This is a genomic window from Shewanella waksmanii (genome assembly GCF_043643685.1).
In the GTDB taxonomy this organism is placed as follows: domain Bacteria; phylum Pseudomonadota; class Gammaproteobacteria; order Enterobacterales; family Shewanellaceae; genus Shewanella; species Shewanella waksmanii_A.
The window spans coordinates 1-115,343 of the sequence record NZ_JBHZSN010000014.1 but is presented as its reverse complement, the minus strand read 5'-3'; the positions used below and the strand labels follow the sequence as shown (position 1 = coordinate 115,343).

Genomic DNA, 115,343 nt, shown 5'->3' with positions numbered 1-115,343 from the left:
GATATCTTGCTGTCGTTGACTGGCTTGAATTTGCTTGGCAATGGCGGTCAGCACTTTATCACCGCTTTGGTGGCCGTAGGTGTCATTAATCATTTTAAAATGGTCAATATCAATAATCATCACCGCTAAGCTTTTGTCTGATTTACTGGTTTTCATCCATTGCTGAGCTTGTTGATAAAAAGCGCGGCGATTGTTTAAGCCGGTTAAAGGATCGGTCTTCGCCAAATATTCTGCATGAAGCTTATCGCGTTCGCTGAGCCTAAACTTATGCGCCAGTGCTAGGCCTAACAGCACGACATCGATTAGCAGGCCAACTTCGCCGGCCCGAAAAGTGATGCTGTTATAGGGAATGATGCCTATCACTGCTAAACCGGTAGTAGCGGTTCCGAGCATTGAAGACACTGAAGCTAGCATAAACATCTTGGCGTTGGGCATATTGGCACGCCAAGCAAATATGCCTAACATCAACATCAGAAACGAAAATAGCAGCATAAAGTCAAACGCCAATATCAATGCCATCACTTGATCATTAAAGATAAATGCAAGGCCGTACAGGCTTGGAAAACCGATACAAATGGCGAGTATTAAACGATTCAAGCGCGGGTACAGTTGTTTGATATTTAAAAACCGTAATGCGAACAGCAGGCCGAACACATTAAATGTCATCATGAGTAATGGCACACCCCATTGTTGAAACGTGGGGTACTGCGGCCAAAACCAACGCATGCCATGGCCGGTATAACCGATGTTTAGCAATAAAAATGACAGCAGGAACATAGAGTAAAGTAAATAACTCCTACTGCGCATACCAATAAATAACATGATGTTATAGATCAGCAGACAAGTGATAGCACCATAGAGAAACCCGTAGGTATAGCTTTCAAACTCTAGCTTGTCAGCAGCTTGATTGTGGCTCAATAGATAAATGGGCAACACCATGGGGTCGGGGGAGGTGACATGCAAAATCACTTGGGATTTTCCTGGCGGGAAAAACAATACGCTATTAAAGAAGCGTCCATTGTCTAGCCGTTGATTGAAAGGGTATTGGTCGCCAAAAATTTGCACCTTAGTCACTGATTGTTGGTGAAATTGATATAACTCAATACGGTTGAGCCAAGAGTTACCAATTTGAAAAAAACGGCTGCGAGCTTGGTCGCTTGGGTTGTCAAACTCAATTGCGATCCATGCGGGCTTGGCGCCAATCCCAAAATTAACCGATTCGCTGTGTATTGCAGTGAACTTACCTTGCATAAATAGTTGGTGAGCTTGCAATGCTTGCAGTGGCTGTTCGCTATGGTAGACATAACTATACTTGCCGATAGGCGAGGGATAGATTTGTGAAATATCAACGCGTGTTTTGGTGTTGATCTCATTTGCATGCCCCAGACTGCTAGGCAACAAAAAGCATACTAATGTAAATAGGATTAAGCGCATTATTGGCAACATAAATTGATGCTCTATCGTTTTTATTTAGCGTTTGACAGTTGGCCCACTTAGCAGGCGATTTACGGTATATCAGACGAATTAATACTCATTAGTTTACAGTTTGTTAACCAAATTAGAACTCCATAATAGGTATGAATAGGAGAAATTTACGGCTTTTTTCGCTGGCAGCTAGCGTGCGTAAAGCTTATGCTACGTTCAGACTCAAAAAACCATTTACTCATATTTGCAGATTTTTTATGCAAGCTTTGTTAGCTTGAGATTTCGTACTATTGCAATGCTTGTTGGTAAGGAAAGCCCATGTCAGAAATTCATCATCCCCTCACTGATTTTATCAAGTACAGTGAAGCCGAAATGCTTGCTCGGGCAACTGAGCAATATGCTGAAGTTAAACGCCGTCATAGTATTAGAATGTTTTCTGACAAGCCGGTGCCGCAAGACATTATCGCTAAATGCATTGAAACCGCAGCGACAGCGCCTAGTGGAGCAAATCACCAACCTTGGCATTTTGTTGCTATTAGTGATCCCAAAGTGAAAGCCCAAATTCGTGAGCAAGCGGAAGCATTAGAACGGTCATTTTACGATGGTAGAGCCGGTGAAGAGTGGCTAGAGGCATTAAAACCACTGGGCACAGATGCTAACAAAAGCTACTTGGAAAAAGCGCCTTGGCTGATTGCGGTGTTTTCGCAAAAGCGTGGCGGGATAGAAAATGATCAAGACACCACTAATTATTATGTTCACGAGTCAGTCGGTATTGCGACGGGATTTTTACTGCAAGCGCTGCATCATGCTGGACTGGGCACCTTGACACATACGCCTAAGCCTATGTCTTTTTTAAGTAAGGTGTGCAATCGTGATAACGATATCGACAGACCTTATATGTTGATTGTGGTTGGTTATCCTGATGAGCAAGCGACGATACCGGATCATGCTACTAAGAAAAAACCGTTAGATGAAATTTGTACATTTGTATAAATAAAAAGGGCATCACTGATGCCCTTTTTTGATGAAATTCATGATTATAATGTGGCGTGCGGCCCAAATACTTCATAATGGATCGCCGTTTCCGCTACGCCAAGATCAAGCAATTGTTGCTTTACAAATGCCATAAATCCGACCGGTCCGCAGAGATAGAAATCACCATCAGTAAGGGGTAACTGCTCAGCAATCGTCTCCAATTGCATTAGACCCAAATGTACCTTAGTACTGCCTGCTTCAGTGGTGCCTGCCTGATTGAGCCATAAATGGCTATCCAATTGTAACTGTTCACTTAGCTGGTTAACTCTGGCGTTAAACGAGAGTTGAGCGGGTGACTCACAGGCGTGTAAATAGCTCACTGCTTGGGTGAATTTTTCGTTGGCTAAGGTTTCTAACATGGCTTGCATTGGCGTGATACCAACACCTGCTGAAATCAGTACCACAGGTTTGTTAGTGGCTCGGTAGTGGAAGTCTCCTGCGGGGGCGAACAGTTCAACGCTATCACCCACTTTTGCCGATTGATGCAAGTAGTTAGACACCACACCGTCTGGTGTTTGCGCCGCACTATCGGCGGCTTGTTCACGCTTAACTGAGATGCGGTAGTGGCGGCCATTAGCTTTATCAGATAGCGAATATTGGCGGATTTCTTGGTGGGGATGCCCGCTAGGAGCGACTTTGATACCAATGTATTGGCCTGGTAAGTAATCTGCAACGGCTTCACCATCTTCTGGTGTTAAGGTAAAGCTGGTGACCAATTGTGATTCCACCCGTTTGTTGCTGATAATAAATTTACGCGTGCCTTGCCAACCACCTTCCTTGTCTGTGCTAGCTTGGTATAAATCAGCTTCTCTATCGATAAATACACTGGCGAGTTGCCCATAGGCTGCTGTCCATGCTTCTTCAACTTCTGGGGTAAAGGCATCGGCGGCTAATTCGCGCAAAGTTTCAATTAAGTGATGGCCCACGATGGGGTAATGTTGTGGCTGAATATTGAAGCTGGTGTGTTTGTGGGCGATACGCTCAACAGCACTGCTTAATGCCGGTAGATTATCGATGTGCTTAGCATATGCAAGAATTGCATTGAAAAGCGCAGCACTCTGGCCGCCTGAATGTTGGTGGCTTAAATTAAAGATGTCGTTGAGTTCTGGGTTATGACTGAACATGCGTTGATAAAAATGCTTGGTGATTGCGCTGCCCGCAGATTCTAGAAGGGGAATGGTGCTTTTTACTGTCTCAATGTGTTGTTCAGATAACATCAATATATCCTTGTAGGTTGTTGTTACTGGTTTCATTAATGGTTACCAGTATAGAAAAGTTATAAAGTTTATGGTTTTAAAATTAACGACAATGGATTACTTGCTAACCCTAGGGGCGATAAGAATCGGCCAGTAGTGCCAAATGAATAAGCTAAATGCGGCTATCCAGGTTCCAGCGCTTAAATTCCACCCCCATACCGGTTGCCCTATGGTTGGTAAGGCGATGCGTAAAACGCAGCCGAGTAAAATGAGATAAAAGGCTGCGGTCATATGCCAGTGGACGACTAGACTTCGGCCTGTATGACCAAGTGATACCCTCGCAATCATCGCTAGTATCATTGCGCCTAAGGTTCCTACGGTGATGATATGCAGTGCATCAGCAAAGCTCAGCCAATTAACGTAATAGCTTCCACCTAAGCAGATAAGGCCAAAACCTAAGGCAAAATAAGCCGCATGCAATGACCACAGCAGTGGCACTCTTGCCGTAGCAAATGGAGCCCAGTGCCATTGACGTAGAAGATGTAAAATGCCGGTTGTTATAAGTAGCGTGGCAGGTGTCATGGGTAGATCAATTAAGCCACTTAATAGAAATATACTGGTCCCAGTCACCGCTGTGAGTAGGACCAATTTATCCAAAAGTGGAGTTGGGGTGACTTTTGCATTCTGGGCACCACGGCTGGTGAAAAACGGTATCACGCGGCCACCAACAATACCGACAAGCAAACTAAATAACAAAATAGCGCAACGAGATAGGTGTCTTGCGAGTTCAAGATTACCGCTATAGTCAGCGAGTAGGATGCCGACATTAAGTGTCATCATTGCTAACAGCAGTGGGATGAACTGGTAGTTTCTGCGGCTTTTACTGCTAATGACCATGTTGGCAAGGTAGCCGATGCAAGCAAGCCACCAAGCAGTTTGTGAAAAGAGAATTAACCACTGCCAACCATCATTGGCTAACCATATTGCTGCTCTAGCGATTAACCAAAGACAAGTTAGACCAATCAGTGGCCAACCATGAATACTCGGTTTGCCAGTCCATGTTTGCGCCGCGGTAAGTAAAAATGCAACAGCAATGGTTGCCCCAAATCCAAATAGCATTTCATGAATATGCCAAGTGACCGGTGACAAGCTGGTATAACTTAGCAATTGGACATGACCATTGAGTGCCAAAGACCAAATCAACAAACTGATGCAGGACAACAGGCTTGCAGCAAGAAACCAAGGTCGAAAAGCCAGTTCCCAAATTGGTTGCTCGGCTATAGCACTGTATGTGCTTTGGGGGGACTGGGTTTCAATCAATTCCCCATCACTGTTGAGTTTCAAATTAATTTTATAAGTGGGTTGTTTCGCCATAACGGTGCTCTTTTACTCAAAGATAAATTCTAAATGGTTAAAGTTGTCGATATCCCAATCCATCAAGGCCGATACAACGGATCACATAGCCAACCTTGATAGCAGTGGCGAACAGAATCAGTGCAATATGACTAAAGACTTGAGTCATGAGTGAGAAATGATTAGCGAAGGTATAACCTGACAGAATGCACAGGAGTAATCCGCTAATTGCAACTGCCATAGTGAGGTTGCCACCAAAAACGACCTTATGGAAAAAGTGCTGCTGAGCTGTCGCTGATGCTAACGGAAGTGAATTGTCTGTTTCAGCAAAGATCGGTAATGCGAGTGTATGCATGACAAGCTCCTTTAATGTTTGATACCGCATCTTGTTATTGGTTAATACTGTTTGGATACGGCGCATATACGTAATAAATAGCGATAACCATGCCAAGTTTGTTTTTTTGTTTATTAACAGTTTCTTAGTTGTTTTCAGTGTTTTTGGTGAGTCATTTTGACTATCATATCTTGTAGTCATAATGACTCTCTTGAGTCTTATTCTGTGAGTGGTAAACTAACTGAAAGTACGAAGAGTTGAGGCAGGTATGGCAGAGATTTCTTCTTCGGCGTTGATTGTGCTGGCGTTGGATTTAACCCAAAGTTTGGCAGATAAAGATCGCTTTGAGCGACTGCTCAGTACCGTAAGGCATGCGGTAGATTGTGATGCTGTAGTATTGCTGCATGCACAAGGTCTGCAGCTGAAGCCGTTAGCATTGCAAGGGTTAGCTAGAGAAACTTTAGGTCGTCGCTTTGCCATAGCAGAGCACCCCAGATTTGAGCGTATATGTCAGTCAACTGAGCCGATTCGCTTCGCTGCCAATTGTGAACTGCCGGATCCCTATGATGGCTTGTTATTAGTGCATGAGGGAGATTTACCTGTGCATTCGTGTATGGGTCTGCCTTTACTCGCCAATAATCAACTTATTGGAGTACTGACTTTAGACAGTATGGTGCCCAATGCGTTTGATGATATTCCTAAACGTAGCTTAGATATTATTGCAGCCATGTCTGCCGCAACACTGAATACGGCTATCTTATTACAAGAGCTAGAAACTCACTCACAACATAGCCGGCAAGTGGTGGCTGAATTAACTCAAGAAGCGTTATTAAAAGATGGTGGTGAGTTAATTGGTGAAAGCGAGGCGATGTTAAAGTTAAAAAATGAAATTGCCATGGTCGCTGACTCTAACTTTTCTACCTTAATTGAAGGCGAAACAGGTGTTGGTAAGGAGCTGGTGGCGCGGACTATTCATATGCGTTCTGCTCGTCGTGAAGCACCGCTGGTTTATGTTAATTGTGCCGCTTTGCCGGAAACCTTGATAGAAAGCGAGCTGTTTGGCCATGTAAAAGGCGCGTTTACCGGCGCAGATCGTGACCGAGTCGGTAAGTTTAGCTTAGCTAATGGCGGCACCATTTTTTTAGATGAAATAGGCGAATTACCGCTTGCGGTGCAAAGCAAACTATTGCGAGCACTGCAAAACCAAGAGATTCAAGTTGTTGGTAAAGACAGCATAGAACATGTTGATGTGCGTATCGTGGCAGCGACCAACCGGCAACTAGCTGTTGAGGTCGAAGAGGGTAGGTTCAGAGCCGATCTGTTTCACCGTTTAAGTGTTTATCCGATAGCTGTACCGGCTTTGCGTCACCGCAGTGGTGATGTGAGTCTATTAGCTGGCTACTTTATAGAACAAAGTCGGCGTAAATTAGGTATGGCACAGTTGGCGATTTCCGCTGACGCATTAGCGTTACTATCTCAATATGATTGGCCTGGAAATGTGCGCGAGTTAGAGCATGTTATCAGCCGGGGTGCGCTTAGAGCCCGAGGCGATAGTCATTCTAATATTGTACGAATTGGACTGACACATTTGGCGCTTACATTGCCATCGGCAGTTGAGTCTGAACCAAGTGCTGATTTAGCGCCATCACGGTTACCTATCACCCAGAGCGGTGGCAGTTTAAAGCAGCAAACCGAGGAGTTTCAACGGCAATTGATTTTACAGCAATTGTCAGATGCAGAAGGCAATTGGTCGGCAGCAGCTAAAGCGCTAAGTGTCGATCGGGCTAATTTAAACCGTTTAGCCAAGCGTTTAGGTATACAGGTGAGCAAACGGGTAGAACTAAACTGAGTGGTGCTTTAGCAACAATTTATATTCAATCAGGCGAAATGCTGATGACTTTGCTATAATCCCTGCCCCAAATATGTCGGTTAACCCAGTTTGAGACTAAGTATATGAGCAATGTTGGCATTTTTAGACCTAATGAACAGCCACCGAAAGAGCCGGTTGAGGTCGCTTCAAATCGACTGGAGTTGTTAGCGCCTGCTAAAAATGCTGATTATGGTATCGAAGCCATTAAACATGGTGCCGATGCGGTTTATATTGGAGGGCCTGCATTTGGCGCCCGTGCTACTGCGGGTAATAGTGTTGAAGATATAGCACGCTTGTGTGAATTTGCTCACCGTTATCACGCTCAAGTGTTTGTGGCGATAAACACCATTTTGATGGACGATGAGTTGCCGCTTGCACAGCAACTTATTTGGGACGTTTATCATGCTGGTGCCGATGCTTTGATTGTGCAAGATATGGGGATTTTACAGTTAGATATCCCGCCAATCGCGCTACATGCTAGTACGCAGATGGATAACCGCAGTCCAGAGAAAGTCGCGTTTTTGGAGCAAGTTGGCTTCTCTCAGGTGGTATTAGCCCGAGAACTTGGCTTAACCCAAATCCGAGAAGTGGCTAAAAACACTAACATGCAAATAGAGTTCTTCATTCATGGGGCGCTCTGTGTAGCTTATAGTGGTTTGTGTAATTTAAGTCACGCATTTAGTAACCGCAGTGCCAACCGTGGTGAATGTTCACAAATGTGTCGCTTACCTGGCGAGCTGAAAACCCGTCAAGGTGAAGTGCTGGCGGAAAATGAGCATCTATTGTCGCTCAAAGACAATAACCAGACCGATAACTTAGAAGCGTTAATCGATGCTGGTGTGCGCTCTTTTAAGATAGAAGGTCGGTTGAAAGATCTCAGCTACGTGAAAAATGTTACTGCGCATTATCGTCAAGCACTCGATAAAATTATCGCTAAACGTCCAGAGCTCAGTGCGTCATCCCATGGTCGCTGCGAGCATACCTTTACCCCAGATCCAGAGAAAACGTTCAACCGTGGCCGTACTGACTACTTTGTCAATGAACGTAGCCAAGGCGTGAGTGATTTCCGTTCACCGAAGTACATCGGTGAAGAAGTTGCGACCGTGAGTAAGCTTGGCAAAGATTTTATTGAAGTTAACTCCAGCGAAGAGTTTAACAATGGTGATGGCCTGGCTTATTTCCCGCCTAATTACACTAAAGCCAAGCAGTCTGATGATAAGTTACAAGGCTTGCGTGTTAACCGTGCTGAAGGCTTGAGGTTATATGTCACCGCTGTGCCTGGCGATTTAAAGGTAGGCGCGACCATTTACCGAAATCATAACCAAGCATTTGAAATGGTACTGGCAAAAGAGTCATCCAAACGCATCATCGAGGCCGATTTGTCCCTTACAGATACCGATGATGGTGTTGAGTTGACCATTACCGATCAATATGGCCATCAAGGTAAAGCGGTTTTAGCGATAGAGAAACAACCAGCAACCGACTATGACAAAACCCAAAAGAATATTCGTAAGCAGCTGAGCAAGCTGGGCAGTACTGACTTTGTTGCTCGAGATGTGCAGATAAATACCCAGCAAATGTGGTTCATGCCTGCTTCACAACTGAACGGTTTGCGTCGTGAAGCAGTAACGGCATTGGAAACAGCGCGAGTTGATGAATATCAGCGTCCAACAGCGTGGAAGCATAATCAAGATGCCGTTTATCCTGTTAAACATTTAAGCTTTATGGGCAATGTGGCGAATGAAAAAGCCAAGGCGTTTTATACCCAACATGGTGTGATTGAAATCGAAGATACCTACGAAAAAAATGGGATTACTGAAGATGCACCTTTGATGGTCACTAAGCACTGCTTGCGTTTTAACTTCAACCTATGCCCCAAAGAAGTGCCCGGAATTAAGGCAGATCCTATGGTGCTTGAGATAGGTAAAGATGTGTTGAAGTTAGTCTTTGACTGCCCTAAATGTGAAATGATGGTGGTTGGCGCAAACCGTCAGGTGTAGCGGCAAGGTAACGGCTTGAGGCGGCATAGGGTATTGCTCTTTACCCATGCAGTCTCTTGCTACGTTAAACCATGCATAAACTGATCTTAGTTTTCAATTGAAATAACATATTCCAAAATAGCCTTTAAGCAATACTCTGGCTTGCTAATTTAACTGCAAACTGCACGATACAAAATAGCTGTAGCTTTGCTGTAACTCTCACCCAATCATAACTCTATAACTTTTAGTGTAAATTTTAACCGGCTATGGTGTGGCAGAATTTTTACGTACTGTTTGCGTTACAAGTTTGTTGTTTGAGCTTTACGAAAACCGTTTGCCTATCATTAAATATGCTTTGTTGCTGAATATTTATATGGGGCATATAGTCAAAATGTCATCGCAAATGGTGACCTAAGAAAACAAAAGTTTGCTCAACAGAAGCAAACGTTCATAGCTGCGGGACAGGGTTATATTGTTTATGTTTTTCATTGTAGTAGTAGTGTGATTATCTGGTCGTAATCAAGTGTTCACTAAATTTTTGAGGTACATGTCGTAGGCTATATGCCTTATCTCGCGGTGTTTATTACCCTTGAGATATATGGAGTGAATACATGTTTACAACAGCAACAAAGCTGACGCTATGCAGCCTTGCCGTCAGTACGCTACTGGCTGGCCATGCTGCAGCTGCACAACGCATTGACATGCAACAGCCCAACTTACTAAGTACTAATCAACTGACTACGCAAAGTGTGCTTTCAGCCACAAGCGGAACCACTTATCAAGCCAAAACCGTTTCTACAGATATTGATGGCAATGAGCGCGCTCGTTACCAACAACTTTATCAGGGCGTGCCGGTGTTTGGTGCTTCAATAGTCGCAACCCGCTCCCCGATGAACCAGTTTTACAATCCTGTGGGCTACCACATTGCTAAAATTGACAGCGATGTCATCTCTACATCACCAAGCTTTTCGCTGGATGAGGCGTTGCATGTTGCATTAAGTGACAACGCTGATAAAGAGACTGTTTATAATATCGAAAGCCAGCTTTATATTTGGTTGGATGAAAAAGATCAGGCATATTTGGCGTGGCTAATTAGTTATGTCGACAGCGATGGCCAAGCACCAAGTCGTCCTTATCAGGTGATTGATGCCCATAGTGGTAAGCTGCTGGACAGTTGGGATGGGATGACCTTTGCCCAAGCAACAGGCCCTGGAGGAAACCAGCGTACAGGTCGTTATCAATTTGGCGATCGCTATCCGGCGTTTGAGGTGACTGGTAGCGGCAGCAGTTGTCGTTTAGACAGTACTAATGTTGAAACCTATGATATGAACCACCGAACGTCGGGTGGCTCTATTCATACTTTCCCTTGTTATGAGAATACTTCTCGTGAAGTTAACGGTAGCTACTCTGCACTTAACGATGCCCATGCTTTTGGTCAGGTGACCTTCAATATGTATCGTGACTGGTACAACAAAGCACCGATCACTCAAAAACTAAGAATGCGGGTCCATTACGATCGCAACTATGAAAATGCATTCTGGGATGGTCAGCAAATGACTTTTGGTGATGGCCAAAACACTTTCCACCCGCTAGTGGGGCTTGGCGTCGTAGCGCATGAAGTGAGCCATGGCTTTACTCAGCAAAACTCAAATTTAGTATATCGGAATCAGTCCGGTGGTTTAAATGAGTCGTTCTCTGATATTGCAGCTGCCGCGGCAACCTATTACCTAGAGGGCAGTTTTAGCTGGCAAATAGGTGACCGGATTAAGAAGGGCAGTGGCGCGATGCGCTACATGGATAACCCGCCTTTAGATGGCCGCTCCATTGGCCATACCCGTGATTATTACTCGGGTATTGATGTGCATTTAAGCTCGGGCGTGTATAACAAAGCTTTTTACCTACTTTCGACAACTTCGGGTTGGACAATCCGTGAGGCGTTTGACATCTATGTGAAAGCTAACCAGTTATATTGGAATGCCAACGCCACCTTTGAATCGGCTGGTCGAGGTGTGTATAACGCGACTAAAGACTTAGGTTACTGCGTCGATGATGTGGTTGCATCATTAGAAGCTGTTGGGGTAACCGGTAGCGGCGCGAAGGATGGCTCCGGTTGTGGCCCTGTGGGGAATCAGCCGCCTAATGCTGACTTTAGTTATTCCGCCAGTCAGCTGGTAGTGAGTTTTACCGATTTATCAACTGATGATAAAGGTGTTGTTAGCCATCAGTGGCAATTTGGTGATGGCATGACATCTAGCCAGCAAAATCCGACCCATACCTATGCGAGTGCTGGCTCTTATGCTGTTTCGCTCACAGTCAGTGATGCCGAAGGCAAGAGTGATACTCATTCGGTGACCGTCACTGTTAGCACAGACCCTGATGTCCCGGATCAATGTAATGGTCTAGCACCATGGGATGTGGCGAAAAGTTATAACCTAGGTGACAAGGTGTCTTTTGAAGGCTATGAGTATGAAGCGATTTGGTGGTCAACTGGGGCATCTCCTGCGATTTACACCAATGTATGGAGCAAAGGGGCTAAATGTTCTGGTGGTGATTTACCTAACCAAGGTCCTAATGCGAGTTTCAATCATAGTGCCAATAAATTAGTTGTGAGTTTCAATAACACGTCAACTGATGATAAAGGCATTGTTGGTCATACTTGGAACTTTGGTGATGGCAATAGCAGCAACCAAGTGAGCCCTACTCATACCTATGCTGCGGCCGGTAGTTACAGTGTGCAATTAACCGTTGTGGATGCTGATGATGCTTCTGATACGGTGACACAAACTGTGACTGTGACAACCACTGATACACCTGATGAGTGTAACGCTGCACCGTGGGATCCTGCTGCAGTCTATGTTTCAGGCGATCTGGTTTCACAAAACGGTAATGAGTACCGGGCTAAGTGGTGGAACCAAAATGAGTCTCCTGCCGATTCTGGACAGTGGGGCGTATGGGAGTTTATTGCACAGTGTCAATAAGCTTCGAAATTTAAAAGTTATGCGCGTTTACGCGCATAACTTAATCCCTACTCTTTTTATCGATGTTTTAGCCTTAGACCAGCGTATCGAACAGTCCTTACAAGGATAAAGTTATGATTGCTCATTCAACTCGTGTCGTTGCAAAATATGCACTGCCACTCGCTGTAGCGTTAAGCTTTTATTGCAGTAATGGCGTTGCTAAAACCGAACCACAGCAGCCAGATACCTTGCTGTGGATCACTATAGGTAATGATGCTGCCGTACAGGCGGAAACGGCTGGTGCAACACTAGCCCCGGCAATGCAAGCACAAAATATTGAATCGTCTCCGGTTTTGATTTATCAGGTAGAGCAAGCTCAGCTACCCTATTTAACGCAATTAATGCATGAACAAAAACACCGTTGTGGTGGTTATATCGTGCATGATAGTTATCAAGAGGCGGTATTGGCATTACAAGGGCCGCAAGAGATGCTGGCCTTTAATGCGCCACCAATCCAGCATATGGATAAGGTCAATCAGTTATTGCCACAGATTCAGGCACCGCAAATAAAATCCACTATTGAAAGTTTGACACAATTTACCAACCGCTTTTACAACACCAGCAGTGGTCGTGACGCAGCTAATTGGTTGGCTTCTCACTGGGGGCAGCTTGCGCAGCAGCATTCGTGGGCGAGTGTGCGCTCGTATAATCACAGTGGTTGGGGCCAAGATTCGGTTATTTTAACCTTAGCCGGAAGCCAGCGTAGCGATGAAATTCTAGTGCTAGGTGGACATTTAGATTCAACAGCTGGTAGTCATACTTCTGAGGGAACGCGGGCACCGGGTGCTGATGACGATGCATCAGGCATCGCTTCATTAACCAATGTTGCCAAGGTATTACTTAGCAATGGGCAGCAACCTCAAAGGAGTATTCATTTTATTGGATATGCTGCTGAAGAAGTGGGTTTACGAGGCTCAAAAGAGATAGCGGCAGAATATAAAGCTCAGGGTAAAAACGTGGTCGCGGCGTTGCAGCTCGACATGACCAATTATCATGGTTCTGTCGAAGATATCGTGTTCATGACTGATTATGTCGATAGTGGTTTTACCCGTTATATGAAACAATTATTGGATACTTATCAGCCTAGTATCGTTTACGGTGATGATCGTTGTGGTTATGCTTGCTCAGATCATGCATCCTGGTATAACCAAGGGTATCCTGCGAGTATGCCATTTGAAGCACGTTTTAATGGTGCCAACCCCAATATTCATACCCGCAATGACACGCTTGCCAACAGTGATGCTGAGGCGAACAACTCCATTGCTTTTGCCAAACTAGCCTTGTCATTTGCCTATGAAATGGCTAACCCTACCCCAGATGAAACACCTGTCGAGCCGGTCGCTGTCATTGATGCCAACTGCAGCGGATTAAGCTGCCAGTTTGATGCCTCAGCTTCCCGTGGTGACTTGGTTTCTACTGCTTGGAGTTTTGGTGATGGTCATCTATCTCAGCAGGAGCGCGTTAATCATACCTACACAGCAGAAGGTCAATATCAGCTTGTACTGACAGTGAGTGATGCTCAGGGGTTAACAGATTCCGTATCGCAACTGCTGACCGTTACTCGTGATGACAATGGTTCGCCATGCAGCGGTATTGCTAACTGGGATGCTAATGTGAATTATGCACTGGGTGACCGTGTAACCTATAAGGGAAAGGCGTATGAGGCGATATGGTGGTCAACGGGGGCCGCGCCTGATATCTACCAGCAAGTATGGTCTATCGTTGCTGATTGTAATGATGATGATAGTCCTAATGCGCCCATTGCACGATTCAGTTACCAAGTTAATGAGCTATCGGTTAGTTTCACTGATCTATCAACGGATGATAATGGGATAGTGAGTCACGCATGGCAATTTGGTGACAGTCAAACCAGTAGTGCGGCAAACCCGACACATATCTATAGCGCCAGCGGCAAGTATTCTGTGGTGTTAACGGTAACTGACAGTGATGGCTTGAGTCACTCTCAAACTCAAATTGTGACGCTAGCTGCATCACAGCCGGGAGAATGCTTATCGCCTGCATGGCAAGCAAGCACTGTGTATTTAGCGGGTGATAAGGTGTCATATGCCGACAATGAATATACAGCACGCTGGTGGACACAGGGGGAGGTACCCTCTGAGTCAGGGCAATGGGGTGTGTGGCAGCTAAATGGACCTTGCCAATAGCTTCTGAGTGTACCGGTCCTTCAGGGAGAGTGCCTAAGCTTGTTAGGTACTCGTATTTTAGTAGCATTGACACATTGGGCTACTAGTTTTCTTCGGCAGTGAAGCTTGCCGTTTTTCAGTCTATCTATTCAGGTAGGCTGTTTTTTGTTTTGGGCACTTACCCTTTTCGTTTATACATTCCTTAAGATCCACCTTTAATTTTCATAGCGGCATAATCTGCTGGCAAGGTAAGGTTTATTGTTATTTAATGATGCCATCGGATGACAAATAGAAAGGGATGAAATATGGGACTACTCGATTCACTTATGGGTAACGCATCAGAGGTAAATCTAGATGAGTTAGCTCAAGAGCTTGCGCCAATTATGGCTGATGGAGAAACCTTATCGCTGGCTTATCGAGTGATAAGAGATATGTTTGTGTTTACTAACAAGCGGCTGATTTTGATTGATAAACAGGGAGTCACGGGCAAGAAAGTGAGTTATCACTCGGTTCCCTATAAGTCTATTACTCATTTTGAAGTTGAAACGGCCGGGACTTTTGACATGGACTCAGAATTAAAGATATGGATTTCCGGACAAAAAGATCCCTTGGTTAAAGAACTCAAAAAAGGCACCGATGTTGTCGGTATTCAAAAAACTATTGCTAATTTCTCATTAAAATAACCCGCGTTAGCGGGCGTTTTTAGCTTGCAATAATACCTTGCAGGCAAGAAGGGATTAGCATGGATTATAGATAGCAGGCAATTAAGGAGTGATATTGCTGACTATTTTTGTCACCGATATTTTCGGTCGTACGCCAGAGTTAGAAACTTGTTTTAGCGGATTTAACTTGCCGTATCAGATTGTTGACCCATATGGCGGCGAGTACCATAGCTTTGATGATGAAACAGCGGCTTATCATTATTTCATGCAACATGTTGGTATTGAAAAATATTCTGAGTTGTTGTTTGAGGCCATAGCGCAGTGTCATGTGCCAGTGAGTGTTGTTGGTTTTAGTGCAGGCGCTAGTGCGCTCTGGCATGTGGCCGCACGCAGCAAAGCGCCACACCTTGCTTCAGGGATTGGCTTTTACGGTTCGCAAATTCGCCATGCCCTTGAGTTAACGCCTCAGATTCCGCTTAAGCTCGTTTTTCCCATAAAAGAGTCGCATTTTGACGTCAATGATGTCATGCAAAGCTTGGCAAACCATAACCATGTTGAGGTCTGCCAAAGCCAATACTTGCATGGTTTTATGAACCCGTTATCGGTGAACTACCATGCACAGGGTTGTGTTGATACGCTATCCAAATTAGAGTTGCTGTTGAAATAGCCTATGAGATCGATTGGCCTAGGCCAATCAATTTACCGGGTGATGCTAAGACCACTGTCTTTATCGATGATATGAAACGTTTAAAGGGTTATTAGGATGAAAAAAGTCGCTGTTGTTTTATCAGGTTGTGGAGTGTTTGATGGTGCGGAAATTACCGAGTCAGTACTGACGTTATTGCATATCGCTAAAGCAGGCGCACATTATCAGTGCTTTGCACCAGATATTGAACAGATGCACACCCTTAACCACTTAACAGGCGAAGAGATGAGCCCAAATCGCAATGTATTGGTTGAATCTGCGCGTATTGCGAGAGGGGAAATTCAGCCCCTAACAGAGTTAAATGTAGCAGATTTTGATGCGCTGATTTTACCAGGTGGTTTTGGTGCGGCGAAGAACTTGTCAGACTTTGCGGTTAAAGGTGCACAAGCGACGGTTGAGCCGCAGGTGCTTAGCGCATGCCAAGCATTTGCTGACGAGAAAAAGCCTGCTGGCTACGTGTGTATTGCACCAGCAATGTTGCCGTTAATATATGGTCAAGGTGTGCAAGGCACAATCGGTAACGATGCAGATACCGCAGCGGCAATTAATGCCTTAGGCGGTGAGCACCTTGCTTGTGCGGTTGATGATATCGTTATTGATACCGAGCGTAAGGTGGTGAGCACGCCCGCTTATATGTTAGCTCAGTCGATTGTTGAAGCGGATGCTGGCATCAGTAAATTAGTCCAACAAGTGCTGTCGATGAGTTAAGCTATACCTTTCATACTTGAAGCTGTAGCTTGGTTAACTGCGCCAATTCTCTTGGGTATATAACCGGTTTTTTAGTTTGTATTAACCGCCACATATTGTGGCGGTTGTTGTTTTCATCTGCTTGTTTTACCAATCGGCATAAGAAAGTGATCTACTCAGAGCTATTTTTGGCAAACGAGTTCGAGACGAATAATTTAAGTGATAGTGGTTCTATTGGGAAGTTAGGCATTATTTATTATCTGTCAGTGCTTGGCGCAGTTTAGTTGGATTATCTACCCCAAGATAGACTCGGTTTATTTTTCCAATTGGTTTTTTCAGCGTGATGGCTAGGTTGGGCGTACCTGAAAGGTTAAACCTTTTGACGGTTCCATGACGAGGGATGAACTGCTGGTTGGGGCGGATATCACTGATGTTATCAATATCTATGCTGAAGCTTGGATATAGCCCATAGCGAATAATGAGCTGTTTGTTGTCTATACTAATAGGTCGCTTAGCTAGAGCGCGGTATTCGGCGATAAAAAACAGCAAACTAAGCAGGGTTAAGCCAGTGATGATGTTGGCTGCAAGGGGCGACCAGAAAAAGTGCAGTAATAGATGGGCGATGGGGAGCTCAAAGCCAATAATGACAATAAACCCTAATGCATTGTCTCGACAACCATCCTTTTTGTGGTAACTAAACTGTTGCTGCCCCCGATAATGTTGCGGCTGGATCCGTTTGTGGCAAAGCAGAAAACTCCACATGCGCAGATCTAAGCACAAGATATTGGACAAGCTCGGATTATTGGTGAGCTTGCTGACTGCGCTAGTGAGTGCTTGATCTGGATCTGATTTAGCCTTTAGTGCTGTGTTAACTGCCAGTACCACCAATACAATACTGATAACTTCAATGGCAAGTATCAATGCCAAAATTAGGTACCGCAGTGGTGATAGCTGCGGCAGTAGCTGCTGTTGTTCTGTTGGGATAATGACAGTGCCGATTAATAGCAATAAGCTAATGTAAGCAGCAGATTTAATCGCTGCAGTGCGTTTGTCGGCAATCGCCCAAAAGCAGACAACAGGCACGACGATTAGGATATCAACCAAATATAGCCATTCTAATTGAGCTAACCCCATGTCGTTAAGGGGGGAGGCAACATGGAAATTAATCACCCAGCTGCTAATGAGCAACAAAGTGATGAGCAATGGCATCATGGGTTTATATTTCAGTGCTTGTGACATGCTGCCTCCATTAAAACCTGCTAAATCATAGCGTTTGTTCATTTGCTGCGGATAGGCAAACTAAAATGCTGCACTGTCCTTGTCCGGTATCCAGCATACTGGTGAAAAAGCTGCAATTGTCGTTAAGGTTAGCAGCTAAATCGGCCATAGCTTGTTGGTAATGCGCTAGGTTAGCGACGTTATGGGCCAAATAGAGCGCTGCCGTCACTGTTACACTTGGGTTTGATTGCAAAAAATCGATTGCGTCGCTAAGGGAGTTGAAGGCGAATAGGTGGTGATTGATGCTATCAAATAATCGCATGTCAGCGACATCGAGGTTGTTAGGCATTTCATCACTGTATAACTTGGCGCTAATATTAGCGCACACTTGTGTTATCGCGTGGCGATCGTTTGATGGATTATTAATGAACAGTATCGAGCATGAAGACTGCTGTTGCATTTGAATAAGTGGGGCTGTGTATTGCTTTGTGGCTGATTCAACCAAAATCAGATCCCAGCTGCGTTGCTCTAGTTGCGTTATTGAAGCACGGCTAAACGAAAAAATGCTCGGGTATGTGGGCGACTGTGATGCGGGGTTAACTGCGGGAAATCGCGCTAGGTAAGGCTCGATATCATGGCAAACAATGGCGATATCAGCATGTTTTGGCTCATCCAATGGCTCAAAATCAAGTGACTCAAATTTAAGTGGCTCTAATTTAGGTGACTCTGGTTTGGGGGGCAATGTCACAGCGCTCCTTTGCATCGTGTTGCAATAGTGTATTGCGGGCCAAATGGTATCGCAATAGCGGGCAGCCAGTTACAGCAGTTGTGTACAGCCATAGCTGCCAATAATCACGCTAAGATTGATACTGCAGCGATAACTCCATGCAAGCCGATGATATTGAATATTGAGATAGTTGCTTAGCACAACCCATACTCCCATCAAGGAAAACCAAGGTGTGAGCGGCCAGACTAGATTGAATTTCACCAATGATATGGCTAGGTCGTGTAGCGCACCGCTGACGGCAAAAGTGATAATAACGGCAGCTGAGTGGGGCAAAAATCGATTGGTTGGTTGCATCACATAGCGGCCAAGATAATAGCCCCATATGGGGTTCCAATAGTGCCAGAACAGGGCAAAAGAACCCGCTCCGAGGGCATTGTTAAGCATGTTACTCAGTGAGCCTGAAGCACCAAGAGCGACGCCATTTCGTCTTTTTACATAGTGTGCCAATGTTAATGAGCGAGGCATCGATTGACTCTCCTTGGTTGGGTATTTAGCGCCAACATTACAGCTAACCTAGCATGTTCATGATAATGATCCTATGTATTACGCCGCTAAGCGGATTAGGTGATGCTCAGTGACACTAAGCACAGCCAAAATAGTTGCACTCCATAGGACAGTCGCTGGTGCAGCCCTGGGTTAGTTTGGGAACGTACAGCTATGGCCATTTTGAATAGATAGTAGACGGTAAAGATCACCGCAACGATCGACGTGATACGCAATGAGAGATTCGTACTTGGGGCTAGTGCGAGGCAGATTGGTGCGATTAATAATGCCAGCAGCATGCTCAAGCCAGCCCAAGAATGGATCTTGCAATTGCGACTAGGTTGTTTGGTATATGGATCGGCGTCCATAGGAAAATACCCTGCAACCCAAGTTCCTAGGCCATGGATAATGATGAGGTATCCGGTGATTTGCAGCGATAAACTGGCATCGTCTAGGTTAATGAAGTGCCAGCCACATAAACAAAATAATGCCCCCAATGGATAGTTATTGATAAGCGGTGACAGCCGTTGTGTTGGGCTACCCGTTGCCCCCAATTCGCTGCAAAACTGCTTTTGGTGGTTATAGTTGGGGTAATACCAATCGGCATAAAGATGTGATCGCTCAGCGAGAGTTTAGCGCTTCTGAGACAAGGTCATTAAATGCTCCTCGGTAACTGCTCCTGCGTTACTCTACCTCCTATATCCCTATAGTCGTGCATTAATGACATTCACCACATCCATGTGGCTTGCAACGAATGAAGGGCATAGTAACTCTACGTTCAAGTTCGTTTACACAGTATCAGATGTGCTAAAACTCGCCCTTTGGGCGCTTTTTGGGCTGCCTACTTCTTCGTTGAATAACTTCCCAATAGAACCACTATTGCTTAAGTTATTCGTCTCGAACTCGTTTGCCAAAAATAGCTCTGAGTAGATCACTTTCTTATGCCGATTGGTATAATATTGACTGGCAATATACACACCCAGCACAATCCATATACTCGCGATAATTCCTGCATAAGCACTGAGATTTTGTAACACCTTACGTATCCTTGTATGAGTTTTTTATGGCCGGCGAGGCGCTATGATTAACGGTTTACCTAATCGATTAATTCAGTTGTTTTTGCATGGGCACGCACGCCAAACTTATCCCTCTTGGAGATTGATAGGTTGCGATATTGTCACCTACAAAACCGCAGGTACGATAAAACGCCGCTGCATTTAGAGTGGCCTCTAGGGTTAAATGTGATAGACCATGCTCTTTAGCTTGTTGCTCCAAAAACGTGACCATTTGGGTGGCAATGCCTTGACCAAAATAATCTGGATCAACAAAGATGGCATCGAGCATGGCTTTTTTCACCGTTAACATGCCACAACCGACCACCAGTTGGTCGATTTCAGCGACGTAAAATGCGTCGATAATATCTTGTTTTATGGTCGGTGAGACTTCACCTTGAGTCCACAGGGCTAACTGCTTCTCGGAATAAAAATCAGCACATTGTGCCAAAATGGCCCGCTTTCGTAGTTGGCAGATGGCATCAATATCTGCGGCCAGAGCCTTTCTGATAATCACTAACAATAAATCCTTTTTTCTGTTGTGCTTTTAGGTCGTTATATCATGAGAGCGTTGGTTTCACTAGCGGGAAATTGTGGTTTAAAGCTAGTGAAGTAACATTTTTATAACTTTAGTCAGTAACAAAATTGACAGCGTAAGTTTTGCTCGTCAAAAACACTGCTAACGTCACGCTGTGTCAATTTTATTTGCGCGAAAGCCGATATGAAAAAGTGACGATTTATTATGTGCTTGGGATAGCTCTCACCGCAGCCAATTTGATTGTGATAATGCCAGTTTCAGGGTTTTATCTGGCAAATTATCTTTAGCTAAACATGTTTATTTACTGATTTAGCATGTCAAGATATTGCCAGTTGAAATAGCCCTATTTTGCTTTGATAATTCTCGGCAGTTCAAAATGGAACTATCTAAATTTATTGATAAAAGTAGATTTATCAAAAGGAGCTGTTTACCGTGGGAAAATCAATTTTTACTGTATCTACAATTGCTACTGCACTTTATTTTGCCATGCCCACACAGGTATTGGCCCATGGCTGGGTGGAGTTTCCCGAAGCGCGTCAATCAATCTGTTATGAGCAAGGCGGGATATGGAGTGGAAATCCTCCCAACGCAGCTTGTAAAGCAGCGCTCGATGAGTCAGGTACCTATCAATTTGTACAGCGCAATGAAGTGGCTATCAATATAGCGGCCCCGGATTATCTTGATGCGGCAAAAGTAAGGGCGGCGATTCCTAATGGCAGTTTATGTTACGCCAATGACGCGCAAAAACGGGGTTTAGGCATTGAACACTCCGATTGGACGCGTACCGAAGTCGCGCCAGGAACCTTTGAGTTGGTATTTAATGCGACAGCCCCCCATAACCCGTCATATTGGGAGATCTACCTAACTAAGCCAGGGGTAGACGTGTCTAAACCCTTAAAATGGGAAGACCTTGAGCTTATTCAAGAGTACGGCAATATTGAGGTTGGTGCAGATAAAAAGTATCGCATGAATGTCACTATTCCCGCTGAGCGAAGTGGTGAGGCAATCCTATTTACCCGTTGGCAGCGAATCGACCCTGTGGGCGAAGGGTTTTATAACTGCAGTGACATCAATATTTCTGGCGATGAGCAGCCACCTGTTGATCCCGATGGCCCGTATCTTCATAAAGGCGAGCAGTTTATTCCTAATGACGTGACGTTACTCACGCCGCAAGTGGGTGAGTCAGTGAAGTTTGATGTACTCAATAAATACGGTGAAATTCATAATAGTTTCAGTGTTGAGATCACTGAGGATAATCGTCAGGATTGGGATCGCTTGCTGGCGGCTAAAGTCAGTGGTTACTATGAATCGAATCACAATGGCAATGTGTTCATTGGCGACTGGCATGCCGAGATGAATCACTACATGTATTTCAGAGATAACCTCTACGCTAACTATTTTAATGCTAAAGATGAGCGCGCCTCTGGGGTATTTAGTATTGTTGCAGATGAGGTCAATCCAGGTCTTGAAGCTGTGATCACAGCCCAGATTTTGCAAGAAATCCAACTTGCCGAGGTGGCGCACGGGACGATGGTTGTGCTCAACCCGCAGCATACCAAAGGCGACTATGATCAAGTCAATTGGCAGCAATTAAGTGGCCCAGTCGTAAGCACTGAGCAGGGGCGTTATAACGAGTTAATTGTCGATACTGATTCCCTAGCAAGTAGCCGCGATCACCAATTGTCATTCCAACTGACAGTGGCAAATGTCCTTGGCAGTGACAGTGCGGTATACAGCTTTACTGTTAAAGCGACGGATGATGAAACGCCTAGCGATGGCAATTGGCAGGCAGACAAAGTGTATGTTCAGGGAGATATTGTCAGCTTTGACGGTAGAAGTTGGACTGCGCAGTGGTGGACGCAAGGTGAGCAGCCTGGCACAACCGGTGAGTGGGGCGTATGGCGCTAGTGGTCGTTGGTATCGGTTTATTCTCGCGCAGTTGAATAAACTTTGATAACGACTTTTACGGCAGTCAGATTGAACTGGTATTGGGGAAGTCAGGTTAGGCTTCCCCTGTGCCGGCTTCGTTTGGCCAATTGATAACGTTAGCTCAACACTGAGGTTAATACTCGCTGCCAATTCCCGCCCATGATTTTGTCTCGTTGCATCGAGGTGAAACCTGATTTTGTCAAAGCATCGTCGATGCGTTGCATGCGGTCAATGTGATTAAGTTTTGGGATGACCACATGCTCAGGTTCTGCATCAAATCCGAGTACACCGCGAGCACGTAAACTGTGCCACCACGGCACATACTGTTTAACGCCCTGAGCGTTATCATTGTCGAGTGCCAGTAACTCTTTATGGCCACGTAATGGATAGTCATTAGCAATGGCTACCGCATCGATACCAGCAACGTTTGCAACATGTTTTAGCTGGGCAATATAGTGTGCTGTTGTTGGTGGGTTTTCGCGGGTCAACCAGAAGGTCATCATGAACACCCCAAATAATCCGCCGGTTTCAGCAATCGCTTTAATGACTTCATCAGGTGAGCACCTTGCATGATTGACAATGGCTCTGGCTGCTCCATGGCTTTGTACAATGGGTGAGCGAGACAGTTTTGCGGTGTCGATTGCCGATTGCGGACTCGAGTGGCTAACATCAATGAGCATATTGCGTTGATTGAGTTTGGCGACTAATTGTTCCCCCGCGGTGGTGAGCGGTAAATTTAAACCTTGTTTTCCATCGTTATCTAATGCGCCGCCTGCAAATAAATTGCCGTAGTGATGGGTGAGCTGCAGTACCCGCAGTCCTTTGTCGTGAAACTCATCAACTTGATAAAGGTCTTTGGAGATGCTCTGTTCGACACAATCTGCACCTTGTATCTGGAAAAATACTGCGGTACGAGCCGATTCCTGTGCCAACTTAATATCACTGCCGCTTTTGCCCAGCAGGACTTGCTGAGGGTGTTGACGGACTCTGTCTAAAGCTTGGGTAATACTTTTCATACAAGCTTGATAGGTGCGTTTATAGTTGGTGGTGCCATCGTCTTGTTTGATCGCTTCAATCGCCGAGATGTCACACAAATAGGCTTCAAGTTTGGAGCGAGCTAAGTCATTTAAATCATCAGGTAGGAAGGATAATCCGTCGATGTATAACGGCTTATGCTGGTTTGCAACAGCACGACACAGAGGGGAGTTAGCCAGTAACGTGCCCGCAGCGATAGCTTGCAGTATTTTTCGTCTTGATATTGAGGTTGGGCTTAATGATGATTTTATAAGCACAGAATGCTCCTTTTCAACTTTAATCTAATAAATACTACCGCGAAACCAGTGAAAAGTAGAACAAAGTGTTCTATCTGGCAATTCATTGATTGTTCGATTATAATTTGTTGATATTTAAATATAAAGTGGGTAATTTATCTGGCGTATTAACACATTCAGGGATAGTTTTGTGATTGAAATTCGCCAAGCAACGGCTGCAGATTTACCGCGTTTTTTTGAGTATTTAGCCAAACAACTTAAGGAAAATGGCGCGTCAAATACCCCGCTTTTCCAACCTATATCTCGTGATAGTGCTGATCTGAGTGATGATATGCGTATTCGTTTTGCCGAAGGCATTGTTCGAGAACGCGATCAAGCACAGTGGCGCCAGTTATGGATAGCAACTGAAAATGATCTGGTACTCGGTCATATTGATATTCGAGCCACTAGCGAACCCTACACTGAACATCGAGCGATTATGGGGATGGGCGTTGATGCTTCAACAAGGCGTCAAGGTTTAGGTAAAAGGTTGATAGAACACCTATTTAGAGAGTTGTCATCACAATTGAATTTTGGCGACAGTATTGTTGAGCGTATCGATTTATGGGTGCTAAGTGCCAATGAAGCGGCAAAACAACTGTATATAAATAGTGGGTTTACGCAGTGTGGTGAGCTGAAGGATATGTTCCGTATAGATGGTGAATCTTTAGATTATACCTTGATGTCGAGACTGGTATAAGCTGCATTTCTAGCTGCTTTGAGCGCCAAAAATAGCGATTTAATTCAAAAAATGTGACTTTTTGTGCGCTTGACAAGCTAGTGTGCTTAGGTGAGTATCGGGTCACTTTTAGTAAGTTGTCGGTATTAGATGGACGTGATCACCACTTAAAAATGGTGATCCTTAGTACTGTTTACTTAATCAATATTAGGAGCCCATTATGATTCGCAAGCTATGTTCTTTGGCACTGTTGGCAGTGCTATCAATGCAAGCTCAAGCTGAAAATTACTCAATTGGTACAGGTGGCCAAAGCGGTATCTATTATCCGTTTGGTGGCGCTCTGGCTAAGGTTTGGTCAGACAATGTTGACGGCGTAAACGTCAAAGCTGAAGTGACTGCCGCCTCGGTTGAAAATACCATTAAGGTGGTAAGAGGCGACATGATTGCTGGTATCGCCATGGGCAATGTGGTGCTAGATGCTTATAAAGGGGAGGGAAAGTTTCGCAGTGAAATGCCAGTCAAAACCCTTTTTGCACTCTATCCTAATCTGGTTCATGCGCTGACACTGGAAAAGTCAGGTATCACTTCACTGTCACAATTAAAAGGTAAGCGCATCTCGTTGGGCGCACCAGCCAGTGGTACCGCAGTAACGGCGGCAGCATTGCTCGAATCTATCGGTATCGATGTGAAAAAAGACATTGATGCGGTATACCTTAACTATGCTGAAACCACTAATGCACTTGCAAATGGCCAAATTGATGCTGGCTTTATTGTTGGTGGTCAAGGTGTGGGGGCAGTGACTCAAGTGGCATTGACCCATAAGATCAATATTATTGATATTACCGCTGAAGAGTCTGCAGCTTTTATCAAACAATACCCTGCATACAGCAGCTATAACATTCCGGCTGATGTTTACAACAACGTCGATGAAGTTTCTACGCTCAGCGTATGGAATGTGTTGGTCGTGAGCGCCAAAATGGATGATAAGATGGCCTTTGAACTGACAAAAGCTGCTTATGAAAATATGGATGAAGTGCGCAAAGTGGTGAAGGTTGCAGATGCGACTACGCCAGAAAATGCGGCACGTTTAGCGGGTGTGCCTTTGCATGCTGGCGCGCAAAAGTATTTAGACTCTATTGCGAAATAGATCCAAGTTGGCCGTACTAAAGACTACTTTACTTAAGTTAGAAGTACTTGGGTATGGCCGACAGATTGACATCCTTTAGCCCAATAGAGGCTAATCGCTATTGTTGAGGACATGATATGACCACACGTCATGAGGAACCTGTACTCAACCCTACCAAGGTTGAAGCTGACGTCGCAGCAGAGCAAGATAAGCTAATTACTTGGTTTGGTTATTTGATTCTGCTCATTGCAGTTTCACTCAGTGCTTTTCAAATTTGGCAAGGGATCACATCGACCATCTCTGCCACTTATTTTAGGCCGATACACCTTTGTTGGGTGTTAGTGCTGATTTTTCTTCATTACCCACTAATTAAACGACGCCAAAGTGTATTGTACTTACCCGGACGCCTAGTGGATCTCGCCTTATGCGCGATAACGGTTTATGCCGGATATCGTATGTCGATATTTGATTACAATGACATAGACCATTTGCTGTATGGACTGGGAAATGAAGACCTGGTGGCGGGTTGTGCATTGTTAGCGTTACTGCTTGAAGGATGCCGGCGCACAGTCGGTTGGGTGATGGTATTAATCGCGGCTTTGTTTCTCGCTTATAGCGCGTTTGGCGATATGCTACCAAGTGCTATCGCAACCAAAGCATACAGTTTACAAGAACTGATTCAGTTCCAAATATACTCGGCTAACGGGGTATTTGGTTCCGCGTTAGGTATTGCTGCAACCACAGTGTTTATCTTTGTGTTATTTGGTGCATTCCTTGAAGTGACCGGAGCGGGTAAGTTTTTCATTGATTTAGCCTTTTCAATTGCTGGTCGATACCGTGGCGGACCGGCAAAAGCCGCTGTTTTAGCCTCTGCAGGTTTAGGTTCAATCTCTGGCTCTGCTATTGCTAACACCGTGACTACCGGCTCGGTGACCATTCCGATGATGAAAAAGCTTGGGTATAAACCCCAACAAGCGGCAGGGATTGAGGCGGCGGCTTCGACCGGTGGGCAAATTATGCCGCCCATTATGGGAGCTGGTGCATTTGTGATGGCGCAATTTACTGGTGTGCCATACAGTGAAATTATGCTGGCATCGATTGCGCCTGCCATTCTGTATTTTTTCTGTACCTTGCTATACGTTCACCTGATGGCTTGTAAGCTGAATTTACAAGCGGTAAGCCGCACTGAGGCTGTCTGGCAAGTGATGAAGCAGGGCGCGCACCATTTGATTCCACTATTGATGATCACGGTGTTACTGATGATGGCGTATTCGCCGTTATTGGTCGGTGTGGCTGGGTGCGCAGCCATTATCGTTACTGCTGCGCTGCGTCGTCATAGTCGAATAGGCTTGAAGAAGTTTATCGAAGGCATGAAAAATGGTGCGTTATTGGCACTGCCTATTTCAGTTGCCTGTGGCGCCGCAGGTATCATTGTTGGTGTGGTTGGCCAGACAGGAATTGGCTTGCAGTTTACCCAATTTGTAATGGATTTTTCTGGTGGTTACCTACTAGTGGCACTAGCGCTGATAAGTATCGTCGCCTTGGTATTGGGCATGGGGCTACCTGTGACGGCGGCCTATATCGTACTTGCAGTGATGGCTGTTCCTATGTTGGGTGATTTTGGCTTGCCATTATTAACTGCTCACTTGATTGTGTTTTGGCTGTCGCAAACATCTAATGTGACTCCGCCAATCGCGCTTGCTGCTTTTGCGGGCGCAGGGGTCGCTAATGCAAACCCGATGAAGTCTTCAGTTGAGGCATTTAAGTTAGCGGGGGGACTGTTCATCATTCCAATCATGATGGCTTACACTAACCTGCTAAACCCAGAGGCGACAACCATGGAGTTTGTGTTTGCCATTGTGCAAACCGGTGCAATCATATTAGCCATTGCTATCGCCATTGAAGGTTATTTATTGCAGTCATTGACCAAGGTTGAACGTATCATCGCCTTAATAACCGTTCCGTTTATTCTATTAAATTCGATGAACTTAGGCATGGTGGCTATCGCCATTATATTGGGGTTAGTGTTGTTGCAATGGCGCCGTACGCCACAGGACTGTGCACACTCTCAGTCTTAAGCGTCGAAATGACGTCGGCGATGAAAAAGGGAGCAATGGCTCCCTTTATTCTAATGTTATGAGTATTCGAAAGTATGGATATTGACGAAAATCTAGAAGATAAATTCTACGAAGTTGTAGATGAATTTATGTAAGGTGCTATAGCAAAGGAAAAGGAACTTTCGATTCCTCAAGTGAATTCATCTTTTATGTATACCATGGCTTGCTACGCGGCTAGGTATTACGCATTAAAATCTGAAAATGAACAAGTCGATTTAGAATCATTTATCAAAGAGCATATGGAGTTTTTCGAGTCTTCGATACGCTCCGGTGTAGAATACTATACATCTGAAGAAGAAAACTCATAACAAGCTGTGCAAGCGGGATAGCTAAAGTTTGACTCGGTTTCGCTTCACATTTTAGTCAAACATTTATCAGCCCCTTAACAGGGCGTTGGTTGATTATTCACCGAGATAATACCGAGTTTCACTCGTTGAATAATCATACCGCCGATATTTATTAGCGCATGTTATCGTGCTAGGCGTTTACCAAACTTGAAAGGGAATTTAAATGAAGTATTTAGGATTTGCTGCATTACTTTTTGTGTTGTCTACCACTAGTGATGCCAAACCTATCAATAGCAGCAATTTATTGCTGTCAGGCAATCTAATAACAAATGAGCAAGCCAGCTCCTATGATTTTAGTGCCGTAGAATATTTACAACCTTTGGTGGCACAACTCAAGCAGGGGCAAGCTGTCAGTGAGCAGCAGTGGCAAGAATTATATGCTTTGTCAGCTTATCAGTTGATATTTACTATTTCGAGCCTCCGCCCAGAACAGTTAACTCAGCGTTATCAAATTGCCTTCAATCCCAATGAAAGTGCCGTTTTTGAGACACTTGATGAGTCGGAACAGTTTGAGGTGTTACATCTACGCCGAGCTTTCGCAGACCTTCGCTGGTTGTCTCAATATCAGCAATGGTTAATTGAGCAAGATGCACTTACAAACAGCAAAGCACTCGCGCTAAGGTATTTACCAGCCTTCGATGTCGATGCCCACAAAGTGCAGTTCATGTTTGCGCTATTTGGTCAAAATGCCCATGCTGCAGAAATTGGCGTAGTAATGGACGCCTATACTAGCTACTTAAGTGATCAACTCGCGCCTTTTGAGTTAGCAGCCCATGAACTGCATCACTTTTTCTATGGCATCATTCACCCTAATGGACTGCTAGATGTGAACAATCCATTTGAGAGAGTGCTGTATCATGTGCAAAAAGAAGGCATTGCCAACTTAATTGACAAGCATAACTTTAGTGATGCCGACTCACCTTACGCAGAAAGCCTCAAACGACAGTTTGCTGAGCAGATGAGTTTGGCGCCAACACATATCAAGCAGCTTGATCTGCTGCTATCGAATGCGCTTGCTGAACCACAGCGAGCTGAATTTATGACATTTCAGCAGGCATTACCTTTTTGGGGACATATCGTGGGCTGGTACATATGTCGAACCATTGTACAAGCGGGCGAATCAGTCGCGCTGATTGAGACACTGAATCAGCCTCATCAGTTATTTGCGCTTTATAATAACGTGGTTGAGCAACATCAGCTGAAGCAGCCGCAATTTTCTCAAGCGGTGGTTGATTACTATGTGCTGTTATCGCAGCAGTAAACGATCAGATGATTATTTAGACAGGGCCGGTTTATACAGAAAATAATTTGATATCGGTGGTCTTTGTTGTGACTGCCGATATGGTGATGGTAATTGGGCGGCAGCATAGAACAATGGGCATGAGTTGATTATTATCCCTGACTTGCTAAATGATGCTAACTTTAAGCGTGGTAACTTATTATTTTAATGCACGAACGGCTTGTGTGATCGATTCTAATCCGGCTTTTTATCATCTAGTAGTAATGGTATTTTCACCTTGTCTCACTGAAAAGATGGCTTAATCTTCTAGGGTCAAATCTTCTAGGAAGAGAGTAACACAGCCTAGACAGATTAAAATACCACAGTGAGTTGATGATTACGCTTGATTGAGCGCTTGTTTAGTTAGTTGTTTAATTGGTTATAGCGGCTAGTTTGCGGCCGCTTTTATCGCCTGGGCAACCGCCAGTAAACCATTAGTTCGCGAGGGGCTGAGTTGCCCCGTTAGTCCTAATGTCTCAAAGTAGTCGCTAACATCAAAATCAGCGATTTGTTCGCTGGTTTTTGCCTGGCAGGCGACAAAGAGTAGTGCGATTAGGCCTTTTACGATTCTGGCATCACTGTCTGCGATAAAGTAGTGAAGACCTTCAATCTCGCGATGGTAAAGCCATGCGGTGCTTTCACAGCCTTTTACCTGTGCGCTTGCTTGTTTTAACTGCTCATCGAGCTTAGGCAGTTGCTTGCCAAGTAACATAATTTCGCGATAGCGGGCTTGCCAGCCGTCGGCATCAGTAAACTTGGCCAACACGGTTTGGCTATCAAAACTCAGGGCTGTAAATTGTTCTAAGCTAGGTTGCGGGTGTGACATGATCTTCCCTAGAGATTAATCGAATAGCATTGCTTTTACTGAAGCTAAAGCTTCAACAAAGCGGTCGATATCTTCGACGCTAGTGTAAATACCGATTGAAGCCCGGCAGCAGCCTTTAATGCCTAAACTTTGCATTAATGGCATAGCACAATGGTGGCCACAACGTATCGCTACTCCTTGTTGATCGAGCAAAATACCGACATCTTGGTGATGTTCATCGGCGAGATTAAACGCGACTGCCCCCAAATTATCTTGGTGGGCACCATATAGAGTAACTTGCCCCAATTGTTGCAATTGTTGTTGCAGGTACTTGAGTAGTTCTGCTTCCCGCTTTTTGGTTGCAGCTTGCGGTAAGGCGGCGATAAAGTCGATGGCGGCACCAAGGCCTATCACATCTGCTATCGCGGGCGTGCCTGCTTCTAAGCGGTTGGGTAGTGTGTTAAACGTGGTCATTTCAAAACTGACTGTGTCGATCATTTCCCCGCCAGTGAGCAGTGGCGACAGTTTGTCTAGCTGCTCAAACTGCCCGTAGAGGATGCCGACACCAGTCGGACCGTACATCTTATGGCCGGAAAACACATAAAAGTCGCAGCCTAATGTATTGACGTTAACAGGCATATGCGCAATCGCTTGCGCGCCATCAACTAAGGTGATTGCGCCAGCAGCTTTAGCTTGGGCAATCATCTCTTTGACAGGATTTACCGTCCCCATGACGTTGGAAACATGATTCATGGCGACGATACTGGCACCATTGCTCAATAACGCTTGGTAAGCGGGTTGATCAATGCGGCCATTGGCATCAAGCGGTATGGCGATGATCTTTGCACCAGTGCGCTTGGCAAGCTGTTGCCATGGGACAATATTAGCATGGTGAGCGGCGCTATCAATGAGTATGGTACTGGTGTGATCAATTTGCTCAGTTAGGCCCCAAGCCACCATGTTGATTGCTTCAGTGGTGCCATGGGTAAAGATGATTTCTTGTCGTTTAGCAGCATTGATGAATGCTTGCACTTTATCCCTAACTTGCTCGTAATTGGCCGTTGCCCGCGCTGAAAGTTGATGAGCAGCACGGTGCACATTGGCATTATCATCGCGATAAAAACTGGCCATAGCGTCAAGCACAGCCTGGGGTTTTTGGCTGGTTGCCGCGGTATCTAAGTAGCATAAGGGGTAACCCGCTAAGGTTTGTTCTAATGCTGGAAACTGTGCTCGCAATGCCAAAAGTTGCATTTGATTAACCTAATAATTGACGCTAAAAATAAAAACGCCCAGATCTTCGGAGATCTGGGCGGTTAATGCAAGTGCAGAAATATTTAATTCACTTAGCATTAAGGGCAAGGGACGCGGTAAAGCTCACCTAATTCGTTGATCCGCTGCATGACTTCGTCAGATAAACAGGTTTCCATGCTGGCGATATTTTCATTGAGTTGCTGCAATGACGTTGCGCCGATAATGTTACTGGCAACAAAACCTTGTTGGTTGACAAAGGCTAAAGCCATTTGAGCCGGCGACAATTGATACTCGCGGGCTAATTCAACATAGGCTTGGGTTGCTGCCAATGCCATATCACTGCCAGTGTATCGCGCAAATCGTTTAAATAAGGTTAATCGCGCCCCCTCAGGCCATTGATTATCTAGATACTTGCCAGTTAGTGCACCAAAGGCGAGTGGCGAGTAGGCGAGTAAGGGGACTTCTTCTCTATGGGCAATTTCTGCGAGGCCAATTTCGAAGCTTCGGTTTAGCAGGTTATAAGGGTTTTGTATTGACACCACCCGAGGTAAACCGTGCTTTTCGGCAAGTTGTAAATATTTCATTAACCCCCAAGGCGTCTCATTCGATACTCCGATATAGCGAATCTTACCTTGGTTGATGAGATCTGCTAACGCCTCTAAGGTTTCAACGATAGGCGTCTGTGGCGCATCTTCTTGATGCTGATAGTTCAGGTTACCAAAAAAATTAGTATGTCTATCAGGCCAGTGGATCTGGTACAGATCGATGGTGTCGACTTGCAAACGCGTTAATGAGTCATCCACTGCTTGGTGAATGTTACGCCAATCTAGTGCCATATTGGGGCGAATGTAGTCACTTTTACCGCCAGGTGCCGCTACCTTAGTGGCAATGACTAAATCATCATGATGGCCACGGGAAGCAAGATATTGACCTAAAATACGTTCGGTTTCCCCTTGTGTTTCGGCGTTAGGGGGAACGGGGTACATTTCTGCGGTATCGATAAAGTTGATACCAGCACCAATGGCGCGATCTAATTGTTGAAAAGCTTCAGCTTGGGTATTTTGAGCGCCCCATGTCATGGTACCGAGGCACAGTTTGCTGACATTTAATGAAGAGTGCGGGATACGACTGTATTGCATGAAATTCTCCCTAAAATGATCTTACCTTGAGGCTAACAAGCTTTGTGGTTGATTGCTACTGGGTTGTCGGTTTTTCATCTAGGCTTATGACACTCAAAAGCCCCTGTTTTGTATGATTTTTCCACAATGTATGGCTAGCACTGCAGATAAAGTTTGTTAGGCCTTGGTTGTTTATCTAGCTACAGTGCCAATAGCATAGGAATTTCACAGGCGTCGTGGCCAGTATTACCAAGCGGAGACGGTAAACGATTAAACCCAAGCTGCTCATAGAGTTTCACCGCTTCACTGAGTACTGAAGTGGTTTCCAAATAACATGCTTGATAGCCTTGGTTCTTAGCAAAAGCAATGGCTTGATAGGCCAGCCGTTTGGCAAAGCCTTTGCCACGTAATACCGGACTAAAGTACATTTTTTGTAACTCACAGGTGTTTGCCACACCAGCCAGTGGCGCAATACCGGCACCACCAAGAATCTGGCCTTGGTGTTCTATGACCCAATAGCAAGCGTTGTCGCTAGCATAGACTTGGCTTAGATGATCTAAGCTTGGATCTGCCACACCATAACCTTTATCTGGAGTTAGCCCATATTCAGCTGAGACCTCGCGAATCACTTGTGCCATCGCTTTATCATCATTAGCGGTAATTAACCTGACTTGGTAACCCTGCTGCCTTTGGGTTAATTCGATAGCTCGGGTGTAATCAGTTAATGCGCGCTCTAATTGGGCGATAGCAGCGTCAGGTAGCTGGGCCAATATTTGGTCAAATAATTGGTTTTGTTGTTTGTTGAGCCGATTGAGCAAGCGTTTTCCTTGCGGAGTTAATTGGCACAGAGAGCTGCGGCTATCTTTTGGGTTGTTGCGCGTGCGGGCAAAGTGTTTTTCGCAAAGCTGACTAATGGCTCGGCTGGCGTTTGATTTATCGATATTGAGTATTTCCGCCAGTTGCTTAATTGATAGCTCCTGATGATTCAGTTCAATTAAGGCGTGGGCTTGAACTGGAGAAAGGGGTAATTCACCTAAAACAGAGTCCAGCAGACCTAATTTCCTCACCAAGGAGCGAGATAGACTTCGTAGATTAGAGCAAGTTTGATCGTTATCATCTTGGCAGTGGTAGCTAGGGCAGACTAACGGCTGGCTGCCCGCGAGTTCGATAGTGCTGCCTTCACGATGTTGTTGATCAGAAAGTGGTTCATTGACGTGGTCAGTGTCAGTGTGTTTCATGCCTTAGTGAGCCATTTTGGTTGCGATATACATCTAACTTAGAAGCCAATGATGTAAATTGCAAGCGCAGTTTATGGCGTGGATAAAGATACTTAACAGCGATTAGATGATCACGTTAATTTACTCAGTGTATTGTTGAGGGTGGAGCAGTGGTGCCATGGCTAAGGTTAACGCCTGAGTATAAATACTTTCTCGGGTTGCTTGTCCGTTGGTTAAAAGGCCAATAGCACCGCCTTTTTGTTTAATATTATGGGTATTAAATACTTGATCCATTACATCACCTAACTCTTGTCCTTGTTGTAACTGACGATAGATAGCAAGTGGCAGCGGTAACTCGCAGCTTCTTCCTAAGCTCATTTGTTGATTGCCGTAGCCAATAACAACATAAGCGAAGGTCACTGGGCCGTGTTCGAATTTATCGACGCCTCCTTCCATGGCAACAAAAAGATCAAAGCTTTCCTTTTCGCTTTGCGGACCATGTTGGCGGCAGTATTCCATTCGATTAATTGCCCCTAGCTTAGTTGCTTGATTGGTCATGGGTTGATCAGCAACTAATGAAGGAGCATGCATGCCTTGGCATTGAATATCCAACTCAGGGAAAAAGGGACTTATAGCTTGTTTTGCGGCAGCAATTTTCACTGGATTTAGTGAGCCGACAATTAAACGTAATCGAGTCGTTGATGGTGGTATTAAGTTCATATGGTCAGAGTCTTTAGATCTTTGCGGATTAGAATTTGTTTGAATGAAAAGCATGTTAATCGAAGCACCACGCGTAATTCAAACTAACTCGCTCGCATCATTGAGTAAATTTACACGGGCTATTTCGCTAGCAGCTGCTGTTATTGCTGCTCTGTTAGCCGCCAGTGAGCTGAATCACACCAACTTTTTCAAGGTGTAACGTTAATCACGTTTTTGAGTGTTTTTGCGAGCGAGATGGTTGTTTATCTGTGTTTATCAGTAAACCCTAAATCAGTTTGTTGCGATGTAAAGTGACATAGGTGTTAAATATTCGTGCCGATAGGTTACTGTGATGGCATCTTTTTGAAAATTTACTACGTAAATTCTTAGATATCGATCCCAATATCAGCTCATTCTGAAATTTGATTACCAAATGTGGGGCTAGATCAATTTTTCTTGGCGGTGCTTGTATATCCTGAGCGCGAATTTGCTACTGCTTTACCTGATGATAGACGGAGATGGGTGAAGCGGTAATCGCGTAACTCATTAGGTTTGTAAAAACCTACACCTAAAGGTCATGTATATGCAAAATGATGTGAGCACGTCAGCTGTCAGTCCCACTCAAATCGAACAAGGGGCGTCTGTAGAAACCGTAAAATGGACCCGCACCGATACGACTTGGATGCTAAGTTTATTTGGTACAGCAGTGGGGGCAGGAATTTTGTTCCTTCCTATCAATGCGGGGATGGGAGGGTTTTGGCCGCTAGTGATGATGGCCTTGCTTATTGGGCCGATGACTTATCTTGCCCATCGCGGTTTATCTCGTTTTGTATGCTCGTCGCAAAAGCAAGGCAGTGATATTACTCATGTCGTAGAAGAGTATTTCGGTATTGGTGCGGGTAAAGCGATTACTGTGCTGTATTTTTTTGCGATTTATCCTATCGTACTCATTTATGGTGTGGGTATTACCAATACGGTTGATAGCTTTATTGTTAATCAGCTGGGAATGGCCTCGCCACCGCGATTTATTTTGTCCGGCGTATTGATTCTGGCGATGATGTCGGTCATGGTTTCTGGTGAAAAGCTAATGCTAAAAGTGACTCAGTTTTTAGTGTATCCACTGGTTGCTATCTTAGCGTTTATGTCGCTGTACCTGATTCCAAGCTGGAAGGCTGATGCGTTGATGTCTGTGCCAAGTTCAACTGATTTCTTGGGCACGGTTTGGCTGACTATTCCAGTATTAGTATTTGCTTTTAATCACTCTCCTGCCATTTCGCAGTTTTCTGTGTCATTAAAGCGTGACCATGGCGCCAATGCCGCTAAAAAAGCCGATGTGATTTTACGTAACACCAGCATGATGCTCGTTGGTTTTGTTATGTTGTTCGTGTTTTCTTGTGTTCTGTCACTAAGCCCTGCACAACTGGCTGAAGCTAAATCTGAAAACCTGCCAATCTTATCTTATTTGGCAAATGTGCATGCCAGTGGTTTCGTTAGCTATTTTGGACCTATTATCGCGGTGATTGCCATTGTGTCGTCGTTCTTTGGACACTATTTAGGTGCGACTGAAGGCCTAAAAGGTATCATTGCTAAGCAACTTCGTAGTAGCAATAAAACCGTTTCAGATAGTAGCTTAGACAAGTTCATCCTTGGATTTATGTTCTTCACCATTTGGGGCGTTGCCATCATTAACCCAAGTATTCTGGGGATGATCGAAGCCTTGGGTGGCCCAATCATTGCGGCAATTTTATACCTAATGCCAATGTATGCTGTCTATAAAGTGCCAGCATTAAAACCTTACCGAGGCCGTATCAGCAATGTGTTTGTTGTTATCGCGGGTCTACTCGCTATGACCGCCATCATTTTCGGTATGTTGTCTTAATTAACAAAGTTAGCAGGGCCATTAAATTAATGGCCCTAAGTGATAAGGTTAAGGTTTCGTGATGTTCAGTGCGTTTGAGATTTTTAAAATTGGTATTGGTCCATCAAGTTCTCACACAGTCGGACCGATGAAAGCCGCTAAATGGTTTACTGACGAACTCGTTGAAAAAAACTTACTCGCTTCAGTAGACCGTGTCAGCGTTGATATCTATGGTTCTTTATCTTTAACGGGTAAAGGGCATCACACTGATATTGCCATTATTATGGGGCTTGCAGGTAATAGCCCTGAAACGGTGGACATTGATAGCATCGCCCCGTTCATAGCTGAAGTGGAGCGTTTACAGGTGCTGCCGTTGGGCGAAGAAAAACACCTTGTTGATTTTCCGAGTCAAGCGGTGGTGTTTCATGATTTTGCCTTGCCGCTACATGAAAATGGCATGACGATTCACGCCTACAATGGTGATGAATGTGTATTGAGTCAAACCTATTACTCTATTGGCGGCGGTTTTATTGTGGAAGAGTCCCAGTATGACCTTGTTGCTGCCAATGAAGTGCTAGTGCCATACCCATTTAATAATGCCGCTGAGTTACTCAGTATGTGTCGTGAAAATGGCATGAGTATCAGCGCATTGATGATGGCGAACGAGCAAGTATTTAATGATGAACAGGCAATCTATGCTCGTTTTGGAGCCGTTTGGAATACCATGACTCAGGCCATAGCGAAAGGCTGTAAAACTGAAGGGGTGCTGGCAGGCCCGCTACGTGTGCCACGTCGAGCGCCTGCGCTATATCGTCAACTAATGACCCATGAGAGATTGACTTCAGATCCTATGGTGATTGTTGATTGGGTGAACGTGTTTGCCCTCGCGGTAAGTGAAGAGAATGCTGCTGGTGGACGAGTGGTTACGTCACCTACCAATGGCGCGGCGGGAATTATTCCAGCTGTATTAGCTTACTATGACAAGTTTATTCAACCTGTGAGTGAACAAGAATATACCCGCTATTTTTTAGCTGCTGCAGCTGTGGGCTCTTTATACAAGCGAAACGCTTCAATATCTGGCGCTGAAGTGGGTTGCCAAGGTGAAGTGGGCGTGGCTTGCTCTATGGCCGCAGCGGGGTTGGCTGAGATTATGGGCGCTAATCCATCTCAAGTGTGTATTGCGGCTGAGATCGGTATGGAACACAACTTGGGATTGACTTGTGACCCTGTTGCAGGTCAAGTACAGGTACCTTGTATCGAGCGTAATGCCATCGCTGCGGTTAAAGCGATCAATGCCACTCGAATGGCAATGCGACGTAATAGCGAGCCTAAAGTCTGCTTGGATAAAGTGATTGCCACCATGTATGAGACAGGTAAAGACATGCATGTTAAATATCGCGAAACCAGTCAAGGTGGATTAGCCATTAAAGTAACCAGCATTTGTGCTTAAAAGCGGCTGACCTTTAAGGTGATTTGATCGACCAATTACAGTTGGTTTTAGTTATCACCAATAGTCATCAGCCGTCAATTTCTGACGGCTGATTGGTATATAATACCAATCGGCATAAGAAAGTGATCTACTCAGCGCTATTTTTGGCAAACTAGTTCGAGACGAATAACTAAAGTAATAGTGGTTCTATTGGGAAGTTATTCAACGAAGAAGTAGGCAGCCCAAAAAGCTCCCAAAGGGCGAGTTTTAGCGCTTCTGATACTGTGTAAACGAACTTGAACGTAGAGTAACTATGTCCTTCATTCGTTGCCTTGTCTCAGAAGCCCTAAACTCTCGCTGAGCGATCACATCTTTATGCTGATTGGTATAAAGCTACTTTTCTTCATACATCAGGTAGTAGCTTTGCTCCATACCTAATGCACTATAAGTTTGTTGGGCTTTGGTATTGTCTTTTTCTACATATAACCTGAAACTTGCGGCGCCGCCGTTGTCATCGGCAATGGTTTTAACCGCTTGATAGAGTTTTTTGTAAATACCTTGGCGACGATTCTGCGGGCGGATGTAGACGCTTTGGATCCAATAGTAGTTTTTAGCGCGCCAGTCACTCCATTCATACGTCACCATTAAGGAGCCGGCGATTTCACCGTCCACCTCAGCGACCAGGTAAAAACCTTGGGCTGGATTATTAATTAAATGGCTGACACCGCGCGTCAAAGTATCATTATCAAGTGATAGACCTTCAGTTTCTTGTGCCATCGCTTGATTAAATTCCACAAGCGATTGAATATCTTCGGCATTTCCCTTTCTAATTTGCATTTTTAGTTCTTTTTTATGGAGCTTAGCTGGCTACTTTATCACTTTTATCGGGCTTTAAAAGTGAAAAATAGATCAATTTTATTCGACTAAAGTCTAACTCTGCTAAACTTTTATTATCAAGGTTTGATGCTGAGGTGAATGATGGCTAATGACAATTCTCGCGAGCAACAAAACACACAAAAATCCTCGAGCTTGCCCGAAGTGCGTCGTGCTTCTTGTCAGGCTACTTCAGCACAAATACAGCAAAAACAGCTGGTTGAGCAAGCCATTGAGCAGGATTGTAACGAGGTCCACCATCTTTGGCATTTTGTCATAACTTTAGCCACTTGTGGGGTTTGGGCGCTAGTATGGTGGCATTTAGTATTACGAGCTCAAGGGAGAAAAGGGCAAATATTTCATGGCTTTGATGATGCCTATTGGAGTTATCTCATTGAGAGGGAGCAGCCGCCAGCAGCTTTGCATCGGCAACAATTTGATCGGCAAAGCCAACGTGCTAAACCGAGTCAGTTTGATGCATAAACAGCCACTCATCAGCCGTTTATATTGTTGTGGTTGGGTTTGCTCGATTGAGCTAACTTGAGCTGAGGTTTATTGTTAATATCTAGCCGAGCTTGGTGGCTATGACTTAGATCACTTCGTAGCACAATACCCTGTGCTACACTCTCGCCGCATTTTAGATTGCCAGTCACTTTGGCAATGTAGTCAGCTTATTTTCTTTTTAATCAAGGTAGTAACATGTCTCAACACTCTTCGATCGTGGGCCGAACTTGGTCACGCTGGATGGCTGTGCCCTTGTGGCTTCAGATCCTCATTGGTATGTCATTAGGTATTATGGTTGGCCTAAGCTTAGGCGAGCAAGCTGCGGTGCTAAAGCCTATTGGTACCCTGTTTGTTAATACCATTAAGATGTTGATTGTCCCATTAGTATTTTGCTCGCTCATTGTCGGGGTTACCTCGATGCAAGACACCGCCAAAATGGGCAGGATCGGTTTTAAATCCTTTGCGTTTTACCTTGGCACAACGTCCATTGCCATCAGTCTAGGGCTTGCTGTTGGCCATATTATGAAACCGGGTGAAGGTTTGGGCATGCATGCCAATGTGGAAGAGGTGGCTGCAGAGGCCGCTCCGTCTGTTATGGAGACCTTGATCAATATTGTACCCACTAACCCTATTGCTGCACTAGCCAGTGGCCAGATCCTACAAGTGATTGTATTTGCCGTGATGTTAGGCGTTGCTTTGGTGTTGATTGGTGAGCGTGGGCGTCCTGCGGTGCAGGTTTTTGAAAGCCTTGCTGAAGCAATGTATAAGCTCACTGATATCGTGATGAAGTTTGCACCTTATGGTGTGTTTGGCTTGATGGCCTGGGTTGCTGGCGCCTACGGGGTAGACATGTTGTTACCGCTGATCAAGATAATTATTGCCGTTTACATCGGATGTTTGCTGCATATTGTCGGCTTCTACAGCATAGTGTTGAGTGTGTTTGCCAAACTTAACCCTGTGCAATTCTTTAAAGGCATTAGTAATGCATTGGCTGTTGCTTATACCACCTCAAGTTCTGCAGGTACTTTACCAGCGAGCATGAAATGCGCTAGTGAATCCCTTGGCGTGAACAAGAAAATCAGTAGTTTTGTGTTACCGCTAGGCACAACCATCAACATGGACGGTACAGCTTTGTACCAAGGGGTCACAGCGCTGTTTGTTGCACAAGCATTTGGTATTGATCTGACTTGGGTAGATTATGTCACAATTATTTTAACTGCCACGTTAGCATCCATTGGTACAGCAGGGGTTCCTGGTGCTGGTTTAGTGATGTTGACTTTAGTGCTGACCACGGTCGGTTTACCGTTGGAGGGCGTAGCGATTATTGCCGGTATTGACCGCGTGCTTGATATGGCAAGAACGGTAGTTAACGTATCTGGTGATTTGGTGGCAACTACGGTGATTGCCAAATCTGAAGATGAGCTGGATATTGTTCATTACAATGCAGATATGGAGCAAAGTGCTGCAATGGCTGAACAAGCACAAGCGAATGAAGATAAAGCAGTGAGTTAGGCCAGTTAGCTAAGATAGCTGCAGTAACAACTGAATAAAACCACCAAGTGGTTTTATTCAGTAAAAGGCGAGGCGATTATAGGCGGCTTAATACCAACTGAGTATTACCTTTCTCGTCTTGCAGTAACAATTTACCTTGTTGCATTTTGCCCTGTGTAATTAAAGGCAGTGCTGCCATCACACGTTGCTCTTGCATCATTAATGCCTCAACACAGGCTTTCATGGTGCTGCCTGCTGGCGAAATTGTCAGCGCTTCCCCATCAATGCTGTATTGACCAAATAGTTGGTTACAGCTGTTATTGCCAGAAAGCTTACCGTCTTCGGCAAACGTCAACTGTGCTGGGCTGTAATCGATAACTGGTTTAGTTTGGGCAACTTCGATATGCCATGTACCGATAACATCCAAGTTGGATTGCTCAGGTTGGGGTGCGGACTGGCATGCTGCCAAGCCTAGTAATGCGGCACCTAATACTAAAAACTGTTTAGACATGAATATGGGTTCCAATGTAGATATAGAGATATAGAGATATAGAGATATAGAGATATAGTTTGACAATTCTGAAGCGCGCTGGAAAGGGAAATATCGGGCTTTTTAATGATTTTTTGTTTATAAAGTCGCATTAGTGAGGGTTTTATCGCATAAAGTCATCATAAACGTATTAAAAGTAGCGCGGAACGCAGGTTTAACAGGGGGGAGTTGTGTCAATCATTCAAATATTAAAGTGGTTGCATTGGGTCGGGTTGGCAATGGTTTTAGCGGGGACAGTGAGCTATTTATATTCTGATTTAGCTCAAGATGTCACCGGCATGGTGACCATTGCTTCGCTCATAGGTATTGGACTGGTTGCTATGTCGCCTTTTCCTGTGGTGTTATTTATTCAATGGGCAAAAGCTCAACCCACTAACAAATCATCAGAAAAAGACAATCACTCTTGAAGCTATTTGCCGCTGATGCTTAGCAATTTGGCTTTATTATCGGCTAGGTTTTCCATGGCTAATTTTTGCATTGGCTCAAGGGATTGTTGGGTGTCTGGGGTAAAGTAGCTCTGCCCTGTGGCAATATTGAGCTTAATACTCTCTTTAGCAATTTGCTTTTTAAGGCGGTTTATCAAAGCTGAGAGGTTGGACTCATTGTCGACAAAGGCAAGAATTATAAACAGGTGTTCACCAATACGTGCAGATACGTCGGCATCGCGCAGGTTATCGTGAATAATACGGGCAATTTGTCGTAATTTTTGCTCTTGCTGCACAAAATCTTGGTTTGATGTCGGCACAATATCTTCAAGCAAAATAATCCCAGCATGGGAGCCAAAGCGGCGGCTTAAGCTAAGCTGTCTTGGTGCCATTAGGCTAAATCCATACGGGTTTAGCATGCACGTTTGCTCATCTTGAACCGACAGCATCTGCACTTGTTGCATAAGGTGCAACTGCTTCAACTCACCTTGCACTAGGGCTTTGGCTGTTTCGAGTAGCGGTAGCAACTTATTAAGATATTGAGCTTGCTTCGCTTGGCAAATGATAATGGCGCCAAACAGGAAGCCGTCAGGCCAGTAAAGTGGCAAAATCACCACTTGGGTGAACTGTGCCCATTGCAGAGATAGGTCTTTGGTTTCAGCGCATTGAATTAATCCATAACCCGTATAGCTTTTGAGCAAACTTGCTAGGGCTTGGTCTTGAAACTGTTCTCCGCCATACAGGCCGAAATTGGTTTTTTGTCGGCTACAGACAATTTGAAACTCATCATCCATCTTTTGCACGATGACACTGGACTGAGCTTGATAAAACTCCGTTAGAATATCGACTTGTTGCTGCCAACGGGGCAAGTTAATGGCTGGATGATCCTGTTCTCTTAGCCATAAGTTGTCGTGACTTTGCTGGGCAAGCATGGGCGCCTTCTTGTGTGAGTTTCTAATAAAATTCTATCAACATATGTATCTAGCATACTGAAAAAATACCGTAAGCAGAACCATTTCGGTTGCCGTTTTGATGAACAGTCTGTTTGCCTGCAAAACTTGTGAACCAAGGCGATTTATATGAGTTGTTTTCTTGTACTGCTATAGATTCTATGGTGCTATAGCCTTAGTTTAACTTAACGAAAAATAAGAGCTTTTACTCTGATTTTTCAGCTTGTTGAGACCTTAAGCCTGACTTTGCAGTATCAATCATTGGCGCAAGTTTTGCCGGAGAATCAGGCGCAAAAAAACTATGAGAACTATCGAGTTTCAGTGATGGGTTTTGTTGGGCAAGCAGCTTTTCTATTCGATGGCTGATGTGTTGCAGATCGCGTTCAGAGTCTACAAAAGCCAATACCACAAACAGCTCTTGGCTGTAATGTGCGGCTATATCTGCGGTACGAATGGTGTCTTGGATAATGCCACCAAGTAATCTGTGATGTTTATCTTCGATGATAGGGATTTGCGGTGACTGGGTGTGGAGTTCAAACATTAAGATGCCAGCATGAGCGCCAAAACGTCTGCCAAGGTTAAGCTGCCTTGGTGCCATCATGATAAAGCCATAGTGGTTTAACATACCGGTTTCTCGGTCACGCATCGATAAAGACTCTATACGTTGACTTTGGCAAAGCAGGGCGAGATCTTGTTGTAGCAATATTTGAAATGGCTCAAGCATAAAAGCATTGATGTTGGCAGACTCATCTTCACTAGGGTCAACCACGCATAAACAGCCAAACACACTGCCGTCAGGCCAGAGCAGTGGGCGGGAAATCAGTTGTCGATTAGACTTTAAATCAGCAATGATATCTTCTTGAACGTATTGACTTAAATCGATAGTGATGCCATCGGGATCTGCTGTGGACATAGTGTCGAACAGGGCTAAATTATCACTGTAGAGAGTGCCAGATATAAATTTTTTTGCCGGATTGATTGAGCCGACAATCACCTCAAAACCTAAATCGGTCCGCTGTGCGACAAATGCTGACTCTGCCTGATAATAGCGCTTCATTAATTCACATTGGTGCATCCAGCGCACTAAGTTTATTTGCGCATTATCATCTTCAAGCAGGCTTATGCCAATATCGATGGTATCTGGTAGCATGGGTACTATTTCCTCGTCAGCGTTGATTAATTGTGGTTCGTGACGGAGGTTTTTGCAAATTACCGACAGGTTTAACTTTTTAGTGTTACAGCCAGCAAATTTGAGTTTGTTCCAAACTGCTCAACTCAGTACAATAACTACTTTTAAGAATAGCAAGGCTGTAATGATCACTATTCGCGCCGCCACGCCTGCAGATGCTGAGCAAATTGCTCAATTAGAACGACAACATATCAATGCCGAACTCGACTCCACTGAAGTGGCAATGAGTGGTCAGCACTTTAGCCAATCAGATATTCTGACGTTAATCACCCAGCACTGGGTTGCGGTTGCTGTACATCAAAGCCAGATTGTTGGTTACGTATTCGCTGGTCGTTGGGGATTTTTTGACAAATGGCCTATTTATCGGTTTTTAAGTCAGCGTATTGACCAATATCAAGTGGGCAGTTTGTGCTTATCTCAACGTAATAGCTGTCAGTACGGGCCAATTTGGATTAGTGATAGTTTCCGGCAACAGGGCATATTTAAACGATTGGTCAGTCAGCTAATGAGCCAGATCCCCGCAGAGCTGAGCGCCGCGGTGACATTTATTGCTGAAAGTAATCAGCATTCCTATAGTGCGCATACTCATGGCGCAGGGATGCAAGTACTGGATTTCTTCGACTTTGACGATAGGGATTATTATTTGTTAGCGATTAAAACGAGGTAATAGGCAATGGCTGAACTACAGAAATTTGAAACGCTATTTAAACCCTATTTAACTTTGAAGTTGTCAGCATTTGATAATATGAAGTTAGTGGTTGCAGTATTAGAGGATGCATCACAGTCATATCAGTGTTTTCGGTTAAATCGCGATGGGCAGCAGCGCTATGTGGTGCAATGGCAGCAGTTATTTATTGAATGCGGCTTGGAGAATGACTACGCCGCCAGCTTGTCTTTGCTTGAGCTCGATGTTGAGTTAGCGTCATTAAGCCCATTGACAGTGCCAGTGATGACTTTGCAACAAGTCAGCTATATGTGCATGGAGTACGCGCATTTTGACCATTGTTAATTGGCCATTTTATTAATTATGTTTAAGTTTCGCTAATATCGGCTTTGCTTGTGCTAGCATCGATTTACCTCACATCACCTGTCGATAATCATGTTGTTTCAGATTAAGTGGTTAACCAGACAGCGCCTGTTTTTATTGCTTACAGCGCTGTTGATGGCGTTTATCTTATGGGCGATTTATAGCGCTAATTCAGGCCAGTCAACGATTTTTAGCGATCTGGTTAAAAATGTTCCCTTTGGTGATAAAGTTGGCCATTTTGCCTTGTTTGGTGGGCTAAGCCTGCCGCTTAATTTGAGTTTATCTATGCGAGTGTATCGCCCTCTGAGATGTTATTGGGGGACGCTAATTGTTGGACTATTTGCGCTGATAGAAGAGTGTTCACAGGCCTTGAACGCTACACGAACGTTTGATCTCGGCGATTTGGCGGCAGATGTTGCAGGTTTATCTTGTGCCGCCTTGTTAACGTATATGATTGCTAAACGTAGTCGCGTTGCAACTTAGCCTGACTATTTAGCCTTACTACTTGCTGCACTGATCAGGTGTAACGGCTGTTGATCGCTGAGGTAAGCTTCATCGACTTGTTGTAGTTTGTTGTAGCTAATCATTGAACGAATACCATCAATGTAGTCTTGGCCGCGTTCGGAGTACTTATCCAAGGTTGTTGCTAATTGCATACCAGTGATAGGCTCCCCATCTTGACGCAACTGGGCGCGAAGCTGGCGTAGTTTTTGGTATGCGGCATTGCGATTAATATTCAGTACATATCCTTCAACTGACGCCAGTGGCGTGTCAAAGCGTGCCAAGCCATAGTTACCTAATTCTTTACGTTGCTGCTTAGGGATCATGCCGTTACCGCTAAAATCCCATTGACCAAAAAATGCATTGCCTTCAACAGTAAAGCGTGAGGTCGCCCAGCCACTTTCTTCTGCTGCTTGGGCAAGTGCTAATGACGGAGGGATGATATCAATATGGGCGAGTAAATCTTGCTTTTCAGCCTCGGTTAGTTGCTGCTCTGAAGCCATTTTTATGCGGTATTTATTGGCTAGTTCAATCAGTTTTCTATCATCTAGTGCAGCCGATTTTACAACATCTCGTTCAGCCAAAACGTTTTCGTTGGCCACTAAAATAAGTGGTGCCATTAAACGGAAAAATACCATCTTCTTAGTTTGTACCGGAATTTGGTTGGAGGTGTGTTGCCAGGTCTCGCTAACACTTTCAAAGGTTAATCGAGGCACTTCGCGATTACCTTGCATCCAGCTTTCGTTGTTGTAGTTGAGTGAATCAAATAGCGCTTTTAATTCATCTAGGGAATTAATGGTGACGTCTTTAGGGCTCGCTATGGTGACCGTTGAGGTGGTGGCGAGCAAAGTGGGGGACTGCTTTTTTGTTGATGACTCACCATCTATAGAGGTTTGCGGGGCAGTTTGATTAGCGTTAAAAACAGTGATTGCCACGACAATGATGATAAAGCCGATAACAATCAGCGTGTACTTTTTAAATCCTGAAGTCATAAAACAGCCCTGTATATAAAACCTGCAAAGTGTAAAGCCAACTTAACTAAGGTAGAGAGGTTGGGGTTTACTTGTCAAATAGCCGCTCAACTCCGCTTTAGAGTGAACTTATTCATAGCATCGCACGTATTAGCTTAATAAGGGCTTAAGGAGGGGAACATGACTAGGTTAATGGCAGTGTTAGGCATTGCAGGCTTGATACCATTTGTTGTGGCAAGCCTAATGTATTTAACGCAAATATCTCTCACCGGGTTCGCGCCGCAGCAGTTATTCGTGACTTACAGTGCGGTGATTTTAGCGTTTTTAACTGGCAGCCTATGGGGACGCGAGACCCATGCTTTGCAAAACCACATTCATGATTGGGTCATGGCGGTGAGTAATCTGTTATGTTTAATGGCTTGGGCCAGTCTTTTGGTTGGCCATCTCAGTGTTACTCTGTGGATGTTGATGCTGGGTTATATAGCGACGCTATTGGTTGAGCGCCGTCAAGCCAAATTGATTGGTATAGAGCCTGATTACCTCAAATTGCGTTTGGGGTTGACCAGTGTTGCGGTGGTTTGTCACGGGTTGATGTTAGTAGGAGGGGGATAATGAAACTTACCATTTTTTACGACGGTCAGTGCCCTTTATGTAGCGCTGAAATGAAGCAACTCAAACAGCATGATGACTATGATGCCATTGCGCTAGAAGATCTAAATCAAGCGGGTTTTGCCGAAAAGTTTCCTGAGATAGATCCAGTACGGGCTAACGTGATTTTGCATGGTAAAGATGACAAAGGGCAGGTTTTGCTCGGTTTGGATGTGACCTACCTTGCCTGGATGCTAGTTGGTAAAAAGTATCGTGTTGCTTTTCTGCGCTGGCCGGTAGTTAAACCGGTGGCCGATATGTTTTATCTGGCATTTGCCAAACACAGGTACACCATTAGCTACTTGTTAACGGGCAAAAAGCGTTGTGATAGCGACAGTTGCTCCTTATGAGTGATACCGGCCCTATTGCAATCGTAATTGGTGCCAGCAGTGACATCGCCGAAGCGGTGATCACAAAGCTTGCCTGCCAGCAAAAAGTGATAGCGATATCGCGGCAGCGGCTGGTTCATCCTGACACCAATGTCTGTGATTGGCAGTGCGATTATTCTCAAAGTGATATTGCAGCCAAAATTGAGTTATTGGCTAACGTGGCCGGCAATATTAATCGCGTGTATATTTTTAATGGTGTGCTTCATCACAGCAGCCACTTTCCTGAAAAGCGTCTGGAAGATATCGACCCAGAGGCGATGCTGTCGAGCTTCCAATCTAACAGCATTGTGCCGATGTTGTGGTTAAAGTACTTATTACCCGTGCTGGCCGGTGGACAAACTTGTAGTGTGTCCGTCATGAGTGCAAGGGTGGGCAGCATTGGCGATAACCGTTTGGGCGGCTGGTACAGCTATCGCGCTTCAAAAGCAGCATTAAATATGTTGATGCAAACCGCGGGAATAGAATATGCGAGACGTGCAAAAAATGTCGCCTTGCTGTGTTTTCATCCCGGGACCACAGATACCGCGCTATCTAAGCCATTTCAATCTAATGTGCCTACGGGCAAGCTATTTAGCACCGATTTTGTTGCGCAGCAGCTGCTTTATGTCAGCGAGCATGTACACCCGATTTGTGGGGCACACTTTTTGGATTGGCAAGGCAAAAAAGTTGACTGGTGATTGCCGACATTCCCTGCCTTTATTTATTGTGTCGCAGATAAACTTATTAGTTAAACGTAACAGGCATTACCGAGCAAGCGTCTATTTAATAATAACTACGCAGAAATTAGCCACAAAAAAGCCGCCTAAATGGCGGCTTTTGTTACTAAGCAGCGATTAAAGATTGGCATCAGCACGTAGTGCTTCGGCTTTATCAGTACGCTCCCAAGGGAACTCTTCACGACCGAAGTGGCCGTAGGCTGCTGTTTCTTTATAGATTGGACGTGCAAGATCAAGCATCTCTGTCAGACCGTATGGACGTAAATCGAAGTGACGACGAACAAGGTCAATCAGCAGTGCTTCTGCCACTTTAGCTGTGCCAAACGTTTCCACGCTGATAGAGGTTGGTTCAGCAACACCGATTGCATAAGAAACTTGGATCTCACAGCGATCAGCAAGACCAGCTGCAACAATGTTCTTAGCAACGTAACGTGCTGCATATGCTGCACTGCGGTCAACTTTTGATGGATCTTTTCCTGAGAACGCACCACCACCGTGACGAGCCATACCACCGTAGGTATCAACGATAATCTTACGACCAGTTAGACCACAGTCACCTACAGGACCACCGATAACGAAACGGCCTGTTGGGTTGATGAAGTATTTAGTGTCTTTAGATAACCATTTAGCCGGCAATATTGGCTTGATGATGGTTTCCATCACGCCTTCAATCAAATCTGCTTGAGAGACGTCTTCGCTGTGCTGTGTTGATAGGACAACGGCGTCAATACCTGCAATGCTGCCATCGCTTTCATAAGCAAAGGTTACCTGGCTTTTCGCATCTGGGCGTAACCAAGGTAATGTTTTGTCTTTACGTACTTCAGATTGGCGCTTAACCAACATATGCGAGTAAGTAATAGGAGCTGGCATTAATACGTCAGTTTCGTTGTTGGCATAACCAAACATTAAACCTTGGTCACCGGCACCTTGCTCTTTTGGATCTTCACGGTCAACACCTTGATTAATATCAGGTGATTGCTTACCAATTGCATTTAATACTGCACAAGAGTCAGCATCAAAGCCCATATCTGAATGGGTATAGCCGATGTCACGTACGGTTTTACGAGTGATCTCTTCGATATCAACCCAAGCAGAAGTGGTTACTTCACCGCCGACCATCACCATGCCAGTTTTGACATAAGTTTCGCAAGCCACACGGGCTTTTGGATCTTGTTCTAAAATTGCATCAAGTACCGCATCAGAAATCTGATCGGCGATCTTATCGGGATGACCTTCTGAGACCGACTCAGAGGTAAACAAGTGTTTTGCCATAATTGGAAAATCTCGTCAGTAATCAAAAATGAGTGTGTAGAAGTATCTACATCTAGACGGCTATAATAATTGAAAAACCGCTGATGCGCACCCCCTGATGACAAAAATTCCTTTAACTTGTGACCTAATAGTCATTCTTGTAAATCATGTTATGCAGTTTAAGTACTAATTATCAGTTGGTTACTTGGATATATGAGCCGTAGAGTAAAAGCTCAACCTGCAGTAATTTACTTTTCTGTGAAATACATCGCAGCAATAAGAATGCTCACATTGGCTGTTAATATCACCATTTGGTCAATAAACGTTTGCGTCTGCGGGGCAGGTAAGCGAAAATATGGCTCCCAAAATTCGCCTATAGACCTTATAAAATAACCTAAGCAGGAGAGAGCATGTCTTCTCGTAAAGAACTCGCTAACGCTATCCGTGTGTTAAGTATGGACGCAATCCAGAAAGCAAATTCTGGTCACCCAGGTGCCCCTATGGGGATGGCCGACATCGCTGAAGTACTATGGAATGATTTTCTAAAGCACAACCCAAACAATCCAAATTGGGTAGATAGAGACCGCTTCATTCTTTCTAACGGTCACGGGTCAATGCTGATCTACTCTCTACTTCACCTAACGGGCTACGAGTTACCAATGTCAGAACTTAAGCAGTTCCGTCAATTGCACTCTAAAACACCAGGTCACCCTGAGTATGGCTATACGCCAGGCGTCGAGACAACGACAGGCCCATTAGGCGCTGGTATCAGTAATGCAGTGGGTATGGCGATTGCCGAAAAAACCCTTGCGGCACAATTTAACCGTCCTGGCCACGATATTGTTGATCACAACACTTACTGTTTCTTAGGTGATGGCTGCTTAATGGAAGGTATTTCCCACGAAGCATGTTCACTTGCTGGTACCCTAGGTTTAGGAAAGCTAATTGCATTTTGGGATGACAATGGTATTTCTATCGATGGTCATGTGGAAGGTTGGTTTACTGATGATACGCCAAAGCGTTTCGAATCATACGGCTGGCACGTGATTGCCAATGTCGATGGCCATGACAGCGATGCGATTCGCGCAGCAATCGAAGAAGCGAAGTCTGTCACTGATAAGCCAACAATGATTTGTTGTAAGACTGTCATTGGTTTTGGTTCGCCAAACAAGTCTGGTAGCCATGACTGCCACGGTGCACCTTTAGGTGCCGATGAGATTAAAGCTGCCCGTGAATTCCTAGGTTGGAGCCACGGTGAGTTTGAAATCCCAGCTAATGTTTATGAAGGTTGGGATGCTAAGACTGCAGGTGCTGCGAACGAGTCTGCATGGAATGAGAAGTTTGCTGCTTATGAAGCGGCTTTCCCTGAACTTGCTGCTGAATACAAGCGTCGCGTTATCACTGGCGAGTTACCAGCTGATTTTGAAGCTAAAGCACAGGCGTTTATTCAAGAGTGCCAAGATAAAGCTGAAGGCATCGCTAGCCGTAAAGCGTCACAAAATGCCATTGGTGCATTTGGTGCAATTTTACCTGAGTTAATGGGTGGCTCTGCTGACCTAGCAGGCTCTAACTTAACACTATGGTCTGGTTCAAAAGGTATCCAAGACGATCCTGCTGGCAACTATATCTATCACGGTGTGCGTGAGTTTGGTATGAGCGGTATCATGAACGGTGTTTCTTTGCACGGTGGTTTTATTAATTACGGTGCAACTTTCATGATGTTTATGGAGTATGCGCGTAACGCAGTACGTATGTCAGCACTGATGGGTATCCAGAATATTTTTGTTTATACCCACGATTCAATTGGTCAAGGTGAAGATGGTCCAACTCACCAGCCTGTCGAGCAGCTTGCTAACTTACGAATGACACCAAACATGACGGTATGGCGTCCATGTGATGCTGCAGAAACTGCAGTCGCTTGGAAATCAGCGATTGAACGTCGTGATGCACCAACTTCACTCGTATTTAGCCGTCAAGGTCTGCCAGCTCAAGCACGTAATGCTGAGCAATTAGCTAACGTAGCTAAAGGTGGTTACATCATCAGTGATTGTGCCGGTACGCCAGATCTGATTCTAATTGCAACCGGTAGTGAGGTGCAGCTAGCACTTGACTCTGCTGCTGCGTTAACCGAGCAAGGTAAACAAGTTCGCGTGGTATCTATGCCATCGACTAATGTGTTTGATAAGCAAGACGAGCAATATCGTCAATCAGTGCTACCATCAAGCGTTACTAAACGTGTAGCAATTGAAGCGGCTCACGTTGATTACTGGCATAAGTATGTTGGTTTTGACGGCGCCGTTGTTGGTATGACCACGTTCGGTGAGTCAGCACCAGGCGGTGAGCTAATGAAGCACTTTGGCTTTACCGTTGACAATGTTGTTGCCAAAGCAAACGAGATTCTTTAATCCGTTTGTTATGATGCTAGGTGATGTGTCGATCATTTAGCAGTAAAACGACTTATCGGTTTTTACCGATAAGTCGTTGTTGCATTTAAGTAAGCTCGATAAATAAAGTAGAGGAAGCACGCTTTTAATGATCAGAGTTGCTATTAATGGATATGGCCGTATCGGCCGTTCAATTCTTCGTGCCCTGTATGAATCGGGCAAGCGCGATCAAATTCAGATTGTGGCCATTAATGAACTCGCTAACCCTGAAGCTATGCTGCATCTGACTCAATACGATACCACTCATGGTCGCTTTCAACTGTCTACTCAGCTAAATGGACATACCATGCTGGTGGGCGATGACAGTATTGAACTGCTGCATCAAGCAGACGCAAGTCAACTACCTTGGGCTGAGATGGACATCGATATTGTCTATGAAGCAACCGGGGTATTGAATGAGCGCCAAGCATGTGAAGTGCATATTCAAGCTGGTGCCAAACAGGTGTTAATTAGCCACCCATCTTCAAGTGATGTTGATGTCACGATTGTGTATGGCGTTAATGATCATTTGTTGCAGCCACAACACACTGTGGTTTCTAACGCATCATGTACCACTAACTGTATTGTTCCTGTTATTGAAGTGCTAGACCGGGCTTTTAAGGTGAAAAGTGGTGCGATAACTACCATTCACTCCGCCATGAATGATCAGCAAGTTATTGATGCTTATCATGATGATTTAAGGCGTACTCGCGCAGCAGGGCAGTCTATTATACCGGTTGACACTAAGTTAGCCCGTGGTATTGAGCGCATATTGCCGGCAATGAAAGATAAATTTGAAGCGATTTCTGTGCGGGTGCCTACCATTAATGTCACCGCAATCGATTTGTCAGTGACATTGGAAAAACGCGTCGATATTGACACCATCAACCAAGCCTTATCAGGGGCTGCGGCGGGTTTGTATCAAGGCGTTGTTGGCTATACCAATGCCCCGTTAGTGTCTTGCGATTTTAACCATGATCCTCGCTCCAGTATTGTTGATGGCACTCAAACTCGTGTGAGTGATGGCCACTTGGTCAAACTGCTTTTATGGTGTGACAACGAGTGGGGGTTCGCGAATCGTATGTTAGATACGAGCTTAGCAATGAAAAAAGCCACAGCGGCGAACGGATAAGAATATTAGGTCAATGGCGTTGGTGCCTACCTCGCCCTTGATTAGCTAAACAAAATTTTGGTTTTAACTTTAGCAAAGAGGAAGTATCACCCATGGCAATTATTAATATGTCAGATATCGATCTTCAAGGTAAGCGAGTACTTATTCGAGAAGATCTTAATGTGCCCGTTAGTGATGGTGTGGTGACCAGTGATGCCCGTTTACGTGCATCTATCCCCACAATTAAACTTGCCTTAGAAAAGGGGGCTGCAGTGATGGTCATGTCACACTTAGGCCGCCCAACTGAAGGTGAATTTAACCCTGAGTTTTCTATGCAACCTGTTGTTGACTACCTCAACAACGCATTAGATTGCCCGGTACGTTTAGCTTCTGAGTACCTAGACGGTGTTGAAGCTAACACAGGTGAAGTCGTCGTATTTGAGAATGTGCGCTTCAATGTCGGTGAAAAGAAGAATGATCCTGAGCTTGCTAAAAAATTAGCCGCGCTTTGTGATGTGTATGTGATGGATGCCTTTGGTACTGCACACCGTGCACAAGCTTCAACCCATGGCGTTGGTCAATATGCCCCCGTTGCTTGCGCAGGTCCGCTACTTGCTGGTGAGTTAAGTGCACTGGCTAAAGCGATGGATAACCCTGCACGCCCATTAGTGGCGATTGTTGGTGGTTCTAAAGTATCGACTAAACTAACAGTACTTGAAAGCCTATCGGGCGTGGTTGATCAATTGGTTGTGGGTGGCGGTATTGCTAACACCTTTATCGCAGCTGCGGGTCATGAAGTGGGCAAATCACTGTACGAAGCAGACCTAATTGATGAAGCGAAGCGTCTTGTGGCGAATGCGCAAAGTCGTGGCGGTGATATCCCTGTGCCAACGGATGTTGTTGTGGCGGGTGAGTTTAGCCCTAATGCTAGCGCGACACTTAAGTCTGTCGATGCGGTAGCAAACGATGACATGATTTTTGATATCGGCCCTGATAGCGCTGAAGCACTAGCAGAGATTTTAAAGAATGCTGGTACCATCGTATGGAATGGCCCGGTGGGCGTATTTGAGTTTGACCAGTTTGGTGAAGGTACTAAACGCATCGCTCAAGCTATTGCTGAGTCTTCAGCATTTTCTATTGCTGGCGGTGGTGATACGTTAGCGGCAGTAGATAAGTACCAGATTGCTGATAAAGTGTCCTATATTTCAACAGGTGGTGGTGCATTCCTCGAGTTTTTGGAAGGCAAAGAATTACCAGCTGTTGCCATGCTTGAGAGCCGCGGAAAATAACTCGGCGTCAAGCGTACAGAATAATAATTAATATTATAAATAACCGCTGTATTTTCAGCACAGTCGTGCTGGAAATACAGTATAAAGATCAATCCAAACGATAGTGACCTTGGTGTTCGAGTTTATACGGAATATAAATTCATCACCCTATTATTGGAGTAAAAAATGGCTTTAATTTCCCTACGTCAAATGCTAGACCATGCTGCTGAACACGGATACGGTGTTCCAGCGTTTAACGTTAACAACCTTGAGCAGATGCGTGCCATCATGCAGGCTGCTGAGGCAACTGACAGCCCAGTTATCGTTCAAGCGTCTGCGGGTGCTCGTAAGTATGCACGCCCACAGTTTCTAAAGTATTTGATGGCCGCTGCACTTGAGCAGTACCCAGATATCCCTGTTTGTATTCACCAAGACCATGGTACAGATCCTGATATTTGTCAGCGTTCTATCCAGCTTGGTATGTCTTCAGTCATGATGGACGGTTCATTGATGGCTGATGGTAAAACGCCAGCATCATACGAGTACAACGTTGACGTTACTCGCCGTACCGTGGCGTTTGCACACGCTTGTGGTGTGTCTGTTGAAGGTGAGATCGGTTGTCTAGGTAGCCTAGAAACTGGCATGGCGGGTGAAGAAGATGGTGTTGGTGCAGAAGGCGTATTAAGTCACGATCAGCTGTTAACCACGCCAGAAGAAGCGGCACGTTTTGTTGCTGATACCCATGTTGACGCTCTGGCTATTGCTATTGGTACTAGCCACGGTGCTTACAAGTTTAGCCGTAAACCTACCGGTGACGTACTGCGTATTGATCGTATTAAAGAGATCCACGCTCGTATTCCAAATACTCACCTTGTTATGCATGGTTCTTCTTCTGTGCCGCAAGAATGGTTAGAAATCATTAACCAATATGGTGGCGCGATCCCAGAAACTTATGGTGTGCCACTGGAAGAGATTGTTGAAGGTATTAAGCACGGTGTACGTAAAGTGAATATCGATACCGATCTTCGTTTGGCTTCAACAGGTGCTGTGCGTAAATTCCTAGCTGAAAACCCAACTGAATTCGACCCGCGCAAATTCCTAAAAGCGTCAATGGAAGCGATGGCTGATATCTGTACTACCCGTTACGAAGCATTTGGTTGTGCTGGTATGGGCTCTAAGATTAAGCCTAAGTCATTACAGGCAATGTATAAGGCTTATCAAGCAGGTGAGTTAGACCCGCAAATTAACTAATACATTAAGTCAGTTAAAAGCCCTCTTGATGAGGGCTTTTTTATGGGTGCTTTTGGCTAGGTTTGACGGGAATGGTTACCGATTGGTGTTTAGCACGGTTTCTAGCCAACGGCTGTTATCGCGCTGCAGTTTTGACTAAATTTGGTCAAATGTAGCGGAATCTTGCATTCTGTTGGTTGAGTGTTAATATTGCGCCAATTTTTACGGGGAAGTGTGCAAACCAAACGGGGTTAATAATGAAAAGATTGCTGATCGCTACCGCAATGACTGTGGCGGCACCTTTTAATGTGCAAGCAGGTGCTGATTTTGTTGAAGGTGACAAGATATTTGGTGGTGACGCTGAGTTAGGTGCAACCTTAACAACAGGTAACACTGAGACGACTTCTGTTAAAGGTCGCGTCAACATGAAGCACGAGCTGGGTAACTGGGAAAACCAATACCTGCTAGAAGCGTTGTATAAAGAAGACTCTGGTGTTGAAACGGGTAAACGTTACTTTGGTTTGATTCAAGCGGACTATAAGTTTAATGAAAAAAGCTATCTGTTTATCAATGCTAACCACGAAATTGACCCCTTCACTGGTTTTGATTCTACGAGCACGGCTTCTTCTGGTTACGGTTATAAGTTTGTCGATACCGAAAAGACTCGCTTTAATGTAGAAATCGGTCCAGGTTATAAATATAAGCGCCTTGATGATGAAAATGCCGCTGAGAAAGGCTATGACACTGAAGATAGCTGGGTAGTACATGGCGTAGCTAATTTTGAAACTCAAATCACCGACAGCTCTAAATTCGGTCAGATGTTTGTTGCTGACTATGGTGATACTTTTGAAGGTCGCTCTGAGACCTTTATAACGGCTAACATTGTTGGTGCATTAGCAATGAAGTTTGCTGTGATTGTGCGTTATAACGATACCCCATTAGATGGTAAAGAGAGCACCGACACTGAAACCAACATGACACTGTTATATTCCTTCTAGTACCATTCGCTAAAAAGTGCCTAAGGGCACTTTTTTTATGCTTTAAATATACCTGTTTTTAAACCAATGAACCTTTGCTGATGCATTTTGTTTCGTTTGTGGCTTTTTGTGGCTAAATGTTTTTATTGTGGGTGCTTGTTGTTTTCAACTGGTTTTCAATCGGGTGTTGATTTGTGGGATGCTTCACAAAATGTTGTTTTTGCAGGTTGATTTACATATTGATCACAGACTAAACCTGCAATGAAAGCTAGACTAGGTCTACGTTTATCAACTTTGAAGGTACCATACCATGCAGATAGGTTGTTGTTGGTTTGATACCTCTCAAACGACGCTGACCAATCATGAAAATAACACCAGCTGGAAGATGCCAGCGGTGGAATTTAATGTTGTGGCATTATTGGCTAAGTATCGTGGCCAAGTCTTGTCAACTCAGCAGCTATTACAACAGCTTCCAGAAGGTGAGCAAACCAAAGAAACCTTGCTTGCTGCGGTTGAGCGTATTCGCTTCTTTTTAGGCCCCTCTTCAGCATTGCTTGTTGCAGTTGATGATCAAGGTTACATGTTACTTAAGCGGTTAACTAACGCTAAGTTACAGTTAAACAGTGCAGGGCCACATCGCACCATAAGCAACAAGCAATACAGTATTTTGATGGCTCAACTGGTGTTGTTGCTTATCTTTATTTACTCGGTTTTTGAACCTACACCGAGTATCCAGCAGGTAGAAAGTTATCCCATTGAAACCGCAAGTGGCACGGTAGCTTATTACCCCATTATGATAGATGCCGATGAGGCTGAAATTGACGCCAATATTCATCAATTTGATCAAATGATGGCACAATGCCAGCGGGTACCTTGGCAAGAAGTATATTTATCTCACTCAACCAGTGAAAGGCTATTGAGCATTGTGTTGACCAGAGAGGTCGCGGGTCGTAAAGAAGTGAAAAATATCAAAGCCTATTCTGAAGGAAAGAGCTTTGCATTTATCGACCCACAATGGTTGGTTGGCCAAGGAATATGCAGTTAAGCTGATGCAAGATGAAATACGGCGCTTTCCCTTTCTGCCTTGGTTAATTGTCCTGTTTACTGTGGCGCTTATTGCCCTTGGCCATTATGTTTATCTTTTTGATAAAGATAGGTTGTCTTTGCATTGCTCGGCCGATGCCTTTATCGCTAAATCCAACACGGAGATGCAGCTAGAGCTTCAAATCGAAGCTAAAGGCGGCAATTTGTCGATGGACTATCACTTTTTTGAGCAGGGACATCCGGTGGGGGAGATTAGCCTCAAGGGCGTATTAGAGACGCTGCAATATGGGGATATGACCTATAAAGCTCGCATTGACCAAGGTGACTTCAATATTGATTTAACCTCGCTATACGTGCCGCCCTATATGCAAAATATCATAGATTTTAGCCGTAAACGTATGCTTGCTAACAGCAGTATTGATGTGAATGTTCGCGTGCTGGTAACTGACTCTGTGCAAGATTATTCGATAATTCAAATACTGCCAGGCGAAGCAATTTGGGCCTGTAAGCATCAGCAATAACATCTAAACCAAGGCTAAGCTCATTAACTCTTAACGCGTTTAACCTCAGTCTATTGCCCAAGCCCGCGGCTTACTACAGTAAAGAATGCGCTAGCACCTTCTTCATGTTGATTTTAACGCTTAGTGAATACGCGGTTTTACGATATTATAAAGCCAAGGTCATTGACTCAATGTTAGGAGGCCTGTGTCTAAAGTTATCGTAAAGCAAGAAGAATCCCTTTCCATTAAATTTATCCATCAAATGAAGGTGGGTGACCATCGCCGCTTAGATGTGTATCTGTTTTTACCCAAAGAGATGGGGATCGGCCCGCACAGTGTCGATGAAGAGGAGTATTATCATTCTGCGATCTCTGGTCGTCGTTCCTATTACTCTTCAGGGTTACACTTACCTTTGGTACAAAGTCGCTTTATCAGTCAAAAAAAGCGCACGGTAGAAGAGTTTCGTCTTTACCTAAATTTATTTGCTTACCAGTTTGCTGTAGCGATTGAAACTGACAGCAAAGAGCTTGCTCAAGTTGAAGATATCGATCAGTTTTATCAATCTCTTGCAGAATTACAGGACATTATTGAGCAGCTATTGAAAAAGTTTCGCCGTAACGAACCAAGTGATGATAAATGGAAGTCGTATTTTGAAAATGCCGACAATTATTTATCTTGGTTAAGTGAGCAGCGATTACTCAAATTGTTGTCACATGCGCCACGGACCAGTGATTACACCGAAATTAATGAGGCGGTGGTTAGTTTTTGTCGAAGTGAAAACGAACATCGTCATAAGCTCAATTATAACTCACAGCAAACAGTGGAAGATCCCAACCGTATCTCAAATAAAATGTTGCTTCTAAGACGCCTTATTCAACAAGGGGTCGTGCTTAAAGAGGAACTGAGAACATTAGGTGTGGGCCTGAAGAAGCTCACGACCGGTTTTGCTACGGCGATGGTGATGATTGTTGTATCAGCATTAATCATTAAAGCACAAGGGGTGTTTAGTGGTTTAACGATTGCTTTAGTACTGACATTAGCAGTGATCTATGGATTTCGAGAGATCTTTAAAGATGATATTCGTAATGCACTTTGGCGCTGGATTCAAAAAGGTCGCCCAAGGTGGAGTCGAGTCTTAACCGATACCACGAGCCAAGCCGTAGTCGCTAAACAGCTTATTTGGATTGAGTTTGTCAAAAGTAAAGATTTACCGGCAATGCTACCTAAAATTTTAAAGCGGCGTCATCGGCAGAACAAACTGGATGCAGAGGTGCTGCATTATGGGTTACATACGCGTGTAGCCCATAAAGAGCTGCTAGCTGGTTACTCGACCATTCAAGAGCAGATTAACTTGAGTTTAGCGCCGTTTGCGCGCTATTTAGAGCGGGGAAAAGCTAAGATATACCGTGAGCATGACGGCAAGATTAGCTCTGATTCGGTGGAGAGGCGCTATCAAGTGAATCTGATCTTATCTCTAAGGGACGGCAAAGGTGAGCCGCAATATGCTCGCTATAAAATCACCATGAACCGCTCAACCATCGTCGATATTAGCCAAAGTGAATTGCCAAGTAGCATTAATCCAATGACTGACGACTAGCTTTTTAGTGGTATCTATACAAACTGCGCCGACTGCTCATCAATGGCGGTTAGCCAGTCGTCTACTTGGGCCACACTCAGGTTTAGTGGTTTATCGTCATGGCGATGAACAATAAGCGCATTATGCATAATGGGAATAATGCCCAAAATCTTAGTCCAACCTTTTTCAAGTTGCGCGATAGAGGCGAGGTGTACTTCAATCACTTGACGTGGATTGGCATGGCTGTGTAGCTGCAAGATTAGGCGTTGATCGGTTAATTGTAGATCGCCATTTAATACGGGCATGCTCCCGGTCACGGCTTGTAGACTGGCGTTAGCCCGCTTAATCAGGGCTTCATTGTGGTGTAACTCTATCGACATACCCAGCTCCATCTAGGATAGTTTTTAACCTCGATAGGCTTAACGTTAGCACAGATTTTTTAAATTTGTATTTCTACTCTAATTATTTAGCAATTAATGAAATAGCTAAGTTGAACAGTATTTATCACCGTTTGAGATGATTTTTACTCTCGAGGGGCAAAAAGCGCCAGCTAATTACTGGCGCCGATAGGGTTAATTTTGGCGGGTAAATGCTTGGCAAATATTTTGCTCACCAATTTGCTTGGCTCTTTTCAGGGCGACTTCAGCATTGCTGAGGAACATCTCTAGGCTTTGGCCGGTTTGGTAGGCTGCAATGCCCATGCAAATACCCGAGCCCAAACCGATATCATTCAAATCGTTAAGAGATTTTACGGCAAATTGGTGAGCATTATCTGCGGTGGTATTTGGCAAAATAATGATGAGTTTACCAAGCTGCCAATGGGACATTTGGTAATGTATTGGTAACCCTTTTAGCAGGTGCAGCTCAACCTCTTTTTGGCGACTTTCCAACTGGCCAATATCACTCATATGGCTGAGCATGCCCTCAGCGGTAATATCGATAAGTACTAAACTCGAGCCATCTCGGTTATAGGGGGTTAATGAGGTGAAGTAGTTATCTAAGTCCCTCAGGTTGGTGAGAATCGTACTACGATGTGGCTTAAGGTTGCTTTGCCCAGTTTGAGGAAGCGTCTCATGGGCTTTTTCAAGGGTACAGACGATATATTCGATATCGCCAGCATTATCTAAGTGGCCTTTTAATGTGGCTTGTACGCAGTGATTGTCTGCGCCTTCAGCTTCACAAAGTAATTTGCCGCTCCACTGACCTTGCAACATAATTTGCTGGCAAATGCTTGACCACTGGCTACCTAAATCATTGTTTAGCAGTTTGATCAAGTTAACTTGCTGATTAGGCTCAATGGACATCATTGTCTGGAAGGCATTATTGGCCATTTCTAAATTGCCATCTGATAACACCAGTGCTGTTGCTACGGCGCTATCATTGAGCAGACTGTTGAGGTTGGCGTTATGTTGGGTTTGCTTGAGTAAGGTGACATCTTCAAGCGAAACCAGTAAATAAGGATTGAAGTGACTGTCAGTTTCCGACTTAATCACCACCCGCAGCATGGGGGCGTTCTCATCTAGATCTGCCAGCTCTGCACTCCAAAAGTTATTGATTTCGATGCTGGATAACACTTGAAGAAACTGATCGTCTTCAAATTGCAAAATACGTTGTAAGCTGCGCTCTTTAAGCTCGTCAATGGGGGTTGATAACAACTGAGCCGCTTGCTCGTTGGCACTAATGACCCGATTGGTGTCATTGACGATTAGGCAGCCTCCATCAAGGTTAAACAGGCGGCTAGCGAGTTGGGCGCTGTATTGACGAGAGCGTTGTTCCAATCGGTAGAAGTGACTGAGTAGGATCAGAAAAGATGCCAATGCAGTTAATACGATGCCGACAGTAATGAGGATTTTACGCCACTCGGAAAAATTAGCGGCAATATCATCGTTACGAACATAAGAAACCAAGAAGTACTCTCTGCGAGCTTCATATTGGGTTGCTAGTTCCACTTTTAAATACACGAATGTGGCGTCATCGCCATGGAATTGACCAAAATTGCTCATGGCCATTTTACGCCACAAAGCAGGGTAGGTTTGCTTTAAGCTGCCCCCCATGGTGTCAGGAATCCGCTTAATGGTTGGTTTTTTCTCCGCTCCAGCATAAAGCAGCCCTTGGGTGTCGAGCATCAACAAAGGCGATTCATTACTTGAGTAGGCCGGTTTAATGCTTTTTAGCATTCGCGACATAGAATTATAGGTGACTAAGTAGCCGCGAATACTTTGATCCGGATTTTCGAGCCAGGCTAATTGGTATAGATAGGGCTCCAACTTTCCATTGATTGGTGTGAACTCCAGCGATGATGTATAAATTTCATTACCGCCCATATTACGCGCGCCGCCAAGTAGCGCTGGTGGCAGAGGCTCGTGGCTAAAGTTCTCAGTAGTGGAGAATTTGAATTTACCTTGAGGGTCAAACAGCGCGATATCTAACAGCTCTGGAATATTATTGGTGATCACATCCCAGTTCTGTTCTAGCTTTAGCTGCCTCACTTCGCTGGGAATATTGAGATAACGGTTTAATAATTCAGATTTTGCGAACATTTGAGTTCGAAACTGCTGAAAAGACACTTTATCAGCAATAAGACTGCCCACGGCTTGGAGTTCACTGTAGCGCTGTGCTGCCCAATCTTCTTGTAAGCGTCGCTCCCCAAGTGTAATGACCACATTACTCAATAAAATCATCGCAATGATTAAAATGGAGATTTGAGTAACAACTGCAACAACGCGTTGAGTAGACCAATGAATACCTTGGGCTGGGATCAATTGTGGAATTTTTGGGGTTAGCATGCAGCGTATATTCAATAGCTTAAATGAATCATGGGCGTATGTTAGCACGATTTATGGCCAACCACACCGTTAGTTACAGCATACTAACCAGTTACTAACTTATTTTAATAAGCGGGGAATAAATAACGGTTAACAGCCGTGATTGCGGCGAATGTCGCTGCTGTGGGTTAGCCGACAATCCCCAGTTTTCGGTATTTAAACTTAGCACCCGCTTGCTCGATCTGTTGTTGGCAGGCTTGAATATCGACCCCTTCAAGACCGTCTAGGGCTGACACCTGGACATCGGCAATATAGTGGGGAGCAAGTTTGATAAACTCGCGAACAGCTTGATAGGAGCCGCTTAACTTGGGCTGACAATGATGTTCATACAATGCTTGTGTGTCGGCATTGAGTGAAATAGAGAGTGAATCAACGACTTTGGCTAAATCTGGCAAAATATTGCGTCGATGGAACAAGTTGCCTAAACCGTCAGTATTGACTCTCACTCGGCCGCCGCGCTGTTTTATTTCTTTAGCGACACCAAGTAACGTGTCGAGATTTAACGTTGGTTCTCCATAACCACAGAACACATATTCGTCAAAGTCAGCCACGTTACCCAGTAGGCTTATGATGTCTTCGGCCTTAGGCTGATGTGTTAAATCGAGCTGGTATTGATGAACCTGCTTACTGCCATTATGTTTAGGGCAAAACTGGCAACGCAGCGTGCAGCGGCCAGTAATATTAAGATAGCGAGATTGGCGAATATCGTAGACAAGGGTTGAGGTAGTCATCGCTGCAGCTTGGTTGTATTTTGGAGGTAGTTTACGCGATTGCGCGTTTGGATAATGTTGTGTTGATCAAAAAGGGAGGCAGCGCCTCCCTGTTTGTTTAACTATTTAGTGGTTACTGCGCCTTTGGGTTGCCACCACCATTGATAAAATCGGCGGCTTGTTCGCCTGATATCATCGAGGATGATATACAGTAGTGGCACCAAAATCAGAGTGACTACGGTAGAGAACAAAATACCAAATGCCAATGAGGTTGCCATAGGTATGACAATTTGTGCTTGCAGGCTTTTTTCCATAATGATCGGCACTAAGCCAACAAAGGTGGTCATCGAGGTCAAAATGATTGCCCTGAATCGGTGGCATCCTGAGTCAATAGCTGCTTGGGTAATAGAGTGACCTTCAGCCCGAGCTTTATTAACAAAGTCGACTAAAATCAATGAGTCGTTTACTACCACGCCGGCGAGCGCCACAATACCGCATAGACTCAATACACTCATGGATAGACCAAGAATAAAGTGCCCGAATAGCGCGCCAATCATGCCAAACGGAATTACCGACATGATAATCAGTGGCTGGCTATAACTCTTCAACGGAATTGCCATCAGTGCATAGATGGTGAACATCGCGAAGAAGAAACCTTGGATTAGACCGACCATTGCGGTTTGCTCATCAGCGCTGCCGCCGTCTAGGCTAGTAGAGATTTGCGGATATTGCTCTTCAAGGTACGGGAAGAAATCTTCTTGAATCTCTGCAACCACCTTAGAAGGTTCAACAATATTGGTGTTGGCTGTTGCTGATATGGTGATTGCACGCCTGCCATCTACCCGAGTAATAGATGAGTAGGAATCCCCCATCTCTATATCCGCCACGGTAGAGAATGGCACCGATATACCTTGCGGGGTACGGATCATCATATTCTCTAGATGGCCAATGGTACGACGCTGCTCAAGCGGGTAACGTACCATGACTTTAACTTCCTCTTTGTTACGCAAAATTCTTTGCGCTTCAAAGCCATAGAAACCATATCTTACCTGGCTTGCTAGGTCGGATAAGGTTAAACCTAGGGCTTCTGCCTCTGGTTTAATGTCGAGACGGATCTCGTGGCTACCCGATGAAAAGTTATCAGAAATGTCATAGACACCTTCGTAGGTTTTCAACTTTTGCTTCAGCTCGGTTGAAGCTTGGCTTAGTTGCTCAAGGTTGCTTGAGGTTAACCTAAAGGAAATATCGCCTCCACCTTCATTGGTGCTAGAGTTGATATTGAGCTTTTTAACTGCAATTAACTCAGGCAAGGCTTCTCGCCACGCGGTAGCAATGGTATTGCCATCTATCTCACGATCTTCACCTTTTGTCAGCTCTGCAAACAAGAAAGCGGATGTCCGTGAACTCATATTGATGAAGCTATGCTTAACCACCGGCTCGCCGTATTTCGCTTCCATCTCACTGTTCATGGTGTACAGCGCATCTTCAATCTCTTTCACCGTTTTAAGGGTATTGTCCTCTGAGCTACCCACATCCATTTCAAGGTTAACTTGGATGAAATCAGAGGGAATATCTGGGAAAAATACCCAGCGCACTTTACCGCTCATGACCAACGCGATGGATAAAATCAGCACACCAATAAAGGTGGCGACAACGTTATAGCGTTGGCCGATACAAAACTGCAAGAACTGACGATACTGGTTTTGAATAAAGTGCTGTAATTTTGCGTTAAGTGCGATCTTAAAACGCACAAACCGATTGGGGTTGGGGTTATGGCGCTTAGGTTTCATATGCGCTAGATGCGCAGGCAAAATGAGTTTAGATTCCACTAATGAAAAAGCTAAACATAAAATAACCACTAAGCCGATAGACTTCCAAATAATCGCCATGGGGCCTGAAACCATTAGCATCGGCATAAAGGCAGCTATGGTTGTTAGTACCCCAAAGGTAGCGGGCATAGCGACTTTTTTCGCGCCGGTGACGACATTTTCTAGGGAGTGGCCATTGCGTTCAATTTCGCTGTAGGCACTCTCACCAATCACAATGGCGTCATCGACCACTATCCCCAATACTAATATGAAGGCAAACAAGGTCAGCATGTTAATCGACAACGAAAACGGCTCCATCGGCATTAACAACATTGCGCCAAGGAAGCACACAGGCAGGCCAACCATCACCCAGAAGGCCAACTTCAATTCTAGGAAAAGAGCCAGAATAATGAACACTAATAGTGCGCCATAAAACATGTTAGACAACATCATGTTAAGGCGGCCTTTGAGGTAGTGAGTTAGGTCGCCCCAGGTATCTAGTTTTGCCCCAGGTGGCAGCAGTGCCTGTTGCTCTTCAATATAGCCTTTAACTTCTTTGGAGATAGCAAGTGCGTCTTGGTCATCAACACTGAGGACTTCGATGATCGCTGCTGGATGGCCATTAAAGCGGGTATATTCTAAGCGCTCTTCAAAATCATCCTTAATGGTGGCGACCTGCGGCAACATGATGCGGCTGCCATCAGGGCGAGTACTGACCACGATTTGTGAAAAATCATCCCCAGTGTAGGCTTGGCCTTTGGTGCGCAATAAAATGTCGCCATCTTGAGCGCGAATGGAACCCCCAGGTAAATCGATAGATGATGCCCGGACCGCTTGAGCCACTTGCTCGAACGATAAGCCGTATTCTCTTAATTTGTCCTCTGACAGTTCGATGCCTATTTCATATTCGCGCACACCTGTCACTTGAGCTCGCGTAACTGAAGGAAGTTGGGTGAGATCCTCGCGAATATTTTTAGCCAGCTCCTTCATTTCGTATAAGCTTATATCGCCATAAACCGACACCCAAACAACGTTGTTTTCCGGTTTTATTCGATAAATATTGGGCTTTTCAATATTGTCTGGAAAGGTCGATATTGCATCGATACGCAATTTAACTTCATCAAGAATATCCTGTGGCTCAAAACCATCTTCAACCTCAATGGTGACATTACCAAACCCTTCACTGGCGACGGAGGTGACCTTTTTGATACCGCTAATATCTTGAATTGACTCTTCAATTTTAATGGTGATGCCTTCTTCAATTTCCTGCGGCGCTGCCCCTGGGTAGGCGACAGAGATACGTAGGTAATTGAGTTCAAAGGTAGGAAACACCTCTTTATTAATCATAAAGGTGCTAAAAAGGCCACCAATGAGTAACAGCCACATCAGCAGGTTGGCGGCAACGTTATTGCGTGCAAACCAAGCAATAATCCCAGTTTGTTTTTCCATTATTGCTCACCTGCTGCAACTAAGGTGCTTGATTGGCTAACATCGTTATGTTGACTCGAGGTATCACCAATCACTTTAACTAGCTGGCCATCTGTCATCGCATTGATATTGGTCAGTGAGATGCGCTCACCACTTTTCAGGCTATCTTTGATGTACACATACTCAATATCGGTACGGACAACATTGACTGGGCGAATTTCCACTGTACTGTCGGCGTTAACCACAGCAACTTGGTTGTTACGTACTATGTGACGAGGGAGTTTTACGATGCCATCAACGGTGCGGCCTTTAATCACTGCGGTGACAAAGCTGCCATACTTGAGTGGTAACTGCCCGGTTTGTTTGTTATTTCGTAAATAGGGATCTTTAATTTCAGCAACTAGATACACCATGCGATTTTCTGCATCTATCACGCCTTCACTACGAATGATATTGCCTTGCCAAGTGACAACTTTACCCGCGAGCTCCGCACTGAGGGTAACTTGGGTGTCAGGGTTATCTACTGATTCTAGGTAAGCTAAGTCATTGTTGGCTAGGGGCAGGCGAATTTCGGCGATGTGGGTATCATATAGTTCACCAAGATTAGTGCCTAATGTGACGTACTGGCCTAAGTCGACGTTGCGAGATTTGATAATGCCATCGAACGGGGCGCGGATGGTGGTACGTTCTAAATTACGCTGTGCGCGAGCTAAGGCTGCTTGGGCAAATTTGACATTGGCTTGTTCTTTTTTCAGTTGAGGTAAACGTAACCCCAGTTCTGGTGGTACGCCGCCATCATAGCCCTGCCAATCGACTTTAGCGACTTCACCTTTTGCAACCTCCTCCTCGAGGGAGGCTTGAGCTTGGGCTAAACTCGCTTCAGCTTGCATGAAATCCGCTTCATAATCTGATGGTTCAATGACCGCAAGTACATCACCTTGTTTCACGACACCGCCGGCGACAAATTTGTTGGAGATCTCCAACATGCGTCCTTGGACTTCAGTAACCAATTGTGTTTTGTATTTTGGGGTGACGACACCGTAAGAGGGAAGGTTAAGCGACAGTGTTTGCACGTCAACTTCAGCCACATCAACAATGGGGACCGGTGTTTGTTCTTCTTTTTGCTCGGGCGCTTGGCGCGTATCTAGCAGCACTTTGGCTAGCCCAGCAAAGACAATAAGAATAAGTAGGGGCGAACTTCTTCGAAGGATTTTCTTCAACATTATAAGGGTGCTTTTCCATGCTACTTTTTATGCTTTATAAATTACCAGAGTGTGGCGAGCAGTGAAAACTATTTTTGTAAATAAAATGTTTCTTATTTTGCGGTGTTACGTTAGTTGAATAAGCTGAAATATTTGCCGCTAGGATTAGAAAAAATAAAAAAAGCCACTTGCGGAAACAAGTGGCTTTTATATTTATCAGCGCTTTTATCGGTTATTTTTTCTTTTTCTTAGCTTTCGATTTTTTGCTGGTTTTTTTATTGTCAGACGCTTTTACTTTTTTCTTTGATGGCGGCCTAGCTTCTTTATGCTTAGGGCGCAGTTCTTCAATAATGCGTCGTTTTAACGGCTGTTCTATATAACGTTCGATTTTAGCCACAATTCGCATATCATGGGCTTCTGCCAATGAGATGGCCGTGCCTTTATTACCTGCGCGGCCAGTACGGCCAATACGGTGCACATAGGCGTCCGCCGAACGGGGCATATCGTAATTAATCACATGGGTAATGTCGTCTACGTCGATACCGCGAGCTGCGACATCGGTGGCCAGTAACACATTGACTTCACCTTTGGTAAAGCGTCCCAAAGCTTGAAAACGGGCTTTTTGTTCCATGTCACCACGCATATAAGCGCAGCTAATGCCTGCTCGAGTTAGTTGACCTTCTAAGCTGGCAACCACTTCGCGGGTTTTGACAAAAACAATCGCTCGCTTGACTTCTTCACGTCTCAAAATATTGCACAACAGGGCATATTTATGGCTCTTGTCATCGGCAAGGTGGATCCATTGGTGGATCTTAGCTTTCTCGCTACGTGGCGGCTGAGTTTCGATTGTCACTGGATCGGTCAGTAGCTCTTTGGCAAAACGAGTGACCCCCCCCCCTTCTAACGTTGCTGAGAACAACATGTTTTGTTTACGCCCTTGCGCTTGAATTGCAATAGCTTGCACAACTGCTGCAAATCCCATATCTAACATACGGTCAGCTTCATCGATGATCAGCATCTCTACCGACTGGGCATCAAACAGATCTTTATCTAGGTATTCCATTAAGCGACCAGGGGTAGCAACCAAGATATCAATGTTCTTTTTTAATGCTTCTTCTTGAGGAGCATAGGGAACACCGCCAGTGATAATGCCGATATCTAGATTCAATCCTGTAGCCAAATGTGATGCATAGCGGTGCACCTGGCTGGCTAACTCGCGGGTCGGGGTTAAAACCAATACCCGTGCGTGGCCTGAGAATCGACGTGGAAAGTCGATAATGTGCTGTAATGCAGGTAGCAAGAAGCTTGCGGTCTTGCCGGTGCCCGTTGGGGCTCTGGCAAGAATATCTTGTTGTTCCATCGCTAGTGGAATCGTTTGTTGTTGAATCGTCGTAGGCGCTTTGTGCCCCATTGCTTTTAATGATTCAAGTAGCGTTGGATCAAGCTGAAAGTCTTCAAATAGCATGCGCTGCATCCCAGTAAAAAATAGCGCGACATTATAGCGCCTCATTGTTATAAGCGCTAGGTGCTTGGAGGCTTGTCAACGAAGAGAATGGTTAAAGTATAGCGGTTGTCAGAGATTTAAATAAAAGGCGTTAGTCAGTTTAATCATGGCCTCACTATATTGGTTGTTGCTGTCACGAATAACCAATCGTTGTGGTGCGCTATTCATTTGGTATTTTGACGCTTTTGTCAGTGACAACAAGTGCCGAGCAACGGGCTTGTTAGGGGTACTGGCTACATCGGTGCGAGCACAGATATTCAGTTGCTGTGTTATTGCTGCTTGTTCAAAGTCCACCAAGCTTTGGCTAGGGATAATCACCGAGGCTTTTCCCTTTGGCTGTAATCTTAAATGGATTTGTTGGCAAAGTGCGTCAAAGGATAATAATCCAGTATGACGTGCTTTAGCGCGCTTATCACATTGAGATAGTGGTCCATGATTGAAATAGGGCGGATTACAAATGATATGGTCAAACTCCCTGGTATTAGAGAGCTGTGAAATGCAGCCGTGAAACAGGTTTAAGCGCTGACTCCAAGGCGACTGTTTAAAGTTTGCCTGGCATGCAGTGGCTGCCGCATCATCAATCTCTACTGCGGTGATGATTGCTTGACTGCGCTGAGCTGCCATTAAGCTCAATAAGCCAGAGCCTGCACCAATGTCTAGAATCTGGCTTGCATCCGCTAAGTTTGCCCATGCTCCTAAGATAACGCCATCGGTACTGACCGGCATTCCGCAGTTGTGATCGTCGATATGGAATTGTTTAAAAGTAAAAGGCATGGGGTAATTATGGTTAAAGTAAATAAGCGTGCTTAGTTTACTGCAAAGCTTTGCTTGCGGCTAACTGTTGTTTTGATGTTGCCTAGTTGATGCTGCTACTGCTTATGTTGCTCACATGTGGCCTTTGTAATGGCGGTGATTTAATAAGGTTTTTATTTTGGTGTTGATTGGCTGAGTTGTTGGCGGTTTGCTTGTTATATTGGAGTGAGTTTGCTAATAGTAGAGGCTCATTTGCCCTTTTAAAGGGCAAATGTAACAGGTAAAGCAGTTTGAGAGCATGGTTAGCCTTGGTTAATTCTGCTGTAGTTCAAAAAGTCGCCGTAATTAGGCCATGTTTACCACAAAAGGGTGTAATCTTTGATTTACATCTGGTCATTATCATCTCTTTTATGGTGCCAATAGGCGAAATAATACAGAGCAAAAAATACAAGCAGAAACAATGGGGCAGAGCGTGCAGAATAATAAAATGGGTTTGGCAGATACCGTAGGGCTAGGGTTTATGACCTTTGCCTTTTTTCTAGGTGCTGGTAACTTAATTTTTCCACCTTTAGCGGGTTATTTGGCCGGCGAAAACATTACTTTGGCAATGATAGGTTTTCTTATCACTGCTGTGACATTACCCTTAATTACATTGATTGCTGTGGCTAAAGCTAATGGTAAAGTCATGGCGCTCTTGCCTGGTTTTGCTGCTACGGCTTTAGCAGTGGCGATTTACATCATTATTGGTCCCGCCTTCGCTGCACCTCGTGCTGGATTAGTCGCCTATGAAATGGGGTTTAAACCCTTTATTGATGGCAGTGCCACATTTGCATTAGCCGGACTTGAGCTAAATGTGTCGCAGCTTATTTATACGCTGGTCTTTTTTGGCATCGCTTTGGTGCTGTCTCTATACCCAGGTAAATTGCTAGATAACATTGGCAAGGTTTTAACGCCCGTACTGATCTTCTTGTTGGTCGGCTTAGCAGTCTCTGTGATGTTTGTCCCAGGTGCTGGAGTGAGTGAAGCGGTTGGTGACTATCAAACGAGTCCGCTAACCAAAGGTATTTTGGAAGGCTACAACACCATGGATACCTTGGCTTCGTTGATTTTTGGTATGTTGATTATTGATATTTTGCGCAAGAAAGGTGTCAACGAACCACAAGAGCAAACTAAGTACCTCGTTCGTGCGGCATTGATTGCTGCTGGTGGCTTGGCATTTGTTTATGTGTCGCTATTTTATCTTGGTTCTACAGCCGGTGATATTGCAGCGGGTGCTGACAACGGCGGTGTCATTTTGACCAATTATGTTAACCATGAATTTGGTGCAGCAGGTCAGGTACTGTTGGCCATGGTGGTGACATTGGCATGTTTAACTACAGTTGTAGGTCTAGTCACAGCTTGCGCTGAATATTTCGATGAACTTATCCCTGCCATGTCATACAAGGTTTTAGTTGTGGTGATGAGTGTAATTTGTGCCACCGTTGCCAATGTGGGTCTAGCTCAGCTAATCAGCATTAGTATTCCGGTGTTGGTGACGATTTATCCTGTTGCCATCGCTTTGGTTGCAGTCACTTATTTAACTGAAAAGTTTCCCAGACCGGCCTTTTCACATCGTCTAGTGTTAAGTGTGGCACTGCTGTTTGGCACCATTGATGGCTTAAAAGCGGCGGGATTAGACATGAGTTTATTTGAGTTTATGCCTCTACATAATGAAGGTATGGCGTGGTTGCTGCCTACTGCATTGACCATAGTGTTATGTTTGTTTATTAAACCTAATCACCCTCAAGTGGCAGCGAATTAGTGAACAGGCATATTGAAGCCTTTAAATAAGCTAAGTTAATATGACGGCGTAAACTCATCTCAGTTTACGCCGTTTTTTTATTGAGGATATCTGTGTCTAACCATCAATCATGCTATCGCGCCGATCCATTAATCGAGCTGTTTGTAGATCAGCTTTGGACGCAAAAGGGATTGAGCGACAATACGCTTTCAGCCTATAAAACTGACCTGCAAGGTTTTGATCAGTTTTGTCAGCGTACAGGTATTAGTTTGCTTGACGCTGATCAGACCCACGTTCGTGATTATTTAGGTTACCGATTTGAACAAGGTATTGCGAAAAGCAGCAGTGCCCGGCTGATTAGTAGCTTACGCGGTTTCTATGCTTTTTTAGTCATGGATAAACGTATATTGGTGGATCCGATTGCGTTAATTAAAGCGCCAAAACTTGCGAGGCAGCTTCCGGACGCCTTGAGTGAAGATGATGTCGACAAACTCTTAGCCGAGCCTGATGTTGAAGATGCCATTGAATGTCGCGATAAAGCAATGATGGAATTACTGTATGCCAGTGGCCTGCGAGTATCTGAGTTAGTGGGGCTAACATTAGATCAGATTAGTTTAAGACAAGGATTGATTCGTATTGTCGGTAAAGGCGGGAAAGAGCGACTGGTTCCTATCGGCGAAGTCGCAGTAACGGAAATTGAAGATTACCTCGCCTCTGCCCGCAGTGAACTCCTCAAAGGTAAGTTGAGTGATGTCGTTTTTCCATCTAAGCGCGGCAGCATGATGACGAGACAGACGTTTTGGCACCGTATTAAGCTATACGCGGTAAGGGCCGGAATAAGTTGTCATTTATCGCCGCACACTTTGCGTCATGCGTTCGCCACCCATTTGCTCAATCACGGTGCCGATTTACGCGTTGTGCAGTTATTGTTAGGCCATAGCGATCTATCGACAACGCAAATTTATACCCATGTGGCAAAAGCACGGCTTGCGCAAATGCACAGCGAACACCACCCTCGTGGTTAGGGCGTTTTTGTGGTTTTAGTCATGAATTTTGAGCTTTGATTTTTTAAATTTTCTCAAAGCACCCGCAAATAGTTGCTTTAACCGCTTTGAGGCTGTAACTTTTCTGCCACTTGTCGGGTCTAATGCTGTGTGGATTAGATTTTTGGCCTACTAAATAACAGGAATTAAAATGAAGTTTACCCGAACATTTTCGCTTTTGGTCAGTTTAATGGTCGCGCCGCTGGCCAGCGCAGCGTCAAGCAGTGCTGCAGATGATACTCAAGCACTAAAACAAAAGTTAACTGATACATTAAGTGTCGATGTTCATAGCATCTCTCCTTCAGCGGTTCCTGGCTTGTATGAAGCGCTAACTAACCGCGGTGTACTGTACATATCTAAAGATGGTAGCAAGTTACTCCATGGCAACATGTATGACATGGATAAGGGGATGAAAAATCTGACTGAGGCCGCTATGGCAGGTCCTCGTATTGAGATGATGAAGCCGCTTGAAGATCACATGCTGGTTTACAAAGCCAAAAATGAAAAGCATGTAGTGACTATCTTTACTGATGTCAGTTGTGGCTACTGCCGTAAACTGCACCAAGAGATGGATGAGTATAATGATTTAGGTATTACTGTGCGTTACCTAGCATTCCCTCGTGCAGGTATTCCTTCAGCCAATGCTGATGAAATGGAAGCAGTTTGGTGTGCAAAAGATCCGTTAAAAGCCATGACTGAAGCCAAAACCGGCGGCAACGTTAAACGCGCTAGCTGTGATGCCAAAATTGCTGAGCAATATAACTTAGGTCAAACCTTTGGTGTTAGTGGTACGCCTGCCATTATTTTAGAAGATGGCACTATGGTTCCTGGGTATCAGCCACCAGCAGCATTATTAAGAACGGTTGAGTCAATCGTTAACTAGAACGTATTTACCTATCGCGGTTGAATGATGTTCGAATGGGGCACCTAGCCAACACTGTTTTTATCACGATAAGTGGCGGTGAGTTATATACCGCTTAGCAGGCTAAGCCAACTATCTCTTAGCAAAATAGCTCTGAGTAGATCACTTGCTTATGCTGATTGGTATTACTCAAAAAGGCGAGCAATTAGCTCGCCTTTTTTATTGCCTAATTAGTGGTGAGTTGTGACTAGGCAAATGCTATGCTATTTGACAATATTTGCTATGAGAACCTGATAACTGTGATTCGAACCATCCGTCGTCGCCTCGCTGTAGATGACAGCCACTTACCTGCTCACCTTTCTCCACTAATAAAACAAATTTATGCGGTTCGTGGTTGTGTTGTACAAGATTGCGAGTTGTCGTTATCCAACTTGCTAACACCCGAGCAGATGGCGGGGTTATCTGCTGCCAGCGCAATCATTTGCCAAGCCATTATGGATAATCGCAAAATTTTGATTATGGGTGACTTTGATGCAGATGGTGCGACGTCAACCGCGGTGTGTATGTTAGCGCTGAAGCAAATGGGGGCACAACAGGTTAGCTATTTGATCCCGAATCGATTTGATTTTGGTTATGGGTTAAGTCCTGAAATTGTCGAAGTGGCCTACGGACAAGGCGCTGAGCTGTTAATCACCGTAGATAATGGTATTTCCTCAATCGATGGTGTGCTTGCAGCTAAGGCTTTAGGCATGCAAGTGGTGATTACCGATCACCACTTGCCAGGTAACTCTTTGCCTGAAGCCGATGCGATTGTTAACCCTAATATTGCCGAGTGTGGTTTTGCCAGTAAGTCCATTGCCGGGGTTGGCGTGGCCTTCTATCTGATGTCTGCGGTTAGATCTGAGCTTAGAAAACACAATTGGTATCAGCAACAAGCTATTGCAGAGCCCAATCTAGGCCAATTATTAGACGTGGTTGCCTTGGGCACCGTCGCTGATGTCGTGGCTTTGGATGGTAATAATCGCATTTTAGTGCAAGCTGGACTTAAGCGGGTTCGTTCTGGTCGTTGTCGCCCAGGTATTACAGCATTATTAGAGGTCGCGAAACGTAACCCTCAGCGTATCATTGCCGCAGACTTTGGTTTTGCAGTCGGGCCACGTTTAAATGCTGCTGGTAGGCTCGATGAGATGGCGCTGGGTGTAGAGACGTTATTGTGTGATGACATCATGCTCGCTAGACGAATGGCGGCACAGCTCGATAGTTTAAATGCTGAGCGTCGCGACTTAGAAGCCGATATGCAGCAAGAGGCACTTAAAAGTTTACAAGCCCTCAGCCTAGATGAGCAAACCTTACCTTGGGCAATAGCATTATACCAAAGTGACTGGCACCAAGGGGTTATTGGTATTTTGGCATCAAGAATTAAGGACAGATATCACCGCCCCGTTATCGCATTTGCCCAAGCTAGTGACGAAGAGATTAAAGGATCAGCCCGATCAATTAAAGGCTTGCATATGCGGGATGCGTTGGAGTTAATTAATACTCGCTATCCTGGGATGATTACTAAATTTGGCGGCCATGCCATGGCGGCAGGCTTGTCTTTGAAAAAAGGCTACTTTGACCAGTTTGCTAAGGCTTTTGATGACGTTGTTCGAGAGCTACTCGATGAAGCTGATTTAACTGGAGAGTTGTTAAGTGATGGCGAGCTAAATGCTGTGGATTTAACCATAGAAAATGCAGAACTGTTACGCGAAGCTGGTCCCTGGGGACAAGCATTTCCTGAGCCTTTATTTGACGGTTATTTTCGTATCGTGCAGCAACGTATTGTTGGTGAAAAACATCTAAAACTGGTGCTGGAAACAGAATGCAGCCGCGTGATGGTTGACGCTATTGCGTTTAATGTTGATATGGCCGTTTGGCCTGATGCGACAGTGCAATATGCCCATGTGGTTTATAAACTGGATGTGAACGAATTTCGCGGTAAGCAAACACTGCAGTTGATGATTGAACAGATAGAACCTAAATAGGCTAGGGCGAGTTGATATTTGAGGAAAAAATCGGCTTTCAGGCTCCGCTAGCAAATAAAACCTGCCACATTGATAGCGTGGCAGGTTATTTCAGCAATTTATTACAGCTGGTTTATTTTACGGTTTTTACGCCGTCAGGACTGCCGACGAGTAGCACATCCGCACCACGCTGAGCGAACAAACCATTGGTTACTACGCCAACAATCTGATTGATCTGCTCTTCGAGCTCTTTTGGGTTGATGATTTTTAAATTGTGCACATCAAGAATGATGTTGCCGTTGTCGGTGACAACGCCTTCGCGATAGACAGGATCCCCACCTAGTTTGACTAATTGTCTCGCCACATAAGAGCGTGCCATTGGGATCACTTCCACAGGTAGGGGAAATTCGCCAAGGATATCGACTTGCTTGGTATTATCAACAATACAAACAAACTTATCAGCTACTGCAGCAACGATTTTTTCGCGGGTTAATGCGGCACCACCGCCTTTAATCATGTCCATATGGCCATTGATCTCATCCGCGCCATCAACATACACGGACAACTCGTTTACGCTGTTGAGGTCAAATACTGGAATGCCTAAGGCTTTCATTTTCTCTGTAGAGGCTTCTGAGCTAGAAACCGCACCTTCGATATCGGCCTTCATCGTTGCTAAGGCATCGATAAAGTGATTTACCGTTGAGCCTGTACCTACACCGACAATACTGTCTTTTTCTACATAGTCTAAAGCAGCCCATCCAGCGGCTTTCTTCATTTCATCTTGAGTCATGCTTGTGTCCTAGCTAGAAGTATTGGCTCATTATAACCCGACTTAGTGTGTTGATGGGCTCAATTTTTCAAACTTAAGGCAACAAAGTTAGGTCTAGCAAAAACTGTGGCTCAGGAGTAACGTAGTTGGCAGATGAAAATGGAAAGCTTCTATACAACATGAAGCGTGACTGTAAGGGATTTTTTGTATGGCTGGGGTAAGTTTATTAGCACTGTTGGATGATATTGCGGCGATTTTGGATGATGTGGCCTTAATGAGTAAGGTTGCCGCTAAAAAAACTGCCGGGGTATTGGGAGATGATCTTGCATTAAATGCCCAACAGGTGTCCGGTGTCTCTGCAGATAGAGAGTTGCCTGTGGTGTGGGCCGTTGCTAAAGGTTCATTTAAAAATAAGTGTTTCTTGGTGCCAGGTGCACTACTGATTAGTGCTTTTTTGCCTTGGGCAATCACACCTCTGCTTATGTTTGGTGGTTTGTTTCTCTGTTATGAAGGTTTTGAAAAGGTTTACCATAGCTTCAGTCATGGTAATGATAAAAACGAGGTTGATGAGCAAAACCTTGCTGAAGCAATGGCAGACCTTGAAGCCTTCGAGAAAAAGAAAATAGCCGGCGCGATAAGAACCGATTTTGTTCTGTCTGCTGAGATTATTGCTATCACCTTAGGTGTGGTGGCCGAGAGCAGTTTTACTACGCAAGTATTCACACTAAGCGCCATTGCAATTCTAATGACCATAGGTGTGTATGGGCTGGTGGCTGGCATTGTTAAATTAGATGACTTTGGTTTGTACCTCACTCGACGTGAAGGGGAACAGGCTTTGGTGCGTTTTGGTCGCTGGGTAGGTGCTAAATTAGTCAATGCCGCGCCTTATTTAATGCGTGGATTAACTATTGTCGGCACTATTGCGATGTTTATGGTTGGCGGCGGGATTTTAACCCATGGTTTGCATGCAATCAGCAACGGTATTAGCGTTGTAGCAACTTGGGTAGAGACGCTTTCGATTGTAGGGCCGCTGCTTGCTTTTGTCACCCCAAGCCTTCTCAATACGCTATTTGGCGTTTTGGCTGGTGCGTTGGCGTTGATAGGGATGAAACTGCTTGAACAAGTCAAAAAATAATCAATAGTGACAACTTGTTACATTCGTTAGTTAAGTGGTTGTTATAATGATTACTTATGGTTAACATCCTTCCCATTAGATGTTAAGGATTATCCATGAATAAACCAACCACTTTTGGCCTATTGGCTTTGATGTTGACTGGACTGGCCGCATGCGGCGGCGGTTCTGGTAGCAGTGATTCAGGAGACAATGGCTCAGGTACAACTCCTCCTCCAACACCGGCACCGTCATTGAGTTTAGACCAGTGTTTTGTCATGACAATTAATACTGAAGGTGAGCATTTTGGCGAACTCACCTTAGGTATTGATACCACCAACACACCAGTGACTGGCAATAACTTTATTGACTACGTTGAAGAGCAGTTTTACGACGGCACCTTGTTTCACCGAGTGTTGAACAATTTTGTTATCCAAGCGGGTGGCTTTACTGCCGGCATGGAACCCAAAGAGGGTCGCGATCCCATTGTTAATGAAGCCAGTGTTGGACTCAGCAATGAACGTGGCACCTTATCGATGGCAAGAACCAGTCATCCGGATTCAGCCACCTCGCAGTTTTTCATTAATACACTTGATAACCCACAGTTAGACTATAGTGCCAGCGCCTACGGTTATGCGGTATTTGGTCAAGTTATTGAAGGGATGGATGTTGTTGATCAAATCAGTATTGTGAATACTCATTCGGTTGGAAATTATAACGATGTCCCGATCATTGATATCGAAATTGCCAGTGTTGTTGAAACAAATTGTCCTCAATAACGGTCAGTATTATGTGACAACATAAAATGTGTTGTGCTCCATGGTAACCCCAAGCTCAATGGATGAGTTTGGGGTTATCTTTTATTCGACCTAGCTAGATTGTTCAGCACGGCCAAGTATTTTGGCGCAAAGTTTAACGAAGTCTGATGAGGTGATAATACCGATGACATAGTGGTCATCGTCAATCACAGGTAGGCAGCCTAATTTATTGTTGATGAAGTATTGTGCGACAATAGCAAGTGGCTCATCGGCTGTGAGTTTTTGAAAATCCTTTTCCATAATATCTTCGATGGCCGTTTTACGTTCTTTTCTATCGAGTGCCCCAGCGCCATATTGATTGAGCATATTGATCACAGTGGAAATCATCTTCTTATGGGGGATGATTCCAACCAATTGGCCAGTTTGTTCTGAGATAACAGGTAAGTGGCGAACGCCTCTATTTTGCATCAATAAATGGGCATCTTTAATGGTGGCCATATCGCTGATGCTAATGACATTGTCACTCATAATATCGCGAACTTTCATACTTCACTCCATTGATTATTGCAGGCTTTATTATAACCTCAGCGGCTGGGCGATGGCGGTATTTTTGTCGATTTTGTGCTGTTAGAAGCTGAACACGTCTTAAGCACGCTATGGCCAGTATTTATCACTGAATAATCGGTGATACCCATTATGTTTCTTCCTAAGTCTTTCATCTTTTTGACATATAAAGAATATACCATTTTATGGTTAGACCTCTTACCAGATGATTAATAAGCTGCTAATGTAGTCGATTGGTGACCGAAATGCAGCGGTAAGTGTCGCCTTGAGGAGTGGATAAATTGAAGGAGTCAAAATGAAAACAAGAACAACAATAACTCGCCGAGATTTTTTAGCTATGTCAGCCAAAGGCGTCGGTGCCGCAGTGGTATCGTATGGCTTAATGGGCTGTTCAAGCAGCGATGGGGACAGTGAATCAACCGCAAGCGAGGTTAAGGCCGATTTTCTCCACGGTGTTGCTAGTGGCGATCCTAGCCATAGCGCGGTGATATTATGGACCCGAATTACCCCGGAACAACAAACTGATACCTTGGTAAGTTGGGAAGTGGCTACGGACAGTGATTTTAGTGATTTAGTCACTAACGGCGAGATGACCACGACGGCTGCGCAAGATTTTACCGTAAAGATCGATGCCATAGGCCTCAATTCAGGAACCGAGTATTTTTATCGCTTCAAAGTGGGTGAACAGTATTCCCCCGTCGGTACCACCAAAACCCTGCCGCAGGGAGCAATAGATCAAGTCAAGTTAGCGGTATTTTCTTGCGCTAATTACCCTGCAGGACATTTCAATGTTTATGATTTAGCGCTAGCACAGGATAACATCGATGCGGTTGTTCATTTGGGCGATTACCTATACGAATATGGTCGTGGTGGTTATGCCAGTGAAAATGCACAGCAAATGGACCGACAAGTTTTACCTGAAGGAGAGCTACTGACATTAGCGGATTATCGTACCCGTTATGGCCAATATCGCAGCGATGCGGCGTTACAAGGCCTGCATGCCAAGGTTCCTTTTATTACTGTGTGGGACGATCATGAAGTGGCTAATGACGCTTGGCAAGATGGCGCTGAAAACCACAGTGATGAGCAGGGGGACTTCCAAGAGCGTAAGATGCAAGCTTTACAGGCTTATTTTGAGTGGTTGCCGATTCGACCTTGGCAAGAAGGTCAGTATCAAGAAATTTATCGCTCGTTCCAGTTTGGTGATCTAGTCGATTTACATATGTTGGATACGCGCATACTGGGACGCGACAAGCAGCTTGATTATGCAGACTATTTAGACCCTGCAACGGGGAGGATAGACGCGCAAAGATTTAGTGCGGATGTTAGCAGTAGCACTCGGACCATGTTAGGTGCAGATCAATTGCAATGGCTGCAAGCGCAATTGTTGACCTCATCGGCCAAGTGGCAATTATTAGGTCAACAGGTACTGATGGGGCAAATGCTGTTGCCTGCGGCAATTGCAACTCAGCAGTTGTCAGTCACCGAGTTTGGTGAGTTAGTAGCATTACTGCAGATTGGTCAACGATTAGAGCAAAACGATCCAACCATCACCACCTTTGAATATACGTTCTATATTGAGAACCAACATAGGTTGACGCCACAAGCTATCGCCTTAGTACAGATGCCTGCCATTCCTTATAACTTGGATGCTTGGGATGGCTATGCTTACGAGCGAGAAGTTATCTTAGCAACGGCGAAGTCGCAACAAAAAAACTTAGTGGTGATTGCCGGAGATACCCATAATGCGTGGGCTAATGAGTTAACAGATATACATGGAGATAAAGTAGGGGTTGAGTTTGCGACTAGCTCAGTATCTTCTCCAGGGCTCGAGTATTACTTGGGGATTGCTGCCGATGCTCAAAAGCAGACTGAAGCGGGTATCGTCGATCTGGTGGCGGGGCTACAATACACAAATTTGCGAGACCGAGGGTTTATGACATTGACCTTCACTCAGCAAGAGGTGACTACTGATTGGCATTATGTTGATACCGTGCTGGCTACTGATTATGTTGAAGCAACCGATAAACATACTCAGGCAGTGACACGAATTGGAGAGCATAGTATCTCGCTAAATTAAGGCATAATGGCTCACGGTAGGGGATTACTCATATCGTGAGCTAGCTAACAATCCCTCCATAAGTTTTTGATAAATTCTGCAGCATCTAATGTAGTTTTAGTATAAAATTGCGCCCCAAAATCCAGTAGGTACAAGATATGCTACGTTTGTAATGAACAAGTGGCATAGGGTACTAGGTTGAATTTTGGACCTGTACTTATCTACTATTTGACCAAAATATAAAATAAGATGGGGACGGTCCAATGTCAGAAAAACGCTTTATTACCGCGCAGGAATTACTTGAGGATTCTTTTCGTTTAGCCTCTCAAGTCTATGAAAGTGGCTTTCGACCGCAATTCATTGTTGGTATTTGGCGTGGTGGCGCTCCAATTGGTATTGCCGTACAAGAGTTTTTTGACTTTAAAAAAGTCGAGACTGACCACATTGCCGTTCGTACTTCTTCTTATTATGGTATTAATCAACAAAGTAAAAAGATTAAGGTTCATGGTCTGCATTACATCATTGAAAATGCTAATGCGACTGATGGATTATTGATTGTTGATGATGTATTTGACTCAGGTCGTAGTATTCAAGCCTTGATTGCAAAACTACAAGAGCAGATGCGACTAAATATGCCTCAAGATGTGCGTATTGCCTGCCCTTACTACAAGCCAAAAAATAATAGTGTATCTATTTCTCCTGATTACTTTATTCATGAGTCAGAAGAGTGGTTAGTTTTCCCTCATGAGGTGTCTGGACTGTCTGCGCAAGAGATTGCTGAAGGCAAAGGTGATTTGAAAAATATCAAAGATCTATTTGCGTAAACTGCTCACAGTCTTCGATGTGAAAAAGCCAGCGTTAATCGCTGGCTTTTTTGTGCTTAATATGGATACCTATAAACGGTCTATCTCTTTGCTAAGTTGATAAGATTTGTCAGTTACGATGGTTTCTAAGCTTGCTAGACGTTGTTTTATTTGTGCAAGCTCCGCTTGCAGTGCTTCTACTTCAGCGTTGGCTGCACTGTGGTGATGACGTTTGTTATATTCTTTGTAAGCACTCACCGCAAAAGCGCCAATAATAGCAATAGCTGCAATTTCAAATGGTCCCATAGTATTCCCTCTCTATTTCTTGGTATCGATATCAAGCTCATTTGATATCACGATTGTATGCTGGTTTGTCTTATAGTAAGTGAAAGCAAAGACTATACCAGTTACAAAAGTCATTTAATTTCAGATCATTAAAAAATAATTTCAATTTTCATAAGGTTAAAAGTTAGCGACTTTGACCAACATGTTCTATTTGGCCTACTGTTTTAACATGCGCTCACTGATGGTGATGCACTGCTGCTCTGCCTGAATAGCCAATTTTAGCCCGCGCTGGGTGACCCGCGACAGTCCTGGTTCATTCGTGAGGACTTCGGTAAGTTTTTGCTTGCCGTTATAGCTGCAGCTCATTGGTAATAAAAACTGGCTGTATATTTTCATGAAATCGTAGCTATGCTTGGCGTCTAACTGACTCAACTGAGATAAACGTTCATCAGCGGTGGCCAGACTTAAGGCTTTTTGCTCGCTAGGGTAAAGGTGTTGCATGATGATGGCCAGCTGCTGGAAATCTTCGTAATTCTGGGTGTGATTTGATTCAAGCACTTGGGTAAGTAGCCGACGTTTCTGCTGAGCTGAACGTTGCGACGCATTTGCGGCGACAAGTGACAGCGCCCCTTGATGGCTATTGTCGAACTGCTGTTCTTGGCGTAGCAAGCGGTTGACTCTTGGGTAATCATAGCGGCTCAGGTGGGTCAGTATTGTCCAGCGTGTCTGCTGATCTAATTCTATACCCTTTAAACTATTGCTGCCGTTCAGTAAATTGGCTAAGTGATGCTGTGCCTGCAAGCTGGTGGCAAAGTTAACGTATTGCTCAAACCATAAAGCCTGTATAAGCGGCTTGTGTAGATTCTGCATCGCTAAGCGTAGGCTCATTTGCTCCATTGCATTTAAAGCTTGGCGTGCGTAGCGTTGATGCATTGGTTGCATCTGCTCTAAATATATTTTGGCCTGTTGGAGCTGACTGAAAACCTGCTGTAACACCTGAGGTTGGGTTTCTTTAGGCAAGTTGATCACGACGGCACCCAGGTATTGCGGCAGGCTAAGCTCACCTTGTAATACACTGTCCCATAAGCCTTGCCATAGCATGCTACGTAATTGAGCATCTTTTAATTTGCCAATTTCAAAAAGCGCGGTTTGCAACGATTTACTGTCGAGTTCAACGTTAACATAGCCCCAGTCCTGATAATTGGGGTAGACCAAATCTGGACAGCGGCTACCCACTAAGCGTTTTACTTCAGTCTGTGGGCCATCATAAGTGATGGCCACGGTTGAGTTACGATGTAACTCGCTGCGTCCCTTGGTAAATAAGCCGATATTGATCCGCTGTCTTTTATAGTGGTTAGCTTGCTCTCCCATCACACGTTGATGGATAACAAAACGGCTTATACGATTATTTTCGCATTGATATTCGGCTTTAATTGAGTTTAAACCACTTGAGAGTACCCATTGCTGATACCAAGTTTGTAAGTCTGTTTTGGCCGCTTTTGAAAGCGTGTTAATAAAGGCGTCGCTGCTAGCGCTTTGGAATCGGTACTCAGTGAGATAGTCTTTGATGCCTTGATAAAATGCGCGATCGCCAATCAGGTGATTAAGCTGTCCGATACTCGAAAGCCCTTTTTGCCGAGTAATATCATCAACATGGTCAAGAGGCATGTTGGTGTCGACATGGCTGGGTTGCAGTGCATGACTCGATACTAATCGGTCTTCATTATAAGCTTGTTGTTTAGCGAAGGTACCTTGAGCTTGTTTGTCTGACAAAGATTGCTGGCTAAGCTGCGAAGACATGTACAACGCCATACTTTCATTTAGCCATTGTTGATCCCACCACTTAATTGCCACCAGGTTGCCGAACCATTGGCGAGTTAGATCACTCATAATTTGTAGAGATGATTGCTGCCCTTGCTGCTGCCAAAAATCTGCTTCATTGATGAGATTGGTGGCACTACTTTCCATAGCAAAAGGAATCGCTTGTGGCACTAGAACATAGTTATATTGCGCAAAAGGGTAGGCCACATCTAATCGAGATGCTAACGCATCGATTGCCGATCCAATGCGCACTAAAAAGGTGTCATCGTCAAATAGTTGAGCTTGGGATTGGCGAATATATAAACCTAACTTAGGCGTGCCTTCTTGCTGCCACTGTGTAAATGGGCCTGCATGTAATGAAAACTGGTAGGGGCTGATTGTTTCTGTTTGCGCAAATTGCCACTGTTGAGTTGGGCCTTGAGACTGTATGCGAGTTGCTGGTGTGGTGCTGATGACTTGCCAAGCTTGTGGCGCAGTCACCGTTAAGGTAAAACGGCCGCGAATATCAGGTTGATCAAACAGTGGAAACAACTTTTTAGCTGAGGCCGGCTTTAAGAAAGAGTACAGGTAATGCTGGTTGTCTTGTGGGTCAGTAATTTTGAATAAACCATCAGGGCTATCACTGTATTGACGTTGATAATGTAAGCTTATCTGGTTTGCACCACGGTTTAGTAATCCTGAGGGTAGTGTGAATACTTGCTCATTATAATTGGGGTAAAGGGGCCGCCCATTTAAGCGAAACTGACTGACTTGGGCGGCAGCGAGATCAAGGGTAAGCGGTGTGCTGTTATCATTCAATGTAAACTCAATTTGAGCTTGGCCACTGAACGAATCTGAGTGGCTGATATCAAGTTGATAATGGTAGCTGACTTCACTGATTCTAGCTTGGCGTTCGGATGCTTGCTGCTGAGTTAAATTATTACTGCTAAGTGCTTGCTGAGAAGGGTTTGCGGGGGTGCTATTGCAGGCGCTAACCAGTACACAACTAATGAAAACAAATCCAATACACAACCAGTTCAACGCTAGCGGCCTCAATTCTTATTGTAATAGGGCCACTATTCTTAACATTTAGTCATAAAAAAACCAGCGATTTCGCTGGTTTTTTTAGCTTTTAGTCCGATTACAGGCCTAAAAAGGATTTTGACTTAGTTTTACGAATTTCTTTTTCGTCAGACCACTCAATAAGACCGGTTTCTAAGTCCATAAGGCGCATGGTCATTTTGTAGTAGACATCTTTGGTGCTGCCATCTTGTTTGACGATGCTAGATAGGTTGCCGTAAAGCATATATTGCGCACCAATTTGGCGACCAAAATTAATGGCAGTAGACGGGTCTACCATGCCAGAGTTGTTTTGGTAATCGAGCTGTTTACGAACAGCATCAACTTTGGTCATATCGATGAAACGGAACTTACCAGATCGCAGAAGTTTATTACTGATAGAGTCGGTAACAGATTCGGTATCGATATGCTCTGAGGTTTTATTTTTGATCTTGTCGACAAAAATAATCGGGCGATCGTTAGCTGTCATGGCCACTACTGGCGGGAAAGTCAGCATGCTATCGACCATTTTCGCGGTGATGGCTTGTAGGTCGGTAGAGCCAAAGTTTTCATTGACGGTTTCAACTTCTGTTGCGTCACCATATTGAACTTTCGATTGGCAGCCTGCTAGGCCAATAGCCACAGCAATAATAAATATTAGATTAAACTTTTTCATAAAATACCGATTCCTATATGGTTGGTTCGGATCTGTAAGACTCACTGAAGCCAAAAACACTGCTGAGCAACAGAACTTATATAATTATTGAATAAAAACGGGTGTAATTTCCAGTATCAATTGCCCAAACTAATGTTGTCCGTCCGGGTCTGATATCTATCTTAGTCGTGGCACGGTTATCGATGCCGACATTATATTCGCCTGCATCAACATAGCTTCTCGCGATCTGCGCTTGCTGGGGTAAGGTTAGCCAACTACGACGATCTGCTTGTTCACTGACCACATTGAAAATTTGCATAGCAATAGCGCCATAGTCGGTTTCATTATGACGCCTTTTGGATTCACTGCGCACACTGCTGGCCATTTCAGCTTTTGCATAGACACGGGCTGCTTGGCGAACTAGTGCCATGGGTAATTCTTCTTTTAGTGCCGTGACGGCTAAAGCATCTATGTTGGCAATCGCTTGCGCTTTAAGCGGCTTAGGTAGGCCACTTATGTTTGCAGCTTTAGCTTTGGGCGGCATGAAAGAATAGGTGGCTAATGCGGCTGTTTGCCAATTGCCATCTATTCTAAATGGTACGCTAAAGCTTTGCTTTTCTGGGACAAAACCGCGCTCAACTAAAAAGATAACTTGGCCTTGCCCTTTACCTTGTTGAGGGGCTTGGCCCCAACGTTTGCGAAACTCGTCTGCTTGAGGCATCGCCAGCTGTTGCGATAATCTTACAAGATCTTGTTGGAGATAACGGTTATTGGGGGCAATTTGTGCCGCTTTACGGTAGTCGATGAAGGCATCGTTGGCTTCACCTAACAATTCATACAATAACCCAGTTGTATAGTAACTGTAGGCATTGAGAAATGAGCTAGTCACACTGCCGGCGACATCATCTAAGCGTTGCATTTCTGCATCGACAGTGCCATTAGCCATCGCTTGCACGGACTTCATGGACTTTTGATAGCGACGTTGTTCAGCACTTTGTAATTCATTGGCTCGGCGAACTTCGACTAAGGCACCTTGGCTATCACCACTAAACAGGTAATTGAGTGCTTGGTATTGGTGCAGCATAATGCGCTCATAACCCGCTCCGCGGTAGGGGATGACATTGTCATTGATAAAAATACTGCTGGCAGTGGCGCCCACATCGGTGACCGATACTGTGGCTTGGTCATCAAACTTTTTGTAACCGCGTTCAGCGGCTTGGTAATATTGCTTACTGGCGCTAAAATCGCCGCTGATTTGTGCAACTCGCCCCGCTTCTTGGGCATAGAGTAGGCCATCAGCACCGTTAATTTTGTCACTTACCTCTTTAATGCCTGCACTGGGCGTTGCGCTGTTGATCTGAGCTTTTACTGGGCTTATCTGTGATGGGTAACTAATGAATATGCTGTTGAGTGCGCAACCGGTTAAGGAAACACATAGCATCAGGGTTACTGCAAGTTGCTTCATTGAGTTAACTCCATCTGAAATTGCTGCCGCTCCATTAAGGTGATGCCCTGCAAGTGGTCAAATTCATGCTGAAAAACACGTGCAATAAAGTCGCTTAAGACCTGTTGTTGCCATTGTCCTGTCACAGTTTGAAAGCGCACCTCAATGGCCTTGAACCTTGCAATACTAAAACGTTTGTTTGCCAGAGACAAACACCCTTCTTCTCCCCAGATTAATTGCTCGTCAACCACTTGGTAGCTGGGATTACACATCACGCAAGGTTCCATTAGTGGTGCATCAGGGTAGCGTTGATTAGGGCGCGAGGCGAGGATAAATACAGCAAGATTGTGACCCACTTGTGGTGCGGCAATGCCCACCCCCGCATAGGCTTGCATCGTTGACATCATCTCTTCGACCAAGTCTTGCAAAGACAAGTCAAAGTTTATTACGGCATTGGCTTGCTGAGCCAACTGAGGATCACCGTATTGTAGGATGTTTAGCATGCATCGCCTTAATGATTGTGCTGATTCAATGTTTAGTAGTGAGGAGGCGGCGTTTCTTCCGCTTGAGTTGCAATATTACTGGGTTCAGCTGCGCGTAATTTGCTGACCAATAAACGAATAGTTTCTTGCTGCTTTTCAAGGCATTCATTGAGTGTAATGACTTGCTGGTTTAGCGCTTCGATGGTGTCTTCCTGAAAAGAAAGTTTCATCTCTAATTCGGCGACGCGTTGTTCTAATTGCTGCATGTTGCTCTCTAATTATGGGGAACGGCCCAAGTCTCCAATAAACCGTTGCTACTTAGACTAACAAGTTCATGATTAGCCTTGTTTGCCACAGAGTATACTACGGCTCCCTTGATTTGCGCATGCTCTGTACGGTTAACTCGCCAATTTGCGAGCTGATTCCCCGTATTTACTTGCCATAGCATGACCTCGCGAGCGGGCGTGCCGGTCATCAGCCAGTGGTTATTATTGGTAAAGCGTGCGGTAGAAAAGTTCATTTTACGTCGTTTGATTTTTAGTTGGCTGACCATAGCTGCATTGCTGATTTGCCAAATTTTAGCTTGGTTAGTGCTGTCACTCGCAAAGGCTAAGCTCGCGTCTTGGTTGAGAGCGACCTGAGTGACACGAGAGTCCAACTGCCATTGTTGAACGGGCTGGCCGGTATCGGCTCGCCAAACGATAACTTGGTTGTCATTGGCACCGCTAATTGCGGTATACCCATCAGCAGAGATCGCCACACGATTTACTTTTTCTGTATGACCAAGAAACTGAATGAGGCGTTGTTTGCTTGGGTCAAGTGACATGACACTGGCATCGCTTAAACCGACGAGTAAGTTGCCGCGGTCAGAGACGGCTACAGATTGCCCAGACGCCGGTAAAGACCACCAACCTAATGATTGACCGTCGGCAATTTGCCATAGCGCAACTGAATGTTTGCTTAATGAAGCCGCAAATTGGCCATTGGCTGAAATGGCGGTATCAATGGCATCGCTATTGTTGTCGGTGCCGTGAACCCAATGATATTTTTGCTGTAAAGAGATGAGGTCCCACAGTTGTAAGTCATTATTACTGGTGCTAATTAATGCCAAACTGCCATCTTCAGACAAGGTGGCGCTATAGCTTGGTTGACTAATAAGCTGTTGACTCTCTCCCTGTGGCTGACAGGCAATTAAACAGGCAGCGAAAATAAGTAAAACAACTTTTTTCATGAACTTCTCCCTGTTGTTGATGTCGATAGCCCATAAGCTATTTTATGCCAATTAACATTAATACACACCAGTTTGACAGAATTTAGATAGATTGCTCATCGCTTTTAACTGAAAACCATGTTAGACATAATGTAATTGGTATATGTTAATTAACTAGTATAAAGTGGTTCGCCTTAGATAAGTAAGGTGATAGTCACTAAAAGAAATTTGCTGAGGAAGCTTGAATGAAATCTATCTATAAATATTCATTGGTCGCGCTAGCTGTTGTGGGGCTTACTGCATGTAATCAAGAGCAGAAGGCGGCAGAAACAGTAGCGAAAGTTGAACTGACTACTGAAGCACAGAAAGAAGCGTACAGCGTTGGTGCATCAATTGGTAAGTACATGTCAGGTCACATCAAAGAGCAAGAAGATTTAGGTTTCAATGTTGACCGTGACCTTATCATTACCGGTTTCAGCAACGGTTTAAATGATGAGCTAAAGCTAACTGAAGAAGAGATGCAAACCGTACTACAAGCGTTAGACGGTAAGTTAAATGAGAAGCGTCAAGCGCAAGCGACTGCGCTAGCTGAAAAAGCACTAGCAGAAAGCAAAGCCTTTTTAGAAGCAAATAAAGCTAAAGAAGGCGTAACGACGACTGAGTCAGGTCTGCAATATGAAGTATTGACTGAAGGTTCTGGTGAGAAGCCGGCTGCGGAAGATACTGTTGAAGTACACTATGTTGGTACGCTAACTGATGGCACTGAATTTGATAGCTCTGTTGCTCGTGGCGAAAGTGCTAAGTTCCCACTTAACCGTGTTATTCCTGGTTGGACTGAAGGCGTTCAGTTAATGTCTGTAGGCTCAAAGTATAAGTTTGTTATCCCTTCAGAGTTAGCTTATGGCGACCGTGACACGGGCACTATTCCTGCCAACTCAACGCTGATTTTCGAAGTTGAGTTACTGTCTATTGAGAAAGCCGCTGCGCCAACAGCTGAAGCTGATCATGGCCATGCACACTAATTGGTAGCAGTTGATTAAAAGGGCGCCAGTTGGCGCCCTTTTTTATGCCACATTGTCACAGTGGATTACCTCTAGGGTGAGTCGCGCTATAATGGGAAATTACCTGATAGCGTATAATAGATGTAGGTTTGCCCAATGGAATATGATTTTCGCCGTAATAATTTAACTGGCACGTTAGTGGCTAATTTTAGTATGGATCATGAAATCCTAGGATTTTGGTTTGTTGAAGAGTTGGGCGAAGATAAAGCAAAGATTTCACAGATAGAGACTGCGATTGATAAATTGCAGCAGGGCGTTATTCAGACATGGTTACTAACGGGGCGTGGCGTGTCAGTCGCTATCGATCAAGAACAAGTTAGGGTGTTTGCTAATGAATTAGATATCGAACAAGAGTATGAGTTTGATGAGGCTTTTTCATTATACAACGGTGAGTCTGAAGCCTTCTGCGGACTAGAAGATTTTCTTTATGCACTTCAAAGTTGGCAGGACTTTATCTCTGATAGCTAAGGGGGCGGGCATAAAAAAGCCGTGAATTTATCACGGCCTCAGGGACGACTGCCTTGGCGTCAGCTATATAAACCGTGGTTTATTGATTTAAATAGCGAACTGCCATTTCTGTGCGAGATTTAGCATTGGCTTTACGCAGCAAGTTTTTCACGTGCACTTTAACAGTGCCTTCACTGATATGCAGTTGTTCAGAAATAACTCGATTGCTTTTCCCTTCTGCTAGCAGCTCCAAAATTTGCAGCTCCCGTGGAGTTAGGTTACTGACCCACTCTTGTTCATCAGCTGCATCCTTTAACTCGTAAAGATAGTCTTCTACTGATTCTGAAATAACACGGTGACCTAGCATGGTGTTTTTCAATTTCTCAAGCAGTAAATCGGGCTCAGTGTCTTTTAGTAGGTAGCCATCTGCGCCGGCGCGAACTAAACGAATCACATCTTGTTTGGCATCGCTAACGGTTAAGATCACAATACGAGAAGTGACACCTTCTTGTCGTAAAGCATTGAGGGTGTCTAATCCAGTCATGCCTTTCATGTTGAGGTCTAAAAGTACGATATCTGGCTCATCGTCGGCAACAGCCGATAGCGCATCTAAACCGGTACCCGCTTCACCGAATAGGGTAAAATCTGAATCTGATGTAATTAATTGGCAGATACCACGACGAAGCAGTGGATGATCGTCGACAACAAGTACTGAATAGGGTTTGCCCATGGATTATGTTACCTCCAACTGAAGTCTAATTGACCGTAGTGTCTTGGTGTATGCGCTCAAGCTTACTCCCTCTGTTAATGAATGCAAGCGTCGCGCTAAATTAGCACGGTAGTTTGGCTGTTTGTAGACAAGTGCTGGCATCATTAATGTTCGGGTTCCGTTTGTGGCGGGAACGTCAGTGTGACTGTTGTCCCGCCAGTTTCATTACTACTGAAAGTGACTTGACCGCCCAGACGACTAGCACGTTCATGCATAATTCCGATACCAAAATGCTGATCGCGTTCCTGCACTTTATCTAAGCCAATACCATCATCACTAATGCTGATGCTGACATCTGTCCCTGATGTTTTGCTGCAGCTGATAAGAATCCGCTTTGCTTGGGCATGTTTAATGGCGTTGAGGGTGGCTTCACGGGTTAGCTGTAACACGTGAATGTGCTGGTGGGCGCCAAGTAATTGCAATGGCAGTTTATAGTCGAGCTCGATTTCAGTGTCGGTTTGACAACGCAATTGAGTAAGCATCACGTCGATAGCATGGTTTAGATTTGGATCGTCAATGGTTAGCCTAAAGGTAGACAACAGCTCTCTTAACTGTACATAGGCGGTGGTGACGCCTTCATTGATTTCTGCCAACTGCTGTTCAACTTCAGGGCTTCGGCAGGCACCATCGAGCTGTTTTGATAATAAGTTTACTTGAATCTTTAAAAACGATAAAAGTTGCCCTAACGAATCATGGAGTTCTCGAGCAATCACCCCACGTTCCTCCATTAAAGCCAATTGCTGTCGCTGCTCACCTGCATTATAGATAACAATTGAACGAGCAAGCATGATGGCAAAGTTTTCAAACATGGGGTTATTTGCGCCTTCTGGCGTGGACACTTCAAGATAACCCAGTTCATTGGCTTCAAAGTTGAGTGGATAGCGAGTGACGTTGTTGGCGTTTTCTGGCCAGCCACCATGGGCCTCAATGACTTGCTTATCTTCATTGTCTTGGGCTATCACTAGCCGCAGATGGCTTGAAGGTTCATGGGCCTTGAGCTGGTTGAGCGCGCTTTGTAAGGAACTGATATCTAATTTGCCAGAATGCAGCATGACCAAAGTGTCATAGAGCAATTTCAGCTCATTGTTGGCCTTGGTTAATGCAATGGTTTTTTCTTCTACTTGAGCTTCTAGGTCGCCATAAAGCCGGCTCAGATCCCGCGCACTGCTTTCCAGAGCATTGCTTAACGCCGCCAGTTCAATATAACCTGTTTTAGGTACTTCTACATTAAAGTCACCTTTTGAAATGGTATTGGCTGATTCCATTAATTGATGTAGCGGTTTGACCACTTTTCTCTGGGTAAAGCGAACCGCTAACATGGCAATCAGCAACATAATCGCAAGGCCGGTGATTTGGCTGGCTGCTAGCAGCCTTAACTTAAAGGCCGCATGATGTTCTGTTTCTAATACCAGCAGATCAATGGTGTCGACAAAGTCTTTTAATGATGCCACATAGAGGCGAGAGTTCTCTTCAATGATATAGGTTTTCATCACTCGCCACTTTTCAATTACCAGCTGGTATTGGTCTTTCAGCGCTTTGGGCGTAGACCATTCCATTGAGCGTCTAAGTGCAGGGGAGTAAAGTGTATTTTCAAATTCACTGATTTTGCTTTCTGCTTCTTTACTGCCAGAGTTGGCATAAAACAGTAATCGATAGCTTTGCATACGAAGTGAGCCTGATGCATTGATGGCTCGTGCATCTCCTAAGCTATAGGCGAGGTTAACTAGGGCGAATGTCGCTAGGCCACTGGAAACCAAAATAAGCACTAACATCAAACCTAAAATAGTGGAGGTTAAACTGCCTTTTTTCATCATAAAAACTCGTAATATACTTCTATACAGTGACAACTAATTAACCATGTTCTACATTAGGTTAAAGGTTAAATTTTTAACAAAACGATAAAAATGTGAGCAACAACACATTCACAAATTGATCTACCGCAAATTTCTATTCGGATACCCCATTAGGGGTATATTTTTGCTAGGGGTTTGCAGCTAACTTTGGCCTTGGAGATGTTGTGGTTTTACAAGACTACTATAAAAGTAACATGGAGATGAGATGGTGAGAACATTAAACAAAAAATCCTTTGCACTAAGTGCATTGGTAGCTGCGAGCTTAATGGCCTCGGGCGCAATCGCTCAAACAAGCGAAACTGATCCACGCAATGAAGTATACAAAGATAAGTTTTCTAAGCAATATGATAGCTGGCATGCCACTTCTGAAAGTGTAGAAGTTATTGATGCACTAGAAGCGGATCCAAACCTAGTTATTCTTTGGGCAGGTTACGGCTTTGCTAAAGATTATAACAAAGCGCGTGGTCACCACTACGCGGTAACTGATTTACGTGCAACATTACGTACAGGTGCACCTAAGTCAGCAGAAGATGGCCCAATGCCAATGGCATGTTGGTCTTGTAAGAGCCCTGATGTACCTCGCGTAATTGAAGAGCAAGGTGAAGACGGCTACTTCAGCGGTAAGTGGGCTAAAGGTGGTGCTGAAATCGTAAACACCATTGGCTGTGCTGATTGTCACGAAAAAGGCAAATCAAAACTACGTATCTCTCGCCCATTTGCAGAGCGCGGTTTTGAAGCTATCGGAACACCATTTGATGAAGCTTCTCGTAAAGACAAGCAATCTATGGTGTGTGCTCAGTGTCACGTAGAGTACTACTTTGAAAAAACCAAAGATCGCAAAGGTTTTGTTAAGTTCCCATGGGATGGCGGTACTACCGTCGAAGCAATGGAAACTTACTATGATGCACTAGAGTTTGCTGATTGGACTCACGCTGTATCTAAAACACCAATGCTTAAAGCACAGCACCCAGGTTATGAAACTTGGAAGCTAGGTATGCACGGTAAGAACAACGTAAGCTGTACTGACTGTCACATGCCACGTGTTAAGAGCCCAGAAGGTCGTAAGTTTACTGACCACAAAGTGGGTAATCCATTTGATCGCTTCGAAGAAACTTGTGGCACATGTCACGAGCAAAGCAAAGAGTTCATGGTTAACCTAGATAAAGAGCGTAAAGCTAAGGTTAAAGAGATTCAGTTGAAAGCTGAGAAGCAACTAGTTCATGCTCACTTCGAAGCCGGTGCTGCTTGGAAAGCTGGTGCAACTGAAGCTGAAATGAAGCCAATCCTAACTGATATCCGTCACGCTCAATGGCGTTGGGACTATGCAATTGCTTCACACGGCGTTGCATCTCACGCTCCAGATGAAGCGTTGCGTGTACTAGGTACTGCAGTAAGTAAAGCGGCTGATGCACGTATCAAGCTAGCTCACTTATTGACAGCGAAAGGTGTTAAACAACCTATTGCGCTTCCAGATATCTCTACTAAAGCGAAAGCACAAGCTGCGCTAGGTATGGACATGAAGAAGATGAACGCTGATAAGAAAGAGTTCCTAGAAAATGTTGTACCTAAGTGGGATGAAGAAGCTAAGAAGCGTGAAGCGACTTACTAATAACTCACTGAAGTAACTAAAAGCCCCGATTTAATCGGGGCTTTTTTGTTGCTAGATGCTGTCACCGATAAAAGCGACTTATAAGGATTACTTGATAAGTTTTAATAAGGCTTTGAAGCGCTCTCCCGTTGCCTGCTGTTGCAATTCAAACAACAAAGATTCCACATTAGTTAGCTGTGCGCCGCTTTGCTGCATCATTGTCAGACCAAGCTGTTTATTGGATTCAGTGCGTGATGAAACACAATCTGCCACAACATGGACCTCATACCCAGCTGCAACTAATGATCTGTGTGTTTGGTAAACACAGATATGGGTTTCTATCCCCACTAAGATGATTTTCTGTCGGTTTAGGCTAGCGAGTTGCTGCTTGAATTGTTGGCAATGCATCGCGCTAAAGGTGGATTTAGCAATGACATTAGTGGTTTTTTGCAATTGACTGCGTAGCACATCACTGGTGTGGCCTAATTTCTCTGGCAGTTGTTCTACCCAAAGCACGGGAATGTCAAACAGCGCAATACCGCTTAATAAACTCGATAAATTTTGCTCAAGCTCCGCAGGCTGAGCAATTGTCTGTGCTAACTTGCCCTGCACATCCACAAAAACCAGTGCACATTCTTGTTCCGTTAACATCATCTATCCCCAGTGATTGTCGTTAATGCGATCCTAACTTTGACGATTAAAAAGCCAATTAGGCATTGGTCGAATATTGTGCGCTGATGTTGTGCAGCTGTGTCTTAGTTGCACTAATTTGGTGCGAAGGTGGGATGCCTATATCTGTGTGTTGTTTTTAAGTTGTTGTATTTAAATGAATAAAAAAGTTGGCCTAATGATTGAATTGTTATTGAGTAGCAAAATAACAAAGCACTTGGAGGCTGGAATGAAATTGGTCAGCGCAATTATAAAACCATTTAAATTAGATGATGTTCGCGAAGCAATCGCTAGCGTTGGCATTGAGGGGATGACGGTCACTGAAGTTAAAGGCTTCGGTCGTCAAAAAGGCCATACGGAACTTTACCGTGGTGCTGAATATCAAGTGGACTTTTTACCTAAGGTCAAACTTGATATTGCCACCAAATCAGAAAACGTTGAGTTACTTATTGAATCAATCACTGCGGCCGCTCGCACCGGCAAAATTGGTGATGGAAAAATATTTGTCACAGACCTAGATCAAGTGACCCGTATACGAACGGGTGAACTGGATAACGAAGCACTATAAGGAGAATAATAATGGAAGAGTTAACAAGCTTAGGTGCAACGGTCGGTGAACTACGTTTTGCATTAGATACTTTTTACTTTTTGATTTCAGGCGTTTTGGTAATGTGGATGGCAGCAGGGTTTGCCATGTTAGAAGCAGGCCTAGTGCGCTCTAAAAACACCACAGAGATTTTAACCAAAAACGTGTGCTTATATTCCATTGCATGTGTGATGTACCTGATTGTTGGGTATAACATTATGTATGTCGACAATGCCGAGGGAGGGTGGTTGCCCTCATTTGGTGCCATTATCGGTAGTCAAGCGGCTGATGCAGACCATGCGTTGGAATCTGACTTCTTTTTCCAAGTCGTGTTTGTGGCAACAGCGATGTCTATTGTGTCAGGTGCGGTCGCTGAGCGTATGAGATTATGGGCATTTTTAACTTTCTCTGTGGTATTGACCGGTGTGATATATCCAATTGAAGGTTACTGGACATGGGGCGGCGGATTCCTATCTGAAGCAGGGTTTGTTGACTTTGCTGGTAGTGGTATTGTGCATATGGCTGGTGCTGCCGCAGCGATAGCGGGTGTGCTGTTACTTGGAGCGCGTAAAGGTAAGTACAGTGCCAATGGCCAAGTTAATCCGATACCAGGTTCAAACCTGCCAATGGCGACATTAGGTATGTTCATTTTGTGGATGGGTTGGTTTGGCTTTAATGGAGGTTCGCAGCTACTCGTATCGGATGTTGAGAACTCTTCCGCTGTTGCTAAAATTTTCGTTAACACCAATTCAGCAGCTGCATTTGGCGCTATTGCCGCATTGTTGGTGTGTAAGATGGTGTGGGGCAAAGCTGATTTAACCATGATTCTAAATGGTGCATTAGCAGGTCTAGTGGCTATTACCGCTGATCCATTATCACCATCACTGACTATGGCTGGTGTGATTGGCTTAGTTGCAGGTGGCTTAGTGGTGTTCTCTATTGTTAGTTTTGACCGCATTAAGATAGATGACCCTGTTGGGGCAATTTCAGTGCATGGTGTTGCAGGTTTCTACGGGCTAATGTTGGTGCCATTGTCAAACCCTGATGCGACCTTCTTAGGTCAGCTATTTGGTGCAGCAGTGATATTTGCTTGGGTGTTCTCTGCCTCGCTCTGTGTATGGTATGTATTGAAGAAGACGATTGGTATTCGTGTTACCGAAGAGGAAGAATATAAAGGGATGGATGCCTCTGATTGCGGTATTGATGCCTACCCAGAGTTTGTATCAATAAAGAGCGCTAGATAATGTAAGTCAAATGGCTGGATAAATAATAAACAGGGCTTTTTGCCCTGTTTTTTTATATCATGATGTTAGCGTTTGGGGCCTGGGGATTGCGATGAGACATTTTTGTGTTAGCAAACTACTGATTTTGATAATAGCGATAGGGTTACCCATACAACTCTCTGCTGGCCAAGTTGTGGTTAGAAAATCAAGTGAGCCCTTTGATGCCTTTGCTGTTCGCGATCAAGTGCAGCAATTACATGAATGGCAAGAAGCGTTGCGATATCAGCAACAGATCCAAATCTTACAAGCTTTACCCGTGGGCTGTATCTTAATGCCCATTCATTACTTTCGTTGCGGGCAGCGCTATTATCGACCCTATCACTATCAGCAACAGGATGTTTATATTCAAGTTGATCCGCCAAAGAGTCATCAGCAGCAAACACCTAAGCCATAATCATTATACCAATCGGCGTAAAGATGTGATTGCTCAGCGAGCGTTTAGCGCTTGTGAGACAAGGTCATTAAATGCGCCTCGGTTACTGCTCCTGCGCTACTCTACCTCCTATATCCCTATTGTCCTGCATTATAGAATCACTATTACTTAAGTTATCCGTCTCGAACTAGTTTGCCAAAAATAGCTCTGAGTAGATCACCTTCTTATGCCGATTGGTGTTAGTCATCTTTTGTAACGCTTTTCTCTGCTAACTTGCGATTGTTCTATTATGCTTAATAGGTGTCTATTGCATAGGAGTGCAGCATATGAAGTGGATAACTCGAGTTCAGCTGTTAATGCTTATCTTGTTGATGAGCGCCTGTGCATCTACCTCCAAAGACATCACCAATACTGCAGATATCGAACAATTTTTCCATGACGAGCACTTTAAACATGTGGAAGGCATTGTCCAACCGGATGAGCTATTTGCATTATCAGACCAAGCAAAAAGGTCACTGCTATCGGCCTACCAGCAAAATCGCATGACCCGAGGGAAAAACCTAGACGCTCATAAATGGTTAGCGAATTATATCGATGCTGATAACGGTGGTTTTACCTATTATGACAATATGACTAAGGTGGCAAGTGAGACGTTCGATGAACGTATGGGGAATTGTTTATCATTGGTGCTGTTAACTGGGGCGATGGCGGATGTGCTTGGCGTCCCTGTCACTTTCCAAGATATTGCAGTGCCGCCTGTGTGGGATAAACAAGGTAGTTTTTTTCTCGTCAATGGCCATATCAATCTCAAACTCAAGCCTAAAAAAGAGGCGAATATGGTGACTTTTTTATCTAATTCAATTCAGGTCGATTTTATGCCAGAGCGTGCGGTCAGGGCCTATGGTAAAGAGGTCGTTGATCGCAACACTGTGATGGCCATGTTTTATAACAATGTCGCGGCGGAGTCCTTAGTTATGGGGGACTATGATAAAGCTTACCAATTATTGAAAACTGGATTAACCATCAAGCCCGATTATGTACCTACGTTAAATACCCTTGCGGTACTCTATCGCTATAAGAAAATGTCCAAACAGGCGGAGTCAGTATATAAGTTCGCTTTATCGTTAAAAGATGAAGATATGAACACTCTGTATAACTACGCTATTTTGTTGGCATCACAGGACCGACTAACCGAGTGGGCAGAAGTACACAAAGTGCTTGAGCTTGCCAGAATTAGAAACCCATATTATTACTATGATATGGCTCAACAAGCCTATTTTGAAATGCAGTATGAAGAGGCGGTTGTTTGGTACAAGCGCGCTGTAGAAAAAGCCGACTATCGACATGAGTTTTATTTTGGACTGTCTAGAGCTTATTGGGCGACTGGTGATGAAAGCCGCGCAAGAACAAACTTACAAAAGGCTTTGGCCTTGACATCAGATGATGGCAGTAAGCAGCGTTATCAAGCTAAACTGCATGCGATGCAAAGTCATTAACAGGGCGAACAGTACCGTTATCAACGAACTTGAAGTTGAGGTGTGTCGTTACCGTTGAATTTAGCTAAGCCTGCCGTCGAATTACTATCGGGCAGGCAAAAACTTGCTGTGGTTATTTCTTACTTGCTATTCCTTCCATGCTATTTCAACTCGTTACGGTTAATTGTCATAAAAGTGTTATTTTTGGGCTTATTTCGAAAGAGATTAATATCCGCTAGTCAATTTTTCAAAATTTAGCCAACCTCTGGTTAATTACCGCCCTCTAAAAATACAATTACCAAAAAATTATCTGTCGTAAAAACATTAGGTTATTTTTAATTTTTTTAAATTATAACTTCTTGCTTGCAAATGAAGTGATTACTGTTAAATTGGAGTCAGTATTGCAGAAGAGAGATCTTATTTTTTAGCTGTTTTTTTGGAGTTTTAGCACCATGTATTACCAGAACGATGACGTACGCATTAATAAAATTAAAGAATTGTTGCCTCCAGTAGCGATTCTAGAGCGATTTCCAGCCTCAGAGCGTGCATCAGCTACGGTATTTAATGGCCGTCAAAACATCCATAAGATTTTGCAAAAACAAGACGATCGCTTGCTGGTTGTTATTGGCCCCTGCTCAATCCATGATCCCAAAGCTGCCATTGAATATGGTCAACGCTTAGTTAAGCTCAGAGAGCAATATAAAGACCAGTTAGAAGTGGTTATGCGAGTGTATTTTGAAAAGCCTCGTACCACTGTTGGTTGGAAAGGCTTGATTAATGATCCCTACATGGACAATAGCTTTAAGCTTAATGACGGTTTACGTACTGCAAGAAAATTGCTGTTAGATTTAAATGATATGGGTGTGCCAACAGCGGGTGAGTTTTTGGATATGATCACACCGCAATATGTTGCTGACTTAATGTGTTGGGGAGCAATTGGTGCCCGAACCACAGAGTCTCAGGTTCATAGAGAATTATCATCGGGTTTATCTTGTCCGGTTGGCTTTAAAAATGGTACGGACGGTACGATTAAAATTGCCATCGATGCTATTGGTGCCGCCAGTGCTCCGCATCATTTCTTGTCGGTAACTAAATATGGGCACTCTGCTATTGTAGAGACCAAAGGTAATCCTGATTGTCATATTATTTTGCGAGGGGGCAAACAGCCTAACTATAGTGCTGAAGATGTGGCTGCAATTTCATCGCAGTTAACTGATGCCAAGCTTGCTAATAATATTATGATTGATTTCAGTCATGCTAATAGTAGTAAACAATTTAAAAGGCAGTTGCTGGTGGCTGAGGATGTTTCTGCTCAAATTAGTGCCGGCGACCACGGTATTTTCGGGGTGATGGTTGAAAGTAACCTAGTTGAAGGGCGCCAGGATTACGTGGAAGGCCAACCGCTGTGTTATGGCCAAAGTATCACTGATGCCTGTATTGGTTGGGATGATACCGAAACGCTATTGGCTATGCTTAATCAAAGTGTGTTAAACCGTCGCGGTTAACGTCTAGTAGTTATATCTGACTAGTCCTGAAATAGGTTGACACTTTTTTCAGTTTAAAACGCTCGATGAACTTCATCGGGCGTTTTGTATTTTAAGGCCAAATGCGGCCTTCGTTGATTGTATATTACTACCGATTCGGCAACCATCCTTCTTGCATCAGCAAGGTCATTTGGTTTGCTTAGCAGATATTCATTTTTAAGTATTCCGTTTACTCGCTCTGCAAGTGCATTTTGGTAACAATCATAACCATCTGTCATTGAGCAGGTTACCCCGTGTTTATGGTGCAGAGATTGGTATTCTGCTGAGCAATACTGTATTCCTCGGTCTGAATGATGGACAAGTGCATGATTGCTTTGTCTATGCCTTAGTGCTTGCTTAAAGGCCTGCTTTACTGAACTCGCTTTCATATTATCATCAACCTGGTAACCCACTATTTTTCTTGAGTAGGCATCTGTAACTAGGCTGACATAAGTTTCACCTGCATGAGTCGCTAGATAGGTAATATCTGCCACCCATAGTTGCTCAGGCTTTGTCACATTTAAGCCAGACTTTACGATGTTTGGGTGGCAATGAAAGCGATGATGACTGTGGGTTGTTTTATGGTAAGCACGCCTTGTTGGTACCAAGAGTCGATGTACTCTAAGTAAATCAAATAACCTGTCTCGGCCAATACTGAGTGCACGGTTTTGCATTAGGTGTTGTAGCTTTCTTGTGCCGATGCGAGGCTGAATCATTCGTTCAAACAGAACAAATTCAATCACACTCTCTTCAAACAGAGTCCTACGCCTATCGCGCTGACAGTGTTGGTAATATGCTTGACGCGAGATACCCAAATAGCGGCATGCTCGCATCACTGACAGCTTTAGGACCGTTTTTTCTTGAAGGATTTGCCTTTGGGCTTTTTTACCATGCGAACCCCGTAGTCTTTTTCTAAAACGTTAACCACCGCTTCAAAAAATTCAGCTTTGATTTTGGTATCTTCCAACTCCTTTTCTAGCGCTTTAATACGCTGCTCAGGAGTGAGTTCTGATTTAGCCATCATCGGGCCTTTTGTAAGAGACTTGGGTGTGCCATTAGACCAATTTAACCGACCATGCTTGCGTAACCAAACTAAAACTGTGGAGCACCCTTGAATACCATAATGGTTTTGAGCTTGTGCGTAGGTCATCTCTCCCTTTTCTACTTGGTCAACGACTGCCAGTTTAAAGGCAAGGGAGTAATCTTTTTGAGTTCGCTTAACTGTTGATTTCATAACACTCTCCAAAAAAGGTTTGAAAAGTGTCAACGTTATTTAGGACGGGTCAATCTCATTAAAAAAGGAGGCTTGTGCCTCCTTTTTTATATGCTATCGCTTAACATGGTTAATGATATATTCATTAGCTTTGGCAAGGCTGCCAAATGAAGCGATTAAATTGCTTTGGCCTTTTTGTTGGATCTCGGGATTGCCGGATTCGGTCATCATCCATACCCAAGTTTGAATGAGTGGCAGTGGAGGATATTGAACGTCAGACGATTCCTGCATAATAAATTCCTTCATTGTTATTATTGAGCTTTCGCTCTCACTAAGTACCTAAGGCTTAGTGATGAATTATGAATTTAAGAGTATCAAATTCTTTTTCTTTAGATAATAGTTAATCTTATTAATTAGACTTTACTACTAAAAAACTTACCATTATGTACGACGTAAGGCTTAGTTTGTGCCTGTCGTGCTGTGAGTGTAACAAAAAACTCACTTTTGTACCGAATAAATACGAAAAAATAGTGTAAATCCCTATGATGAAGCTTTAATGACGTTTTATGAGAGCCATGGCGGCCAAAATGATTTATATTAAATCATTCAAATAGTTGTTCGGAAAATGCTATGCGCCCCTCGTTGTATTTTGATGGCCCTATCGACAAGTTAAATTGGCATGTACTTAAACTGTTATGGCCTTATTTACTGGAGTTTAAGGCTCGGGTTGGGCTTGCGCTGATGTGCCTTGTCGTGGCCAAAGTGGCTAGCGTTTCATTACCGTTTGTGCTTAAAGATCTGGTGGACTCTTTAAGTACTGCACCAGAGCAGTTACTGGCGGTGCCTATTGGGCTTGTGGTCGCCTATGGTGCGCTGCGTTTGCTTAATACCATTATTTCCGAAGTACGCGATACCTTGTTTGGTCGAGTGACAGAAAGAGCCATTAGACGACTTGGTTTGTTGGTGTTTGAGCACTTACATCGTCTTGATTTGTCATTTCATTTAGAGCGCCGTACAGGTGGATTATCAAGGGATATTGAGCGGGGAACCAGTGGCATCAATTTTTTGATGCGTTTTATGGTATTCAATATTGTACCAACCCTGATTGAAATTGCCTTAGTGGTTGGTATTTTACTTTATAACTATGGCTGGCCTTTTGCAGTAATCACTTTGTTAGCGGTATTGGCCTATGGCGCATTTTCTGTCGTTGCTACAGAATGGCGTACAGAGTTTGTTCGAGAAGCGGCTAATGCAGATTCACGCTCTAATACTCGTGCTATCGACAGCTTGCTTAACTATGAAACCGTTAAGTATTTTAACAATGAAGTTTATGAGGCAAAACATTACGATAGTGCACTAAGCCACTGGGAACAGGCTAAGCGTAAGAATCGTTTGTCACTTTTTGCGCTTAACGCAGGACAAGCGTTAATTATTTCTGTTGCAATGACCCTAATGCTTGGGCTGGCAGCGATGAATGTTGTTGATGGCCAAATGACCATCGGTGACTTTGTGTTGGTTAATGCATTTATGATGCAGTTGTTTATACCGCTTAATTTTTTAGGGTTTGTTTATCGAGAAATACGCGGAGCGCTGGCCAATATTGAACGGATGTTCTCGCTGCTCGATACCCAGCCTAAAGTAGAGGATAAGCCTGGCGCTAACTCGCCGAACTTAGAGGTTGGTCATTTGACCTTCGACAAGGTGGCATTTCAGTACGACGAAAGGCCCATTCTTAGTGATATCAGCTTTGAAATTAAGCCAGGGCAAAAGGTGGCGATTGTTGGCGACAGCGGGGCGGGTAAATCTACCATCGTTAAGCTGTTATTTCGGTTTTACGATACCGCAGCGGGTAAAATCAGTATCGATGGCTATGATATCAGCGATATTTCCCAGCATGCACTGCGTCAAGCTATTGCGATTGTTCCCCAAGATACTGTTTTGTTTAACGATACCTTACTGGAAAACATTCGCTACGGCAGGCCCGAAGCAAGTCGTGAAGAAATTGAACAAGCAATCGATATGGCTCATTTAACCGCCTTTATTGAGCGTTTGCCTAATGGTGTAGATACTAAGGTTGGCGAGCGAGGAATGAAGCTATCTGGTGGCGAAAAACAACGAGTCGCCATCGCAAGGGCCATACTAAAAGGTTCGCCAATCTTAGTGTTTGATGAGGCGACTTCATCGTTAGACTCTCACTCAGAACAAGCAATTTTGAGTGCCCTAAAAGAGATGGCAAAAGGACACACTTCGTTGGTTATTGCCCATCGTTTATCAACGATAGTCGATGCAGATAACATTATCGTGTTAAGCCGTGGTCAGATTGTTGAGCAAGGTAACCATGATGATTTACTGAGTAAAAAAGGGCTATATTCAAAACTTTGGAATGTTCAGCAACAGTGACTTAGCGCATAATTTGAGATTCGTTGTTGCTAATTCAGGCTTTATTCAGGTTTATTTTGCATAATTGAGGTTATTAAATAGCCACTGTGAGATTATGATGAAAAATATTCCCCTACAAGTAAACATCGAAGGTCAGGCGAGTGTTGTCAAAACTGATTGGCTAGCGATTATGGCGACACTAAAGAAGCGTGGATTGGAAAACGATGAGCTGATGAGCGTTTATTTGGAAGTCTCTTCGGGCTTGAGAGTGACCACCCGAGGCTTAACGTTAGCAAAGGTTAATCCATCAACAGAGCTTAATGGTATTACCCGAGAAGCATGTTTGACCAAGCAAGAATATGCGTCAATCTTAGTCGCTTAATCGATGTACTATTTGGCAAGCAATAACCTAGGTTATTGCTTGCTGTCGTTAATCTTCCAATTATCACACAGTAAGTTCAACTGACTTAAATCTTGAGTAAAGGGCGTGAGGCGCACAATCTCACCAGCTTTAAAACAGACGCTTTCACCTTCAATGACGGTTAATCTGTCGCAACTTTTACAACTTACCGATAACGGGGTGCTTTTGCCGTCGTTGGTTAACATAGAATCACTCACTACCTATTCCTCCTTGATGCCATCCACTTTTATCTATAGTAGATATTGCTAACATTGCAAGCTCATTAAACCGTTAAGTTAGCTAAGGCGAAATTATACCTAAGTATAGTGAATTTACTAATTATATTCGGCCTCGATAAAAGATACTGCCCCAGTAGTGGAGACAAACAGTATATACAACTTCCCAAATTCATCTTCAGCTAGCGGTGCTAAATCAGGTCCGCCCAATGCATGAACAATCAAAGGAGCGGTATTAGAGTGGCCTGCGACAATAACATTACCAGGTTGTTGTTTGATTAGCGCGCTTACTTGGCTGATATGTTCCTCTAGCGGCGCACTGGCTTTAACGACTAAATGGTCGATTTTTTGTTGGGCGATGATAGGTGCAAGCGTCGCTTGGGTGCGCTGATATTGAGTGGTTATTGCGGTACTAAATTTGATTTGTGCTAAACGACTTGCTAGATGTTGTGCGCGTTGCTTACCGGCTTCAGTGAGTTGTGGATCTTTACTGTCTGGCATTTTTTCTGCGTGACGCACAACAACGATGACTTGTTCTTGAGCCGTGACGAGCGTTGGAAAACACAATAGACAACTCAGTAGACAGTAACACAAGATTTTGCGCATATAATAAGATCCTTGTTTAGATTGATAATTCATAGTACCAGAGTTCGCGGTGTGATGGCGTTGATGTTGTTTTAGGTGTGTTGGGCTTTAGTTGGTAAATTTTTCTCATGTTGTCTAAATATTGGCCGATAATTAAACCATAGCCCTTTATTTAATTTTGAGGTTGTTATGGAAATCCATAATCAAAATACCGCCAACGTAAAACCAGCCAATAGCGGTGCTGACAAAGCTGCTAATCAGCCAGCAAGTCAAACAGACTCAATGAGCAATCAAACCGTGCAGGCAACGACCAATCAATTGAAGAACGCTGCAATTTTATCTGCTCAGCACGATGCCGAACTTAGTGCGGGTAATGAACCTATGCGCTTGTTGTATAAAGCCGCAATTGAAGCAATAAATGAAGAGCTAGCGCCTGTGATGGGAGAGCGCGCAATTGAAACAGCGGTTGAAGAGGGGGTTGATACCTCACCGCAAGCCACCGCCGATAGAATTGTGAGCTTTGCTACCCAGTTTTTTAGTATCTATCAACAACAAAATGCTTCAATGGAATATGAAGAGCAGCTTGATTCATTTATGGAGGTGATTGGTGGTGCTATCGATCAAGGCTTTGATGAAGCAAAAGAGATATTAACCAGTCTCAAAGTATTAGAGGGCGATATCGCCCTGGGTGTGGATGAAACCTACTCCATCGTTCAGGCTGGTTTGGCGGATTTTAGACAGAGTATGCTTTCAACCAATGATGATGTAAACGAGGCTGAACAGAGCCAGTAGCTAGCTAGGTACTTACTTGACTCTTTGCGATTTAATGGCAATGATGATTTGAAATCATTGCCTTTTTTGTGAGGTGTTATATGTGGGTAACCGCGACAGTTGTAGAGAAAATCAACTGGAACGATAATTTATTTTCGTTAAAGCTTGAAGCCGATATTGCGCCTTATGTGGCTGGGCAATTCATTAAGTTGTCCCAGCACATTGATGGCAAGCGTATTGCTCGGGCGTATTCTTTAGTTAACTCTCCTGACAGCGAGTATTTAGAAGTGTTAGCCATTGCTGTGGAGCAGGGGCAATTGTCACCACAACTGCAGCAACTACAAGTGGGTGATCAGATTGACATCTCACCCAAAGCCACTGGTTTTATGACACTTGAAGAGTTGCCTGAAGCCAGCACTGAGACCTGTTTATGGCTATTGGCGACTGGCACTGCAGTTGGGCCATTCATATCCATGTTACGCGGCTCAGCTATTTGGCAGGCTTATCCACATATTGCCTTAGTTTATGGCGTGCGCCATCAACAAGATTTAGCCTATTTAGCTGAAATACAGCAGATCCAGCAACACCATGCCAAGCAATTTAGTTTTGTTACCTCAGTGACAAGGCAGGTGGTTGCAGGGGCCTTAACCGAGCGAATTAGCGATGCCATCGCTTCAGGTAAGCTTGAGCAGTTAGTTGGCCATCAGTTAACGGCCACCGATGCACAAGTGATGATGTGCGGTAACCCACAGATGATTGTTGATGTGACTGAGCTTCTAAAAGCGCGAGGTTTAGCGAAAAACTTACGCCGCAAACCTGGGCAAATCACTGTTGAGAAGTATTGGTAAACGGAGCTATTTATGAAATTGTACTATTCGGATGCTTCTCCTTACGCCCGTGGTGTGCGTGTTGCTATCCGTTACCTTGATATCACAGGTATTATTGAGCAAGCGATTAATCCTCTGGAGAATGATGAAGCGTTTGTTGAAGCGAATCCATTGGCGAAAATTCCCTGTCTTGTGCTCAGCGATGGTTCCGCAGTGTTTGATAGTGAGGTCATATTACGCTATCTCGACAGTGAGTATGGCGATGATAAACTGTTTGGCAGTTTGCCAAGCTGGCAACAGCAAACCGAGTTCTCACTGATAAAAGGCCTGTTAGACAGTGCCGTAGGCTTAAGGCAAGAGCAGATGCGCGAAGATGAAGGAGTTCGCTCACCGTTTTGGACTGCTCGATTTGAACAGGCCCTGCTGAGGGGGCTACGTCACCTTACCCATCATGGTGAATTCCATACACAGCAAGTTAATGCTAACACCATTTTGTTAGCCTGCTTATTGAGCTATCTTGATTTTCGACATCCTGATCTCGCTTGGCAAAAAGTGGCTCCAGGGTTGGCGAATTGGCATAGTTCATTTATCACTTTGCCTGCAATGATGTCCACGCAACCTTAGTCGGTTTTACGCCTGCCTCGGCTGTTGCCGCGGCGGTTTTGTTCACCAAATGCACCATATAAGTCATGGGTGATGCCGAAGTCTATGCGGCGTTCGCTATCTGGCTGGCGCCTATCCTCATAATGCTGGTAGTGACACTGGCAGTTGCTGCTATCGCAGTTTGGTAGTGGAATTGTTGGCGCGTCAGCGGATAGATAACGCGTGCCTTGTATTTGCTGTACAGCTTTGCAGGCGTCATCGGCCATAACCACGGCTACTGCATGGTGAGGGTGTATGGAGGTGCCTGTAGCAACAGATGATGAGGGCGGTTGGTCTGAAGCGCTGACAGTCGGTTTAGTGGTTTGCATATCCATTGTAGAACGTCGTTTTTTTCGTCTGCGGTTTGTTGGCAGGAACATTTTTATAACCAATAGGGTGGCAATAGCGAGGGAGACCCAGATGCAGATGTTAATTAGCATTGATTACCACCTTAATGACTTTAATTACTTTAGTTTGCGTTAATGAGTAATTCTAATCTTGATGTTAATTTTAGCTCGCTTATGTGGCTTTAGCTAAATAGAGTGATCTGGGTCGTTTTTTTTATTAATTATCTTGCTCAAATGTATAAGTTTTATTATCCTTTTTGCGATTGATAATAATTATCATTATTCACGAGTGGCACTGAATGCCGCTGTACGGAGAGCAAGAATGAAGATCACCACTGGCCTAGCTGTTATAGGATTAGCATGCGCAGCTTCTGTCGCAAATGCGGCGGACAAGTTAACCGTTTACTCATATCGTCAAGCATTTCTGATAGACCCAATTTTAGCTGATTTTACTAAAGACACTGGCATTAAAGTGGATGTGGTATTTTCTAAAAAAGGCATCGCAGAGCGGATGATGCGTGAAGGACGTTTATCGCCAGCGGATGTGGTACTAACCTCTGACTTTTCACGCTTGATGGAGTTAGCCGACAAAGATCTTGTAGCTGCGGTAGACAGTGACAAATTGAAAGGCAATATTCCAGAGGAGTATCGTTCACCTGAGAACGATTGGTATGCATTGACGATGCGTGTACGTAATGTGTATTCATCTCGAGATCGTTTAGGTCGCCTCGATATCGATTATGAGGATCTAGCCGATCCTAAGTACAAGGGTAAGATTTGTACTCGATCTGGTAAGCACCCTTACAATATTTCACTGGTAGCTTCAATGATAGCTCACCATGGCGAAGCAGACGCTAAAGCCTGGTTACAAGGGTTAAAGAGTAATCTAGCGCGTAAGCCTCAAGGTAATGATCGTGCTCAAGTTAAAGCAGTCAAAGAAGGGCTATGTGATATTGCTATAGGCAACAGCTATTACTTAGGTAAGATGCTGCAAGACCCTAAGCAGGTTCCTTGGGCTGAGTCTGTTTACATTAACTTCCCTAACCAAGATAACCGTGGCTCGCATATCAACGTTTCAGGTATGGCATTGGCAAAGCACTCGCCGAATAAAGACAATGCAATTAAGTTGATGGAGTATTTATCTAGTGATAAGGCCCAGCAAGCTTATGCTGAAGTTAACTATGAATACCCAATTAATGCCGATGTCGCACCGTCAGAGTTGGTGGCTTCTTGGGGCGAATTTAAAGCAGACAAGCTGCCTGTTTTCAAGTTAGCTGAGTATCATGAAGCGGCGGTAAAATTGTTAGATGAAGTAAAATTTGATTTGTAACCTCATCACTGGATACTAATTGTACAAACTCCACGTAAATAGCCTTCAATTTGAGGGCTATTTTTTTATCTAGGTCAATACCTAGTTATTTTTGTGAGTTATAATCGTTCTTATTTAAGCTTAGATTTAGGTTAATACCTCATACTCTGCGCCCGTCGCGTTCATTGGAATATTGGATGATTTTAGGTTTTTCCCGCAGTTGGTCTGTTTCTAGTTATGTATTAGCTGGGTTAGTGGTGTTGCCATTGTTTGCGATTATTGTCCAAGCCATGGTGCCTGACGAAGCCATTTTCTCCCATCTGTTTAATACCGTGTTACCGACTTATATCTCTAATACGTTTTTATTGATGCTGTGGGTGTGTATTGGCGCCTTAGTGATTGCAGTGCCGGCAGCGTGGCTGGTCGCTAGGTGTATTTTCCCTGGGCGGCAGCTATTTCAATGGGGGTTGTTATTACCGATTGCGATGCCTGCTTATGTCGTTGCATATGTCTATACCGATTTGCTCGACTATGCTGGGCCTGTGCAGCGAAGTTTGCGACAACTGTTTGGCTGGCAATCACCACAAGATTATTTCTTCCCAGAGGTTCGCTCTCTAGGCGGTGCTTCGGTGATGTTAGCGCTGGTTTTGTTCCCCTATATCTACTTGTTGGCCAGAACGGCATTTATGGAGCAATCCTCTAGCTTACAGCATGCATCTAGAGTGATGGGCTGTGGTCCATGGCGAAGCTTTTGGCGTTTAAGCTTGCCGATGGCACGACCAGCGTTAGCCGTTGGTGCTTCGTTAGTGGCGATGGAGACGGTGGCAGACTTCGCAACGGTCAGCTATTTTGCTGTGCCAACCTTAACCACCGCGGTGTATGATACTTGGCTTGGATACGGCAGTTTAGCGGCCGCGGCGAAGTTGTCGGCTATTATGCTGTTAGTGGTCTTTACTATGATTGGCGTAGAGCGGTTTGCTCGAAGGAAGCAAAAGCTGTTTCAGAAGCAAACAGAAATTAATCGTGGTGACTTATATCCACTGCGCGGAGTGAAGCGTTGGCTCGCCACAGGGTATTGTGGCCTGTTACTGTTTTTCTCTTTTTTACTGCCTTTTATTATTTTGCTGCAATATGCGGTTCACTATTTTGAAGAAAGCTGGCACAGCCAGTTCTTAGCTTATAGTTGGAACAGCTTTTATATCGCTGCCATTGTTAGCGTGCTGACTGTTGCGCTGGCTTTGTTACTCATGTTTGTACGTCGCTGTAGCCCTCGAAAGCAAGATTTATTGCCTTCTCGATTGGCATCTACTGGCTATGCATTGCCAGGTACCGTACTAGCGATTGGTATTTTAGTGCCGCTCACCTATGCCGATTTTGCAATTAACGATCTGTATGCTTATTTTGACCGACGTGGTCCAGGCCTGCTTTTAAGCGGCAGTGTGTTTGCTTTGATTGCAGCATTTTGTATTCGTTTTAGTGCTATTGCGATCGGCAGTATTGAGAATAGCTATAAAAGAGTCAGTCCATCACTGGATATGGCGGCAATAACTATGGGGATGAAACCGAGACTGTTGATGTGGCGTGTGCACCTGCCTTTGCTGCGAAAGGGCATATTTGCAGGACTGCTATTAGTGTTTATCGAGTGTATGAAAGAGCTGCCTGCTGCATTGTTGTTACGTCCTGTTGGCTTTGAAAATTTGGCGACTTATGTTTTTCAGTTTGTGTCAGATGAGCAACTTGAACATGGTGCTTTGGCTGCTATTGTTATTGTGCTGGTAGGCCTCATTCCCCTTATTTATTTAAACCGTTCTTTGGAGCAGCATTAATTATGTCAACACTGACGATTAGCAAAGTATCTAGTGATTATCAAAGCCAACGGGTGCTGACAGAACTGTCTTTAGAGGTTGAGAAGGGCGAGATTGCGGCATTGCTCGGGCCGAGTGGCTGCGGCAAAACCACCTTGCTAAGGGCAATTGCTGGTTTACAAGCGGTTTCTGAGGGGGAGATATATATCAATGGTGAGCTGGTTTCATCACCTGATGTACATAGGCCCAGTGAGCAACGTGGAATAGGGATGATTTTTCAAGACTATGCGTTATTCCCTCATTTAACTGTTGCTGAGAATGTGCTGTTTGGTGTCAAGGGACTGGATAACACGGCTAAGCAGGCACGGCTGAATGAAATGCTAAGCCTTGTTAAGCTGGAGGGCTTGGGCGAACGCTATCCCCATGAATTATCAGGTGGCCAACAACAGCGAGTGTCGATTGCACGTTCTTTGGCCTATGAACCTGAGTTGTTATTACTCGATGAGCCATTTTCTAACATTGATGCAAAAGTGCGCAGTGAAATGATGTTAGAGATCCGTCAAATCTTGAAAGCGCGGGGGGTGAGTGCGATTTTCGTGACTCACAGTAAAGATGAGGCGTTTGTATTTGCTGATAAATTGGCTTTATTTAAAGATGGAGCGATAGTCCAGTACGGTACTGCTGAAGCCTTGTATTCCGACCCTTGTGACCGTTATGTGGCAGATTTCTTAGGTAGCGGTAACTATATTCCAGCTTCAGTCTCTGATAATTATCAGGTTGATACACCGTTAGGTGTGTTAACCAGCACTAAGTTATTAGCTCATCCAGTAAATTATGAGGGCCAGTTACTATTGCGACCGCAGCAGATTGAAATTGAAGCAAACGAATGTGGTCAAGGAGTGATTGTAGAGCGGCGTTTCCTCGGTAATATTTGTCACTATCAAGTTAAGCTCGCTGAGCAATTTTACGAAGTAAAAAGTCAATTATTGCAATTAACACCAGGCCAGCGGGTACAATTGTCTGCGCCGAGCCATGAGCTGGTAGTGTTTTAACTCATGCTTTGAAAACAATATTGGCAAGCTAGTGGATATTGTGTATTACTGGTTACTATGATTAATAATAAGTAATTTAAACCACTAGTTGATGTTTCAGTTGCTGATTTTGTGCTTCGCTTAATACTATTAATCGCTAAAGTTTCGCATAATAATGCCGAAATTGAGACAGACATAAGGTGAGAATTGATGGACAATCAGGCTATGCCACGTGAACAAATAGGTATTTGTGCGGAAGGGAACCTACACAGCGTTTATTTGATGTTTAATGCTGAGGATAATGTTGAATCTCAACTTCGTCCTTGTGTAGCTAATGTTGCTCAATATATTCATGAGCTTGCAGACCAATACGCCGACAGTGCGTTTAACGGTTTTGTGGCAATTGGGGCAAATTACTGGGATAGCCTTTATCCTAAGGCTCGTCCTGCAGAATTAAAGCCTTTCCCTGCAATGCATGTTGATAACCGTGATGCACCGGCGCTTGAGTATGATCTATTTGTTCATATCCGTTGCGATAGATTCGATATTCTTCACCTTGTAGCCAATGAAGTATGTCAGATGTTTGAAGGGCTGGTAGAGTTGGTCGATGAAGAACGCGGATTCCGCTTTATGGATAATCGTGATCTGACTGGCTTTGTTGATGGCACTGAGAACCCTAAGGGGCATGGCCGCCAACAAACTGCACTAGTGGGGGATAACGATCCTACCTTTAGAGGTGGCAGTTATATTCATGTGCAAAAGTTTGCCCATAACCTCAGTAAGTGGAACCGTTTACCGGTTAAAAAGCAAGAAGACATTATCGGCCGCACCAAAGAAGAAAATATCGAATATGCCAGTGCCGATAAGCCACTGACTAGCCATATTAAACGGGTTAATTTGAAAGATGAGCAAGGTAACTCGCTAGAGATTTTACGTCAAAGTATGCCTTATGGTTCAGTCAAAGAGCAGGGCTTAATGTTTATCTCTGTATGCCACAATGCCAGTAACTTTGAAAAAATGCTGCATAGTATGGTGCACGGTGATGGTGCGGGTAATCATGATCACTTAATGCACTTTACGCAGGCACTGACCGGATCATCTTTTTTCTGCCCGTCGTTAGACTTTTTAGAAAGCGAAGCCAATTAAAACAAAACGCACCTTTAAGGTGCGTTTTTTATGGTTTACTCGGTATCATTATCCCAATAGTTAGTGGGTCGCTTGGCGTAGACTTCATCAATGCTACGAACCTGAACCTTGTTGTTTTCCGGGTAAACAACAACGTCATGTTGATCGCGGTTGCCTATCACCATGAAAACGAAATCACTGTCAAAATCGTTTCTTAAGGTATGAGAAATCGCACTGTTGGCGGTAAAACAGATGTAATCGCCTTTTTTAAATAGATGGGGTTCACCATCAATAAGTAAGGTAGCTTGCCCTTCTATGGCGTAGAGGTGTTCCTCTTCTTTTGTATGATAATGGGCTACAGAAGAGGTTTTACCTGGAGACAGTTTCTCCATAGTGACACCGATTTTTTCGCAACCCGCCGCATCCCCGATATGCTTTTGAGAACTGGCGTATTTATCTGTGTGTTGCCATGATTCCCAACAGACGTCATTGATATTAATTATTTTACTTGTCATCGATACATCCTTAGCCCAAAAACGGCGCTGACTCTGGTTATACCAATCGGCATAAGAAAGTGATCTACTCAGCGCTATTTTTGGCAAGCTAGTTCTAGACGAATAACTTAAGTAATAGTGGTTCTATTGGGAAGTTATTCAACGAAGAAATAGGCAGCCAAAAAAGCGCCCAAAGGGCGAGTTTTAGCACTTCTGATACTGTGTAAACGAACTTGAACGTAGAGTAACTATGCCCTTCATTCGTTGCAAGCCACATGGATGTGGTGAATGTCATTAATGCAGGAGCATTTAATGACCTTGTCTTAGAAGCGCTAAACTCTCGCTGAGCGATCACATCTTTATGCCGATTGGTATTAGTTAGCCTCTCACGAATAGTTTGATGATTCAATATATTGTATGCGATTTTATGGTGACATAAAAAAAGAAGCGCCTTGGCGCTTCTTTTTTGTTGTTATTTACGCTGATGTTTAGTCAGCATAATTGAATAATGATTTAACCGTTTCTAAGGTTTTGTCGATCTGCTGAATGTTTGATGGGCAAATAAAAATGGTATCGTCACCGGCGATGGTGCCTAAAATGCCCTCTGGCTTGCCTATCGAATCTAACAATCTAGCGATCAATTGAGCCGCACCTGGACTTGTGCGCACGACAATCATACTTTGGTTGTGGTCAACATCGAGCACTAAGTTTTTTAATGGACTCCCAGCTGTTGGAACTCCTAGTTCGGCAGGTAAGCAATAAACCATCTCCTGTTTCGCATTACGGGTCCTTACGGCGCCGAATTTACTTAACATCCGCGATACTTTAGATTGGTTAATGTTGTTATAACCCTCACTCTGCAGAGCGTTGACAATCTCACTTTGCGAGCCGAAGCGCTCTTCTTTAAGGATTGCCTTAAATGTTTTTACCAACTCATCCTGATTCTTACTTGCTTGCATAATATTTTTATTCTTTATTCAAAAATCTGGCTCATTTTGAATATCTTTGACTTTTTTGTCAACAATTACTCGAATTGCCTGAATAAAAATTCATTTAGACTTGTAGTGAAATTACAGCAATATCTAGGTTGTTACATTTTGTATCGACCCTGTGTTGAGCTATTGCTTCAAATTAGAGCTAAAACACTACATAGAGACGCAATTCAACATAAGTTATGGCCAAATTATCAGTTGCACGACTAAGGGATAATTGAATTTTGTTTGTGATTCCAGTAATGTTGCGCCATCAACAAATTCGATCTATATCACAAATATCCAAGAAATAACGGAGATGACTATGAAAGTTGCAGTACTTGGTGCCGCTGGTGGTATTGGCCAGGCTTTAGCCCTACTTTTAAAAACTCAGCTACCTGCCGGTTCAAAACTATCCCTATATGACATTGCACCAGTGACCCCTGGCGTTGCAGTAGACCTAAGTCACATCCCTACTGATGTTGATGTGAAAGGTTTTGCTGGCGAAGATCCAACTCCAGCACTAGAAGGCGCAGATGTAGTGCTTATTTCTGCCGGTGTTGCACGTAAGCCTGGTATGGATCGTTCGGATCTTTTCAATATCAACGCGGGTATTGTGAGAAACCTTGTAGAGAAGTGTGCAGCAGCTTGTCCTAAAGCATTGATTGGTATCATCACTAACCCAGTAAATACGACAGTAGCGATTGCTGCTGAAGTACTAAAAGCCGCTGGCGTGTATGACAAAAACCGTTTATTCGGTGTGACGACGCTTGATGTGATTCGTTCTGAAACCTTTGTGGCGGAAGCTAAAGGTCTAAACGTGGCTGATGTTAATGTTAACGTTATCGGTGGTCACAGTGGTGTGACCATCTTGCCGCTGCTTTCTCAAATTGACGGTGTGAGCTTTACCGATGAAGAAGTAGCTGCATTAACAACGCGTATCCAAAATGCGGGTACTGAGGTTGTAGAAGCGAAAGCGGGTGGCGGTAGCGCAACACTTTCAATGGGCCAAGCGGCTTGTCGCTTTGGTTTATCACTTGTTCGCGGTCTGCAAGGTGAAGCCAATGTGGTTGAGTGTGCCTATGTTGATGGTGGTAGTGAGCACGCTGAATTCTTCGCTCAACCAGTCCTTCTTGGTAAGAATGGCGTTGAGCAAGTGCTTGCCTATGGCGAAACCAGTGAGTTTGAAGCCAATGCGCGAGACGCTATGCTTGATACGCTAAAAGCGGATATCACTTTAGGCGTTGACTTTGTTAAGTAAGTTAACCTTTTAAATTAAAAAAGGAGCCATCAGGCTCCTTTTTTGTTGTCCCTGACCCGTCCTGACCCGTCCTAAATAACGTTGACACTTTTCAAACCTTTTTTGGAGAGTGTTATGAAATCAACAGTTAAGCGAACTC

The 115,343-nt window shown here is 44.3% G+C and carries 105 protein-coding genes and 1 pseudogene (1 of these 106 running past the window's edge); 58 read left to right on the top strand and 48 right to left on the bottom strand.

Annotated elements, in window-relative coordinates; all coding sequences use genetic code 11:
• Positions 1–1,446, bottom strand: the 5' portion of a protein-coding gene (locus tag ACHUFW_RS18765; protein WP_394205238.1) for a sensor domain-containing diguanylate cyclase. 279 nt of this gene lie to the left of the window's left edge; the window shows 1,446 of its 1,725 coding nt (coding positions 1–1,446); its start codon is at positions 1,444–1,446; its stop codon lies off the left edge, out of view.
• Positions 1,447–1,743: 297 nt separating this feature from the next.
• Here ACHUFW_RS18765 and ACHUFW_RS18760 point away from each other — a divergent pair, with 297 nt between their 5' ends.
• A complete protein-coding gene (locus tag ACHUFW_RS18760) occupies positions 1,744–2,418 on the top strand; it encodes a nitroreductase family protein (RefSeq protein WP_394205236.1) in 675 nt (224 codons plus the stop codon).
• 44 nt (positions 2,419–2,462) lie between these two features.
• Here ACHUFW_RS18760 and hmpA read toward each other — a convergent pair whose 3' ends face one another.
• Genes hmpA through ACHUFW_RS18745 form a run of 3 tightly spaced genes read right to left on the bottom strand, consistent with a single transcriptional unit; the run spans position 2,463 to position 5,364 of the window.
• Entirely contained in the window at positions 2,463–3,713 is a 1,251-nt protein-coding gene (gene hmpA, locus ACHUFW_RS18755) for an NO-inducible flavohemoprotein (RefSeq protein WP_394205234.1), read from the bottom strand.
• A gap of 60 nt (positions 3,714–3,773) precedes the next feature.
• Positions 3,774–5,030 carry an NnrS family protein gene (locus tag ACHUFW_RS18750; protein WP_394205233.1) on the bottom strand — a complete coding sequence of 419 codons (1,257 nt, stop codon included), beginning with the start codon at positions 5,028–5,030 and terminating at the stop codon, positions 3,774–3,776.
• Between the two features lie 37 nt (positions 5,031–5,067).
• Positions 5,068–5,364 carry a hypothetical protein gene (locus ACHUFW_RS18745; protein WP_394205231.1) on the bottom strand — a complete coding sequence of 99 codons (297 nt, stop codon included), beginning with the start codon at positions 5,362–5,364 and terminating at the stop codon, positions 5,068–5,070.
• A gap of 247 nt (positions 5,365–5,611) precedes the next feature.
• Here ACHUFW_RS18745 and norR point away from each other — a divergent pair, with 247 nt between their 5' ends.
• The 7 genes from norR to elbB all read left to right on the top strand — a co-directional run bounded on the left by norR (position 5,612) and on the right by elbB (position 16,429).
• Entirely contained in the window at positions 5,612–7,192 is a 1,581-nt protein-coding gene (gene norR / locus ACHUFW_RS18740) for a nitric oxide reductase transcriptional regulator NorR (protein ID WP_394205229.1), read from the top strand.
• A gap of 104 nt (positions 7,193–7,296) precedes the next feature.
• On the top strand, positions 7,297–9,213 hold the full coding sequence (locus ACHUFW_RS18735; RefSeq protein WP_394205227.1) for a peptidase U32 family protein: 1,917 nt from the start codon (positions 7,297–7,299) through the stop codon (positions 9,211–9,213).
• A gap of 590 nt (positions 9,214–9,803) precedes the next feature.
• Positions 9,804–12,170 carry a M4 family metallopeptidase gene (locus tag ACHUFW_RS18730; protein WP_394205225.1) on the top strand — a complete coding sequence of 789 codons (2,367 nt, stop codon included), beginning with the start codon at positions 9,804–9,806 and terminating at the stop codon, positions 12,168–12,170.
• Positions 12,171–12,283: 113 nt separating this feature from the next.
• Complete coding sequence (locus ACHUFW_RS18725) at positions 12,284–14,374, top strand: M20/M25/M40 family metallo-hydrolase (protein WP_394205223.1); 2,091 nt, start codon at positions 12,284–12,286, stop codon at positions 14,372–14,374.
• A gap of 284 nt (positions 14,375–14,658) precedes the next feature.
• Entirely contained in the window at positions 14,659–15,036 is a 378-nt protein-coding gene (locus ACHUFW_RS18720) for a PH domain-containing protein (RefSeq protein WP_394205221.1), read from the top strand.
• A 94-nt stretch (positions 15,037–15,130) separates the two neighbouring features.
• Entirely contained in the window at positions 15,131–15,682 is a 552-nt protein-coding gene (locus ACHUFW_RS18715; RefSeq protein ID WP_394205219.1) for a dienelactone hydrolase family protein, read from the top strand.
• A gap of 96 nt (positions 15,683–15,778) precedes the next feature.
• Positions 15,779–16,429 (top strand): isoprenoid biosynthesis glyoxalase ElbB, encoded by a 651-nt coding sequence (elbB, locus tag ACHUFW_RS18710; RefSeq protein ID WP_394205217.1) that lies wholly within the window; start codon positions 15,779–15,781, stop codon positions 16,427–16,429.
• A 228-nt stretch (positions 16,430–16,657) separates the two neighbouring features.
• Here elbB and ACHUFW_RS18705 read toward each other — a convergent pair whose 3' ends face one another.
• From ACHUFW_RS18705 to ACHUFW_RS18680, 6 genes and pseudogenes are all read right to left on the bottom strand, one after another.
• Positions 16,658–17,647 carry a hypothetical protein gene (locus ACHUFW_RS18705; protein ID WP_394205215.1) on the bottom strand — a complete coding sequence of 330 codons (990 nt, stop codon included), beginning with the start codon at positions 17,645–17,647 and terminating at the stop codon, positions 16,658–16,660.
• Positions 17,648–17,672: 25 nt separating this feature from the next.
• Complete coding sequence (locus tag ACHUFW_RS18700; RefSeq protein WP_394205213.1) at positions 17,673–18,374, bottom strand: hypothetical protein; 702 nt, start codon at positions 18,372–18,374, stop codon at positions 17,673–17,675.
• 69 nt (positions 18,375–18,443) lie between these two features.
• Positions 18,444–18,878 carry an acyltransferase gene (locus ACHUFW_RS18695; protein ID WP_394205211.1) on the bottom strand — a complete coding sequence of 145 codons (435 nt, stop codon included), beginning with the start codon at positions 18,876–18,878 and terminating at the stop codon, positions 18,444–18,446.
• Between the two features lie 95 nt (positions 18,879–18,973).
• Positions 18,974–19,501, bottom strand: a pseudogene (locus ACHUFW_RS18690) (DUF998 domain-containing protein); the annotation flags it as partial.
• A gap of 183 nt (positions 19,502–19,684) precedes the next feature.
• Positions 19,685–19,933, bottom strand: coding sequence for a hypothetical protein (locus tag ACHUFW_RS18685; RefSeq protein ID WP_394205209.1), 249 nt, complete (start codon positions 19,931–19,933; stop codon positions 19,685–19,687).
• A 67-nt stretch (positions 19,934–20,000) separates the two neighbouring features.
• A complete protein-coding gene (locus ACHUFW_RS18680; RefSeq protein ID WP_394205207.1) occupies positions 20,001–20,465 on the bottom strand; it encodes a GNAT family N-acetyltransferase in 465 nt (154 codons plus the stop codon).
• 453 nt (positions 20,466–20,918) lie between these two features.
• Here ACHUFW_RS18680 and ACHUFW_RS18675 point away from each other — a divergent pair, with 453 nt between their 5' ends.
• Positions 20,919–22,394: a lytic polysaccharide monooxygenase gene (locus ACHUFW_RS18675; protein ID WP_394205205.1), complete on the top strand. Its 1,476-nt coding sequence runs from the start codon at positions 20,919–20,921 to the stop codon at positions 22,392–22,394.
• A 137-nt stretch (positions 22,395–22,531) separates the two neighbouring features.
• Here the strand turns inward: ACHUFW_RS18675 and ACHUFW_RS18670 are convergent, their stop codons facing one another.
• The gene (locus ACHUFW_RS18670) at positions 22,532–23,707 is read right to left on the bottom strand and encodes a membrane dipeptidase (protein WP_394205203.1); all 1,176 of its coding nucleotides are present in this window, start codon (positions 23,705–23,707) and stop codon (positions 22,532–22,534) included.
• 169 nt (positions 23,708–23,876) lie between these two features.
• On the opposite strand from ACHUFW_RS18670, the gene ACHUFW_RS18665 reads away from it, so the two are divergent.
• From ACHUFW_RS18665 to ACHUFW_RS18650, 4 genes are all read left to right on the top strand, one after another.
• On the top strand, positions 23,877–24,425 hold the full coding sequence (locus tag ACHUFW_RS18665) for a GNAT family N-acetyltransferase (protein ID WP_394205201.1): 549 nt from the start codon (positions 23,877–23,879) through the stop codon (positions 24,423–24,425).
• 199 nt (positions 24,426–24,624) lie between these two features.
• Positions 24,625–25,551: a TAXI family TRAP transporter solute-binding subunit gene (locus ACHUFW_RS18660; RefSeq protein ID WP_394205199.1), complete on the top strand. Its 927-nt coding sequence runs from the start codon at positions 24,625–24,627 to the stop codon at positions 25,549–25,551.
• Between the two features lie 116 nt (positions 25,552–25,667).
• Positions 25,668–27,608 carry a TRAP transporter permease gene (locus tag ACHUFW_RS18655; RefSeq protein ID WP_394205197.1) on the top strand — a complete coding sequence of 647 codons (1,941 nt, stop codon included), beginning with the start codon at positions 25,668–25,670 and terminating at the stop codon, positions 27,606–27,608.
• Between the two features lie 549 nt (positions 27,609–28,157).
• Positions 28,158–29,255 (top strand): DUF5700 domain-containing putative Zn-dependent protease, encoded by a 1,098-nt coding sequence (locus ACHUFW_RS18650; RefSeq protein WP_394205195.1) that lies wholly within the window; start codon positions 28,158–28,160, stop codon positions 29,253–29,255.
• 406 nt (positions 29,256–29,661) lie between these two features.
• Here ACHUFW_RS18650 and ACHUFW_RS18645 read toward each other — a convergent pair whose 3' ends face one another.
• The 5 genes from ACHUFW_RS18645 to yjjX form a co-directional block, all read right to left on the bottom strand.
• Entirely contained in the window at positions 29,662–30,099 is a 438-nt protein-coding gene (locus ACHUFW_RS18645) for a SufE family protein (protein ID WP_394205194.1), read from the bottom strand.
• A gap of 15 nt (positions 30,100–30,114) precedes the next feature.
• Positions 30,115–31,329: a SufS family cysteine desulfurase gene (locus ACHUFW_RS18640; RefSeq protein ID WP_394205193.1), complete on the bottom strand. Its 1,215-nt coding sequence runs from the start codon at positions 31,327–31,329 to the stop codon at positions 30,115–30,117.
• 98 nt (positions 31,330–31,427) lie between these two features.
• On the bottom strand, positions 31,428–32,468 hold the full coding sequence (locus ACHUFW_RS18635; RefSeq protein ID WP_394205191.1) for an NADP(H)-dependent aldo-keto reductase: 1,041 nt from the start codon (positions 32,466–32,468) through the stop codon (positions 31,428–31,430).
• 179 nt (positions 32,469–32,647) lie between these two features.
• Positions 32,648–33,685: a bifunctional helix-turn-helix transcriptional regulator/GNAT family N-acetyltransferase gene (locus ACHUFW_RS18630; RefSeq protein WP_394205189.1), complete on the bottom strand. Its 1,038-nt coding sequence runs from the start codon at positions 33,683–33,685 to the stop codon at positions 32,648–32,650.
• Between the two features lie 120 nt (positions 33,686–33,805).
• Positions 33,806–34,384 (bottom strand): inosine/xanthosine triphosphatase, encoded by a 579-nt coding sequence (gene yjjX / locus ACHUFW_RS18625; RefSeq protein WP_394205188.1) that lies wholly within the window; start codon positions 34,382–34,384, stop codon positions 33,806–33,808.
• Between the two features lie 556 nt (positions 34,385–34,940).
• Between yjjX and ACHUFW_RS18620 the strand changes: the two genes are divergently transcribed.
• Together ACHUFW_RS18620 and ACHUFW_RS18615 are read left to right on the top strand one after the other, a co-directional pair.
• Complete coding sequence (locus ACHUFW_RS18620; protein ID WP_394205187.1) at positions 34,941–36,242, top strand: aromatic amino acid transport family protein; 1,302 nt, start codon at positions 34,941–34,943, stop codon at positions 36,240–36,242.
• A gap of 61 nt (positions 36,243–36,303) precedes the next feature.
• Positions 36,304–37,671: an L-serine ammonia-lyase gene (locus tag ACHUFW_RS18615; RefSeq protein WP_394205186.1), complete on the top strand. Its 1,368-nt coding sequence runs from the start codon at positions 36,304–36,306 to the stop codon at positions 37,669–37,671.
• A 372-nt stretch (positions 37,672–38,043) separates the two neighbouring features.
• Here the strand turns inward: ACHUFW_RS18615 and ACHUFW_RS18610 are convergent, their stop codons facing one another.
• Positions 38,044–38,487, bottom strand: coding sequence for a GNAT family N-acetyltransferase (locus ACHUFW_RS18610; protein ID WP_394205184.1), 444 nt, complete (start codon positions 38,485–38,487; stop codon positions 38,044–38,046).
• A 141-nt stretch (positions 38,488–38,628) separates the two neighbouring features.
• Here ACHUFW_RS18610 and ACHUFW_RS18605 point away from each other — a divergent pair, with 141 nt between their 5' ends.
• Both ACHUFW_RS18605 and ACHUFW_RS18600 read left to right on the top strand, forming a co-directional pair.
• Positions 38,629–39,006, top strand: a complete 378-nt coding sequence (locus ACHUFW_RS18605) for a hypothetical protein (protein ID WP_394205183.1) — start codon at positions 38,629–38,631, stop codon at positions 39,004–39,006.
• Between the two features lie 216 nt (positions 39,007–39,222).
• Complete coding sequence (locus ACHUFW_RS18600; protein ID WP_394205181.1) at positions 39,223–40,539, top strand: dicarboxylate/amino acid:cation symporter; 1,317 nt, start codon at positions 39,223–39,225, stop codon at positions 40,537–40,539.
• Between the two features lie 76 nt (positions 40,540–40,615).
• Here ACHUFW_RS18600 and ACHUFW_RS18595 read toward each other — a convergent pair whose 3' ends face one another.
• On the bottom strand, positions 40,616–41,029 hold the full coding sequence (locus ACHUFW_RS18595) for an META domain-containing protein (RefSeq protein WP_394205179.1): 414 nt from the start codon (positions 41,027–41,029) through the stop codon (positions 40,616–40,618).
• A gap of 257 nt (positions 41,030–41,286) precedes the next feature.
• Between ACHUFW_RS18595 and ACHUFW_RS18590 the strand changes: the two genes are divergently transcribed.
• Positions 41,287–41,475, top strand: a complete 189-nt coding sequence (locus ACHUFW_RS18590) for a hypothetical protein (protein ID WP_394205263.1) — start codon at positions 41,287–41,289, stop codon at positions 41,473–41,475.
• 2 nt (positions 41,476–41,477) lie between these two features.
• On the opposite strand, the gene ACHUFW_RS18585 is transcribed toward ACHUFW_RS18590, so the two are convergent.
• Together ACHUFW_RS18585 and ACHUFW_RS18580 are read right to left on the bottom strand one after the other, a co-directional pair.
• A complete protein-coding gene (locus tag ACHUFW_RS18585) occupies positions 41,478–42,425 on the bottom strand; it encodes a diguanylate cyclase domain-containing protein (RefSeq protein WP_394205177.1) in 948 nt (315 codons plus the stop codon).
• 223 nt (positions 42,426–42,648) lie between these two features.
• Positions 42,649–43,593 carry a GGDEF domain-containing protein gene (locus ACHUFW_RS18580; RefSeq protein WP_394205176.1) on the bottom strand — a complete coding sequence of 315 codons (945 nt, stop codon included), beginning with the start codon at positions 43,591–43,593 and terminating at the stop codon, positions 42,649–42,651.
• Positions 43,594–43,756: 163 nt separating this feature from the next.
• Here ACHUFW_RS18580 and ACHUFW_RS18575 point away from each other — a divergent pair, with 163 nt between their 5' ends.
• From ACHUFW_RS18575 to ACHUFW_RS18565, 3 genes are all read left to right on the top strand, one after another.
• Entirely contained in the window at positions 43,757–44,299 is a 543-nt protein-coding gene (locus ACHUFW_RS18575) for a GNAT family N-acetyltransferase (protein ID WP_394205174.1), read from the top strand.
• 6 nt (positions 44,300–44,305) lie between these two features.
• Positions 44,306–44,641 (top strand): hypothetical protein, encoded by a 336-nt coding sequence (locus ACHUFW_RS18570; protein ID WP_394205172.1) that lies wholly within the window; start codon positions 44,306–44,308, stop codon positions 44,639–44,641.
• Between the two features lie 90 nt (positions 44,642–44,731).
• Positions 44,732–45,142, top strand: coding sequence for a VanZ family protein (locus ACHUFW_RS18565; protein ID WP_394205171.1), 411 nt, complete (start codon positions 44,732–44,734; stop codon positions 45,140–45,142).
• Between the two features lie 5 nt (positions 45,143–45,147).
• On the opposite strand, the gene ACHUFW_RS18560 is transcribed toward ACHUFW_RS18565, so the two are convergent.
• The gene (locus tag ACHUFW_RS18560; RefSeq protein ID WP_394205169.1) at positions 45,148–46,152 is read right to left on the bottom strand and encodes a glucosaminidase domain-containing protein; all 1,005 of its coding nucleotides are present in this window, start codon (positions 46,150–46,152) and stop codon (positions 45,148–45,150) included.
• 159 nt (positions 46,153–46,311) lie between these two features.
• On the opposite strand from ACHUFW_RS18560, the gene ACHUFW_RS18555 reads away from it, so the two are divergent.
• Genes ACHUFW_RS18555 through ACHUFW_RS18545 form a run of 3 tightly spaced genes read left to right on the top strand, consistent with a single transcriptional unit; the run spans position 46,312 to position 47,845 of the window.
• Positions 46,312–46,743: a DUF3429 domain-containing protein gene (locus ACHUFW_RS18555; RefSeq protein ID WP_394205167.1), complete on the top strand. Its 432-nt coding sequence runs from the start codon at positions 46,312–46,314 to the stop codon at positions 46,741–46,743.
• Positions 46,743–47,129, top strand: a complete 387-nt coding sequence (locus ACHUFW_RS18550; protein WP_394205165.1) for a thiol-disulfide oxidoreductase DCC family protein — start codon at positions 46,743–46,745, stop codon at positions 47,127–47,129. The genes ACHUFW_RS18555 and ACHUFW_RS18550 overlap by 1 nt, the downstream gene beginning before the upstream one ends.
• Entirely contained in the window at positions 47,126–47,845 is a 720-nt protein-coding gene (locus tag ACHUFW_RS18545; protein ID WP_394205163.1) for an SDR family NAD(P)-dependent oxidoreductase, read from the top strand. The genes ACHUFW_RS18550 and ACHUFW_RS18545 overlap by 4 nt, the downstream gene beginning before the upstream one ends.
• A 156-nt stretch (positions 47,846–48,001) precedes the next feature.
• Here ACHUFW_RS18545 and metK read toward each other — a convergent pair whose 3' ends face one another.
• Positions 48,002–49,156: a methionine adenosyltransferase gene (metK, locus tag ACHUFW_RS18540; RefSeq protein WP_394205161.1), complete on the bottom strand. Its 1,155-nt coding sequence runs from the start codon at positions 49,154–49,156 to the stop codon at positions 48,002–48,004.
• Between the two features lie 389 nt (positions 49,157–49,545).
• On the opposite strand from metK, the gene tkt reads away from it, so the two are divergent.
• The 8 genes from tkt (at position 49,546) to ACHUFW_RS18500 (ending at position 59,285) form a co-directional block, all read left to right on the top strand.
• On the top strand, positions 49,546–51,540 hold the full coding sequence (tkt, locus tag ACHUFW_RS18535) for a transketolase (RefSeq protein ID WP_394205159.1): 1,995 nt from the start codon (positions 49,546–49,548) through the stop codon (positions 51,538–51,540).
• Between the two features lie 127 nt (positions 51,541–51,667).
• Positions 51,668–52,690, top strand: a complete 1,023-nt coding sequence (gene epd, locus ACHUFW_RS18530) for an erythrose-4-phosphate dehydrogenase (protein WP_394205157.1) — start codon at positions 51,668–51,670, stop codon at positions 52,688–52,690.
• 92 nt (positions 52,691–52,782) lie between these two features.
• A complete protein-coding gene (locus ACHUFW_RS18525; RefSeq protein WP_394205155.1) occupies positions 52,783–53,958 on the top strand; it encodes a phosphoglycerate kinase in 1,176 nt (391 codons plus the stop codon).
• Positions 53,959–54,123: 165 nt separating this feature from the next.
• Entirely contained in the window at positions 54,124–55,188 is a 1,065-nt protein-coding gene (fba, locus tag ACHUFW_RS18520) for a class II fructose-bisphosphate aldolase (RefSeq protein ID WP_028772513.1), read from the top strand.
• A gap of 236 nt (positions 55,189–55,424) precedes the next feature.
• Complete coding sequence (locus tag ACHUFW_RS18515; protein ID WP_394205153.1) at positions 55,425–56,165, top strand: DUF481 domain-containing protein; 741 nt, start codon at positions 55,425–55,427, stop codon at positions 56,163–56,165.
• A gap of 289 nt (positions 56,166–56,454) precedes the next feature.
• Complete coding sequence (locus ACHUFW_RS18510) at positions 56,455–57,189, top strand: winged helix-turn-helix domain-containing protein (protein ID WP_394205151.1); 735 nt, start codon at positions 56,455–56,457, stop codon at positions 57,187–57,189.
• Entirely contained in the window at positions 57,140–57,709 is a 570-nt protein-coding gene (locus ACHUFW_RS18505; RefSeq protein ID WP_394205149.1) for a hypothetical protein, read from the top strand. Before ACHUFW_RS18510 ends, ACHUFW_RS18505 begins: the two co-directional genes overlap by 50 nt.
• Positions 57,710–57,893: 184 nt before the next feature.
• Positions 57,894–59,285 carry a hypothetical protein gene (locus ACHUFW_RS18500; RefSeq protein WP_394205147.1) on the top strand — a complete coding sequence of 464 codons (1,392 nt, stop codon included), beginning with the start codon at positions 57,894–57,896 and terminating at the stop codon, positions 59,283–59,285.
• 14 nt (positions 59,286–59,299) lie between these two features.
• Here the strand turns inward: ACHUFW_RS18500 and ACHUFW_RS18495 are convergent, their stop codons facing one another.
• The 7 genes from ACHUFW_RS18495 to ACHUFW_RS18465 all read right to left on the bottom strand — a co-directional run bounded on the left by ACHUFW_RS18495 (position 59,300) and on the right by ACHUFW_RS18465 (position 69,515).
• On the bottom strand, positions 59,300–59,644 hold the full coding sequence (locus ACHUFW_RS18495) for a hypothetical protein (protein ID WP_394205145.1): 345 nt from the start codon (positions 59,642–59,644) through the stop codon (positions 59,300–59,302).
• Positions 59,645–59,836: 192 nt separating this feature from the next.
• Positions 59,837–62,050 (bottom strand): diguanylate cyclase, encoded by a 2,214-nt coding sequence (locus tag ACHUFW_RS18490; protein WP_394205143.1) that lies wholly within the window; start codon positions 62,048–62,050, stop codon positions 59,837–59,839.
• Positions 62,051–62,217: 167 nt separating this feature from the next.
• Entirely contained in the window at positions 62,218–62,820 is a 603-nt protein-coding gene (locus ACHUFW_RS18485; protein ID WP_394205141.1) for a TatD family nuclease-associated radical SAM protein, read from the bottom strand.
• Positions 62,821–62,921: 101 nt separating this feature from the next.
• A complete protein-coding gene (locus ACHUFW_RS18480) occupies positions 62,922–66,056 on the bottom strand; it encodes an efflux RND transporter permease subunit (protein ID WP_394205139.1) in 3,135 nt (1,044 codons plus the stop codon).
• The gene (locus tag ACHUFW_RS18475; protein WP_394205137.1) at positions 66,056–67,258 is read right to left on the bottom strand and encodes an efflux RND transporter periplasmic adaptor subunit; all 1,203 of its coding nucleotides are present in this window, start codon (positions 67,256–67,258) and stop codon (positions 66,056–66,058) included. The genes ACHUFW_RS18480 and ACHUFW_RS18475 overlap by 1 nt, the downstream gene beginning before the upstream one ends.
• Positions 67,259–67,469: 211 nt before the next feature.
• Entirely contained in the window at positions 67,470–68,702 is a 1,233-nt protein-coding gene (srmB, locus tag ACHUFW_RS18470) for an ATP-dependent RNA helicase SrmB (protein ID WP_394205135.1), read from the bottom strand.
• 108 nt (positions 68,703–68,810) lie between these two features.
• Positions 68,811–69,515 carry a tRNA1(Val) (adenine(37)-N6)-methyltransferase gene (locus ACHUFW_RS18465; protein ID WP_394205133.1) on the bottom strand — a complete coding sequence of 235 codons (705 nt, stop codon included), beginning with the start codon at positions 69,513–69,515 and terminating at the stop codon, positions 68,811–68,813.
• A gap of 439 nt (positions 69,516–69,954) precedes the next feature.
• On the opposite strand from ACHUFW_RS18465, the gene brnQ reads away from it, so the two are divergent.
• The 4 genes from brnQ to recJ all read left to right on the top strand — a co-directional run bounded on the left by brnQ (position 69,955) and on the right by recJ (position 75,203).
• Entirely contained in the window at positions 69,955–71,295 is a 1,341-nt protein-coding gene (gene brnQ, locus ACHUFW_RS18460; RefSeq protein WP_394205131.1) for a branched-chain amino acid transport system II carrier protein, read from the top strand.
• Between the two features lie 92 nt (positions 71,296–71,387).
• On the top strand, positions 71,388–72,299 hold the full coding sequence (xerD, locus tag ACHUFW_RS18455; RefSeq protein ID WP_394205129.1) for a site-specific tyrosine recombinase XerD: 912 nt from the start codon (positions 71,388–71,390) through the stop codon (positions 72,297–72,299).
• A gap of 169 nt (positions 72,300–72,468) precedes the next feature.
• Positions 72,469–73,200 (top strand): bifunctional protein-disulfide isomerase/oxidoreductase DsbC, encoded by a 732-nt coding sequence (gene dsbC, locus ACHUFW_RS18450; RefSeq protein ID WP_394205127.1) that lies wholly within the window; start codon positions 72,469–72,471, stop codon positions 73,198–73,200.
• A gap of 278 nt (positions 73,201–73,478) precedes the next feature.
• A complete protein-coding gene (recJ, locus tag ACHUFW_RS18445; protein ID WP_394205261.1) occupies positions 73,479–75,203 on the top strand; it encodes a single-stranded-DNA-specific exonuclease RecJ in 1,725 nt (574 codons plus the stop codon).
• Between the two features lie 112 nt (positions 75,204–75,315).
• Here the strand turns inward: recJ and rpiA are convergent, their stop codons facing one another.
• A complete protein-coding gene (rpiA, locus tag ACHUFW_RS18440; protein ID WP_394205125.1) occupies positions 75,316–75,972 on the bottom strand; it encodes a ribose-5-phosphate isomerase RpiA in 657 nt (218 codons plus the stop codon).
• Positions 75,973–76,159: 187 nt separating this feature from the next.
• Here rpiA and ACHUFW_RS18435 point away from each other — a divergent pair, with 187 nt between their 5' ends.
• Both ACHUFW_RS18435 and ACHUFW_RS18430 read left to right on the top strand, forming a co-directional pair.
• Positions 76,160–77,086: a DUF808 domain-containing protein gene (locus ACHUFW_RS18435; protein ID WP_394205123.1), complete on the top strand. Its 927-nt coding sequence runs from the start codon at positions 76,160–76,162 to the stop codon at positions 77,084–77,086.
• Between the two features lie 95 nt (positions 77,087–77,181).
• The gene (locus tag ACHUFW_RS18430) at positions 77,182–77,841 is read left to right on the top strand and encodes a peptidylprolyl isomerase (RefSeq protein ID WP_394205122.1); all 660 of its coding nucleotides are present in this window, start codon (positions 77,182–77,184) and stop codon (positions 77,839–77,841) included.
• Positions 77,842–77,931: 90 nt separating this feature from the next.
• On the opposite strand, the gene ACHUFW_RS18425 is transcribed toward ACHUFW_RS18430, so the two are convergent.
• A complete protein-coding gene (locus ACHUFW_RS18425; protein WP_394205120.1) occupies positions 77,932–78,366 on the bottom strand; it encodes a CBS domain-containing protein in 435 nt (144 codons plus the stop codon).
• Positions 78,367–78,679: 313 nt separating this feature from the next.
• On the opposite strand from ACHUFW_RS18425, the gene ACHUFW_RS18420 reads away from it, so the two are divergent.
• Both ACHUFW_RS18420 and ACHUFW_RS18415 read left to right on the top strand, forming a co-directional pair.
• Positions 78,680–80,464 (top strand): alkaline phosphatase D family protein, encoded by a 1,785-nt coding sequence (locus ACHUFW_RS18420; protein ID WP_394205119.1) that lies wholly within the window; start codon positions 78,680–78,682, stop codon positions 80,462–80,464.
• A 242-nt stretch (positions 80,465–80,706) separates the two neighbouring features.
• Positions 80,707–81,267, top strand: coding sequence for a phosphoribosyltransferase (locus ACHUFW_RS18415; RefSeq protein WP_394205117.1), 561 nt, complete (start codon positions 80,707–80,709; stop codon positions 81,265–81,267).
• Between the two features lie 69 nt (positions 81,268–81,336).
• Here the strand turns inward: ACHUFW_RS18415 and ACHUFW_RS18410 are convergent, their stop codons facing one another.
• The 7 genes from ACHUFW_RS18410 to ACHUFW_RS18380 all read right to left on the bottom strand — a co-directional run bounded on the left by ACHUFW_RS18410 (position 81,337) and on the right by ACHUFW_RS18380 (position 88,202).
• Positions 81,337–81,552: a hypothetical protein gene (locus tag ACHUFW_RS18410; RefSeq protein WP_394205115.1), complete on the bottom strand. Its 216-nt coding sequence runs from the start codon at positions 81,550–81,552 to the stop codon at positions 81,337–81,339.
• Positions 81,553–81,747: 195 nt separating this feature from the next.
• On the bottom strand, positions 81,748–84,372 hold the full coding sequence (gene pepN / locus ACHUFW_RS18405) for an aminopeptidase N (RefSeq protein ID WP_394205113.1): 2,625 nt from the start codon (positions 84,370–84,372) through the stop codon (positions 81,748–81,750).
• A 100-nt stretch (positions 84,373–84,472) separates the two neighbouring features.
• Complete coding sequence (lpoB, locus tag ACHUFW_RS18400; RefSeq protein WP_394205111.1) at positions 84,473–85,066, bottom strand: penicillin-binding protein activator LpoB; 594 nt, start codon at positions 85,064–85,066, stop codon at positions 84,473–84,475.
• 76 nt (positions 85,067–85,142) lie between these two features.
• Positions 85,143–86,510 (bottom strand): COG3014 family protein, encoded by a 1,368-nt coding sequence (locus ACHUFW_RS18395; RefSeq protein ID WP_394205110.1) that lies wholly within the window; start codon positions 86,508–86,510, stop codon positions 85,143–85,145.
• Positions 86,507–86,992, bottom strand: a complete 486-nt coding sequence (gene def, locus ACHUFW_RS18390) for a peptide deformylase (RefSeq protein WP_394205108.1) — start codon at positions 86,990–86,992, stop codon at positions 86,507–86,509. Before def ends, ACHUFW_RS18395 begins: the two co-directional genes overlap by 4 nt.
• Positions 86,993–87,024: 32 nt before the next feature.
• Entirely contained in the window at positions 87,025–87,237 is a 213-nt protein-coding gene (locus ACHUFW_RS18385) for a SlyX family protein (protein ID WP_394205106.1), read from the bottom strand.
• A gap of 8 nt (positions 87,238–87,245) precedes the next feature.
• Positions 87,246–88,202, bottom strand: a complete 957-nt coding sequence (locus tag ACHUFW_RS18380; RefSeq protein WP_394205104.1) for a WD40 repeat domain-containing protein — start codon at positions 88,200–88,202, stop codon at positions 87,246–87,248.
• A 224-nt stretch (positions 88,203–88,426) separates the two neighbouring features.
• Here ACHUFW_RS18380 and fkpA point away from each other — a divergent pair, with 224 nt between their 5' ends.
• Both fkpA and ACHUFW_RS18370 read left to right on the top strand, forming a co-directional pair.
• Entirely contained in the window at positions 88,427–89,203 is a 777-nt protein-coding gene (gene fkpA / locus ACHUFW_RS18375) for an FKBP-type peptidyl-prolyl cis-trans isomerase (protein ID WP_394205102.1), read from the top strand.
• A 135-nt stretch (positions 89,204–89,338) separates the two neighbouring features.
• Positions 89,339–89,710, top strand: a complete 372-nt coding sequence (locus ACHUFW_RS18370) for a YacL family protein (RefSeq protein ID WP_394205100.1) — start codon at positions 89,339–89,341, stop codon at positions 89,708–89,710.
• A gap of 79 nt (positions 89,711–89,789) precedes the next feature.
• Here ACHUFW_RS18370 and ACHUFW_RS18365 read toward each other — a convergent pair whose 3' ends face one another.
• Together ACHUFW_RS18365 and narQ are read right to left on the bottom strand one after the other, a co-directional pair.
• Positions 89,790–90,419, bottom strand: a complete 630-nt coding sequence (locus tag ACHUFW_RS18365) for a response regulator (protein ID WP_394205098.1) — start codon at positions 90,417–90,419, stop codon at positions 89,790–89,792.
• 143 nt (positions 90,420–90,562) lie between these two features.
• Positions 90,563–92,269 (bottom strand): nitrate/nitrite two-component system sensor histidine kinase NarQ, encoded by a 1,707-nt coding sequence (gene narQ, locus ACHUFW_RS18360; protein WP_394205259.1) that lies wholly within the window; start codon positions 92,267–92,269, stop codon positions 90,563–90,565.
• 247 nt (positions 92,270–92,516) lie between these two features.
• On the opposite strand from narQ, the gene nrfA reads away from it, so the two are divergent.
• Positions 92,517–93,920, top strand: a complete 1,404-nt coding sequence (gene nrfA / locus ACHUFW_RS18355) for an ammonia-forming nitrite reductase cytochrome c552 subunit (protein ID WP_394205096.1) — start codon at positions 92,517–92,519, stop codon at positions 93,918–93,920.
• A gap of 87 nt (positions 93,921–94,007) precedes the next feature.
• Here the strand turns inward: nrfA and ACHUFW_RS18350 are convergent, their stop codons facing one another.
• Positions 94,008–94,550: an isochorismatase family protein gene (locus tag ACHUFW_RS18350; RefSeq protein WP_394205258.1), complete on the bottom strand. Its 543-nt coding sequence runs from the start codon at positions 94,548–94,550 to the stop codon at positions 94,008–94,010.
• Between the two features lie 247 nt (positions 94,551–94,797).
• Here ACHUFW_RS18350 and ACHUFW_RS18345 point away from each other — a divergent pair, with 247 nt between their 5' ends.
• The 5 genes from ACHUFW_RS18345 to aroG all read left to right on the top strand — a co-directional run bounded on the left by ACHUFW_RS18345 (position 94,798) and on the right by aroG (position 99,790).
• Entirely contained in the window at positions 94,798–95,136 is a 339-nt protein-coding gene (locus ACHUFW_RS18345) for a P-II family nitrogen regulator (protein ID WP_394205094.1), read from the top strand.
• Positions 95,137–95,147: 11 nt separating this feature from the next.
• Positions 95,148–96,398 carry an ammonium transporter gene (locus tag ACHUFW_RS18340; protein ID WP_394205092.1) on the top strand — a complete coding sequence of 417 codons (1,251 nt, stop codon included), beginning with the start codon at positions 95,148–95,150 and terminating at the stop codon, positions 96,396–96,398.
• Positions 96,399–96,489: 91 nt separating this feature from the next.
• A complete protein-coding gene (locus tag ACHUFW_RS18335) occupies positions 96,490–96,831 on the top strand; it encodes a hypothetical protein (RefSeq protein WP_394205090.1) in 342 nt (113 codons plus the stop codon).
• A 305-nt stretch (positions 96,832–97,136) separates the two neighbouring features.
• On the top strand, positions 97,137–98,306 hold the full coding sequence (locus tag ACHUFW_RS18330; protein WP_394205088.1) for a tetratricopeptide repeat protein: 1,170 nt from the start codon (positions 97,137–97,139) through the stop codon (positions 98,304–98,306).
• A 431-nt stretch (positions 98,307–98,737) separates the two neighbouring features.
• Entirely contained in the window at positions 98,738–99,790 is a 1,053-nt protein-coding gene (gene aroG, locus ACHUFW_RS18325; RefSeq protein WP_394205086.1) for a 3-deoxy-7-phosphoheptulonate synthase AroG, read from the top strand.
• A gap of 53 nt (positions 99,791–99,843) precedes the next feature.
• Here aroG and ACHUFW_RS18320 read toward each other — a convergent pair.
• Positions 99,844–101,042, bottom strand: a protein-coding gene (locus tag ACHUFW_RS18320; protein ID WP_394205084.1) for an IS3 family transposase whose coding sequence is annotated in 2 segments (ribosomal slippage) — positions 99,844–100,697 and positions 100,697–101,042 — 1,200 coding nt in all. Because the reading frame shifts where the segments join, the coding sequence is not laid out codon by codon here.
• A 93-nt stretch (positions 101,043–101,135) separates the two neighbouring features.
• The gene (locus ACHUFW_RS18315; RefSeq protein WP_394205082.1) at positions 101,136–101,312 is read right to left on the bottom strand and encodes a hypothetical protein; all 177 of its coding nucleotides are present in this window, start codon (positions 101,310–101,312) and stop codon (positions 101,136–101,138) included.
• 339 nt (positions 101,313–101,651) lie between these two features.
• Between ACHUFW_RS18315 and ACHUFW_RS18310 the strand changes: the two genes are divergently transcribed.
• Together ACHUFW_RS18310 and ACHUFW_RS18305 are read left to right on the top strand one after the other, a co-directional pair.
• Positions 101,652–103,421: an ABCB family ABC transporter ATP-binding protein/permease gene (locus tag ACHUFW_RS18310; RefSeq protein WP_394205080.1), complete on the top strand. Its 1,770-nt coding sequence runs from the start codon at positions 101,652–101,654 to the stop codon at positions 103,419–103,421.
• Positions 103,422–103,518: 97 nt separating this feature from the next.
• Positions 103,519–103,782, top strand: a complete 264-nt coding sequence (locus ACHUFW_RS18305) for a hypothetical protein (RefSeq protein ID WP_394205078.1) — start codon at positions 103,519–103,521, stop codon at positions 103,780–103,782.
• 32 nt (positions 103,783–103,814) lie between these two features.
• Here the strand turns inward: ACHUFW_RS18305 and ACHUFW_RS18300 are convergent, their stop codons facing one another.
• Both ACHUFW_RS18300 and ACHUFW_RS18295 read right to left on the bottom strand, forming a co-directional pair.
• Entirely contained in the window at positions 103,815–104,018 is a 204-nt protein-coding gene (locus ACHUFW_RS18300; RefSeq protein WP_394205076.1) for a hypothetical protein, read from the bottom strand.
• Positions 104,019–104,135: 117 nt separating this feature from the next.
• Entirely contained in the window at positions 104,136–104,642 is a 507-nt protein-coding gene (locus ACHUFW_RS18295) for a histidine phosphatase family protein (RefSeq protein ID WP_394205074.1), read from the bottom strand.
• 168 nt (positions 104,643–104,810) lie between these two features.
• Here ACHUFW_RS18295 and ACHUFW_RS18290 point away from each other — a divergent pair, with 168 nt between their 5' ends.
• The 3 genes from ACHUFW_RS18290 (at position 104,811) to ACHUFW_RS18280 (ending at position 106,843) form a co-directional block, all read left to right on the top strand.
• Positions 104,811–105,413: a DUF5610 domain-containing protein gene (locus ACHUFW_RS18290; RefSeq protein WP_394205072.1), complete on the top strand. Its 603-nt coding sequence runs from the start codon at positions 104,811–104,813 to the stop codon at positions 105,411–105,413.
• A gap of 80 nt (positions 105,414–105,493) precedes the next feature.
• Positions 105,494–106,240 (top strand): ferredoxin--NADP reductase, encoded by a 747-nt coding sequence (locus ACHUFW_RS18285; protein ID WP_394205070.1) that lies wholly within the window; start codon positions 105,494–105,496, stop codon positions 106,238–106,240.
• Positions 106,241–106,252: 12 nt separating this feature from the next.
• Positions 106,253–106,843, top strand: a complete 591-nt coding sequence (locus ACHUFW_RS18280; RefSeq protein ID WP_394205069.1) for a glutathione S-transferase N-terminal domain-containing protein — start codon at positions 106,253–106,255, stop codon at positions 106,841–106,843.
• Here the strand turns inward: ACHUFW_RS18280 and ACHUFW_RS18275 are convergent.
• The gene (locus ACHUFW_RS18275; RefSeq protein WP_394205067.1) at positions 106,840–107,301 is read right to left on the bottom strand and encodes a hypothetical protein; all 462 of its coding nucleotides are present in this window, start codon (positions 107,299–107,301) and stop codon (positions 106,840–106,842) included. The genes ACHUFW_RS18280 and ACHUFW_RS18275 overlap by 4 nt on opposite strands.
• Before the next feature lie 229 nt (positions 107,302–107,530).
• Between ACHUFW_RS18275 and ACHUFW_RS18270 the strand changes: the two genes are divergently transcribed.
• From ACHUFW_RS18270 to ACHUFW_RS18255, 4 genes are all read left to right on the top strand, one after another.
• A complete protein-coding gene (locus ACHUFW_RS18270) occupies positions 107,531–108,538 on the top strand; it encodes a Fe(3+) ABC transporter substrate-binding protein (protein ID WP_394205066.1) in 1,008 nt (335 codons plus the stop codon).
• A 176-nt stretch (positions 108,539–108,714) separates the two neighbouring features.
• Positions 108,715–110,343: an ABC transporter permease gene (locus tag ACHUFW_RS18265; RefSeq protein WP_394205065.1), complete on the top strand. Its 1,629-nt coding sequence runs from the start codon at positions 108,715–108,717 to the stop codon at positions 110,341–110,343.
• Positions 110,344–110,345: 2 nt separating this feature from the next.
• On the top strand, positions 110,346–111,374 hold the full coding sequence (locus ACHUFW_RS18260) for an ABC transporter ATP-binding protein (RefSeq protein WP_394205064.1): 1,029 nt from the start codon (positions 110,346–110,348) through the stop codon (positions 111,372–111,374).
• Positions 111,375–111,563: 189 nt separating this feature from the next.
• On the top strand, positions 111,564–112,499 hold the full coding sequence (locus ACHUFW_RS18255) for a Dyp-type peroxidase (RefSeq protein WP_394205062.1): 936 nt from the start codon (positions 111,564–111,566) through the stop codon (positions 112,497–112,499).
• Positions 112,500–112,534: 35 nt separating this feature from the next.
• On the opposite strand, the gene ACHUFW_RS18250 is transcribed toward ACHUFW_RS18255, so the two are convergent.
• Both ACHUFW_RS18250 and argR read right to left on the bottom strand, forming a co-directional pair.
• Entirely contained in the window at positions 112,535–112,993 is a 459-nt protein-coding gene (locus ACHUFW_RS18250; RefSeq protein WP_394205061.1) for a cupin domain-containing protein, read from the bottom strand.
• A 467-nt stretch (positions 112,994–113,460) separates the two neighbouring features.
• Positions 113,461–113,931 carry a transcriptional regulator ArgR gene (gene argR, locus ACHUFW_RS18245; RefSeq protein ID WP_394205059.1) on the bottom strand — a complete coding sequence of 157 codons (471 nt, stop codon included), beginning with the start codon at positions 113,929–113,931 and terminating at the stop codon, positions 113,461–113,463.
• 337 nt (positions 113,932–114,268) lie between these two features.
• Between argR and mdh the strand changes: the two genes are divergently transcribed.
• Positions 114,269–115,204, top strand: coding sequence for a malate dehydrogenase (gene mdh / locus ACHUFW_RS18240; RefSeq protein WP_394205057.1), 936 nt, complete (start codon positions 114,269–114,271; stop codon positions 115,202–115,204).
• Positions 115,205–115,343 lie beyond the last annotated feature (139 nt).

Coding starts and splice junctions, on each gene's coding strand:
- ACHUFW_RS18550 (WP_394205165.1), top strand. CDS start 46,743: ATGAAACTTACCATTTTTTACGACGGTCAGTGCCCTTTATGTAGCGCT.
- fkpA (WP_394205102.1), top strand. CDS start 88,427: ATGAAATCTATCTATAAATATTCATTGGTCGCGCTAGCTGTTGTGGGG.
- ACHUFW_RS18655 (WP_394205197.1), top strand. CDS start 25,668: ATGACCACACGTCATGAGGAACCTGTACTCAACCCTACCAAGGTTGAA.
- ACHUFW_RS18525 (WP_394205155.1), top strand. CDS start 52,783: ATGGCAATTATTAATATGTCAGATATCGATCTTCAAGGTAAGCGAGTA.
- ACHUFW_RS18615 (WP_394205186.1), top strand. CDS start 36,304: ATGTTCAGTGCGTTTGAGATTTTTAAAATTGGTATTGGTCCATCAAGT.
- ACHUFW_RS18720 (WP_394205221.1), top strand. CDS start 14,659: ATGGGACTACTCGATTCACTTATGGGTAACGCATCAGAGGTAAATCTA.
- ACHUFW_RS18475 (WP_394205137.1), bottom strand. CDS start 67,258: ATGTTGAAGAAAATCCTTCGAAGAAGTTCGCCCCTACTTATTCTTATT.
- elbB (WP_394205217.1), top strand. CDS start 15,779: ATGAAAAAAGTCGCTGTTGTTTTATCAGGTTGTGGAGTGTTTGATGGT.
- ACHUFW_RS18605 (WP_394205183.1), top strand. CDS start 38,629: ATGGCTAATGACAATTCTCGCGAGCAACAAAACACACAAAAATCCTCG.
- ACHUFW_RS18630 (WP_394205189.1), bottom strand. CDS start 33,685: ATGAAACACACTGACACTGACCACGTCAATGAACCACTTTCTGATCAA.
- ACHUFW_RS18545 (WP_394205163.1), top strand. CDS start 47,126: ATGAGTGATACCGGCCCTATTGCAATCGTAATTGGTGCCAGCAGTGAC.
- ACHUFW_RS18280 (WP_394205069.1), top strand. CDS start 106,253: ATGAAATTGTACTATTCGGATGCTTCTCCTTACGCCCGTGGTGTGCGT.
- hmpA (WP_394205234.1), bottom strand. CDS start 3,713: ATGAAACCAGTAACAACAACCTACAAGGATATATTGATGTTATCTGAA.
- ACHUFW_RS18430 (WP_394205122.1), top strand. CDS start 77,182: ATGAATAAACCAACCACTTTTGGCCTATTGGCTTTGATGTTGACTGGA.
- ACHUFW_RS18510 (WP_394205151.1), top strand. CDS start 56,455: ATGCAGATAGGTTGTTGTTGGTTTGATACCTCTCAAACGACGCTGACC.
- yjjX (WP_394205188.1), bottom strand. CDS start 34,384: ATGAACTTAATACCACCATCAACGACTCGATTACGTTTAATTGTCGGC.
- ACHUFW_RS18420 (WP_394205119.1), top strand. CDS start 78,680: ATGAAAACAAGAACAACAATAACTCGCCGAGATTTTTTAGCTATGTCA.
- ACHUFW_RS18285 (WP_394205070.1), top strand. CDS start 105,494: ATGTGGGTAACCGCGACAGTTGTAGAGAAAATCAACTGGAACGATAAT.
- ACHUFW_RS18735 (WP_394205227.1), top strand. CDS start 7,297: ATGAGCAATGTTGGCATTTTTAGACCTAATGAACAGCCACCGAAAGAG.
- ACHUFW_RS18290 (WP_394205072.1), top strand. CDS start 104,811: ATGGAAATCCATAATCAAAATACCGCCAACGTAAAACCAGCCAATAGC.
- metK (WP_394205161.1), bottom strand. CDS start 49,156: ATGGCAAAACACTTGTTTACCTCTGAGTCGGTCTCAGAAGGTCATCCC.
- ACHUFW_RS18595 (WP_394205179.1), bottom strand. CDS start 41,029: ATGTCTAAACAGTTTTTAGTATTAGGTGCCGCATTACTAGGCTTGGCA.
- ACHUFW_RS18565 (WP_394205171.1), top strand. CDS start 44,732: ATGTTGTTTCAGATTAAGTGGTTAACCAGACAGCGCCTGTTTTTATTG.
- ACHUFW_RS18490 (WP_394205143.1), bottom strand. CDS start 62,050: ATGCTAACCCCAAAAATTCCACAATTGATCCCAGCCCAAGGTATTCAT.
- ACHUFW_RS18435 (WP_394205123.1), top strand. CDS start 76,160: ATGGCTGGGGTAAGTTTATTAGCACTGTTGGATGATATTGCGGCGATT.
- ACHUFW_RS18365 (WP_394205098.1), bottom strand. CDS start 90,419: ATGGGCAAACCCTATTCAGTACTTGTTGTCGACGATCATCCACTGCTT.
- nrfA (WP_394205096.1), top strand. CDS start 92,517: ATGGTGAGAACATTAAACAAAAAATCCTTTGCACTAAGTGCATTGGTA.
- def (WP_394205108.1), bottom strand. CDS start 86,992: ATGCTAAACATCCTACAATACGGTGATCCTCAGTTGGCTCAGCAAGCC.
- ACHUFW_RS18515 (WP_394205153.1), top strand. CDS start 55,425: ATGAAAAGATTGCTGATCGCTACCGCAATGACTGTGGCGGCACCTTTT.
- brnQ (WP_394205131.1), top strand. CDS start 69,955: ATGGGGCAGAGCGTGCAGAATAATAAAATGGGTTTGGCAGATACCGTA.
- srmB (WP_394205135.1), bottom strand. CDS start 68,702: ATGCTATTTGAAGACTTTCAGCTTGATCCAACGCTACTTGAATCATTA.
- ACHUFW_RS18340 (WP_394205092.1), top strand. CDS start 95,148: ATGGAAGAGTTAACAAGCTTAGGTGCAACGGTCGGTGAACTACGTTTT.
- ACHUFW_RS18335 (WP_394205090.1), top strand. CDS start 96,490: ATGAGACATTTTTGTGTTAGCAAACTACTGATTTTGATAATAGCGATA.
- ACHUFW_RS18705 (WP_394205215.1), bottom strand. CDS start 17,647: ATGTCACAAGCACTGAAATATAAACCCATGATGCCATTGCTCATCACT.
- ACHUFW_RS18570 (WP_394205172.1), top strand. CDS start 44,306: ATGGCTGAACTACAGAAATTTGAAACGCTATTTAAACCCTATTTAACT.
- ACHUFW_RS18750 (WP_394205233.1), bottom strand. CDS start 5,030: ATGGCGAAACAACCCACTTATAAAATTAATTTGAAACTCAACAGTGAT.
- ACHUFW_RS18260 (WP_394205064.1), top strand. CDS start 110,346: ATGTCAACACTGACGATTAGCAAAGTATCTAGTGATTATCAAAGCCAA.
- ACHUFW_RS18660 (WP_394205199.1), top strand. CDS start 24,625: ATGATTCGCAAGCTATGTTCTTTGGCACTGTTGGCAGTGCTATCAATG.
- ACHUFW_RS18620 (WP_394205187.1), top strand. CDS start 34,941: ATGTATATGCAAAATGATGTGAGCACGTCAGCTGTCAGTCCCACTCAA.
- fba (WP_028772513.1), top strand. CDS start 54,124: ATGGCTTTAATTTCCCTACGTCAAATGCTAGACCATGCTGCTGAACAC.
- ACHUFW_RS18635 (WP_394205191.1), bottom strand. CDS start 32,468: ATGCAATACAGTCGTATCCCGCACTCTTCATTAAATGTCAGCAAACTG.
- ACHUFW_RS18425 (WP_394205120.1), bottom strand. CDS start 78,366: ATGAAAGTTCGCGATATTATGAGTGACAATGTCATTAGCATCAGCGAT.
- ACHUFW_RS18730 (WP_394205225.1), top strand. CDS start 9,804: ATGTTTACAACAGCAACAAAGCTGACGCTATGCAGCCTTGCCGTCAGT.
- rpiA (WP_394205125.1), bottom strand. CDS start 75,972: ATGACTCAAGATGAAATGAAGAAAGCCGCTGGATGGGCTGCTTTAGAC.
- ACHUFW_RS18385 (WP_394205106.1), bottom strand. CDS start 87,237: ATGCAGCAATTAGAACAACGCGTCGCCGAATTAGAGATGAAACTTTCT.
- tkt (WP_394205159.1), top strand. CDS start 49,546: ATGTCTTCTCGTAAAGAACTCGCTAACGCTATCCGTGTGTTAAGTATG.
- ACHUFW_RS18395 (WP_394205110.1), bottom strand. CDS start 86,510: ATGAAGCAACTTGCAGTAACCCTGATGCTATGTGTTTCCTTAACCGGT.
- ACHUFW_RS18255 (WP_394205062.1), top strand. CDS start 111,564: ATGGACAATCAGGCTATGCCACGTGAACAAATAGGTATTTGTGCGGAA.
- ACHUFW_RS18380 (WP_394205104.1), bottom strand. CDS start 88,202: ATGAAAAAAGTTGTTTTACTTATTTTCGCTGCCTGTTTAATTGCCTGT.
- ACHUFW_RS18410 (WP_394205115.1), bottom strand. CDS start 81,552: ATGGGACCATTTGAAATTGCAGCTATTGCTATTATTGGCGCTTTTGCG.
- ACHUFW_RS18590 (WP_394205263.1), top strand. CDS start 41,287: ATGGTTTTAGCGGGGACAGTGAGCTATTTATATTCTGATTTAGCTCAA.
- ACHUFW_RS18330 (WP_394205088.1), top strand. CDS start 97,137: ATGAAGTGGATAACTCGAGTTCAGCTGTTAATGCTTATCTTGTTGATG.
- ACHUFW_RS18580 (WP_394205176.1), bottom strand. CDS start 43,593: ATGCTACCAGATACCATCGATATTGGCATAAGCCTGCTTGAAGATGAT.
- ACHUFW_RS18315 (WP_394205082.1), bottom strand. CDS start 101,312: ATGCAGGAATCGTCTGACGTTCAATATCCTCCACTGCCACTCATTCAA.
- ACHUFW_RS18640 (WP_394205193.1), bottom strand. CDS start 31,329: ATGCAACTTTTGGCATTGCGAGCACAGTTTCCAGCATTAGAACAAACC.
- mdh (WP_394205057.1), top strand. CDS start 114,269: ATGAAAGTTGCAGTACTTGGTGCCGCTGGTGGTATTGGCCAGGCTTTA.
- ACHUFW_RS18250 (WP_394205061.1), bottom strand. CDS start 112,993: ATGACAAGTAAAATAATTAATATCAATGACGTCTGTTGGGAATCATGG.
- ACHUFW_RS18265 (WP_394205065.1), top strand. CDS start 108,715: ATGATTTTAGGTTTTTCCCGCAGTTGGTCTGTTTCTAGTTATGTATTA.
- argR (WP_394205059.1), bottom strand. CDS start 113,931: ATGCAAGCAAGTAAGAATCAGGATGAGTTGGTAAAAACATTTAAGGCA.
- ACHUFW_RS18645 (WP_394205194.1), bottom strand. CDS start 30,099: ATGTCACACCCGCAACCTAGCTTAGAACAATTTACAGCCCTGAGTTTT.
- narQ (WP_394205259.1), bottom strand. CDS start 92,269: ATGAAAAAAGGCAGTTTAACCTCCACTATTTTAGGTTTGATGTTAGTG.
- ACHUFW_RS18585 (WP_394205177.1), bottom strand. CDS start 42,425: ATGCTTGCCCAGCAAAGTCACGACAACTTATGGCTAAGAGAACAGGAT.
- ACHUFW_RS18760 (WP_394205236.1), top strand. CDS start 1,744: ATGTCAGAAATTCATCATCCCCTCACTGATTTTATCAAGTACAGTGAA.
- ACHUFW_RS18270 (WP_394205066.1), top strand. CDS start 107,531: ATGAAGATCACCACTGGCCTAGCTGTTATAGGATTAGCATGCGCAGCT.
- ACHUFW_RS18305 (WP_394205078.1), top strand. CDS start 103,519: ATGAAAAATATTCCCCTACAAGTAAACATCGAAGGTCAGGCGAGTGTT.
- ACHUFW_RS18485 (WP_394205141.1), bottom strand. CDS start 62,820: ATGACTACCTCAACCCTTGTCTACGATATTCGCCAATCTCGCTATCTT.
- ACHUFW_RS18350 (WP_394205258.1), bottom strand. CDS start 94,550: ATGTTAACGGAACAAGAATGTGCACTGGTTTTTGTGGATGTGCAGGGC.
- ACHUFW_RS18650 (WP_394205195.1), top strand. CDS start 28,158: ATGAAGTATTTAGGATTTGCTGCATTACTTTTTGTGTTGTCTACCACT.
- ACHUFW_RS18465 (WP_394205133.1), bottom strand. CDS start 69,515: ATGCCTTTTACTTTTAAACAATTCCATATCGACGATCACAACTGCGGA.
- ACHUFW_RS18275 (WP_394205067.1), bottom strand. CDS start 107,301: ATGCTAATTAACATCTGCATCTGGGTCTCCCTCGCTATTGCCACCCTA.
- ACHUFW_RS18345 (WP_394205094.1), top strand. CDS start 94,798: ATGAAATTGGTCAGCGCAATTATAAAACCATTTAAATTAGATGATGTT.
- epd (WP_394205157.1), top strand. CDS start 51,668: ATGATCAGAGTTGCTATTAATGGATATGGCCGTATCGGCCGTTCAATT.
- aroG (WP_394205086.1), top strand. CDS start 98,738: ATGTATTACCAGAACGATGACGTACGCATTAATAAAATTAAAGAATTG.
- ACHUFW_RS18575 (WP_394205174.1), top strand. CDS start 43,757: ATGATCACTATTCGCGCCGCCACGCCTGCAGATGCTGAGCAAATTGCT.
- lpoB (WP_394205111.1), bottom strand. CDS start 85,066: ATGAAAAAGTTTAATCTAATATTTATTATTGCTGTGGCTATTGGCCTA.
- ACHUFW_RS18415 (WP_394205117.1), top strand. CDS start 80,707: ATGTCAGAAAAACGCTTTATTACCGCGCAGGAATTACTTGAGGATTCT.
- ACHUFW_RS18555 (WP_394205167.1), top strand. CDS start 46,312: ATGACTAGGTTAATGGCAGTGTTAGGCATTGCAGGCTTGATACCATTT.
- ACHUFW_RS18295 (WP_394205074.1), bottom strand. CDS start 104,642: ATGCGCAAAATCTTGTGTTACTGTCTACTGAGTTGTCTATTGTGTTTT.
- ACHUFW_RS18610 (WP_394205184.1), bottom strand. CDS start 38,487: ATGCAAATTAGAAAGGGAAATGCCGAAGATATTCAATCGCTTGTGGAA.
- ACHUFW_RS18370 (WP_394205100.1), top strand. CDS start 89,339: ATGGAATATGATTTTCGCCGTAATAATTTAACTGGCACGTTAGTGGCT.
- ACHUFW_RS18495 (WP_394205145.1), bottom strand. CDS start 59,644: ATGTCGATAGAGTTACACCACAATGAAGCCCTGATTAAGCGGGCTAAC.
- ACHUFW_RS18725 (WP_394205223.1), top strand. CDS start 12,284: ATGATTGCTCATTCAACTCGTGTCGTTGCAAAATATGCACTGCCACTC.
- ACHUFW_RS18600 (WP_394205181.1), top strand. CDS start 39,223: ATGTCTCAACACTCTTCGATCGTGGGCCGAACTTGGTCACGCTGGATG.
- ACHUFW_RS18695 (WP_394205211.1), bottom strand. CDS start 18,878: ATGCCTCGCTCATTAACATTGGCACACTATGTAAAAAGACGAAATGGC.
- ACHUFW_RS18310 (WP_394205080.1), top strand. CDS start 101,652: ATGCGCCCCTCGTTGTATTTTGATGGCCCTATCGACAAGTTAAATTGG.
- dsbC (WP_394205127.1), top strand. CDS start 72,469: ATGAAGTTTACCCGAACATTTTCGCTTTTGGTCAGTTTAATGGTCGCG.
- ACHUFW_RS18745 (WP_394205231.1), bottom strand. CDS start 5,364: ATGCATACACTCGCATTACCGATCTTTGCTGAAACAGACAATTCACTT.
- ACHUFW_RS18480 (WP_394205139.1), bottom strand. CDS start 66,056: ATGGAAAAACAAACTGGGATTATTGCTTGGTTTGCACGCAATAACGTT.
- norR (WP_394205229.1), top strand. CDS start 5,612: ATGGCAGAGATTTCTTCTTCGGCGTTGATTGTGCTGGCGTTGGATTTA.
- ACHUFW_RS18560 (WP_394205169.1), bottom strand. CDS start 46,152: ATGACTTCAGGATTTAAAAAGTACACGCTGATTGTTATCGGCTTTATC.